Source organism: Paenibacillus sp. N3/727 (assembly GCF_022637315.1).
Taxonomy (GTDB): Bacteria; Bacillota; Bacilli; order Paenibacillales; family Paenibacillaceae; genus Paenibacillus_AQ; species Paenibacillus_AQ uliginis.
The window spans coordinates 1,973,358-2,088,700 of sequence record NZ_CP093336.1; the positions used below are offsets into that span (position 1 = coordinate 1,973,358).

Here is a 115,343-nt window from a genome sequence, read left to right on the forward strand (position 1 = left end):
GCAAATCATAAATTCAGTGTCAACGCACATCCTATTCTTGTAGATGCAGACGTCATTTCCGAAGAAAGGATGAATACGAATGCGAGATTTTTCGTGGAAGTATTTTGCAATGACTGGAGATGTCGATGCTTATTTGCTGTATAAGGAGTCCGATGGTAGTACGGAACTCGCAAGCACGACCGCAGAAGAAGAGGCGGTAGAGTATGAAGAGAACGAATGATATTTGGCTGCTTCAGGAATGGTTGGGGGATAAGGCATGCTATACAGGGCGGAAGGGATCGTCATCCGCAGCATGGACTACGGTGAAGGGAACAAAATCATTACACTTTGCACCGAAAAATCAGGCAAAGTAGGGGTTCTGGTCCGCGGAGCGAAGAAATTAAAGAGCCGTCATGCTGCTCTGACACAGCCCTTTACTTATGGAGAATACGTGTTTTTTAGGAACGGAACCGGGCTCGGAACATTAAATGCCGGAGAGATTATTGAGTCTCATCACCTTCTCCGGGAGGATCTCATGAAAGCTGCCTACTCCTCATATGCCTGCGAGCTGCTTGATCGGGTGCTTCAGGATGAGGAGACGGGCGCTTTTTGGTTTCATCAGCTGAAAGCTTGTCTTACGGCACTTCAGAAAGATAAGGATCTGCAAATAATAATTAATCTGTACGAAATGAAAATACTACAAGCAGCCGGTTATGGTCCGGAGCTGGACGTCTGCATCTCTTGCGGTCAGGAGAGGGCTGACGAAGAAATGTTAGTCAGTCCAAGGCTTGGAGGTGTTCTGTGTCGGCGGTGCAAACATTTGGACCCTCCGGCTATGTCCGTGTCTCCCAAGACGTTGAAGCTGCTTCGGGTGTTTGCTCGACTTGATCTCAGAAGGCTGGGTAATATTGATGTAAAGGACGCCACCAAGGCCGAACTTAAAGCGGTCATGAGAGCGCTGATGGATATGCAGCTCGGCTTACGGTTAAAGTCGCAAAACTTTCTCGATCAAATGGACAAATACGACATTTGACGTCCGGAAAAAAATTAGGTATCATATGTTAAAGTTTCTAAATTGAATATTGACATGCGTTGAACGGAAAAGTAATGGGTTTTGGTCCAATTTTTACAGCGAGTCGGTGATAGTGGGAGTCCGGCGGAAGAAATCCATGAACATGGCGTCCGGGAGCATGCTGCACGTGATAAAGTGGGTCCTTTTTGGGACCAAGTAGGGTGGAACCGCGGGAAGCTACAGCTCTCGTCCCTATGTCTGTACAACAGACATAGGGCGAGAGCTTTTTGTTGTGCAGAGCGAATACAGAGACGAAATAGGATTTAAAAACGGTGTGAAGGAGCTAAAAGTCATGAATTTTCAGCAAATGATTTTGACGCTGCAGCAATTTTGGGCGGAACAGAATTGTATTATCGTACAACCGTACGACACGGAAAAAGGTGCAGGAACCATGAATCCGATGACCTACCTGCGATCAATTGGACCGGAGCCGTGGAATGTAGCCTATGTGGAGCCTTCTCGCCGCCCGGCGGATGGACGATACGGAGAAAATCCAAACCGATTGTATCAGCATCATCAGTTCCAGGTCATTATCAAGCCGTCTCCGGACAATATCCAGGAACTCTACCTGGAAAGTTTGAAGCGTCTCGGTATTGAACCGCTGGATCATGATATCCGCTTTGTAGAGGATAACTGGGAAGCGCCAACGCTGGGCGCTTGGGGGCTTGGCTGGGAAGTGTGGCTTGATGGAATGGAAATTACACAATTTACGTACTTCCAGCAGGTCGGAGGCATAGACGCAAACCCGGTAGCTGTCGAAATCACTTACGGTATGGAACGCTTGGCATCCTATATCCAGGACAAAGAAAATGTGTTTGATCTGGAATGGGTTGACGGAATTACGTATGGTGACGTGTTCAAGCAGCCGGAATTTGAGCATTCTAAGTATACTTTTGAGGTATCCGATGTGAAGATGCTGTTCACGCTGTTCAACATGTATGAGGAAGAGGCCAACAAGGCGATGAGCCAGCATTTGGTGTTTCCGGCATACGACTATGTTCTGAAATGCTCTCATACGTTCAACCTGCTTGATGCCCGTGGCGCGATCAGTGTGACGGAGAGAACGGGTTACATTATGCGTGTCCGCAATCTGGCCCGCCAAGTGGCAGCTACTTATTTGGAGGAACGTGAAAAGCTTGGATTCCCGCTGATCAAGAAAGGAGGCGCTGATCGTGGCTAAGGATTTATTGTTTGAAATCGGACTGGAAGAAGTACCTGCGCGTTTTCTACGTACGGCCATGGAGCAACTGGAAGAAAGAACGGTCAAGTGGTTGGAAGCATCCCGGGTTGCACACGGTGAAGTAAAGTCGTATGCGACGCCGCGCCGACTGGCTGTGCTTGTAAAGGATGTAGCGGAGAAACAGACAGACGTTAGTGAGGAAGTCAAGGGACCTTCGCGTAAGATTGCGCTGGATGAGAACGGAAATTGGAGCAAAGCGGCGCTTGGTTTTGCGCGCAGCCAGGGTGTTGAACCCGACAGCTTTACGTTTAAAGAGCTGGGAGGCGTTGAGTATATCTACGTAACGAAGAACAGCATCGGTGTGGAGACCCTTGAGATTTTGGCTGAAGGATTGAACGGCATTCTCACCTCGATGACATTCCCTAAGAACATGAGATGGGGTCAATATGAATTCAAATTCGTCCGTCCCATAAAGTGGATCGTCGCGCTGCTCGGTTCTGATGTGATCGACATGGAGATTACGGGAGTAAAGTCCGGCAATGTAACGAAAGGCCACCGGTTCCTTGGCGGCGAAGCCGTCATTCCGGAAGCTTTGGCTTATGTGGATGTGCTTAGAGGTCAGCATGTCATCGTTGATGTAAAGGAACGTCAAGAGATGATCGTATCCCAAATCAACACTCTCGCTCAGGAAAAAGATTGGAATATAGCCGTAAAGGAAGATCTCCTGGAGGAAGTCCTGTTCTTGGTTGAAACGCCAACGGTACTGTTCGGTACTTTCGATCCATCGTTCCTTCAAATTCCGCAGGATGTTCTCATTACGTCCATGCGCGAGCATCAGCGTTACTTCCCTGTTCTAAATAAACAAGGCCAGCTGCTTCCGTACTTTGTCACAGTACGCAGCGGTGACAGCCGTTCCCTTGACGTTATTGCCAAGGGGAATGAAAAGGTACTGCGTGCCCGCTTGTCTGACGCCAAGTTTTTCTACGAAGAGGATCAGAAGTTGCAAATTAAGGAAGCTCTCTCGAAGCTTGAAAGCATCGTGTTCCATGAGGAGTTGGGAACGATCGGTGATAAAGTCCGCCGGATCCGCCGCATAGCCGACAGCCTTGCTGTAAAATTGGCTGTACCTGCAGAGGCAGCCGACTCCGTCAGCCGTGCTGCAGATATTTGTAAATTTGATCTGGTCACCCAGATGGTTTACGAGTTTCCTGAACTCCAAGGTGTTATGGGTGAAGACTATGCGCGTAAGGCAGGAGAGAAGGAGAGCGTAGCGAGAGCTGTGTTCGAGCATTATCAACCACGTTTTGCAGGAGACGCTGTGCCTTCCACTCACGTAGGATCGATCATTAGCATTGCCGATAAAATCGATACGATTGTAGGCTGCTTCTCGATAGGTATCATTCCTACAGGTTCTCAAGATCCGTATGCTCTGCGCCGTCAAGCACAGGGAATTGTACAGATTATTCTTGAGCACAAACTGCCTGTTACGTTGTCCGATGTGTTTGGAATCGCCCTATCTGTCCATGAAGATATTCGTGTGCTTAAACGCTCAGGCGATGAAATACGTAAAGATCTTTATGAATTCTTCAATCTGCGTGTTAAGAAGCTTTTGTCTGAGGAACAAAGATATGATGTCGTGGATGCCGTTATCTCGGCGGGATTTGATAATGTCGTTTCGGTTGTATCACGGGGGAACGCACTTATGGATGCAGTCAATGGTGCAGACGATTTCAAAACCATTGTGGAATCCTTTAACCGAGTAAGCAATTTGGCTGCTAAAGCTGGAAAAATTGCCGTTAATCCAGGTTTGTTCTCAGAAGCAGAAGAGAGCAAGCTTCACGAGGCATGGCTCGCAATCCGTCAGCCATATGAGGTCGCTATGACAGAGTCCAACGGTGAACGTGCCTTGTCCCTCCTCAGCGGACTTAAGGAACGAATCACTGGATTCTTTGATTCCGTTATGGTTATGGCCGAGGATGGAGCAGTGAAGGCAAACCGCTTGGCTCTTCTGTCCAGTATAGACAGTGATTTGAAGCGTTATGCAGACTTTTCCAAACTGGTGTGGTAGTTGCAGCATGACTGGTAAGTCTTGCTTGATTTCCAGTAATAGCTAGTGGAGCAGAACTGAAGATTGAATGTGTTAATTGACGAAAGCGGGGCCTTTATGAGAGGGCGGCCGCTTTCGTTATTCCTTGGCCCCATTGGAAAAAAGAGGATTACCTCATATGGAGTTCAAGAAGAAGGATTTTAATCCTTATAAGACGTATATAATATATATAGCGATATTATTAATTCGAAATCCGGTGATGCCCTATGACGTTAACACGTCCAATACACATCGTTGTAGATGGCGATGCCTGTCCTGTTAAGAAAGAGATCGCCGAGACAGCCAGAGCGTTCAATGTTCCCGTCCTGCTGGTATCCTCCTACGATCATCTGCACCGTGAAGAGGAGGGGATCCAGATCATTCAGGTGGATCGCAGTGATCAGAGTGCCGACTTGTACATTGCCAATCACATAGCGCGCGGTGATATTGTCGTTACGCAGGATTATGGATTGGCTGCACTGGCCTTGTCAAAATCCTGCCAAGTACTGTCGTTTCGTGGACGGATATTCAGTGACCAGGATATCGATTTTTTGCTTGATTCCAGGCATCATCAAGCCAAGGCGAGAAAAGCAGGGCATTACGGCAAAGGCCCTAGGAAAATGATGGATGAGGACCGGAGAATTTTTCAACATAAACTGACAAAAGTTTTGCAGAAATTGCAGGAGAACGATCGCTTATAGCGAATACTATTTACGTGCTAAAGAGATGAAGGTGGTTGGGATGAGTACCGGTCTAGGAAATATATCGGATGAGGTCATCGAGGCAGTACTAGCCCAAAGCGATATTGTCGACACGGTCAGCAAGTACGTGCATCTTACCAAACAGGGGAAATACATGAAGGGTTTATGCCCCTTCCATTCGGAGAAGACCCCTTCCTTTACGGTTACACCGGAGCGCCAAATCTTTTACTGCTATGGCTGCGGCAAAGGCGGTAATGCCATTAAATTTAGAATGGAAATCGAAGGATTTTCCTTTCCCGAAGCTGTAAAGACCATGGCAGAGGAGAACGACATCGCCTTACCGGAAGGCCAGGGCGGTCCAGTCATCCCGCGCAATCCGGAGAAGGAGCGTCTATATGAGGCTTATGAGCTGACTGCTAAGCTGTATCATTTTCTTTTGAAAAATACAGAGCACGGCAAGGAAGCGATGGCTTACTTACGCTCACGCGGTATGAATGACAAAATTATAGATCAATTTCAAATTGGTTTTGCACCCGACCGGTGGGACACACTGGTTCAATTTTTGAGTAAGCGAACCTTTGATTTGAAAGAGATGGAGAAAGGCGGGCTGCTGTCCGCAAGACATGAGAGTGAGGATTACCTGGATAAATTCAGAGGAAGGGTAATGTTCCCGATACATGACCGGAATGGCAGAGTGATTGCTTTTGCCGGCCGGATTTTAGGGGAGGGACAGCCTAAGTACCTGAATTCCCCGGAGAGCTTGTTATTTAACAAGAGCCGCACTTTGTATAACCTGAACCAGGCCAAGACGTCCATACGCAAATTGCGTCAGATCGTATTATGCGAAGGCTACGGCGACGTTATATCTACCTGGGAAGCGGGTTTTCACAATGTGGTGGCAACGATGGGGACTTCTCTGACAGAGAACCAGGTAGCACTTATGAAGTCCATGGCAGATGAAGTCGTTGTAACTTATGACGGAGATAAAGCCGGGTTGGCTGCTGCAATGAAAGTCATACCACTGCTTGAAAATGTCGGCCTCAGAGTAAGAATTTCGGTTATGAGTGACGGATTGGATCCAGATGACTACTTCCGCAAGTACGGTGCGGATCGGTTCAGACATATGGTGGAGTCAGCCGTTTCGACCACGAAATTTAAACTTATATATCTGAAAAAAAACCATATACTGCTAGAAGAAGAAGGCAAGATATCGTATGCGAAGGAAGCACTTCCGATCATTGCCATCCTGAATTCTTCAACCGAACGCGAAGTTTATTTGAGGGAGTTATCTTCAGAACTTAACCTTTCTTATGAAAGTCTCAAGCAGGATTGCAATCTGTTGAGACAATCGTTACAAAAAAAGATGGATAGTGGGGATAATAAGGAAAAAAGGTGGAATAATGGTAGGCATAAAAAAGGGCAGATTTCCGCTCCAACGCTGCTGCCGGCGTATCATGCTGCAGAACGGCGGTTGTTGTCTCTGATGCTTCAGGATGCTGAGGCAGCCCGTTATGTGGGGGATAATCTTGGAGAAGCGTTTAATATTAATGATCATGCAGCGATCGCTGCTTATCTATATGCTTATTACGCACAGGACAAACCACCGGATATCAGCCGGTTCATGTCATCGCTTCATGATGATCGGCTTGAGATGGCGGTTAGCTCTATTTCCATGATGGATAATCCTACGGATTGGAATATTCAAGTACTCGATGATTGCATACGTGAAGTACTAAAATATCCTAAGCAGAAACAGATTGATCAGAAAAAGGAAGAAATGATGAAGGCGGAACGCTCCGGTGATTTTATGCGTGCCGCGCAAATTGCAAGTGAGATTATTGCCCTAGAGAGACAATGACGGCCCAGCTTGAATGTTTCTAGGGAGGAGGGAGTCGAAAGATGGCGAATGATCAGCATACTGAACTAGAAACGGAATTTACACTGGATCAAGTAAAGGATCAGTTGATTGAACAGGGTAAAAAGAGATCCGTACTGAGCTACAAAGATATTATGGAGAAACTGTCACCTTTTGAACAGGATCCCGAGCAAATGGAGGAATTCTACGAGCAGCTCGGCGATTTGGGGATTGAGGTAAATAACGAGAGTGATGAGGAAAGCAGTCACCGCCAATCTGACGATCAAGATGAGAACAATAACGACGACTTCGGCGGATTTGATGACGACTTGTCTCTGCCTCCGGGTATCAAAATCAACGACCCTGTGCGTATGTATTTGAAGGAGATCGGACGCGTACCATTGTTATCTGCAGAAGATGAAGTAGAATTGGCAAAACGGATTGAGAATGGGGATGAAGAAGCGAAGCGGCGTCTCGCTGAAGCTAACCTCCGTCTCGTAGTAAGTATCGCCAAGCGCTATGTCGGCCGAGGTATGCTGTTCCTGGATTTGATTCAAGAGGGCAATATGGGACTGATCAAAGCCGTCGAGAAATTCGACCACAAAAAGGGTTATAAATTCAGCACGTATGCTACATGGTGGATTCGTCAGGCCATTACACGTGCGATCGCTGACCAAGCCCGTACCATTCGGATTCCCGTTCACATGGTGGAGACGATCAACAAATTGATCAGAGTATCCAGGCAGCTATTGCAAGAGCTCGGACGTGAGCCATCTCCTGAAGAAATTGCAGCCGAGATGGAGCTGAGCGTTGAGAAAGTCCGCGAGATTATGAAAATTGCACAGGAACCAGTTTCCTTAGAGACACCAATCGGTGAAGAAGACGATTCCCATTTGGGAGACTTTATCGAAGATCAGGAAGCCCTGGCACCTGCCGATGCGGCAGCTTACGAACTGCTAAAAGAGCAGCTGGAAGATGTGCTGGATACACTCACAGAACGTGAGGAGAATGTGCTTCGTCTTCGTTTTGGACTTGATGACGGACGGACAAGAACACTTGAGGAAGTCGGTAAAGTATTTGGTGTTACTCGTGAACGGATACGTCAGATTGAGGCCAAAGCGCTTCGTAAACTCCGCCATCCGAGCCGCAGCAAGCGTCTAAAAGATTTTCTGGAATAGAAGTAAGTCATGGGACCTTCTGCAAATTATAGCAGTAAGGTCCTTTTTCTTAGCCCTAAAACGAAAGGCACGTTTAATATGGAAGCCAGCTCGGATCAGGAAAGAGGGAACTGTCGTGCAGCAGGATAAGAAAAAAATCATTCTGGATGAAATCGACCACTGGAGAAGAGGTAGATTGCTTCCGGAACAGTACTGTGATTTTTTGGAAAACCTATATAGTGATCAGCAGGATAATAGCCGAAAAAACAGATCACTATTCGAGCATTTCAAGATGGGAAACTTGAAATTATGGTTTCTTTGTTTTGGGATTATTTCCTTCATTTGTTTTATTGGTCTTTATTTTAGCTCTTTTCCCTGGTCATTGCAAATTGCTTCCATCTTTTTTGTCACAACATTTTGTTACGGAATTGCTGGAGTGTTTAGAAAACACGGGCATACTTCGTGGGGACATATGGGCGCTGCCGCTGGAAGTCTCCTGATGCTTGCAATGGGGGCGGCTGTCATACATATACAAGGAGTTAATAACCAATTTTGGGTGCCTTTCCTGATATTCATTTGCAGTTTGACATGGTGTTTGGTAGGGTATTGGTTGAACATGAGTTTGCTTCAGTATTGCGGATTTTTGGGCTGGGCAGCTCTGTATGCCAAACTATCCGCCTTTATTTCTCCCGAGATTTCCTGGATAGAGGTTGAGCTTCGATGGTTGCCTCTGAGTGTGCTAGGAATTGGGTTGAGCTGGTTGTTGCATGATAAGTTCAAACGCCTGTCACCGGTGTTGTTTGCAGTAGGAGTAACTTTGTGGTTTATGCCTCAGGCTGATGTGATCTTCTTGAGAGGGGAGACACCGCAGGATCAGCTATTTGGAATACTGATTAAGGCTTTGATAGCGCTCGTGTTGTTTTATGTATTACGAAAAAAATGGATTGTGTGGGTGTCATCATGAAATTATCGAATCGATTACAGTTAATATTGGATCATATTCCTCCTGGAAGCCGCCTTGCGGACATCGGCTCCGATCATGCCCTTTTACCAACAGCGGCCGTTCAGTCTGGGATCTGCGTCTCAGCTGTAGCAGGAGAAGTGAATGTAGGGCCCTATCAGGCGGCCGCCAAACAGGTAAGAGAGGCTGGGTTAACGGAGACAATCACCGTACGCCGTGGAGACGGCCTTGAAGTATTGGAACCCGGCGAAGTGGATGTGATAACCATTGCCGGCATGGGCGGAGGGCTAATTGCCTCCATTCTTGACCGTGGGATGGACAAGCTCAGCAGTGTCAGCAGACTGGTGCTTCAGCCGAATGTAGGTGAAGATACACTTCGCAAGTGGCTGCTAGAGCATGGCTGGTTGCTGATTAATGAGTATATTTTGGAAGAAGACGGTAAGATTTACGAAGTGTTGATTGCCATACCTGAAGGAAAGTCTGACCTCGATATTACGAATGAGACACTATATAAGGAACGCAGTCTCGATGGAATTGTTCTTTCACCGAAATGGCTGCTTCGGTTAGGACCGTGGCTAATACAGCGGCCAACTTCTGTGTTTCATGCCAAATGGAGATCAGAGGTAGATAAGCTGAACAGTATTCTCCGTTCCTTATCGAAATCCGAACTAGCCTCAGCAGAGGAGAAATCGGAAGAAATCAAAGCAGATATCAAGCATATTCAGGAGGTGCTGGCATGTTTGCCAAAGGACAAACTGTAATACAATACATGGAACAGCTGGCTCCGAAGCATGTGGCCATGCCGGACGACCGGATCGGACTGCAGCTCGGTACTTTACAGAAGGAAATCAAGACCGTATTAATCGCACTGGATGTGAATGAAGAAGTGGTGGAAGAAGCCATCGAACTGGGGGCAGATCTAATTATTGCCCACCATGCGATTATTTACCGTCCGTTGAAGCAGTTGCAAACAGACACGCCGATGGGCAAGGTATACGAGAAGCTGATCAAGCATGATATTGCTGTATACATAAGCCATACTAACCTGGATGTGACGGAAGGCGGAATGAACGATTGGATGGCTGAGGCGCTGGGTATGGAAAATACACTGCCGATCCATGATGTTCATACAGAGCAGTTATCCAAGCTGGTTGTATTTGTGCCGAAGAGCCACCATCAAGAAGTACTGGATGCGGTATTAAACGCTGGTGCCGGCTGGATCGGCAATTACAGCCATTGTAGTTTTAACATCGAAGGCTTCGGTACCTTTATTCCTAGAGAAGGAACGGATCCATTTATAGGCAAGCAGGGTCAAATGGAACGAGTGAATGAAGTCCGTATCGAAACGATTGTCCCGCTAAACATCCGTAACAAGGTGGTACAAGCGATGCTCAAAGCCCATCCTTATGAGGAAGTGGCTTATGATTTGTATCCGATGGATCTGAAAGGTCGCTCCCTCGGCTTGGGACGGGTTGGAAAGTTGAGTCAACCGGTTACACTTGCTGCAATGGTGGACATCGTTAAAGAAAAACTGGATGTACCCCATGTACGTGTTGTCGGCGATCTTAACCGTATTATCAAAAAGGCTGCTGTCATAGGCGGCTCGGGTGGCAGCTTTATGAATAGTGCATTGTTTAAGGGAGCGGAAGTACTGGTAACAGGAGATGTGGATTACCATACAGCTCAAGACGCTTTAGCAGCTGGCCTCGCCATTATTGATCCGGGTCACAACGCTGAGAAGATTATGAAGTTGAAAGTAACGGAATGGATGGAGAGCAAGCTACAAGAAAATCGTTATGATACCCGGGTGGTAGCTTCAAGCATTAACACAGAGCCTTTCCGCTTTATTTAAGCTTGAAATTGCTGGGTTAGAGCGGTGGAAAGTCATGATTTAACAACATTAATGGAACAATCCTCTTGAAATGCTAACGATTATGGGTTGTATCCGCTCCGAATACCCTGTATACTATCAAGTGTTGTCCGGAAAGTTTAACAGACAATCGCTGGCGGCGAGAGCCGCGAGAGGAAAGTCCGGGCTCCATAGGGCAGGGTGCTGGATAACGTCCAGTCAGCGCGAGTTGAAGGATAGTGCCACAGAAATGGACCGCCGATGGCCGCTTTGCGCGGCACAGGCAAGGATGGAACCGAGGTGTAAGAGACCCCGAGGAACGCTGGTGACTTCGTTCCTGGTAAACCCCACTTGGAGCAAGACCTAATGGGACGTAGCTTCTTTCGAGGAAGCAGCCTTAGCCCGAGGCGCGTCCAGGTTGGTCGCTGGAGCCGTTCAGTAATGACCGGCCTAGATAGATGATTGTCGCTTATGGTGGCAGGGTAGTTCCCGTTATGACCACGAAGAGCACAGAACCCGGCTTATGGTAAGCTTTCCTAACTGCAACAGTTATCATTGTTTCACCCAGGTATATGCATGATTATAACGCGTATTTTTCCGGATGATCTTTTTAGATCTGCCGGGAGGGTACGCGTTTTTTCGTGATGCTATTCATGGGCGGCACGGCCTATACCCCGGGCAAAACGTTGATTTTTAAATTATAAATGTCTTTAACGGACAGACGTCTATACCAATTAGGACGAGCCCGGCACAAGAAATAAATATTTTTTTACTGGATTAAAGTGGCATAGAGACCTTCAAAAAGTTCGTTTCTAAGAAAAACTTAAAAAAGCAGCTTCCCCTTAAGGCGAAGCTGCTTTTTTTTACTTGTTATCGTTTGAACTCAACCTGTGAAGCTCTTCTTGCAGCCGCTGGAGGACATGTTGCGGCCACAGCTGTAGAGGCATACTCTGATTGCCAGCAGCCTGCAGTGATCGGAAAACATCAACTTGGCCGTTACCGTAGTACTTGTCCTTTCCTTTATCGCCAAGATCAATGGCTTGAGAAATCATGAGATCCATCACTTCCCTATTGGTCAGATCAGGATTCATGGAACGGATAAGTCCGGCCATCGCAGCCACATGCGGACTTGCCATAGATGTACCGGATAAAGCTGCGTACTGATTGCCAGGATAGGTGCTGGCAATATTTGTACCAGGCGCAGTGACGTCGATATAATCCCCATAGTTCGAATACTCGGCACGGCTCATATCCTGATTGGTGGCTCCAACTGCAAGCACTTCAGGGTAAGCTGCCGGGTAACCTGGACGTTCCGTATTGTCATTTCCCGAAGCGGCTACAAGCAGAACGTCACGGTCATAGGCATATTTAATCGCATCATGTAGAAATTGTGAATCCGCATAATTACCGAGGCTCATGTTAATTACTTTGGCGCCGTGATCTGTTGCCCATATAATACCTTCAGCAACAGCGTAGGTTGTCCCTGATCCGCTAGCGTCCAGCGCCTTTACAGGCATGATTTTGTTATACCAGCTCATACCTGCAACACCTTCTCCGTTATTTACCAGAGCGCCGATAATACCGGCTACATGTGTGCCGTGTCCCACATCATCGGTAGGCTTCTTCTCTGGATTTACAACGTTATAGCCTGATACGAATTGACCGTTTAAATCCGTATGGTTAAGGTCTGCACCCGTATCAACCACGGCAATAATGACGTCCTTACTTCCTTTGGACAAGTTCCAGCCCCGATTTGTTTCGATAGCAGGGAGGTTCCATTGATACTGGGAAAAGAGTAAGTCGTTAGGAATATTAGCCTTTTCAAGTGTCGGGTCATCAGGAGTTTTGTCATTCTTTATTTTGGTTTTAATACTAAACCCGTTCGTTAAATATACGTAATGTGGCTCCGCGTATTTTGGGCTCCATTTTTCAGCGAAATAAGTGTTAAGAGCTTTGTAATCCAGTCGATCGGATCGAAAAATATAGGCATAACCAAGTTTACGGTGAGTACCGCCTGATATCTCCTTGGCGATTTGTTTCAGTTCCAGATCCGTTGGCTCTTGCTGGAATCGGATTACAATTTCATTCTCGTAGAAATGACTTGCTTTTTCGTTGTCATGCCCAGTCTTGACCGTAATATCGCGAAGTGTATCCGTGTGAACGGACTCAACTCTAAACTTTCCTTCTTTTGGATAAGGAATCAACCGCAAATTTTTCTTTTGATGGTCTGATACATGCATCAGCACTTTCATGTTGATTAGAGCGGCGGCACCGTATTTCTGATCGGTCGAAGGCTCTGCAATAATACAGAATGGCTCACCCGCCACAGTAAATTTTGGAGATTCATACCCTTTTCCACGTTGAAGATTCTGCTCGGCTTGTCGTAGATGCTGATCCAATTGGCGTTTGTCTTTGGTACTCCAGTTTCGGGTCTTACCGTTCACTTCGGTTTGCTTTCGGTTTTTCAGGTCATACCATACAAATTTTTCACAATGGTTGTGTGTACGCTGATGCTTCTGTACAAATTGCCTTATTTGCTGCGGATTATGCGGCTTCTCCTGCTTTAACATAGCCTGCAGATGCTGCTTTGCATCCATTCGGCTTAAACGATCGGTAGTATTAAGGTCACCCTCTATAGCTGTTAATTTAAACCGATTCTCTTCCTTAGGTGGTAACGGTTTATTTTGGGTTCCAGAAGCTTGCTCCGGGAGATTAGGGTCAGGTATCAGCAAAAAGACGACGAACAGACCCAAGATCGCAGCAGTACCCAATAAACTCCATAGGCGGCGTGATTTCATATTCATTCTCCTTACTGATGAACATTAATTTTTCTTTAGCGTTGGGAGAGAAGGCGTATTTTATGCGTCTTGATTGGAGTATTGGAAAACATGCTGATTATGAAGAAAAATATCCTATAAAAATCCTTGAAAGTGTATTCATTATAGGGATTTCTTAAAGAAGTTTTTTATGGTAGGATAGTACATAATCATTGACCGCAGGCATATGCTTGGACGGTCAGTAACCATTTTAAGGGGGAGCAACCGTAATGCCAGCAGACAATCTTCAGAATCTGTGCGCGGAGACAAGGGAGAAGCTCAAATCCGCTATAAGCATCATGGAAACGTTTTTGAATGAATACGCCTTGCCTCAATTAGTTGCAGAACAGGATGAAGAGACTAATCCTTTTTACAAAGGATTTCTTTCTGATCTTCGCCATTTGCTTACGTTTTCGGAGGTTTCCTTCGAGAAACTCGGTATTGTTCAGCGTCGTCCTAATTTTGATGCTGAGTTTGCTGAGAAGGAGTTGTATCATGTATATCATCGCTGTGTAAACAGTTTCTTTTACCCTAAAAATGAAAGCTATTCCGAGGATGGCCGCTATGCATACACTGGTCAGGACGCAATACGGTTCCGTAAGAAGCCTATTCGTCCGGCAAGAGACGTCATCATGGATATTACGAAAATTTATGAAGAACTCCGGGATGATCTCAACTACTATGAAAGTGATTATCTCACCGAACGCCGAATGCAGGCAGAAAGAAAGCACGCTTAATTGTTAAAATTAATCACTTTATATAATTTGAAGGTCACATGAAGAGATACCTATATGGTCATCTCTTTTTTTGTACGTCTTAACACCAACTGACAGTTCTTTGAGTGAATACACCTTGTCATATACGGAGAAAATGTGTACGAGGTGATTCTAAATGGCCAATGAAGCCAAACCATATGTCAAATGCAGTGTGAGCAATTGCAGCTATTGGGGCGAACAAAATCTGTGCCGTGCCGAAATGATAATGATTGAGATTGATCGTCATGCTAACGTGCATCTGGGTGATGAGTTTGCCGATGAGGACTTTGTCAACAATCATCAAGATACCGCCGACACTTCTTCTGGAACTTGCTGTTTGACGTTTAAACCGAAAAAAGCATAATAACGCTTAACCGTCTTTTAACAACAGGGAGGTGACAGCATTGAGTAAAGACAAAAAACGCAAGAAAAACAATTTCAAGGTCGTTGACTCCAAACGCAGCCGTGTGGATTACCCCCGCAAAGATCATCAGGAAGAATACGCAGCTGAGGTGGCTCCTCCTGTCGGAACAAGTGTTCAACACAGCAGAAGCGTAGAGCGTGAAGTTGATGACGCTTCGACAGGCCGCATAGCAGGATATGTAGGATTGGGGATTGGCATTGCCTCGTTATTTATGTGGTCTGTGATTTTAGGGCCAATTGCAGCTGTTATTGGTTTCTATGCCTATTCTCAAGACAGAAAAACGCTCGGAGCGTGGTCGATGGTTCTCGGTATTTTGGCAACCATTAGCTATTTTGTTCTTATCCCGTTTGCGAGGTAGGTACGAAATATGTTTATCAGGATTATCCCTGGACAAAAAAACAGACAATTCGCTATTTTGAAGGGCGGGTTGTCTGTTTTTTTGTCGAAAAGGTATAGCAGATTGTCCCAAAAGGATGTAAAATGGAAATTGAAACCTAAGAGGAAGATGTGATGAATGAAATGCAGATTGATCTGGCAACGTCAAGAAGTATAGTAGAGCTTCAGCGTTCCATGACAAGCGGTTCTGTTGGCCTGACGGAGAGTTTGGGAGTAACGGAGAACAGCACGGACTTTGGATCTGTACTAAGCAGCGCGATGAGCGGTGCTCCTGTTTCTTCAGGGACGACTGTTAAATTGGGCCCGGGGGTTACATGGGAAGACGGCTTGTTGTGGCAGCAACTTGGAACAGTGGAATACCAAGGTGAGGGTGCTGAACAGGTAGCCGGTTCTTCATCGGCAACAGCTGCAGATCTTCGTGAGGATTCTATAGTAAAAACAAGCTTCGAGGAATTAATTACCGCGGCTGGGGAAAAATACGGAGTACCGACATCCCTGATCAAAGCGGTCATCGATACGGAATCGTCGTTTAATCCGAACGCAGTATCATCCGCGGGAGCGAAAGGCTTGATGCAGCTGATGGATGGTACAGCCCGTGGACTCGGTGTTAGCAATTCTTTTGACCCGGCTCAGAATATTGACGGCGGGGCTAAATATTTATCGTATCAACTGCAGAAGTTTGGCGGGGAAATTGCCATGGCTTTGGCTGCCTATAATGCGGGTCCTTCCCGCGTTACACGTTTGGGTGTATCCAGTGATGCAGAGCTTATTGCTCAAGCACATCAACTTCCTTCGGAGACACAGGCATATATTCGTAAGGTAATGAATGCACGTACGAAATATGAGGTATAGCCTCTGATATATATATGGCGATGGAAAGGATCAAACGGGGAGTAAACGGCGGGCCACAGGCCATAGCCGGTTATACCGTTTGATCTTTTTGTGCAATTATTGGAATTTATATATTTCACGTATAAATATTCTAATATTTCTCGAAGGAACGCTCTTCATCCTCATGTAGGATGTCGCAGGCGTTTCTTCTTGTGGTAACAGGAAGGAGACTGAATGATGTTATATTGGGATCATGCGGCCACAACCCCACCTTACAAGGAGGTTGTGGAGACAATGGCAGAGATCATGAATCAGTATTATGGTAATCCATCAGCTCTTCATCAGGCTGGCGAGGATGCGGCTAAGCTGCTGAAGCGGGCCAGAGAAGTATGTGCAGGAACGCTTAATGTAAAGTCGTCCGAGATTGTGTTTACTTCAGGAGCGACTGAGGGAAATAATATAGCCATTAAGGGAGTAGCGATGCACTACCGCTCCCGGGGACAGCATATAATTACAACGAAAACGGAGCATCCGTCGGTTTATGAATGCTGTAGACAGCTCGAAAGTTTAGGGTGGGAAATTACATATGTTCCTGTAGACGAGTATGGGGTAGTCGATCCGCTTCAGGTTGCATCTGTGATCAGAAAAGATACCGTATTGGTAAGCATAATGCATGTGAATAATGAGACAGGAGCGGTTCAGCCTCTGGACGAGATCGGAAAATTGGTTAAGGAAAAGAACAGCCGGACATTGTTCCATGTGGATGGTGTGCAGGGCTTCGGTAAGCTTTCCGTTTCGTTAAAGGATTGGAAGGTAGATTTATATACATTATCTGCGCATAAATTCAAAGGACCGAAGGGTGCGGGGATTTTGTATGTACAACAGGGAATAAAGTTGTTTCCTCTATTGGCTGGTGGTTCCCAGGAGAATGGTCAGAGACCCGGAACCGAAAATGTGGCTTCGGCAGTAGCTGTTGCGAAGGCAATGAGACTGGCACAAGAGCGCCAGGAACCCTTTTATGATAAAATAGGCAAGCTGCGTAATCTGCTTCTGAATGAAATCCGGAGTATTCCAGACTTTGTACTGAACAGCAGTGAGAAGGGGGCCCCTCACATTGTTCATTTCTCATACCCGGGCTTAAAGCCGGAGGTGCTGGTTCATACATTGGAGGAACTCGGAATGCTTGTGTCGACTAAATCGGCATGTTCATCCAGGAATAGTGAACCAAGTCGGGTCTTACAAGCTATGGGCAAAGATAAGGAAATAGCCGCAAGTGGCATTCGTATCAGTATGGGATGGGAGCACACGGATGACGATATGAATCGTCTGGTTATTGCTCTCCGCCAATCAGCCGATAAGCTTCGACCTTTAAGCGCTAAGAGGGGGTAAAACCATTTGAATATAACCTATGACATGCTGCTTCTCCGTTTCGGAGAATTTACCCTGAAGGGGAAAAACCGCAACCGTTTTGAGAAATCTGTGCTTATGCATGTAAGATCATTACTAAAGGCATACCCTAAAGCTAAAATCTTGAGGGAGTATGGAAGAATATATGTGGAGTTGAACGGGGAACCGGCTGGAGAGTTAACCGGAGTGCTCAAAAAGGTCTTTGGAATCGTCTCTGTTAGTCCTGTCCGAGTCTGTCCGTCGGAGCTTGATGAAATTGTCAAGACTGCAGTTGATTTTATAGGGCAGACTGATCTTTCGGACGAGACAACGTTCAAGGTGAATGCGAGACGTGTATGGAAGGGTTTCCCACATTCTTCTCAAGAGATGAATCATCTGATTGGTTCTCCTCTGCTTCGAACGTACTCACAACTCAAAGTGCAAGTAAAACATCCGCACATTGAGCTCAAGATTGAGATCCGCGAGGACCAAACCTATCTTTATTACGAGGTCATTCCAGCCGTCGGCGGGTATCCGCTCGGGACGAACGGAAAGGCAATGCTGCTTCTGTCGGGGGGGATCGATAGTCCAGTTGCCGCTTGGTCTGCTATGCGAAGGGGGCTGGAAATTGAATGTGTGCATTTTTACAGTTATCCATACACGAGCCAATTGGCCAAAGAAAAGGTTATTGATCTGACGAAAATATTGTCCGGTTATGCGGGCCACATCAAGCTTCATCTTGTACCTTTTACCGAAGTTCAGACATCCTTCACTGGCATTGGTCAGGATAATTTGATTATTACGTTCATGCGCCGTGCAATGCTCCGCATTGCTACCATGCTTGCTGAACGTGAAGGTGCGCTCGCTCTCGTAACGGGGGATAGCTTAGGCCAGGTAGCCAGCCAGACGCTGCCTAGCATGAATGTCATTGGCAGAGCCACTGAACTGCCGATTCTTCGTCCGCTTATAACGACCGACAAGAATGATATTGTGAATCTGGCCAAGCAGGTCGGAACTTATGAGACCTCTATTTTACCTTACGAGGATTGCTGTACATTGTTTGTCCCGAAATCACCGACAACGAACCCTAACCTTCGGATCGTGGAAAAAGTGGAAAGTTCCTTACCAGCCTTGTCTGAACTTATTCAGATAGCTGTTGAGCAGACGGAGACCATTATTGTAACACCGGAGCTGAGTTTAGACCGGAATCTTGAAGAGATTCAGGACGATGTTGTTAAAGAGAAATGGTTCTAGAATTGCATCCAAGATATAACAAAAGGACTTCCCATGGTAGGGAAGTCCTTTTAGTTGAGAGGTAAGAAAGTATAAACTTCGGAGTAAACGGCATCCTTATTTCGCAAAAAAACTATCGCTAAGTGCGGATTGTCTTTATTGAGGTACCTTATGGTTCACGAAGTACTAGTTTGTTCACGGCGACGGCGATTAGATTTCTTTTTGAAATGTCCTGCAGCTAGAACACCCATGATAATCGCTGCAATGAACAGACCACGCACAAGGGAGTGGGATTCAAAAAACGCTTTAAAATGTTTTTCGCCCGTGATCATTGAGGCGGCTGTGAATCCCAATACCGCTGCTCCTAGATAGATGATCCAAGGGAACCGGTTGATCAGTTTGATAAATAGCGTACTGCCCCAAACAACGATAGGAACACTGATTAGAAGACCAATGATGACGAGAAGTGTATTATGTTTCGCTGCACCTGCTACGGCAATAACGTTATCTAAACCCATAGCTGCGTCAGCGACGATGATTGTACGGATAGCAGCGCCCAGGTTTTTCCCTGCCTTGATATCCGTATGGTCGTTCTCATCTGTCAGAAGCTTGTACGCAATTCCGACAAGCAAAATTCCTCCTACCAGCATTAGCCATGGCACATTAAGCAGCCAGACTACGAGAATGGTAGCAATAATCCGGAGAATAACAGCACCGGCAGTTCCGTAGATAATTGCCTTTTTTTGAGTAGCCGGTGGAAGATTTCGGGCAGCCAGGCCAATGACAATGGCGTTATCTCCAGCTAGGACGAGATCTAAGAACACGATGTTGATTAAGGCCAAGAAAAATTCCACAGTTGTGGTTTCCATGTTTGTCACTCCTCTTGTGTTACGGTTCCACCTAAACAAAGTGGATTTATTATAGGCCTATTTTTTCAATCGTGCAAGCATAGCCTGCACACACCGCTCATATGTGTTAAGTGGGGGGGTTGTCAGGGTGGAGACGATATGGCTGTTAGGACAAATATTAATCATTAATCTGGTGCTAAGCGGTGACAACGCCTTGGTCATTGCTATGGCGAGTAAGGATCTTCCTGAGAAACATAAGAAAAGGGCAATATGGATCGGCACATTGGGTGCAGTGTTACTGCGGTGTGTTCTCACGTTTGTTGCCGTATTGCTTCTTAAGGTACCGTATTTACAAGCCGGAGGGGCTTTACTTTTGTTGTGGATCGCATTTAAACTGCTGGCGGACCAGCATGATAGCGGTATCCGTGTCACTGAATCTTCGTCTGTGTGGAAAGCGATCAATACAATTCTTATTGCGGATTTTGTAATGAGTCTGGATAATGTTCTTGCGATAGCAGGCCTTGCGAACGGTGATTTGGCTTTAATTATGATCGGTATCCTACTTAGCATCCCAATTGTCGTGTGGGGAAGCGGTATCATATCAAAGTTACTTCAGAAATTTCCGATACTGCTGTATATCGGGGCAGGAATTCTTGCTTATACGGCAGGGGACATGCTACTTCAGGATTCCAAGGCTGGACTACTTATTGCCTACTGGGTACCTCAGTCCCATAGCATTTTACCTGCAATGTTGGCGCTCTTGGTCATAGGCTTAAGCGGATTAAAAATGTTAAAAAAGTAAGGCTGTATGTTATAGAACGGGGATGCCCACAAGGTCCAAAGAGATCCTAGGGCTCCCTTTTTTTATCCATTGTGAATCGAGTCCAACGTTTTTTTATGGGGTACAAGCTCAGGATATGGTTTTTTTTGTCGGTTTCGGATAAGATTAAGATAAGTACATTATCTTAGTGAAACCAGCAGCGATTGTACATATTAAATAAAGAGGGTGATGAGATGTCCTCCAAAAAAGATTTAATGCTCGGTTTGTTTATCGTTACGGCAGGCGTTGTAATTTTGCTTGGTAAGCTTGGAGTGTTCGGGTTTTTGGGCCGTACCTTATGGCCGATAGTCCTGCTTCTACCGGGTCTGCTTCTTCATGTATTGTTTTTTGGCCGTCGTGCGTCAGCAGCGATCCTGATCCCCGGCGGAATTCTTACGGTTTATGGAGTGCTGTTCCTTATCTGCAGTTTCTGGGGATGGGATCTGATGCACTCATTGTGGCCGATCCTTATTTTGGGTATTGCAGTAGGTCTATATGAGTATTATCTTTATGAGAGACCCCGGCCCGGGGCCGTATTTCCGACGGCACTTGGTCTGATGCTTTTATCCGTTGTGATCTTTATTTTCACTTGGCTGAACACTGGAGCGTTTTATATTATCGCGCTTGTGTTGATCGCAGCAGGGATCTGGCTTATTTATGGACGTAACCGGACGAAAGGCGGAAAATGGAGCCGCGGGTGGTAATTTTGCTGGAAATTTTCTGAAAAGACTTGATTTCTATATCAGATTACCTATAATATAGTGGTTATGTTGAAGCGTCGGTTGGCATTAACGCCCTGGCGCTTCTTTGGGTGGCTCATTCGAAAAGAAGGGATTTGAGATATATTTATGCAATCTAGAGATCAGATTCGCAACATCGCAATCATTGCCCACGTTGACCATGGAAAAACGACGCTTGTCGACCAGTTGCTGCAGCAATCCGGTATTTTCCGGGAGCACGAAACTTTGCAGGAGCGGGCGATGGACTCGAATGACCTGGAACGTGAACGCGGGATTACCATTTTGGCCAAAAATACGGCCATAACGTATAAAGATTTTCTAATCAACATTGTTGATACTCCAGGCCACGCTGACTTTGGCGGCGAAGTGGAACGTATCATGAAGATGGTTGACGGTGTATTACTTGTTGTTGATGCTTATGAAGGATGTATGCCTCAGACGAAGTTTGTGCTTGGCAAAGCGCTTGCGCACAACCTGACTCCTATTGTTGTTGTTAACAAAATCGACCGTCCGGCAGCTCGCCCGGCGGAAGTTATAGATGAAGTTCTGGACCTGTTTATCGAGCTTGGCGCGAACGACGAACAATTGGAGTTTCCAGTTGTGTACGCATCCGCACTGAACGGTACTTCAAGTCTTGATGCAGAGAAACAGGACGACAACATGCTCGCTCTATACGAAACGATTATCGAGCATATCCCTTCCCCAACCGAGAAAGTAGACGAGCCTTTACAGTTCCTCGTAACGTTGATGGACTATAACGAATATTTGGGTCGTATTGCTGTTGGCCGCGTAAATCGTGGTATTATCAAGCAAGGACAAGCGGTTACCGTAATGCTGCGTGACGGTTCCAGCAAGACTGCTCGTATTGAGAAGCTATTTGGTTTTCAAGGTTTGAAGCGTGTAGAGATCGCTGAAGCGGGAGCGGGAGACATTGTTGCCATTTCCGGTATTAAAGACATTAACATTGGCGAAACCATTGCAGATCCTCAGCATCCTGAAGCCCTTCCTGTGCTTAAGATTGATGAGCCTACGCTGCAAATGACGTTCCTCGTTAACAACAGTCCGTTTGCAGGACGTGAAGGTAAATGGGTTACATCCCGTAGACTGCGTGATCGTCTCTTTAAAGAGCTGGAAACAGACGTCAGCCTTCGTGTGGATGAGACAGACAGCCCGGATGCTTATATTGTATCTGGTCGCGGTGAGCTTCACCTCAGTATTCTGATTGAGAACATGCGCCGTGAAGGATATGAGCTGCAGGTATCCAAGCCTGAAGTTATCGTAAAAGAAATCGACGGTGTCAAAATGGAGCCGATCGAACGTCTGATGATCGATGTGCCTGAAGACAGCACGGGCGCGATTATGGAAAGTCTGGGCTCCCGTAAAGCCGAGATGGTTAACATGGTTAACAGCGGTAACGGTCAGGTACGTCTAGAGTTCCTGATTCCTGCTCGTGGACTGATTGGCTATCGTACTCACTTCCTGACACTGACACGTGGTTATGGTGTGATGAACCATGCTTTCGACAGCTACGGACCGCTACATGGTGGACAGGTTGGCGGACGTCACCAAGGTGTTCTGGTTTCAACCGAGAACGGATCGACGACATTCTACGGCATGATGTCCGTGGAAGACCGTGGAACACTGTTCCTGGAGCCAGGCACTGAAGTTTACGAAGGTATGATCGTCGGCGAGCATACTCGTGATAACGACATCGTTGTAAATATCTGCAAAGAGAAGCAGCTTACTAACGTACGTTCTGCTACGAAGGACGATACTGTTAAGATGAAAACACCTCGTATGTTCTCATTGGAGCAAGCGCTAGAGTACCTGAATGACGATGAATATTGTGAGATTACACCGAAGTCCGTTCGTCTTCGTAAGAAGATTTTGAACAAGAGTGAACGCGAACGTGCAGAAAAGCATCGTAAAATGGCGGAATCGAATCTATAATAGAGAGAGCAACCTTCTCTAATATAGAAGTCGCTGAATGTGTTTCCTATCGTAAAGGAGTGAACCTGTTATGCAAGTCTGGTTTGCCGCGCATCCTCTCATTTCCTATATCATCATTTTTGTGCTTATTACTTACGTGTACAACAAGGTGTTCCGGGTGAAGCAGAAGCTTCCGCTTCTGAAAGAAATTCTCCTGTATATCCTGATGGCACTGGGCTCCGGCATGCTGCTCATCTTTCAAGTTGACAAACTGCCGATTATCCAATGTCTGCTCGTTGCAGTGGCGCTGATGTTGATGGTTCGGATTCGCTATTTTGTAGAGGACCGTCAGAAAAGGAAATCTCAGACGGAAGCGAAAACACGCTAAATTTTACCCTGCCGGTTGATCCGGAAACTTTTTGCCAGTCACCCTCGTTTATAAAAGAGAGAGAAGTACACATGGTCCGGTAAATGCCCCTTGTTGGGGTGTTTATCGGACATTCCTCTAAATTGAATGAAAAAAGGTGTTATGATATGAGTTCTGGTCAATCTAATCTACCTCCGAGAGCAAAAAGCGGGGGACAGAGCAAAAAAAAGCCGCCTCCAAAGAAAAAAAGCGGTGTGAAATCATTTTTTAAAATTATTCTGATTCTTGTGCTATTGGCGGTTTTAGGAGTTGCGGTTTATGCCGGAAGTTTATATCTCAAGGTTGAGAACGGTATACTTGATACCGGTAATAATGATAAGGTAGCCCCGGAGCAGTCAGCTAAGGTCAAACCGATCACGATGCTCCTGCTTGGTACGGACCATCGGCCGGAAACCGGGACTCATCTTACGGATGTGGTTATGGTCGTTTCGATGCATCCGGAGACGAATTCAGCCACATTGATATCATTGCCAAGAGATACAAGCTTGCAGCTGGAAGGTTATAAATCCAACCAGAAGCTGAATGCTTTCTATCCTATATTCAAGACGCAGGAAAAGAAGAGTGGTATTCTTGCCGAAGACCAAATGAAGACGATGCTTGGGAAATATCTGGATGTGGATATAGACTACGTTACCGTTCTTGACTTTCAGGGATTCCGTGATGTAGTTAATGCCCTCGGTGGAGTGAACGTGGACGTGAAATATAACATGTGCCACCGGGACTCTGTGGACGGAACCGATATAAATTTGAAGGTCGGTCCGCAAGAGCTTGATGGAAAGCAAGCGCTGGATTATGTCCGCTACCGGAAGTCGATGAACTGTAAGCCGAAGACTAAGGAGTCCAACGACTTTGACCGGAATGCCCGTCAGAGTGAGGTGCTTCATTCTCTGATCGACCGAATGAAGTCGTTCGGTGGAGCAACAAAAGCGTTTAATGTACTTGATGCGGTTGACGACAATATGAAGACCGATCTTGAAAAAGATCAGGTTAAAAATATGATCATGGCGTATTACGACATTAAAAAAGAAGATGTGAAATTTGTGCCGCTTACTGGCGAATGGCGTAGTCCTTTCGTTTATATTAGCGACAGTGAGCTGACGAAAGCGAAGCAAGCATTGAAAGATGAACTGGCCGGCAAGCATACCCGTGAACCGGAGGGTACAAATACGGAATCCGCATCTAAGCCGTGACAATTGAAGGCAAGTTTTACGCTGTGATATAATACAATGTAACAAACGAAAGTTCATTGTTTAGGAGGCCGGTGTAATGTCCCAACCCACTACGCAATTGACGGAAGCTTTGATGCAGAAACTGCAGCCCGAAACATTCGTATTGCTAAATACAGTGGATGCTGTATCCGGCGGCCCGACTTCGAGCGTTATTTCATGGATTTATGCGGTAGATCCTTTCACACTCCGGTTAGCGATTGATCATCGTTCACGGCTTGTGAACAATCTCAAGCAAAATCCACTTGTGACCGTAACGGTGTATGGAGACAGGCAAGTATTTGCTATCGGAGGCCGTGCCGAAGTTCGTCAGGATCCTTTGGATGAAGTACCTTTTGAAATGTGTTGTTTCGACATTCATGTTGAAGCGGTGAGGAATGCACTTTTTCATGGTATTGAATTAGCTGCATCTCCTGAGTATGTTAAAATTTATGATGAGCGCGCAGCCGAAAAGCTTGACGGACAAGTTTTTGTTGCCATGCGAAAAGCCTAGTGATGATATCACTGGGCTTTTTTTGTACGTTTTTGCAGATTTTTGCGTGGCAAGTACGGACTCTGTCATTACATTGACAGCTGTTGTCGTAAACTGCCTATTTATTGCAAGCCTGATGTATTCTGAAAGGAGGTGATGGTTAGTAATACAGCAGCGCGCCCTGGCCAATAACTTGAGCATAGCAGTCTCAAAGGTTCATTTTGTCCTTTCATACAGCATAGAACGAACTATACGGGGTTTGCTTCGATAATGTGGTGGATGTGTGTAATGAAGGAGCAGTGGAGGGGATACGATGAAAAAAATTTTTGTACTGGATACCAACGTTCTGTTGCACGATCCTAATGCAATTTTTGCATTTGAGGAGCATGATGTGGTCATTCCCGCTGTTGTACTTGAAGAAATCGACTCCAAGAAGCGAAATGCCGATGAGCTCGGACGGAATGCCCGCTCTGTATCACGTCTGCTTGACGGACTCAGGGAGAAGGGACAACTGCATGATGGTGTTCCATTACAACACGGAGGCAGACTCAAGGTTGAGCTGAACCACCGCAGCTTTGTTAAGGTACAGGAGATGTTTTGCGAGGCCTCGAACGACAATCGGATTCTGGCCGTCGCTTTGAATTATAAATTGGAGGAAGAACCTAAAGAAAATTCGCGTCCTGTCGTGTTGGTCAGCAAGGATGTGCTGGTCAGAATTAAAGCGGATGTGCTTGGTCTGACAGCCCAGGATTATTTATCTGACAGAACAGCGGACCCGAGTGAGTTGTATGCAGGCCATACAACTCTGAAGGTACACCCATCAGTAATAGATGAGTTTTACAGCTATCGTTCATTACCAGTTAAGCCTCTTCAGCTTCCGTATACCCTCTTTCCACATGAATTTGTTATTTTGAAAGACGAGATGGGAAGCGGAAAGTCGGCATTGCTTCGTGTAAACTCGGATACGACAAGGCTGGAGCCTCTTTATCTCAGCAACGATCCGGTGTGGGGCATATCAGCCCGCAATGCTCAACAGAGAATGGCTTTAGAGCTATTATTGAATGATGATATACCATTGGTTACGATAACAGGCAAGGCGGGTACAGGCAAGACACTGCTCGCACTAGCTGCCGGTTTGTGTAAAGTAGAGGATGACCATAAATACAAAAAGCTGCTGATCGCAAGGCCTGTCGTTCCTATGGGGAAAGATATCGGTTATCTACCCGGTGAAAAAGAAGAAAAGCTTCGCCCGTGGATGCAGCCGATATATGATAATCTGGAATTTCTGTTCGATACGAAAAAAGCAGGCGATATTGATAAAATTTTAATGGGGCTTGGAAGTATTCAAGTAGAGGCACTGACTTATATAAGAGGACGCTCCATTCCAGGCCAGTTCATTATTGTGGATGAGGCCCAGAATTTATCCCGACATGAAGTCAAAACGATCGTCTCTCGTGCAGGGGAAGGAAGCAAGGTTATTTTGATGGGAGATCCGGAGCAGATTGACCATCCCTACCTGGATGCTGTTAGTAACGGGTTGACTTATGTTGTTGAGCGCTTTAAACAGGAAAGTCTGAGTGGTCATATCACGTTGACGAAAGGCGAGCGGTCGAAGCTGGCCCAGTTGGCGGCAGATTTGCTGTAAACTCTATTTTCCGGGAAATGATACAATCTGGACGAAGATGTCTCAAAAGTATTTAAATGAATATAGGGATATTTCTCAGAAAAAAGCAAAAGCAGGTCACCCGAGGAATTTATCTTTGGGGGCCTGCTTGGTTTTTGTCCACAAATAAGACCCAATCCGCTAAGAAATCACTTAGGAAATTCAGGGGCAAGAGAGATTGGAGGAATCATTCGTACGCGTAGCGTCTCATAACAAACGAGGGTTGTCCCAGATCAACTAACCTTTTAGAACACCCATATTTTTGATTTTGATCTGACTTAAGGTAACTCGGCTTCTTGCGCTAGTAAAAAATGGTCTTGTTTATCTACAAAAAAAGTAGGACAAGAGCCCTATGAGTCTGGTAAAATAAGGACAGAGCTCAAGAAGGAAAGGAGAAGGTATGAAACGAAAAAACTATTGGTTTCTTTTTGCCATATTACTTTTTTCTCTAACCAGCCTATCTCCGAGCTTTGAATTTACTAAACATATAGGCAGTGATCCTCCTGGCAAAGAACCTGTCCCGCCATCACAAACGCCTGATACACCGGAGAGTGACTTGGGACCGATACAAATTGCTGTTCAGATGGACGATGCTGAGCTCGATACACTTCATCAGATGAACGAACAATTCATGGAGAAGACAGGTGCAGAGGTTGAGATTATTCCTTTGGAAACGTTAGGTTCTAGTGAGGAATCTCTTATTCAAAAAATGAGCCTTGGAGAAGGTCCTGATGTTTTATTCATTGACAGCCACTGGATTAAATCGCTCGCGGTTAAGGGGTTTTTACGCCCAATAGACGCTTCACAAGCTGTTGTGCCTGATTCTCAGCTTTTGGGGGGCTTGCTTTCGTCTGTTCAGTGGAACGGTTATCAGTGGGGGATTCCGTTTGATATGGATCCTTATGTACTTGCTTGGCAAGCGGATGAAGAAACGGTCTCTGAGCTGCCATCCAGCCGTAAGAGTTGGCAGGATTTCAAGAAAAGCATGGGAAATAAACCTCTGTTTGTCTTGGATCCGGAAGATCCGTATGCATTTGCTGCTGCTGTAAGTGCACTGAGTGGTGATCCTGCAAGACCGCACAAAGAAATATTGAGCATGCTGGTTCCTCCTACGGGTGCTTCCTGGCTCAAGCTGACAGATGACGTAGCGGCTCTGATGGAGGAGATAGAAGGCGATAACGCTTCTGTCGTTATCGCAGCTTATTCAGTTTTTAGGAGGGACCTTCCTGAGGGATATCGACTTTGGCTTCCAGACTACAGTACGGAAAAACGAAAACCTGTTGTTCGTTCCCGAAGTGTTGCTGTAACCTCTCAGAGCGAGTCATCTCAGCTTGCAATGGCCTGGGTTTCTGAGATGACATCGAAAGAAATGGAGCGTAAATGGGCTGAAAGTACAGGTAAATTACCGGCGTTATCCGATTTTTACAGTATTACTGACAGCGCTATCAATCGTTCAGAGAGCTGGAAAGAATCTTTGGACCGGCTTCGATCGCTATTGGAACGTGAAGAAGCTGTGAAACTGGATTTCGGACGCTGGGACGGCTTTTTAATGTATTCGAGGTCAGTGAGTGACCTTTTGAACGGTCATATGACTGTAGAAGAGTTTCGGGAACAGTATAAGGTTTCATCTAAATAATTCAAGAAAAGCTGCCGATTTCGGCAGCTTTTCTTTTTAAGAGATAAGAAAGTATAAACTTCGGAGTAAGGCTCGTAAGAAAAATTACCGCTAAATGCGGTCTGTCTTCTTTGAGATGCGTCGATAGAGTTCTTCTTACATGTCGAGCTCAAGTTTAACAAACAGGACCTTATTATCAGTGCTAACCTCCGTTGCCTTTAGGAAGGAAACGAGCTGTTTGGGATAAAAGTTCATATCAAACTCGTTCTGGAGTGCTTGCCGAGTCGTATCAGGCAGTTCGAGCCGATTGAATACAAGCTTGTCGATCTGAAACATAATAGCGTTCTCGGGATCATTTATGATGGTATAGCGTCCTTCAATGAGAAGTGATAAGTTACCGCTTTCTCCCTCGGCAGATATTTTTCCATCGTCAAAATGAAATGCAAAGGTGTTAAACAATTCATCCTCTGACCTCAAAAATTCATTTAAATCATTTTCATTAATGTTAATCGTATATTCTTTTCCGTTCGTCTTAAGCATATTTTTGCTGCCCTGGATAAAGGCAGGAAGGTTATTCATTGCACCAGCCAGAGCCTGAAAGTGGCGTTTAACCTCATAGATACCGACGTTCTCCCAATACAACGTAAATTCCTCGATTAACTTAGCCATAGCCTGGGGATTGCTGCTGGAAGCAAGTGCCCCATTCACCTGTTCCTCCAGTGCCAGCACACGCGCTCTCTGCTTGACAAGGTTATCTTTAACTTCCGTCAGCTGGTCCGCATTACGGGAAGCTTTCGTTTGAGCAGACACAAGCTCTTTATACTGTTGATTGTAAGCTCTTAAGATGGCTTGGTCATTTTGTATGATCAGATCGTAAAAATCCAGTATTCTGAAAAATCCGGTTAGACTTTGTGCAGACAGAAGCAGGTTGAGTAGGCTTTCACGCTCTCCCATATAGTAAGCCCTTAGAACGATACCGGCCTGTTCTTGGCGTTCTTGGATTTGCAGTTCGATGTTTGATATTTTGGTCTCCAGAGAGTTTTGGATTTGTTCAAGCTCTTTTTGTCTCTTTCCGATTCGTTCGATCTCATGATCGATTTCCACAATAGATAGGCTGTCCTCAAGCAGCTTTCGTGCTTCTTCCGAGTCGACTGCTGTCGTCTCAGGAAGAGCAAATGCGGTTTTGGTACCTACAACGGTACCAGTGATAAGCAGCATGCAGAGGAAAAGTATTATGTATAGGCGTGGTTTATACGCAATCAAACGGGTATCCCCCTTGATAAAAATGTCTGGTTTCTCAGGAATACGCAATCCCTTCATTTTAACCAATATATGACGTGTAGTGCTTAAATATCAACCCTTGTCTTATTTAAATATAGCCATTAATTCAGATGAAGCAGTATGTAAGCGCATTAAAAAAGCGACCGGCAAAAGACTGCCTGATCGCTTTTTTATCTGTTTTCATAAGCTGGGATGTTAGAGTGGTAAGCCCATTTCGAAGATCGTCCAATAGCTGAAGCCGGTAAAGGTCACGATCATATAAGCCCAGAAGAGAAGAATATAGGTTCTCTCCGTGAAGTTCAAATATCCCAGGATCACGAAAAACGCCGTCTGCAGGAAGAACAGCAGAGCCATTTCAACCAAGCCCCCGGCAAAAGCCATCAAACCGATGGTCAGTGTGAAAAAACCGAGTACTCGAAACATGCGTGCCACGATCATATCCTCCTCTCATATGTACGGACAATGCTTATTGCTATGTACATTATAACGTCATGGTAAAATCGTGTAAATGTCTAACTGGCGAAATCAAGCTGAAATTTCGAATAAATGTGATTTATGTACTTGAAATATGGAGTGGAGTCGTATTTTTACTACAAATCCCACTGTAGGTGTATGTTCTGTATTTAAAATGGAAATACATTTTAGTATCAAATAGATTCTATGAACTCTATGAGAGGCATAGAAATGAATTAAGCAGTTTTTATACCCTATTCAGCAACCGAGTTGTGCGGTATTGAAGACGGTTATTTTAGGATGTCGTTAGGAGGGTTTTATGGTATGTCAGCAGTGAGACAGGATGCATGGAGCGCAGAGGATGATTTGATTTTAGCGGAGGTGACCCTTCGTCACATTCGGGAAGGCAGTACACAGTTAGCAGCATTTGAAGAGGTCGGAGAACGGATCGGCCGGACATCAGCTGCCTGTGGTTTCAGGTGGAACAGCTGTGTGCGCAAGAAATACGAGGAAGCGATTAGTTTGGCGAAATCTCAACGTCAAAAACGAAGCTATTACAAGAAACAGCCAACATCTACAGGACCTCAAGTGGCAGGTTTGGTCCATGCTGAATTCGAGCAGGAGAGCTATAAGAGTGAGGGAGCCAGTGAAGAAACATTATCTATCGATGCGGTAATCCGGTTCCTCCGCCAATGGAAGGGTGGACTGCAGGAAAGCGGACGCCAGTACAAAATGCTTGAGAGAAATCTGCGCGAGAAGGAAGAAGAGCTGGCTAAACTCCGAGGAGAGAATGCTCGTCTATTGAAAGAAGTTAGTGAAGTGAAGACAGACTATCATGTCGTCAATGATGATTACAAGGCATTGATTCAAATTATGGATCGGGCTAGAAGACTTGCTTTCTTAAATGAAGAGGAAGAAGAGCTCAAGACCCGTTTCAAAATGGATGCAAACGGTAATCTCGAACGAATTGAATAGCCTGAAGAAGGCATAGGCTTATAACCCGCTCTACGCGCATTATGGATGCGCCGGAACGGGTTATTTGTATGGTCTGAAATGTTCTTGATATATACTAGAAGTTGATATGACATACATGGACGGGGGATTTCACAAATGACCATTCATATTATTGGCGCAGGTTCACTGGGGCTGTTATACGGAGGCAGACTTGCTGCCAGCGGAGTGGATGTAACTTTTTGGTGCCGCAGCAAGGAGCAGGCTGAGCAGCTGCGCTCAAACGGAATTACGGTTATAAGGGAGCAAGATTCAATTCATGTTCCGTCTGAATCTTTCCAGGCAGAGCCAATCTCAAGATATCATGAGATTGGAGGGGCGGGTGAAGATGATTATATATTTCTGATGGTCAAACAGACGGGAATAACCAAAGTGGTTGAAGAACTGTTTGCTCCTTATTCGTCGAAACACCGGAGACTCCTTTGTTTTCAGAACGGAACGGGTCACATGGAAAGGTTGAGACGAGAGCTGCCTGCCTGGTCACTGTATGCTGCAGTGACGACTGAAGGCGCAAAGCGAAGCGGACCTTCGGAAGTCATGCATGCTGGACAGGGTTCAACCTGGGTTGGACAAGCGGGGGGTTCTTTTTCGGATAATGAGAAGGCAGATCCTTCTGAGGGAAGCGAATCTGAAAAAGCGCTCGCTGTTCAGCTGGAAAGAGCAGGATTTGACGTTTTTTTGTCGAAAGAATTGGATATCATGATCTATCGGAAATTGTTGATGAATGCCGTAATCAATCCGTTAACCGCCTTATGGCGGATTCCGAACGGGGAGCTTCTGGAATCTGAGGAGCGTATGCACCTTATGAAGGAACTCTATGAAGAAGGTATTGCCGTATATTCGGCTTGTAATATTCCCTGGGAGACCGATCTGTGGGAGCAAATACTTCAAGTGTGTCAAGCCACTTCGGGTAACACGTCCTCGATGCTCAAGGACGTCCTGGAAGGACGTACGACAGAAGTTTCATCGATAAACGGAAGTATAGTCCGTATGGCGGAACGTGTTGGTGTATCCACACCGGTCCACCGTCTTATATGGCGGCTGATAGAAGGTATTCATGTTTAGGAGGCGTGAGAATGGATCTTCTCATTATTATGAGTGTTGTACCCGTCATACCTTTCATTCTGGTTTACTTGATCGTTACTCTGCGCAAGAAAGACAAGAAACAGGCGATAAGACTTGCAATGGATGTAACTACTGTGTTTTTATTTATTTCCGTATCGGCTCTGTTTAATATCTTGTTCCAAACCCAATTCGGGTTTTACTTAATTCTACTTCTGCTCCTGATAACGGCGGGATTGATCGGGGGGGCTCAAAACCGTTGGAAGGGGCAGGTTGACGGAAAGCGACTGCTGCGTGCCGTTTGGCGGCTAGCATTTGTAACGATGAGTATAAGTTACATAATTTTTACATTTTTTGGATTGGTCCAATACATATTTAAAGTCATGTAAGGGAAAAGTATTATAAGAAAACTTTTACAATCATGTGTCAGATACCTCACAGGGAGATATTTCTGTGGGGCTTTTAATGGATTTTTTTGACCACTGGTTGTATAATCGGTAAGCATATACCTAAAATCTATGAGGGGGAAACTGCAAGATGAAGAAACACAAAAGCCTATTGCTACTCTTGACGCTGATTCTTGCCATCGGTACGGTGTTGGCCGGATGCGGATCCAACAACAAAAACGATGACCAGAGCGCCAAAGGTGACAACGGAAAACCTAAAGAACAAGTCTTCCGTATGAATTTCGCTTCCGAGCCTCCTACATTGGATCCGGGACAATCTCAAGACAATGCGTCCAACACGGTTATTAACGCTGTGTTCGAAGGTCTCGTACGTAAAGGTACTGACGGTGAGCCCGTACCTGCCGTAGCAGAATCATGGAAAATTTCTGAAGACGGTCTGAAATATGTCTTCACACTCCGCAAAGACGCTAAGTGGAGTAACGGCGATGCTGTAACCGCGAAAGACTTTGAATTCGCTTGGAAACGTGTATTGGATCCAAAGTTCACTCCTGCTCCTCCGTATGTTTACCAACTGTATTACATTAAAAATGCAGAAGCATACAACCTTGGCGACATTAAAGACGCTACTGAAGTAGGCATTAAAGCAACTGACGACCATACACTCGAAGTTACGCTTGAGAATCCTACTCCGTACTTCCTTAATCTGATGTCTTTCCAAACGTATTACCCAATTCATTCATCTGCGAAGGACAATGATAAATGGGCAACGAAACCGGAAACATTGATTGGTAACGGTCCTTTCAAAATGTCTAAGATTACAAAGGGACAAAAAATTGAACTGGTCAAAAATGATCAGTATTGGGACAACAAGTCCGTTAAATTGGAAAAAGTAGAAATGAGCATTGTAAATAGCTCTGCTACAGAACTTTCAAGCTACCGGAATAATGAGCTGGACTATGCAGGACAGCCAACAGGTAGCATTCCTACCGATCAGTTGAACGCTGTGAAGAAAGAGCTTCCAGAAGAGCTGAATATTAAAGGTATCTCCTCTACGTATTTTTATGTTTTCAACACGACTGCAAAGCCGTTTGATAATGTGAACATACGTAAAGCTTTCTCGATGGCATTAGATCGTAAAGCAATTACTGAGAAGATCACAATGGCTGGAGAAATCCCGGCTTTCGGTTTTGTTCCTCCGGGTATTAAAGGTGTAAAAGAAGAGTATCGTACAGAAGTATCTGATAAGTATTTCGAAGAAAATCTGGATGAAGCCAAGAAACTGCTTGCTCAAGGTATGCAGGAAGAAGGCTACACTACTCTGCCTGAAGTTACACTGATCCATAACTCCGATGATCGCCATAAGAAAATTGCACTTGCAGTCTCCGATATGTGGAAGAAAAATCTTGGTGTAGAAGTTAAGGTTCAAAACCAAGAGTGGGGCGTTTTCTTGAAAAATCGTCAAAATCTCGATTATCAAATCGCTCGTTCAGGTTGGGGCGCAGACTATAACGATCCTATGACTTACATTGATATGTGGACATCGAAGAGCGGTAACAATGACAGCGGCTTTAAAAACGAAGAGTATGACAAGCTTGTGAACGAAGCTTACAGTTCAAGTGACAATGCAAAGCGCATGGAAATGATGGCAGATGCTGAAAAAATTCTGGTTCAGGATAATCAAGTAGTTTTGCCGTTGTTCTACTATTCCAACGTATCTTTGGTTAAACCTTGGGTCAAAGGTCTTACTCTTGATTACAAAGGTGATATTGATTTCACACGTGCATACATTGAGTAGTCATTCGTAGAACTTTGTATGAAAGACTACTACTCGGGATATATATGTGGGGATTCACCTCATATATATCCCGATTTTTTTGTATTGATCGAACTTTTTCCAAATCTTGTTTTGTTTGGTGGAACTTATAGAATTGATTATTCGTTCTAGTGTTGTTTACAATAAAACTAGACTTGGCATAGAACAACTATCAACTAGGGGGATGCGGGATGCTGAGGTATGTAGCGAGTAAGTTTTTTTACATGCTTGTATCGTTATTCATACTGATCTCAGCCACTTTTTTTCTCATGAAAGCCATACCGGGTGATCCGTTTATGGGAGAAAAAAAGCCTTCGCCTGAAATATTGGCGAGGCTGATGGAGCAGTATGATTTGGATAAACCGATTTTTCAGCAGTACACGAAATACTTGGGAAATATAGTGCAGGGTGACTTTGGATTGTCCATGAAACAGCAAAACCAAAGCGTTACCGATATCATTACAGAAACATTCGCTCCATCCTTGAAACTAGGTCTAATAGCGATTGTCGTTTCTGTCATTGTTGGCGTACTGCTAGGTATGCTAGCAGCTCTATATCACCGCAAACTGATCGATAACGTTGCGATGATTGTTTCCGTATTGGGTATCGCGGTACCGAGCTTCGTGCTGGCTTCCTTACTTCAATATGTTTTGGCTGAAAAGGCAGGATTGTTTAACGTTATGGGTTTTGACGGCCCGCTGGATTATGTTCTTCCGGTGATGGCATTATCTGCTCAACCGATTGCATTTATCGCGCGCTTGACCCGTTCAAGCATGCTTGAAGTATTGCATTCAGACTATATTAAGACCGCTAAAGCAAAAGGCTTAAACTGGTTTGCTATTATGTTCCGTCACGTCATTCGTAACGGTATTCTGCCAGTCGTTACCTATGTTGGTCCAATGACGGCAAACGTTATTACCGGCTCGGTCGTTATTGAACAAATCTTTGGTATCGGCGGTATCGGCAAACAGTTTGTGAATAGTATTACAAACCGCGATTATACGGTAATTATGGGAATTACGATTTTTTACGGAATCTTGTTGATGCTTGCTCGTTTCTTGACGGATATTGCCTATGTACTCGTAGATCCGCGTATTAAACTGAGTGGCGGGAAGGAGGGCTAACACGATGACGACAGAACAGACGATGCTGAATCCCGCGGCACAAAACCTGAAACCTGAAGATTTCCAAAAGATTGGCGTTGATGAAAAGCAATCCGAAGTCATTCAGCGTGAAAGCTTGTCGGCTTGGCGTGACTCCTGGGAACGATTGCGCAAGAACAAGCTTGCCATGACCGGTTTGATTATTATGATATTGATCACTATTATGGCCATCATCGGCCCGATGATCTCGAAATTTGATTATGAAACAAATGATCTCATGAATACGAATATGCCTCCTTCTTCGGAGCACTGGTTCGGCACCGACGATTTGGGACGTGATGTGTTTGTCCGTACATGGATGGGCGCGCGTATCTCTTTGATCGTCGGACTTGCGGCGGCGGCAATTGACCTTATGATTGGTGTCATTTACGGCGGTGTAATGGGCTATTTTGGTGGTCGTATCGATGAGTTCATGAATAAATTTGCAGAGATTTTGTACTCGATACCTTATCTCTTAGTTACAATTTTGCTCCTGGTCGTATTTGAACCAAGTTTAGGTACGATCATACTTGCCTTAACGATTACCGGTTGGATTAACATGTCATGGATTGTGCGGGGAGAAATTATGCAACTGAAGAGCAGGGAGTATGTGCTGGCCTCACGTTCTATGGGTGCTGGCGCTCCAAGGCTCTTGTTCCGTCACTTAATTCCGAACGCACTCGGTCCCATTATCGTTACGTTGACTCTGTCCGTGCCGAATGCGATCTTTGCTGAGGCTTTCTTGAGCTTCCTTGGCTTGGGTGTTCAAGCGCCGGTCGCTTCATGGGGCTCCATGATTAACGATGCTTTGTCCGGCTGGATGTACTATCCTTGGCGGATGCTGTTCCCAGCCCTCTTTATCAGCTTGACGATGCTCGCATTTAACATTTTCGGTGATGGCCTGCGTGACGCACTGGATCCGAAACTGAAAAAATAGGAGGTGGGAAGGTATGGAACCAATTTTGCAGGTTAAAGACCTCAACGTTTCGTTCCGTGTACGCGGCGGTGAAGTTAAAGCTGTTCGCGGCATGAATTTTGAAGTTGGCAAAGGGGAGACGGTTGCCATTGTTGGTGAATCCGGCAGCGGTAAAAGTGTTACCGCCCAGACAATCATGCGTCTGATTCCGTCCCCGCCATCAGAGATTAAAAAAGGAGAGATCATTTTTCAAGGTCAGGACCTTCTCAAGAAAAGTAACAAACAAATGGAAGCGATTCGTGGTAAAGATATCGGAATGATATTTCAAGATCCGATGACTTCCCTGAATCCTACTATTAAGATAGGTAAGCAAATTACCGAGGTGCTCATTAAACACCAGAACATGTCTGCGGGCGAAGCGAAAAAACAGGCTATTGAAATGCTCAAGCTTGTCGGCATCAAAAATGCGGAAGAACGCTTCAGCCAATATCCGCATGAGTTTTCCGGTGGTATGCGCCAGCGTGCCATGATCGCGATTGCGCTTGCCTGCAATCCTGCACTGCTTATTGCGGACGAGCCAACAACCGCGCTTGACGTAACTATCCAGGCTCAGATTATGGATGTCATGAAAGACATGCAGGAGCGTCTAGGCACATCCATTATTCTGATCACGCATGACCTTGGTGTTGTAGCCGGTATGTGTGACCGGGTTATCGTTATGTACGCTGGAGAGGTCGTAGAAACGGGAACGAAGTGGGAGATTTTCAAAAATCCTAAGCACCCTTACACCAAGGGACTGCTTCGCTCCATGCCACGTTTGGACCAGAAGAAGGATGAGCCGCTTATCCCGATTATCGGTACACCACCCGATCTTATTAAACCTCCGGCGGGATGTGCGTTCTGCGCCCGTTGTGATGAAGCGATGAGAATTTGCGAACGAATTAGTCCGGATACAACGGAGTTCAGCGATACGCATGCGGCGCGCTGCTGGAACCTTCATCCGATGGCAGGGGAGGCTCAGTCATCATGAAGAGCAACAACCTAATTGAAGTAAATGGATTGAAAAAATATTTTAATGTCGGAAAAGGTAATATCCTAAAAGCGGTAGACAATCTCAACTTCTACATCCGTGAAGGTGAAACCCTCGGCATGGTAGGCGAATCCGGTTGTGGTAAATCAACTGCAGGACGGACAATCCTCCGTCTGTATGAACCTACTGCCGGAAGCGTAACGTTCAATGGAACAGATATTTACAAGCTTCCGCCGAAAAAAATGAAGGCGATGCGCCGTGATATGCAGATGATATTTCAGGATCCATACGCCTCGTTGAATCCACGTTTTACGGTCACTGACATTATCGGGGAAGCGCTGGATATCCACGGTATGGCCGGTAGCCGTGCTGAACGGAAAAAACGTGTCGAGGAGCTGCTGGATATGGTCGGCTTGAACAGCGACCATGCTACGCGGTATCCGCATGAATTCTCGGGTGGTCAGCGTCAGCGGATTGGTATTGCGCGCGCGCTCGCGGTAAATCCAAAGTTTATTATTTGTGACGAGCCGATTTCGGCACTGGATGTGTCAATACAAGCGCAGGTGGTCAATCTGCTTCAAGATTTGCAGGACCGTCTTGGTCTGACTTACCTCTTTATTGCTCATGATTTGTCTATGGTTAAGCATATCAGTGATCGCGTAGCTGTTATGTATCTTGGTAAGATGGTTGAGCTTGCAGATAGCGAAGAGTTATATGCGAATCCGATTCATCCATATACCAAGACGCTGCTGTCGGCAATCCCGATTCCCGATCCGGAGATCGAAGCTAACAAGAAGCGCCTGATCATGGAAAATGATATGCAAGGACCGATTTCTGCAGCCAAAGGTGAAGACGGTACCGTTGTCCTTGATGAAAAAGATACCGAATTGGTGGAAGTTTCTAAAGGCCATTGGGTTGCCAAAGCCTACGCTTAAGGGAGCAAATATGTATTGTGGGGTGTCCTAAAAGGTCCGTTGACCTAGGACGCCCTTTTTGTCTATCGTAGATGCTACGAGTACGAGTCGTTCCTACAATCGCTCTTGCCCCCGAATTTCTTGAATTATTCCTCTACGGAAGAAATTCGGGGACACAGCATATCAAATCCTCGTGTGGCCATCATTTTTGCTTTTTTCTAAAAGATGTCTCTGTTATTATTCTAAAAATCCACTTTTAGACAAACCCTTTTCTTTTCCCTTTGACGGAGAACATCAATTTTCGGTACAATCAATAAGGGCTTTAATAAAGTAAGTTGACCGGTTAGGTTGAAGCAGAATAGGAGGCATACCTCATGAATATAGTTCCGGAGCCATTATCCGGCGGATCGCTTCTGGCACAAGATTACATCGGCCGCTTCGAGCAAGTGAGCGGTTTTTATGGTGGGAACCATCGTGATGAGCGCAGCTGGGAGCAGCGTGTAAAATGGCTGGATCATTCCGAGGAGAAACGAATCAGCCGCAGAGCGCTGGTTGATAGTCTTCGGTCATATAATGAAAAATATAATCAGCATGATGCGGTACATAAATCTCTCGATTTATTAGAGCAGGATGGTACCTTGGTCATTACCGGTGGACAGCAGAGCGGTTTGTTTACCGGACCTATGCTTGTTGTGCATAAGGCGGTTACCATCATTCAAGCAGCCCGGGAGGCTGAGAAAAGATTGGGACGGCCGGTTATTCCTGTATTTTGGATTGCCGGGGAAGACCACGACTGGGATGAAGTAAACCATACGCACGTTTTGTCAGCAGATCTTGAGGTGACCAAGATTAAAATAGACGGCGACGCAGGGGCTCGAACTTCTGTAAGCTTCACCCCGGTTGAGGATGGACAATGGAAGCAGGCGTTGGATGAGCTTCAGCACTTGCTTCAGGACAGTGAATTCAAACCGGAAATAATGAATTTACTTCGTCAGTCCACAGAGACTTCTAAGGGGCTAGGCGATGCATTCGCGAAGCTTATGGGAACGCTGTTTGGCAAGTATGGTCTCGTTCTTTTGGATTCCGCCGATCCATGTCTTAGGTCCCTGGAAGCTCCCGTCTTTGAAAGACTGATCAGACAAAATGAATCGTTAGGTCAATCGTACCAGTTAGCAGCTCGTGACATAACAGGCCTTGGCTATGAGCTGCAGGCGGATGTTCCTGTGAACGGTGCGAACTTGTTCTACCTGTTTGATAATAAACGGCTTCTTCTATTTAGAGAAAACGGAGTTTTTGCAGATAGAAGAGGTTTCGTCTCCATGACGGAAGCCGAGCTGCTTGCAGAATTGGCGGAGCATCCGGAGCGGTTCAGCAACAACGTGCTTACGCGTCCGCTAATGCAGGATTCTCTGCTGCCTGTCCTTGGAACGGTATTAGGACAAGGTGAAATTTCCTATTGGGCCATCACAAGGTATGCTTTTGCAGAGATGGGGCTTGAAATGCCGCTGATCTTGCCACGGATGTCTTTTACTCTTATCGAAAATACTTCCCAGAAGTATATGGAAAAATATAAATTGACGTTTCAGGATATATATGTAAATCTTGAGGATAAGCGTCAAGAATGGCTGTCGGGTCAAAACGGGCTCGACTTGGACCTGCGCTTCCGGGAGACAAAGGAGTCTTTCAACCAGCTTTACGAGCCTTTGTTACAGGACTTGAGCAGTGTACAACCGGGACTGACAAAATTAGGACAGAGCAATAAAGATAGAATACTGGCTCAGATGGATTTTCTTCTGAACAAAACAAAGGAGGCGCTGGAACAGCAGCATAGTGCTTCACTAAGGCAATGGGAGCTGCTGAGTCATTCCATTGTTCCTATGGGGCGTCCGCAGGAGAGAGTGTACAACATTTTTTACTATTTAAATCGATACGGAATGTCACTGCTGGATGACCTTATGGTCATACCTTATGACGACTCTGGTTCTCACCGGGCCGTATATCTTTGATTCATTTTCCCGCACAGGCTTAAGCCTGGAGCTTGGATATGTTATAGTACTGCATAATTCATATATAGGGAGGCTGTATTATGAGTTCATCATCAATTCAGAATAGCGTAATCAAGGATTTGAAACTGGCACCAGAGGGACATCTAAAAATCGATTGGGTAGAGGCGCATATGCCTGTGCTAAACCGGGTTCGCAAGCAATTTGAAGAGGAACAGCCGTTCAAAGGTCTGAAGGTTGCAATCTCATTGCATCTCGAAGCCAAAACCGCTTATCTCGCTAAGGTTGTTCAAGCCGGCGGTGCCGAGGTTACGATTACAGGAAGCAATCCGCTGTCTACGCAGGATGATGTATGTGCGGCTTTGGTGGAGGATGGGATAACCGTTTTTGCCAAGTACAACCCGGGGGCCGAGGAGTACAAGGAACTGCTCATCCAGGCACTGGAAAGCAAGCCAGATCTCCTGATCGATGACGGCGGTGATCTTGTAACGATTCTCCATGCGGAGCGTCCTGATCTGCTCGAGGGCATACGCGGAGGAGCTGAGGAGACGACAACCGGAATTCTTCGTTTGAAGTCGCTCGAAAAAGAAGATGCTCTGAGATTCCCAATGGTTGCTGTGAACGATGCGTACTGCAAGTACCTGTTCGACAACCGTTACGGTACCGGACAGTCTGTATGGGATGGAATTAACCGGACGACTAACCTCGTTGTAGCGGGCAAAACCGTAGTTGTTGTTGGTTACGGATGGTGTGGTAAAGGGGTAGCAATGCGAGCCAAGGGATTGGGTGCAAACGTCATTGTTACCGAGGTTGATGCGATTAAAGCGGTGGAAGCCTATATGGACGGTTTCCGTGTAATGCCGATGGGTGAAGCAGCCAAGCACGGTGATTTCTTTGTTACGGTTACAGGGAACCGCGATGTGATTAACGGCGAGCATTATGATGTGATGAAGGACGGGGCGATTTTGTCCAATGCCGGTCACTTCGATGTTGAAGTTAACAAGCCTGATCTGGCTTCGCGCTCACAATCTATTCGCACCGTACGGCGCAATATTGAAGAGTACCAATTGAAAGATGGACGTAAGATCTACCTGCTCGCTGAAGGGCGTCTTGTGAATCTTGCAGCAGGCGACGGGCATCCGGCAGAAATTATGGATATGACGTTTGCGCTGCAGGCACTTTCGCTGAAATATGTAAATGACCTTTATCAAAGCATCGGCAATCGCGTCGTCAATGTGCCTTATGAATTGGATGAACAAGTAGCTCGGTATAAATTAGAAAGTCTTGGAATTGCCATTGACGAGCTAAGTGAGACGCAAAAATCTTACCTGAATAGCTGGGAGCAGCATTAAAACCGCATGGTAACAGGCTTTTTATAAATAACTTGGAACCCTCATTTGAATTCAGATGGAATTCAAATGAGGGTTTTTTTGCCGCGTAATGGAAGTGGTCGCTAAAAAAAACAATAACTTGCTTGAAGGGATTTGATTCTTGATGACGAATCTATTATTCTAAAGTGGTGGAAAGTGGTGCAAAGTGGGGAATCGGGGTTAAGGAGTGAGAGTGCCTGATGTTTATGGGGGAGTTTCAGCATAGCATCGATGACAAGGGAAGGATCATTATCCCGGCAAAATTTAGGGATCTCCTTGGCAACTCTTTTATTGTAACCCGCGGTTTAGACCAGTGTCTCTTTGTATACCCCACTGAAGAATGGGCCATTATGGAACAAAAGCTCAAATCCCTTCCACTCATGAAGTCGGACGCACGTGCGTTTACCCGGTTTTTTTTCTCAGGGGCGACGGAATGCGAATGGGATAAACAGGGAAGGGTAAATTTGCCGGGCAATTTGCGGGAATTTGCCAAGCTCGATAAGGAATGCGTTGTCATCGGCGTCTCGAATCGGGTGGAGATTTGGAGCAAAGAGCAATGGCAGAAGTATTATCAGCAGTCAGAAGAAGCATTTAATGACATCGCTGAGAAGCTGGTCGACTTTGATTTCGACCTTTAATCAATCCGCATTACATAACATGTTGGATGAGTAGACAATTATGGAGGGCTGCAGCTTGTTTCATCACATCACGGTGCTTAAAGAAGAAGCGACAGAAGGGCTGCGCATCAAACCAGACGGTATATATGTTGACTGTACACTGGGAGGAGCGGGTCACAGCTCGCTGATTGCTTCCAAACTGGGTTCAGGGGGCCGTTTGATCGCGCTTGATCAGGACGATTGGGCGCTGGATAACGCAAAAGAGGTTCTTAATCCATATGGAGACAAGGTTACCCTGGTCAAGACGAATTTCCGCGATTTGGAGGAGGTACTCCATAGCGAAGTCGATCGTGACGAGGATGGCCATTCCCATGTTGACGGTATTCTGTTTGATTTGGGCGTGTCTTCACCGCAATTTGATGAGGGGGAGAGAGGATTCAGCTACAATCACGATGCACCGCTCGATATGCGGATGGATCAGTCTGCAGAACTTACAGCGGCTGAAATCGTGAATGAATGGTCAGAACAGGAAATCGCCAAGATTTTATACGAATATGGTGAAGAAAAGTTTTCAAGACGAATTGCTAGGGTTATTTGCGAAAGGCGGGAAATTAGTCCCATTCAAACGACAGGTCAATTGGTCGATATGATTAAAGAAGGAATTCCGGCCGCTGCCCGCAGGACGGGAGGTCATCCGGCAAAGCGGAGCTTTCAGGCGCTGCGAATTGCCGTGAATGATGAACTCGGTGCATTTAAAGATGCGCTGCATCAAGCGATTTCATGTCTTGCACCGGGAGGACGGGTTTCCGTCATCACTTTTCACTCCCTGGAGGACCGGATTTGCAAACAAATATTTAACAGTTACATTCCGAAGTGTACTTGTCCGCCAGATTTTCCTATGTGCGTTTGCGGTGGAGGTCAAGGAACATTAAAGCTAGTAAACCGGAAGCCAATTGTTCCTAGTGAATCGGAATTAGCGCAAAATCCCCGCGCGCGTTCAGCCAAGCTGCGTATTGCGGAAAAGTTATAACGCACTGAGAAATACAAGAAGAAGGAGAATACAGCCATGGCCTACACACGCGGTAATTTGGCCGTTCAAGAGAGACAGAAGCAACAACCACAGAAGCAACAGCCGTCACAATATCTCGAGAAAACGACTGTCATTAAGCGCCGCTCTCAATTGCCCAAAAGAGAAAAGCTTCTCTACCTGATGTCTGTACTGTTTGTTGTCACAGTTACGGGTTGGGTTGGGATGAGCCATGTGAAAGTTTATGATCTGAACCGTCAGATACAGAATGCTGACTCTGATATCCACAAGCTGAACAAAAGCATGGATACACTTCAAGTAAAGAAGCAGACTCTGGAGATGGGGATTGCGCAAAAAGCAAAGGAACTTGGCTACGTTCAGGTTGAGCAAGGCGATGCGATACACGTTCCTGCGATACCTGGCAAATCAGATACATCCAGTGCACAGTCGGGACAAAACTAGAATAGTAGTGAGGTTGGACCGATGATAAAAAAAATTAAACTGCGTACATTGCTAATAGGGGGAGTGATTACCCTCTTTTTTCTTTTATTGATTGGACGTATTTTTTGGCTGCAGGTCATTGATAATGATTTCTGGCAGGAGAAAGCCTTGGCTAACTGGGACCGTGAGGAGACACTTGTGGCATCCCGCGGCACAATTATGGATCGGGATGGCGATATTCTTGCCATGGATGCGCCGGCATATACCGTCGCTGTAAACCCGAAGGTCATTCAAGCGAATGATCTGGAGGATGAGGTCGTAGAAGGACTTCACAAGGTACTGAATAAGAAAGAAGATGAGCTTCGAGAGCTTATAACGGCCAAGAAGGAAGATGGAAGCTATCATGTCTATCGAGAAGTTCGTCTTGAAGGCTGGAAAATTGATGAAGAAAAGAAAAATCAAGTTGAAAAGTTGATGAGCGAGCTCAAGCAGCAACTTCTATCTGCAGGAAAGGTACCGGATACCGGAATTTCGATAATAAACGAGAAGAAGCGTTTTTATCCGAGAAACACCTTGGCTGCGCATGTTTTGGGATATACGGACCGTCAAGGAATTGCCAGAGACGGTTTCGAATATTATTTTGATGATGAGCTCAAGGGCGTTAATGGTTTTGCCAAATATCAGAGTGATAAGAAGGGAGTAAAGGTCCCTTCGGCTGACGAAGTTTACCAGCCACCCAAGAATGGAAAAAATTTTAAGCTGACGATCGATGACACAATCCAGTATTATATCGAGGATGCTATGCGTGAAGCATATGAACAATATAATCCAGTCAGTATGACAGTTATTGCTGCCGATCCGAACACGATGGAAATTTTAGGGATGGCGAATGTGCCAACCTTTGATCCGAATACATTCTGGAATACTCCCGATATGAAGAATTTTTACAATCATGCGGTTAGATCGACTTATGAGCCTGGTTCGACTTTCAAAATCGTTACACTTGCCAGCGCAATCCAGGAGAACTTATTCAAACCCGATGCAACTTATATGTCAGGCTCCATCCGTGCGGGCGGCAGAACACACTGGGATGTCAGACGTGAAGGATGGGGGGGGCAGATCTCTTATCTAGATGGTGTGAAGAGATCCAGTAACGTTGCCTTTGTAAAGCTTGGATATGAAATGCTCGGCAAAGAGCGCCTGAAAAGTTATATTAATGCTTTCGGTTTCAGTGAAAGGACAGAGATCGAACTCCCAGGTGAAGGGCTCGGACGTATGAATATGGAGAGAGATATCGACATCTCGACTGTTCCTTACGGCTATGCTGTTTCGGTTACGCCGATTCAGCAGATTGCAGCCATTTCAGCTGTAGCTAACGGCGGCAAGCTGATGAAACCTCAGATCGTGAAACAAAAAGAAGATCCGAATACAGGTGAGATAACAAATATCGAGCCTGAAGTCGTGCGCCAGGTCATCTCTCCAGAGACGGCAAGAAAAACCGGCGAATATCTTGAGCAGGTCGTTGCTGACCAGGAGATAGGTAGCGGTAAACTAGCATACATCGATGGTTATCGCGTAGCCGGTAAAACCGGAACAGCGATAAAAGGGGATTACAGCGACCGAAACAAAGTAGTTGCTTCCTTTATCGGATATGCTCCTGTGGATGACCCGAAAATCGCCGTGCTAGTCATTATCGACGAGCCGAGTGAGCAAATCGGCGGGGGTGCAGCTGCGGCGCCTGTATTCAAAAAGATTGTATCCCAGTCTTTGAAATACTGGGGTGTTCCTAAAACAGAATCTCCGGATGACAAAAAAGATAAAAAAGATAAAAATGATAAACCAGCTGCTGCAGATGTTCGCACAACGCCTAACTTGGCAGGAATGAAGGTCAGCGAGGTTAAAACGAAGCTCCTGGCTGAAGGGTTTCCTTTTGAAACTTTGGGTAAAGGAAGCACTGTAAAGAAGCAGTATCCTTCGGCAGGCGCATCGATGGGAGCCGGTCAGCGGATATATCTTCTGACGGAAGATGACGCAAAGATGAAGATACCGGATCTGAAGGGAGAATCTCTGCGGGATGCCATGGAGGTTCTCACCTTGATGAAGGTACGCGTCAGTGTCCAAGGTGAGGGCTACGTTGCCGAGCAGAAGGAAGCAACCGAGAACGGCCGTCGTGTCGTTTATTTGACACTGAAGTCTGCAGAGGATACCGTAAAGGGCGTTGATTCATCCTCGTCCGGCGATGAACCGGATGCAGCCAAAACAGATGAGACAGCATCCGGTAAGGAATAGCTTGTTCTAACCCCTAGTTGTCCCGAATACTCATGTGATAAACGTAATTCATGAGCTTACGGGTTCGATGGGGAGGGAAGCTTAGTTGAAAGTATCTATTGTATCTCAGCGGAGGAGGCTGCTCTGGACTCTGTTGCTGCTGTTTCTGCTGTTCGCTGCACTTGTTGTCCGGCTTGCCTACGTTCAGATTGGGGAAGGTGCAGAGCTGTCGGCGAAAGCAGAGGAGTCCTGGCGCCGCAACATTCCGTTTACTGCTAAACGGGGGGAAATCCTTGACCGCAACGGTGAAGCATTAGTTACGAATATTAGTACACCAACCATCATGGCTATTCCAGTTCAGATCAAGGAACCGGATAAAACAGCAACATTGTTGGCCTCGAAGCTTGGCATGAACGAGGCCGACGTGAAGAAGATTATTACGAAGCGGGGATCCATGGTAGAACGGCTTAAACCCGGCGGACGAAAAATTACGATGGAGCTGGCTCAGGAAATTCGTGATTTGAAGCTGCCGGGTATCGTTGTTGCTGAGGACAATACGCGCTACTATCCTTACGGCGGACTCGCGGCACATATCCTTGGCTTTACGGGTATCGACAATCAGGGTCTGACAGGAACCGAGAAGAAATTTGATGATAAGCTTAGAGGCCTCAATGGGAGTATCTCCTATTTGTCAGATGCCGGCGGTCGGCTGATGCCTGGGTCATCCGAGAAATATATGGAGCCTAGAGACGGACTGAATCTGTTGCTTACCACTGACATATCCATTCAATCCATTATGGAGCGTGAATTGGATCAGGCTATGGTCAAATACCAAGCAAATGCCAGTTGGGCCATCGCGATGAATCCTAAAAATGGCGAGATCTTGGCCATGGCCAGCCGGCCTGGATATTCCCCGGCAAGGTATAAAGAATTTGAACCGGACATCTATAACCGTAATCTTCCGATTTGGATGACATACGAGCCGGGATCAACGTTTAAAATCATCACCCTTGCTGCAGCACTGGAAGAAGGCAAGGTGAATTTGAAAAATGATCATTTTTATGATTCTGGCGCTGTTGAGGTCGGCGGAGCAAGACTTCGCTGCTGGAAGAGAGGGGGACACGGAAGCCAGACGTTTATGGAAGTCGTTCAGAACTCCTGCAACCCAGGGTTTGTGGCACTCGGTCAGAAGCTGGGTAAAGAAACCCTCTTCCAATATATCCGTGATTTCGGTTTTGGCGCAAAGACAGGTGTAGATCTGATTGGTGAGGGAAACGGCATCTTGTTCAAGCTGTCGAGAGTAGGTCCGGTAGAGTTGGCTACAACAGCATTTGGACAGGGGGTTTCTGTTACGCCGATTCAACAGGTCGCTGCGGTTTCCGCCGCTATTAATGGCGGCAATCTATACCAGCCTCATGTAGCCAAAGCGTGGATTCACCCAGAGACCGGTGAAGTCGTTGATGAAATTAAACCAGAGCCGGTGAGGCAGGTTATCTCGGAAGAAACGTCCAAACAAGTAAGAGAGGCGCTAGAAAGCGTCGTTGCCAAAGGAACGGGTCGTCCCGCCTTTATTGACGGTTACCGGGTTGGCGGAAAAACCGGTACCGCTCAGAAAGTTATCAACGGCCGTTATTCTTCGACCGAGCATATCGTATCCTTTATAGGCTTCGCGCCAGCAGATGATCCGCAGATTGTCGTGTATGCTGCAGTAGACAACCCGAAGGGAATTCAGTTTGGGGGCGTCGTAGCGGCACCAATCGTGCAGAACATCCTGGAGGATTCGCTACATTACATGCAGGTTCCACAGCGGAAAGATCAGATGGCGCGGGAATACAAGTACGGGGAAACGCCAACGGTTACTGTACCTAACCTGGTCGGTGCAACGGTTCAGGATTTGTATGAAGATCTGAACATGAACTTCATGCTTGCTAAATCGGGCACCGGAAGTAAGGTGATCAGTCAGGCACCGAAGCCGGGAAGCCGGGTGGAACGAGGTTCAACGATCCGGATATATATGGGCACTTCGTCTGAAGATGAGCATGGGCACTAGCGGATGCATCCGCTTCGCAGTAGAAGGATGCCGATGCTAATGGGCGCATATTTGGAGGGATGAGGATGAAACTGAACGAATTGACATCCGTTTTGGCCGCAGCCGTTATCATTGGCGATGGTGAGATTAACGTCTCCGGACTTCAGACCGATTCCAGACAAGTGATTCCCGGGGATTTGTTCATTTGCTTGCCGGGTCATACGGTGGACGGACATGATTATGCAGGTGAAGCAGGAGATAATGGTGCGGCAGCCCTTGTTGTAAACCGAAGGTTGGAGACTGCACTTCCGCAAGTTATTGTGAAGGACTGCCGGTTCGCTATGGCGACGTTGGCCGATACGTTTTATGGCCAGCCAAGCAAGCGCATGACTACAATTGGTGTAACCGGAACGAACGGAAAGACAACGACGACGTATCTCATTGATAAAATCATGAGTGATTATGGTCTGAAAACCGGATTAATCGGCACGATCCAAATGAAGTATGACGGCAGGTCGTTCCCGATGTCGGGAACGACACCAGAAGCGCTCGAGCTGCAGCGAAGTCTGAACGACATGGCACAAACGGGTGCACAGTTATGCGTTATGGAAGTATCCTCCCATGCTCTGGAACAGGGGCGAGTGAAAGGAACCGATTTCCGGACGGCTGTCTTTACGAATTTGACACAGGATCATCTGGACTATCATAACTCCGTGGAAGAATACCAGAGTGCTAAAGGGTTGTTTTTCTCACGACTCGGCAATGCTTTTGCCAAAGATCCCAAACAGCGAAAGTACGCGGTTCTCAACGCAGACGATAAAGCTTCCGAACAGTTTGCGAAACTGACATCAGCTGAAGTCATTACATACGGTTTACACGAGAACGCGGATGTACGTGCGACCGGCATTGCAATAACGGCTCAGGGAACTTCATTTCATGTAGATACTTTTCGAGGCAGTACAGATATTTCACTAAAGATGATCGGTAAATTCAATGTGTATAATACGATGGCAGCCATTGCTGCAGCGCTGCTTGAAGAAGTACCGCTGCAGGATATCAAAAAAAGCCTCGAATCCGTGCCTGGAGTAGAAGGCCGGGTCGAAGCGGTAGATGCGGGACAGCCATTTGCTGTTATTGTGGATTATGCCCACACGCCGGATGGTCTGGATAATGTGCTCCGCACCATCAAGGAATTTGTTCAGGGCAAGATTTTGACCGTGTTTGGCTGCGGCGGAGACCGTGATACAAGCAAGCGTCCGATTATGGGCAAAATCGCTGCAAGATTAAGCGATACCGTCATTGTGACCTCTGATAATCCGAGATCAGAGGATCCTGATCTTATCTTGAAAGATATCGAAGCGGGCCTGTTGGAGGACGGAGTTTCTGAGAAACGTTACCAGCTCATTGTAGACCGCAGGCAAGCAATTAAAAAGGCTATTGAAATGGCAAGCCCGGGAGATGTAGTATTGATTGCGGGGAAAGGTCATGAGACCTATCAACTGATCGCGGGGAAAATGTTTGATTTTGACGACCGCATCGTTGCAAAAGAAGCGATAAGGGGCAGACAATTGTGATCCAAAAACCATTGCGAAGCATCGCAGCTATGTGCTGCGGTGCGCTTATGTGTAAACAAGATGAAGAAGTTATGATTCAAGGAGTTAGTACAGACTCACGGAAAATCCAGCAAAGCAGTTTGTATGTTCCACTTGTTGGCGAACGTTTTGATGGCCATGATTTTGCGGGGCAAGCGCTAGAGTCTAATGTCGGAGCTATACTGTGGCAAGAGGATCATGGTACGCCACCCGAAGGGCCGGTTATCCTTGTTAAGGATACACTGGCTGCTCTGCAGTCGCTGGCTGCTTCCTATCTCGAGCAGAGCGGAGCCAAGGTCGTAGGCATTACCGGCAGCAACGGTAAAACTACGGTAAAGGACATGGTTACAGCACTGCTCGAAACGAAATATAAAGTTCATAAAACACAAGGTAATTTTAACAATCAAATCGGACTTCCGCTTACGGTTCTCGACATGCCGGAGGGAACGGATATTGTCGTGCTGGAGATGGGAATGAGTGGACGTTATGAGATCGAACTGCTGTCCTCAATTGCCCGGCCTGATACGGCAGTTGTTACGAATGTAGGTGAAGCACATATGTTGCAGCTTGGCTCTAGGGATGAAATTGCGCGTGCCAAGCTGGAAATTGTTAGTGGTATGAAGCCTGGCGGGCTGCTGATCCATCATGGAGACGAGCCTCTGATTCCTCTAGTGCTTGCCGAGTCCGAAACCAAAAAACCTGACGGGCTACAGACGTTCACTTTCGGGTCGGGGGAAGACAACGATGATTACCCAACAGGCATGATGTTCCATGCCAAGGGAATTATCTTTACCTCCCATCGTCACACTGGTGAGGGATTCAGTTTACCTCTCCTGGGTCGCCATAACGTAGTAAACGCGCTAGCTGCACTAGCAGTTGCCGAGCATTACGGTATCAGCGAAGAACAGATCCGTGAAGGCCTCGCGGGTCTGCGTCTGACAAGCATGCGTATAGAGAGCATTGAAACCGAGCACGGAGTTACGGTATTGAACGATGCATACAATGCAAGCCCAGTGTCTGTCAAAGCAGCTCTGGATGTTCTGGGTGATATGAAAGGCTTCCGTCAGCGAATCGCCGTTCTCGGGGACATGCTTGAATTGGGACTTCGTGAACAGGATTTTCATGCTGAAATCGGGCAGTATGTGTCGCCTGACAAGGTAGATATGGTGTTTACTTACGGTCCTCTGTCCATTTATACGGCGGAAACAGCCAAAGCTCGTCTGCCTGAAGGAAAGGTAATGGCCTTCACCGATAAAGCAGCATTGATCGAAAGGGTATCGAATGAGGTAACCAATAAAGATGTTGTATTGGTCAAAGGTTCGCGTGGCATGAAACTGGAAGACGTTGTGGAAGCACTAAAAAGCTTGCATAGCGGTAACAACGACGTAAGGGGGTGATTTCATGGACTTTCAACTGTTATTGCTGACGATCGGCGTATCGTTCGTACTTGCTGTCATATCCGCACCGCTGCTTATTCCGCTGCTTCGCCGGATGAAATTTGGTCAGCAGGTTCGGGACGATGGTCCGCAAAGTCACCTTAAAAAAGCTGGAACGCCTACAATGGGCGGGGTTATTATTTTATTGGCCTTTACTTTGACTTTTGTGAAATTTTCTCCGGTTGACACGAACTTTTATGTGCTGCTTGTAGGTACACTCGGGTTTGGTCTGATCGGATTTTTAGATGATTACGTGAAAATCGTGTTTCGCCGTTCTTTAGGGCTTACTGCCCGCCAAAAGTTGTTCGGACAGCTTTTGTTTGCAGGCATCATGTGTTGGCTCCTTATTTCGAATGGTCACAGTACAGCGATCGGCGTTCCCGGAACCGACTGGGCATTCGATTGGGGCGGATGGTTTTACTATCCATTTATCGTTGTCATGATGCTTGCGATAAGCAACGCAGTCAACTTTACGGATGGCCTTGACGGATTGCTCTCAGGTGTCAGTGCAATTGCTTTTGGAGCATATGCGCTTGTTGCTATCCAGTCTACCTCGTTTGGAGCAGCTTTTTGTGCGGCCGCGATGATCGGGGCTGTACTCGGTTTTCTCGTATTTAACGCCCACCCGGCTAAAGTATTTATGGGTGACACGGGCTCACTCGGAATCGGTGGCGCCATTGGTGCCATCGCTATCGTAACGAAGAGCGAACTGCTGTTTCTAATCATCGGCGGGGTATTCGTGGTGGAAATGCTGTCAGTCGTGCTTCAAGTGGCTTCTTTTAAAACGAGGGGCAAACGTATTTTCAAGATGAGTCCGATTCACCATCACTTTGAATTGTCCGGTTGGTCGGAGTGGCGAGTAGTCATTACATTTTGGGCTGTAGGTCTCGTGCTGGCGGGTCTAGGACTTTATATTAACAAGGGGTTGTAAAGATGAAGCATCCAGAATTTTACCGGGGTAAAGAAGTTGTTGTCTTGGGACTGGCCAAAAGCGGAGTTCAAGTAGCCAAGGTTATGCACAATGCCGGAGCTCTGGTTACTGTTAATGATAAAAAGGAGCGAGAAGAATGTCCCGAAGCTTCGGAGATCGAAGCTTTGGGTATTTCCGTCGTATGCGGAGGACATCCTGAAGGACTCATTCATCAAGGTGTATCCCTTCTTGTGAAAAATCCTGGCATTCCATATCATGTTCCGCCAGTTCTTAAAGCGCAGGAGCTTGGGATTCCGGTTGTGACCGAAGTAGAGGTAGCCTACCATCTTTGCAGCGCGCCGATGATTGGGATTACAGGTTCAAATGGCAAGACGACCACCACTACGTGGGTCGGCAAACTGCTGGAAGCCGCGGAAATGTCGCCGATTGTGGCCGGTAACATAGGAACACCGCTGTGCGAAGCTGCTCAGGAAGCATCCGAACACAACTGGATGGTTGTTGAACTCAGCAGCTTTCAGCTGAAAGGGACGGAAGAATACCGTCCTCGTATAGCCTGTCTGCTGAATGTGGCGGAGACCCATTTGGATTACCATGGTGGTATGGATGATTATGTTGCCTCCAAGGCCAAACTGTTCAGCAATCAGACAGCAGAAGATACCGCTGTACTTAATTGGGATGATCCGGTATGCCGGAGCCTCGTGCCATATATTAAAGCTCATATTTTGCCTTTTTCGATGAATGAGAGTCTTCGAGAAGGCGTGCATGTGGTTCCGCCATACTTGCCCGGTGTAGAAGATGAATTGAGCCGTATGGTCGTTTATACGGACAGCAAAGGCTTCAGCCATGAGATCATTCCAGTAGATAAAATAGCTTTGCCCGGCCGATTTAATGTCGAGAATGCACTCGCTTCGTGTGCCATCTCCATTGCCGCGGGGGGGAATATTTCCGCGCTTGCCGGTCCGCTTACGGATTTCCGGGGCGTAGAGCACCGTCTGGAATTTGTGAAGGATATCGATGGTGTCTCCTATTACAACAACTCTAAAGCAACGAACTCCAAAGCTACCAACATGGCATTGGCTTCGTTTACCCGTCCGATTGTTCTTATAGCCGGGGGACTCGACAGAGGTTCTAACTACGAAGAACTCGTGCCTTCTTTAAAAGGACGTGTCAAATCGGTAGTGCTTCTTGGCGAAACGAAGGAAAAAATAGCGAAAGCGGCAGAACTGGCTGGATTAAAGCAAATCGTCCTCGTCGATAATGATGAAGACGCCGCCGCTGCACTCACTGCCGCTGTAAAGAAAGCTGCCGAATTAGCAGACCAGGGGGACATTGTCCTTCTTTCGCCTGCTTGCGCAAGCTGGGACATGTTTTCTTCTTATGAGGTGCGTGGACGCATTTTTAAAGAGGCGGTGCATAATCTGTAAGTAGGGGGGTGGATAAGCCCCTACTTCGTATGCTAAAGGTGGCCTCTTCATGAACAAGAATCGTCCGGCGCCTGATTTATGGCTCCTGATTTGTATTTTGACCCTGCTGACCATCGGAATTGTTATGGTGTACAGCGCGGGGTCCGTACTCGCTTTTCATGATTACGGAGATCAGTTTTATTTTGTGAAGCGGCAGCTGCTTTTTGCAGGTCTCGGTCTTGCTGCCATGTATTTTACTGCAAACATAGATTTTCGCGTATGGAAAAAATATGCGAAACTCGGCTTATTGATTTGCTTTTTTATGCTTGTGATCGTATTGATCCCAGGTGTGGGAGTTGTTCGCGGTGGTGCGCGTAGCTGGTTGGGTATTAGCTCATTTGGTATCCAACCGTCAGAATTTATGAAGCTAGGAATGATTCTGTTCTTATCCAAGTGGCTCAGCCGTGAGGATTATGACATAACGTCCTTTTCCAAAGGATTAATGCCACCGCTTGGACTGATTGGACTGGCCTTCGGACTGATTATGCTTCAGCCGGATCTTGGAACAGGGGCCGTTATGTTGGGTGCCGCACTCATGATCGTATTTACAGCGGGTGCACGAATGAAGCATCTAGGATTCCTCGCTTTGGGCGGAGTTGCAGGTTTCATCGGTCTCATTCTGACCGCACCGTACCGGCTGAAACGGATTACCGGATTTCTTGATCCGTGGTCCGATCCTCTTGGAACGGGTTACCAAATTATTCAATCCCTTTATGCGATTGGACCGGGCGGCCTTGGCGGCCTTGGCCTGGGAATGAGCCGTCAGAAATACAGTTACGTTCCTGAGCCCCAGACTGACTTTATTTTCGCTATTCTTGCGGAGGAACTTGGATTTATTGGCGGCTTAATTGTTCTGCTCCTGTTCCTCACACTGGTGTGGCGTGGGATGAGAGTGGCGATGACCGTAAACGACGGCTTTGGAAGTTTGCTGGCTGTCGGTATTATCGGTATGGTTGCCATACAGGTCGTTATTAACATCGGAGTTGTTATAGGGCTTATGCCAGTAACAGGTATCACGCTTCCGCTGATCAGCTATGGAGGCAGTTCCTTGACGCTGATGCTGACCGCGCTAGGCATTTTATTAAATATATCCCGTTATGCGAGGTGAACGGCATGCGTGTCGTATTAACCGGCGGTGGTACGGGGGGCCATATTTACCCCGCCGTCGCTATTGCCAGACAATTTGAAGCGGAGGACCCAAAAACCGCTTTTTTATATATTGGAGGTAAGCAGGGCTTGGAAAGCAAGCTTGTTCCCCAAGAGAGTCTTCCGTTCGAGAGCATCGATATTACTGGTTTCCGCCGGAAGATGTCCTTTGATAATGTGAAGACCGTAATGCGCTTTTTAAAAGGAGTGTCAACAAGCAAAAAATTGCTTGCTGATTTTAAACCGGATGTGGTAATCGGCACCGGCGGCTATGTGTGCGGACCGGTCGTTTATGCGGCTGCGAAGCTTGGCATTCCGACGATGATTCACGAGCAGAATGCCATACCCGGTCTGACGAATCAGTTTCTGAGTCGCTATGCTTCTACCGTTGCCGTTAGTTTTGAAGGGTCGGAAAGCTCATTTCCCAAAGCCAAAAGAGTCGTTTATACCGGTAATCCACGGGCAACTACAGTTCAATCGGCTAATCGTGAACGAGGATTCGCTTCGCTAGGAATACCGATGGACAGCCGTGTTGTGCTCGTTGTTGGAGGAAGCCGCGGGGCTAGGGCCATCAATACAGCGATGATCGGCATGGCGCCGATGCTGACCAAACTGCCGAACGTACATTTTGTATATGTAACCGGAGATTTATATTTTGAGGGAACTCGTGAGGCGGTGCGGAGCCAACTGGGTACGATATCAAATCATCTCCATATCGTTCCTTATGTGCATAACATGCCGGAAGTGCTCGCCTCTACTTCACTGATTGTGAACCGGGCGGGCGCATCCTTTTTAGCGGAAACGACTTCGCTCGGAATACCTTCTGTGCTTATACCGTCCCCGAATGTGACGAATAATCACCAGGAGGCGAATGCCAGGCAGCTGGAAGATGCGGGAGCGTCCCGAATGATTTTGGAAAAAGATTTGACGGCCGAAATCCTTTTTGCCCGAATAGAAGAGATCATGGGAAATCAGGGTACGCAGCATTCCATGTCCGAAGCCTCACGTCGGCTCGGCAAGCCCGATTCAGCAGCTGTTATTGTTGAGGAAATACACCGGTTGATCAACAACCGTTAAAACGGCTGGGCGATTGTCACACACCTATAGGGGTCTACATAAGATACTCTATAATCGTGACAATCTCACCCAAGAGGCCGGTATCATCCAGAGCGGCCATCTCTTCGCCAAGCCGGGGAATGGCCTTTTCGGTTTTGAAGTCAAGGGAGGTTTTTGTAAGATGCAGCAGTGGGAATTACAGTTATCGCAATCGAACGTCGGAGCAATATTCAAGAACGAGCCACTGGCAAAATATACAACCTGGAAAATCGGCGGGCCTGCCGATGTTCTGATTGTCCCGGAAACGAAGGAACAATTGGCAGAACTAGCCGCCATTCTCCACACCCACGATATCCCGTGGATACAGCTCGGACGCGGATCCAATATGCTCATATCGGATAAAGGTATACGCGGAGCCGTCATAAAGCTGGGACAGGGATTTGACGAGGTAGTCTTTGACGGTGACTTGGTAACAGCCGGAGGCAGCATGTCATTCGTTAAACTTAGCGTTCTGGCCGGTAAAGAGGGGTTGACCGGTCTGGAGTTTGCTGGAGGTATACCTGGGTCAGTCGGAGGGGCTGTTTATATGAACGCCGGTGCCCACGGGTCTGATGTGTCACGCATATTTAAGTCCGCTGACATTGTACTGGAGTCAGGTGAATTGGTTCACTTTGCTGCGGAAGATATGGAGTTTGATTATCGGCATTCCGTCCTGCATGACAGGAAAGGAATCGTAATTCAGTCGGTGTTTCAGCTCCAGCACGGCGACCGCAAGGAAATCTCGGCGGCCATGGCGTCCTATAAGGACCGCCGGCGGCGTACCCAGCCGCTACAATCCGCAACAGCTGGCAGTGTATTCCGAAATCCGCCTGGTGATCATGCCGCACGGTTGATTGAAGCGGCGGGACTAAAGGGGCTTCGAATCGGAGGCGCCGAGATTTCCCTACAGCATGCCAATTTCATTGAAAACACCGGTCAAGCGACAGCAGAGGACGTGCTCGCCCTGATGAAGAAAGTTCAGGAGACCATCGCAGAGAAACACGGTATAACTTTGGTGCCTGAGGTCTATGTCATGGGAGAGCGGTAAACTCGGAGGTGATACATTGGACAAATTGGTGATTGAGGGCGGAAGCCCCCTATCAGGAACCATACGTATCCATGGAGCAAAAAATGCCGCTTTACCGATTCTGGCGGCAAGCCTTCTTGCCGAAGGGAATTTCCGGCTTAGCAATGTACCACACCTGCTGGACATTGAAGTGATGCTGAACATTCTGAGCCGTCTCGGTTCAAAGTGTAAGCATGAGCTCGAGACGGTCACTGTGGATACTTCATCCGCCAATTCGTTTCATGTGCCGGAAGATTTAATGAAGCAGATGCGATCCTCCATCTTCTTGATGGGTCCTCTGCTGGCCCGATTCGGTGAAGTGACGATTTATCAGCCTGGAGGTTGCGCGATCGGCGAACGGAAAATCGATCTTCATCTCCAGGGACTTCAGGCATTAGGTGCCGAAATCGAGGAAAGTGATCAAAAGATTCACTGTAGAGCCCGCCGCTTAATTGGCGCGGACATTCACCTGGACTTTGCCAGTGTGGGTGCAACCGAGAATATTATGATGGCTGCTGCGACAGCGAAGGGAACAACCGTCCTGACGAATGCGGCACGGGAGCCGGAAATTCAGGACCTGCAGCACTTTTTAAACAAGATGGGCGCCAATATTATTGGAGCAGGAACGGACACGATCACAATCCACGGTGTCGATCGGCTTGAACCTTGCGATTATGAGATCATTCCTGACCGTATCGTCGCAGGAACGGTCATGATCGCGGCAGCCGCAACAAGGGGCAGCGTGACGCTCACCAAATGTAATCCGTCGCATTTGAATTCTCTTATTCACGTGCTAAAGCGCGCTGGTGTTCAAACCAGTATCTGCAATGATATAATGAATATAAGCTGTATGGGCCGTCCGAAAGCTGTAGAGCGGATCGTAACTTCGCCGTATCCGTCTTTTCCGACGGATCTGCAGTCCCAGGTTATGGTGCTGCTGTCGCTGGCTGACGGATTTAGCGTTATGAAAGAGACGGTATTTGAAGGCCGCTTCAAACATGTAGAAGAACTGTCCCGAATGGGCGCTGATATTTCTACAGACATGAACTGCGCATTTATCCGCGGAGTACAGCGAATATATGGTGCCACTGTGGAGGCTACCGACCTTCGGGCCGGTGCGGCGTTAGTCATAGCGGGGCTTGCTGCTCAAGGTACAACGATTGTAGAACAGATTCATCATATTGATCGTGGGTATGACCAGATTGAGAACATGTTCCAAGGCTTGGGTGCAAGGATTTACCGCCAGTCACCCGTACCGAAGCCACTAGATTTAGCCAATTGACTATTGTCCTGAAGCATCCCTCCCATATGGGAGGGATGACAGGTCTTTCTGGAGAGAGAGGATATGCCAAAGACTCAAATTCCTGTGCTTAAAGAGGACAGGCCTAAACCGAAAACCGGCAGAAAAATCATATTTATATTGATGCTGCTGTTCCTGGCCCTGCTGGCCGTGCTCTTTTTTCGTTCGCCTGTCAGCAAGGTAACAGAGATTCACTTTATCGGAAATACGTTTAATACGGATAAGCAGTTGATGGAAAAAAGTGAGCTTGCGATCGGGATGCAATTTTTTAGTGTCGATGCCGACAAGGTGAAAGAGCGTGTGACTTCATTAGGGACCATTGAAACTGCTGAAGTGGATAAGAAGTTCCCCGGTGTGGTAAATGTTACTGTTGTTGAATATCCAACGGTCGCCTACGAGCTTGCTAAAAATGGCAGTCTGCAGGCTATCCTGGCCAGCGGGAAATCCATTCCTGTTTCGGCTAGTGGAATCGCCGTGGAGAAGCCTATATTAACTCAGTGGGATCCGAAAGATCCTAACAAGGTTAAATTAAGCGAGGTTTTGGCCGATATACCTAACAGTATGACTTCTGACATTTCAGAAATAATACCGTCGCCAACACCTTCTTTTCCCGACCGTATCAAACTGTATACCCGCTCAAAATTCGAAGTGATCACTGCTGTCTCCTTGCTGCGCGATAAGGTCGAATATCTGAATCAAGTGATAGAGATGGAACAGCCCGGTGTCATTACGATGCTGGAGGCGGATTCCTATGTGTCTTTTAAGCCGGAGAACCTAGATGAGGAGGGCAAATAGCCCCCTACTCAGGAGTAGGAAAAAATGGTATAATTGAATGTATTGGCAACCCGTCGTTCTCCCTCTTTTTTCTCTGACTTTTTGGGCCTCTTTTAGCAGATGTTGGCACTAAAAAAATTGTAGAAAAAAGAGGGAAAGCCCCGCGCGTGTTGAATAAGTAGAGAAGTGTTATTGTATTTATAATTTATAATGAGAGAAACAGGAGGTGCCAGGGCTTGAGCAACAATGACATCATTGTTAGTTTGGACATCGGTACATCCAAAGTTCGTGCTATTATTGGGGAAATTAATAATGGAACCTTTAATATTATTGGAGTTGGATCTGCCGACTCGGAGGGAATTCGAAAAGGTGCAATTGTAGATATCGATCAGACCGTACAATCCATTCGCAGTGCTGTTGACCATGCGGAGCGTATGGTCGAAATTCAAATATCCGAAGTGTACGTCGGCATTTCAGGGAATCATATTGGACTTCAAACAAGCCACGGCGTTGTGGCAGTATCGAACGAGGATCGTGAAATTGGTGAGGAGGACATCGACCGGGTGCTGAAAGCAGCCGAAGTTGTTGCATTGCCTCCTGACCGTGAAATCATTGATGTTGTAGCTAAACAGTTTGTAGTAGATGGTCTGGAAGGAATTTCAGATCCCCGCGGCATGATTGGTGTTCGCCTTGAAGTGGAAGCGACAATTATTACAGGTGCTAAAACGGCCATACATAATCTTTTGCGCTGTGTGGAAAAGTCTGGCCTGAAAGTTAAAGACCTTGTACTGATTCCGCTGGGCGCGGGGCAGCTTGCGCTTTCCAAAGACGAGAAAACGATGGGCTCTGTCCTGGTTGATATCGGAGCAGGATCGACAACCCTTGCCGTATTCGAAGGAGGAAGCATATCAGCAACGTCAACATTGCCTATTGGCGGAGACTTTGTAACGAATGATATTGCCTACGGTCTTCGGACGTTGACGGATCAAGCTGAGAAGGTAAAGCTGAAGTACGGTTGCGCGTTAATGGATAACGCTGCACCGGAAGTTATGTTTAAAGTGACTCGGATCGGAAGCAATGTGGACAAGGAGTTCACTCAGGAGGATCTTGCAGCCATTATTGAACCCCGAGTTCAAGAAATTTTTCAATTGGTACGCCAAGAAATAAAGCGCTTGGGTTACAATGAGCTTCCCGGAGGTTATATACTTACGGGTGGCACAATGTCCATGCCCGGAGTGCTAGAGGTGGCACAGGCCGAACTGGCGACTTCCGTCCGGATAGCGGTTCCCGATTTCATCGGTGTACGTGACCCTGGATACTGCAGCGGAGTCGGAATTCTTCACAATGCGATCCGGAACATCCGGGTACGCGCGAGTAGTGGAGGAAACAGTAGCAGTAACAACAAGAAACCGGTGAACCGCGCGAAGCAAAATCCTGCCGCAGCAACTCAGGAAAACAGCAGCCAGAAACCGGGATTTATCGAACGTTTGAAAAATATGTTCAGCGAGTTTATATAGCGGGTTCATTTGATAGTGGACGTGCCATCCACGCACATTGAGGGGGAGATGGATTAGATGTTGGAATTTGATTTTGAAATGGAGAGCTTGGCCCAGATTAAAGTAATCGGGGTAGGCGGTGGTGGTAGTAATGCAGTAAACCGCATGATTGAGAACGGCGTCCAAGGCGTCGAATTTATAACAGTGAATACGGATGCTCAAGCGCTTCATCTTGCGAAATCTGAGCATAAACTGCAGATCGGGGACAAGCTGACTCGCGGACTTGGTGCCGGTGCGAATCCTGAGGTAGGTAAGAAAGCAGCCGAGGAATCCCGTGATCTGATTATGAATACGCTAAAAGGTGCAGATATGGTATTCGTTACTGCGGGCATGGGTGGCGGAACTGGTACGGGGGCAGCTCCGGTAATCGCAGAAATCGCGAAAGAATGCGGTGCTCTGACCGTGGGTGTCGTAACCCGCCCGTTTACCTTTGAAGGCCGTAAGCGCTCTTCTCATGCAGAGCTTGGTATTGAAGCACTTAAAGAGAAGGTAGACACTCTTATTGTTATTCCAAATGATCGACTGCTTGAGATTGTGGACAAAAAGACTCCGATGCTTGAAGCTTTCCGTGAAGCGGACAATGTTCTTCGGCAAGCGGTTCAAGGTATCTCTGATCTGATCGCGGTACCAGGCCTTATCAACCTTGACTTTGCCGATGTTAAGACCATTATGACCGAGCGCGGTTCGGCCCTAATGGGTATTGGTATGGCTACCGGTGAAAGCCGTGCGGCAGAAGCTGCCCGCAAAGCGATCATGAGTCCTCTCCTCGAAACTTCGATAGAGGGTGCTCGTGGGGTTATTATGAATATTACAGGCGGGGCGAATTTGTCCCTTTATGAAGTAAATGAAGCTGCGGAAATTGTAACTTCTGCATCTGACCCAGAAGTAAATATGATCTTCGGTGCGATTATCGAAGAGAATATGAAGGAAGAGATCAAGGTTACGGTTATTGCAACGGGCTTCGAAAGCAAGCCAGTACCGCAAACGCCACCGCAGCCAGGACGCCGACCTGTTTCGCAAAATGAAGGTCAAGGACAATCACAGCAAGCTGATAAGAGCAATGTGAACCTGAAACCTTTTGGAAATCAGGGTGGCAATGATCAGTTGGATATTCCGACATTCCTTCGTAATCGTTCCCGCAACAACGACTGATGTTAACACAAAGCCTGCTTCTCTCTTAGGAGAAAGCGGGCTTTTTATTTTTAGAATGCATTATTTGTACCCTCTTAAAAGGTAATTGTACTATTTATTTCATAAATGTCCTCTATAAACTGCCTCGCATCGACAAAAATAGTCGGTGGACAACCCACAGGTTTAGACAGACTTTGATTTCTAATCTTCTTATACTAAAAACATCTCCCACAGCCCATAAAATAATAACCCGGGAAAGATTCCTGGCTAGGCAGGTGAATACCCTGGTTGTTTATATCGATTTGATCTTTCTAGCAAACCTGCTCATCGATGGCATATTGCTGGCTCTAACCGCATGGATGCGAAGATTGAAGCCGCGATGGTGGAGGCTTTCTTTATCAGCTGCGGCGGGCGCAATGTATGTTGTGATGATGTTTGTGCCGGAACTGACGTTTTTGTTTACTTTTTTGATCAAGTTCGGGCTCTCTTTAATTATGCTGTGGATTGCCTTCGGATTTGTCAGCTTGCAAAGCTACATACGTAACCTTACGGCTTTCTATATGGTGAACTTTGCAGCAGCTGGGGGCATTATCGGTTTTCATTATTTGCTACAAAATTCGGGAGAATTATTCAGCGGAATCTGGTTTACGGCTTCGGGTGGACTGACGTTCGAGTTGAAGGTAGGTTTTTGGTTTGCTTGTATTGCTTTTTTTGTAGTGATCATGATTGTCAAAGCGGTCCAGACTAACCGGCGTCAAGTGGAAAATCGGGAAAGTCTATTGGGTCAAGTCACTGTATGTATCGGAGAAAAGAAGATCATGTGTACGGGATTGCTTGATACGGGTAATCAGCTGAGCGATCCCTTGACGCGCACGCCCGTTATGGTAATGGAAGCTTCATTATGGGAATCGTATCTTCCTCCGGCCTGGTGCAAAAAGCTCGCTGAGGGGGAACCGGACAAACTAATAATGGAAATGGGGAGTACTGATTTCGTGTGGCAGGACAGGTTACGGCTCGTGCCGTACCGTGGCGTAAACAGAGGAGCAGCATTCATGTTGGCAATAAAGCCGGACTTGGTACAGATTGAGCTTGGAGGAAAGGAATATGTCACAGCAAAGGTACTTATCGGATTTGACGGCGGCACACTCTCAGGCGAAGGCGCATACCGAGCCATTATTCATCCTGCTCTGACTGAGGGGGAAGGAAGGTTAATGGGATCAATGAATGAAGTGCCTGACGACTCTGGTGAAACAAGTGCTGCTGGTTAACGGATGAACCTCTGTAACTATGAAAGCATTTGTGGATTTGAATTTCATAGCGAAGCCGTATGTTTTTTGATAGACCATTAGAGATGAATTCTATGTTAACGATGGGAGTTTTCCTTTGGAAAACTAGGTGAATGCTTACGGAGTTAGTTTCCCTACTGGAAACTAAGATAATGCTTACGAAGTTAGTTCCCCTACGGGAAACTAAGATTACGCTTACGAAGTTAGTTTCCCTACGGGAAACTTTTGGGAGGAAAAAAGATGCCTGTTAAATGGAAATTGGCGCTTCAGTTGCAGTATTATCGTGTTCTATTTTTTCTAGGGTTAAAAAGTCAGGAAATCTATTATATCGGTGGCAGCGAGGCGCTTCCACCTCCGCTGACGAGGGAAGAAGAGGAGTATTTACTGCAAAAGCTTCCTTCAGGAGATGCGGCCATACGAGCTATGCTGATTGAACGAAATCTGCGCCTTGTTGTTTACATCGCCCGAAAGTTTGAGAACACGGGAATTAACATCGAAGATCTGGTCTCCATTGGGGCAATTGGTTTGATTAAAGCGGTGAATACGTTTGATCCAGAGAAAAAAATTAAGCTTGCTACTTATGCTTCCCGCTGTATTGAGAACGAGATCCTTATGTATCTGCGACGTAACAGCAAGACCCGCAGTGAGGTATCTTTTGACGAACCGCTTAATATTGACTGGGACGGTAATGAATTGCTCCTTTCTGACGTTCTGGGAACGGAAAATGATACCATTGGCCGCAATATTGAGGAGCAGGTGGACCGTAAACTTTTGCAAAAAGCGCTGGATAAGTTGAGTGACCGGGAACGAATGATTATGGAGCTTCGTTTCGGCCTTCAGGATGGCGAAGAAAAGACGCAAAAAGATGTGGCAGACCTGCTTGGCATCTCGCAATCCTACATTTCCCGATTGGAAAAGCGAATTATAAAACGGCTGCGCAAAGAATTCAACAAGATGGTTTAGATGGAAAACTTCAGGAATAAAATAAAGCCCCTCGGAGATAATGTACAGTAATGTTTCTCCTTGGGAGGTTAGTCATCATGACCCGAAACAAAGTTGAGATTTGTGGTGTGGATACAGCGAAACTGCCAGTTCTGACAAACGTGGAAATGAGGGAGCTTTTTCATTCCCTGCAGCAGAACAACGAACGTTCGGCTAGAGAGAAATTGGTGAATGGCAACCTCAGACTGGTGCTAAGTGTTATTCAGCGTTTTAACAACCGTGGTGAATTTGTTGATGATCTGTTCCAGGTTGGATGTATTGGCCTCATGAAAGCCATCGATAATTTCGATCTTTCGCAAAACGTTAAGTTTTCCACCTACGCCGTACCGATGATTATCGGAGAAATCCGCCGCTATTTAAGGGATAACAACCCAATTCGTGTATCCAGATCCCTGCGGGATATTGCATACAAAGCGCTGCAAATCAGGGATCAGCTTACGAATATGAATTCCCGTGAACCGACGATATTTGAAATTTCCGAAGCGCTGAATGTGCCTAAGGAAGACGTTGTTTTTGCACTTGATGCAATCCAGGATCCGGTTTCTCTGTTTGAGCCAATCTATAATGACGGTGGGGACCCGATTTATGTTATGGATCAAATCAGCGATGATAAGAACAAGGATGTATCGTGGATTGAGGAGATTGCACTGCGCGAAGCGATGCATAAGCTGGGGCAGCGCGAAAAAATGATTTTGTCCATGCGTTTTTACGAAGGAAAAACCCAGATGGAAGTTGCCGATGAGATCGGTATTTCGCAGGCTCAGGTGTCCCGTCTTGAAAAGTCAGCCATTAAGCAAATGCAAAAGCATGTCAAAACGTAGGTTCGAACATGTATCCTGAACACCAATACGGTCCCTTCTACGGGGATCGTTTTTTCTTTTGTCTCAAAAAAGAAGTTATTTTGCTGAGCTCGAACATATATTGAAATATAATACACATCTAAGGTGTGATGACTGTGATACCAGATAATCAGATGGTGGGGAAAATGATGAAAATTTCCGACTTTCAAACCAAGGATGTCATTAATATTATTGATGGCAAAAGACTCGGACAGGTGAGCGATTTGGAGCTTGATTTAAGGCAAGGACGGATCGAAGCTATCGTAGTACCGAGTTACGGAAAATTTATGGGTCTGTTTGGTGGCGGGAGCGACCTGGTCATCCCATGGCGGAATATTGTTAAAATCGGATCGGACGTCGTTCTGGTGAAGATGGAGGAAGTCAGAAGAGTGCCTGAAGAGCAGGAGCCTGCCGGTTATTTGGAACGCCCCGATCGGGTGGATCGAAGAACATATTAGGATTATCGATAAACCTTGACTCTTTCCGGCTTTAGAAAATGTATCGATAGACGCTTTTCTGTTACACTGGTGTAGAGGTGAATAACATGGAACCGTTTATGAAGCAGGAGGGGCAGGGGCCGGACCTGTTTGTGCTTAAAGCGTGGAATGAGGAAAGAACCGGCCTTACGGCCGGTTTCAGTGGACGTGGTGGAGGAGAAGGTACTACTCCTTACGATAGTCTCAACTTAGCTCTTCATGTGGGAGATGATCCGGAGGATGTAATAGTGAACCGGAAGCTGACCGCTGAGACACTTGGCTTCTCATTTGAGGACTGGACGTGCGGTGAGCAGGTGCATAGTAGTAGGGTGGCAGTAATCGGGCTGGAGGAACGGGGAAGAGGAAGTTTGACCCGGCAATCCGCTATTCAAGATACAGACGGATTGCTAACGAACATACCCGGAGTACTGCTGACCTCCTTCTATGCAGATTGCGTCCCGTTGTATTTCTGGGATCCGGTCCATCATGCAGTAGGATTGGCACATGCGGGCTGGAAAGGAACCGTTCTGGAAATCGCAAGCCGTATGGTCGAAAGAATGTCAGATGAGTTCGGCAGCTGTACCGGAGACATAAGGACAGCAATAGGCCCGTCCATTGGTCAATGTTGTTACGAAGTGGACGATAAGGTAATGTCCAAGGTGAACGATTTAGGGTTGTCGGCACCGGGTAATAACGATGGATCAGGCTTTTTTTATACCGACAAGGGAAACGGAAAATTCATGCTGAACTTGAAAGAATTAAACAGACACATTATGATAAAAGCAGGAATATTGACGGATCATATCGAATGTACATCATGGTGTACAAGCTGTCGTAACGATTTGTTCTTTTCATACCGGAAAGACGGGGGAACGACAGGGCGTATGGCGAGCTGGATCGGAATGAGAAAGAGGTGAGTCTTCCCTTGAGTTTGATAGAGCGCATAGATCAAGTGGAACAGCAGGTATCGGAGGCTTGCCGCAGAAGCGGAAGGAACCGGAATGAGGTCAACGTGATTGCAGTAACGAAATATGTTTCGGTTGATAAAACCGCAGCCGTATTGGATCAGGGAATCCGTCATATCGGAGAGAACCGTTGGCAGACTGCCGAGGAGAAATGGCGTGCTCTTGGAGAACGGGGGATTTGGCATTTTATCGGCCATCTCCAAAGTAACAAGGTGAAAGATGTGATCGGCAGATTTCAATATATTCATTCACTGGATCGGCTGTCTCTTGCGAAAGAACTGGAGAAGAAAGCAGCAGCACTGAATGTGCAGGTATCTGCATTTATGCAGCTTAACATTTCAGGTGAATCTACAAAACATGGTCTTCAGCCTGAACAGGCAGTTCCTTTTCTCCAGGAGATCAATCGTTTAAAGCATGTCAATGTGATCGGGCTTATGACTATGGCTCCTTTTGAATCATCTGCTGAGGATACACGTCCTGTATTCCGCGGATTAAGACAACTAAGAGATGAGCTGAATAATCAGGCGCTTACACCGGAGCCGATAACCGAATTGTCTATGGGAATGTCCAATGATTTTGAAGTGGCTATAGAAGAAGGGGCGACCTGGGTGCGTCTGGGCTCAATATTAGTGGGAAAAGAGGAGGATTGACGATGGGCGTGATGAACCGGTTTATGAATTTCCTAGGCTTGCAAGAGGAAGAAGAGGTTGTGGAACGGGAAGTGCTGGCCGCGCAGGAAGAGCCGGTAGAGACGACACCGTTTGAGCAACGTAAAAGTGTAAAAAGCGGCAATGTCGTAAGTATACATTCACAGAAAAACGTTAAGGTTGTGTTGGTAGAGCCTCGCTCGTACGATGAGGCTCAGGATATTGCTGATCACCTGCGCTCCTTCCGCACGGTTGTAGTTAATCTGCAGCGCGTCCGCAATGATCAGGCGCTGCGTATTATAGATTTTCTTAGCGGAACTGTTTATGCGCTTGGAGGCGGCATTTCGAAGGTGGGCGGTAATATTTTTCTCTGCACGCCGGATACTGTCGAGATTCAAGGTTCTATCTCCGAGATTTTAGCTGATGAGCAAGATTACAACAACAGAATGAGGTGATTCGGCTTTGACCGAAAATATTTTTCTAATAGTAGGGGTTTTGTTTCAGATTTATTTTTACATGATTCTTGTGTATGTATTAATGTCCTGGCTCCCGAACGTCCGGGAGAGCTTTATCGGGGAATTGCTTGGTAAGTTTGTTGAGCCTTATCTAGCACCTTTCCGTCGGTTTATTCCGCCGATCATGGGCATGATCGACATTTCTCCGATCATTGCGTTATTTGTGTTACAATTGGCGCAAAGAGGCGTATATGCTATTCTAGAATTCTTCCTTCTGAGATAGAAAGGACATAAGAGATGCATCCGGATATTTACGAACATTTTCACCGGGATGAGCGGGAATTTGTGGACAGAGCATGGGAATGGGTCGTGAACGCAGGCGAGTACCATGAAACCAAGCTGACGGATTTTCTGGATCCCCGGCAGAGATTCATTCTGGAAAGTCTGGTAAACCGTCATCCAGACGTACATGCTGTTTACAGTGGCGGTCATCCCGACGCGGAACGTGTACGTGCTCTCGTTGCTCCGGACTATAGGGATCTCACCCATGAAGATATGGGGCTTAATGTGCTCGGTATTACTTCAGGAGATCAGAAGTTTCTTTCACTGGAGCACGGGGATTACATGGGTTCAGTTTTGGGACTGGGTATTAAACGTTCTAAAATTGGGGATATTTATGTGCTTGAGGATGGTTGTCATGTCGTCGTTACGGACGATATAGGAGCTTATCTGCATATGAATTTAAGCCAGGTTCACCGCGTGCATGTTATGACGGAGCTCCTGCCTATGGACAAGCTGAAAGTTAAGGAAATAAAGCTGGAGACCATGGAACTGACAGTCGCTTCGCTTCGTCTGGACGGGATAGCGAGTGATGTGCACCGCATAAGCCGGACTAAAATTGTTATCCCGATCAAAGCTGGGCGCTGTCGTGTGAATTGGAAGGTCGTGGAGGATCCATCGACCATGCTTAAGGATGGCGATATGGTTTCCATGCAGGGTTTTGGTCGATTTAAGGTGCTGGAAACCGGAGGTCTGACAAAAAAAGGGCGATACCGCGTCAAGGTCGGCAAATTTACTTGAGCCGTTTGAAGGATTTGCCGTTTTTTTGTCGAAAGTTTCTAAAATGTAAAATTGTAAGGTTTTTCAATATTATGGCAGTAAAAAATTACGGAGATTATGCCGATACATCTGTTGACCGCTTGTGTTCAAAAACGGGTGGTTCGGCTTCGGACAGCGGATGAAACTGTCATGCGAAGCCATATTCTTAGGAGGTGCGCATCATGCCATTAACACCGCTGGACATACATAACAAGGAATTTGCCAGACGCATCCGTGGTTACGACGAGGACGAGGTTAATGAGTTTTTGGATCAGGTCATTAAAGATTATGAGAGTGTAATCCGTGAAAACAAAGAATTACGTAACAATTTAATGTCTCTTCAGGAGAGATTGGATCATTTCGTCAACATTGAAGAAACACTATCCAAGACAATTATCGTGGCTCAGGAAGCTGCTGATGAGTTGAAGACGAACGCCAAGAAGGAAGCCCAACTGATCGTTATGGAATCGGAAAAGAATGCGGACCGTATCATTAACGAAGCTTTGAGCAAGTCACGTAAAGTTTCATTAGAGGTTGAAGAGCTCAAGAAACAGGCTTCCATTTACCGGACACGCTTCCGCTCGTTGGTTGAAGCTCAGCTGGAGCTCCTAAAGCATGACGGATGGGACTCGCTGGAGAGCCGTGAGCCTAGTCTGGAGCCTAAAGAGATTTACTAAGGTATGCCAGACAGATGCCATGTTGACTTTTCTCCGGAAAGAGTCTATAACTAATAACATATTATGATTTCATATGTATTCGTAGATGGGATAAGTACGCTTTGGAACTGTTCACCAGAGAGTTGGCGTTTGCTGAAAGCCAATGTTCAGACCTTGCGGAAGATCCTCCCGGAGAAGTGAAGCTGAAGCGCTTGATGCGTGTGTAAGCAGAACCGTCAGCCGAACGTTATATCGGCTCCGTGTCTTGGTGAAGACATGGACTTGAGGTGTCGTTACAATGCTATTCCAGCAGGAATTTGCGCTGAACGAAATTAGGGTGGTCACGCGAGCCAGGTTCTCGTCCCTTTGGGGATGGGGGCCTTTTTTATTTGGGTATTTACTCAAAGTAACCCGAAAGCCGTGAGATAACTTTTTAGAATTTAAGAAAGGAAGATCATCATGAACAAAGTAGATGTTAAAGAAAAAGCACGGGCGAGAGAGCTCCGTATTTTGAAAAAATGGAACGACGAAGACATATTCAAAAAAACGATCGAGAACCGGGAAGGCAAGCCGAACTATGTTTTTTACGAGGGTCCTCCTACGGCAAACGGAGCTCCGCATATCGGACACGTGCTGGGTCGTGTAATTAAGGACTTTGTCGGCCGTTATCAGACGATGAAGGGCTATAAAGTAGTGCGTAAAGCCGGTTGGGACACCCACGGTCTTCCGGTTGAACTCGGTGTAGAGAAGCAGCTTGGTATCTCCGGTAAACAGGAAATCGAAAATTACGGCGTTGAAGCATTTATCAAAAAATGTAAAGCTAGCGTGTTCGAATATGAACACAAATGGCGTGAGCTGACCGAAGCCATCGGCTACTGGACCGATCTGGATGATCCATACATTACACTTCAGAACAATTACATCGAGAGCGTATGGAACATTTTGGCGACAATCCATGACAAAGGGCTGCTGTATCGTGGACACCGGGTTAGCCCTTACTGCCCAGACTGTCAGACGACACTTAGCTCCCATGAAGTAGCCCAGGGATACGAGGATGTTAAAGATCTGAGTGCTACAGCAAAATTCAAGCTGCATGACAGCGGCGAATACGTACTGGCTTGGACGACAACACCTTGGACGCTTCCGGCTCACGTAGCACTTGCTGTAAATCCGGATATGGATTACGCCCGCGTTCAGCAGGAAGATGGCGTATACATCGTGGCCAGCAATCTAGTTGAAGACGTGATGAAAGGTGATCACACCGTTCTGTCCACATTGAAGGGGGCGGAGCTGGTAGGTAAGAGTTATACTCCTCCATTCAATTTTGTTAAACCGGAAAAAGGAAATATCATCGTTGGCGCTTCCTTCGTAACGGATGCAAGCGGTACGGGTATCGTTCACATGGCTCCTGCCCACGGTGAAGATGACTACCGTGTATGCCGTGAGAATGGCATCAGCTTTGTCAGTGTTGTAAATGCTCAAGGCCGTTATACTGATGAAGTGACGGATTTTGCGGGCCGTTTCGTTAAAGAATGTGATTTGGACATCGTGAAGGCACTTTCGGAAAAAGGACTGCTGTACAGCAAGGAGAAATACGAGCACAGCTATCCATTCTGCTGGCGTTGTAAATCTCCTCTCCTCTATTATGCGATGGAGAGCTGGTTCATCGAGACAACAGCGGTTAAGGATCAACTGATTGCGAACAACAACTCCGTAACTTGGTATCCAGGTCATATACGCGACGGCCGATTCGGGAAATTCTTGGAGGATCTGGTGGACTGGAACATCAGCCGTAACCGGTATTGGGGAACGCCGCTAAACGTATGGGTCTGCGAATCAGGCAATCACCAGTTCGCACCGCATAGCCTAGACGAGCTCCGCAAGCACGCCATCGGCGATGTATCGGAGGATCTGGAACTTCACAAGCCGTACGTGGACGAAGTGAAAGTGAAATGTCCTCACTGTGAAGGCGTCATGGAACGCACCTCAGAGGTTATTGATGTCTGGTTTGATTCAGGCTCTATGCCATTTGCGCAGTATCACTATCCGTTTAACAAAGACATTAATTTCGAGCAGCAATTCCCGGCAGACATGATCTGTGAAGGGATCGACCAGACACGCGGCTGGTTCTATAGCCTCTTGGCTGTATCCACACTCTTCACGGGTAAAGCGCCGTATAAAGCAGTCATGGCAACAGGTCATATTTTGGATGAAAACGGACAGAAGATGTCCAAGTCCAAAGGTAATACCATCGACCCTTGGGATATCATTAACGAATACGGAACCGATGCATTCCGCTGGGCTCTTCTCGCGGACAGCGCGCCTTGGAACAGCAAACGCTTCTCCAAAGGCATCGTAGGCGAAGCAAAATCCAAAGTTGTTGATACGTTGGTTAACACTCACGCATTCCTGACTCTATATGCAGGTATTGACGGATACGATCCGGCCGAGCATGAGTTCAAGGCATCCGACAACAAGCTGGACCGCTGGATTCTGTCTCGCTTGAACAGCCTCATCCAAGGGGTTGACAAAGGACTTGCCGTTAACGACTTTTTGAATACAGCTAAAGCGATTGAATCCTATGTTGATGAACTGAGCAACTGGTATATCCGTCGGTCGCGTGACCGTTTCTGGGGCAGTGGTCTTGGGGAAGATAAGCTGGCAGCTTACGGTACGCTGACTCATGTACTTCTGACATTATCGAAGCTGATGGCGCCATTTACACCGATGTTGTCCGAGGACATTTTTGTGAACCTTGGTGGAGGAGAAAGCGTGCATCTGGCAGACTTCCCGCAAGCGGATGAGTCTATGATCGACAAGACACTTGAGCAAAACATGGAAACCGCGCGCCAGATCGTTGAGCTGGCACGTAACGTCCGTAACGAAACAGCGATTAAGACTCGCCAGCCGTTGTCTGAGTTGATCATTTCGATGGACCGTGATTTTGATCTGGTTGATTATGAAGATATCATCAAAGACGAAATTAACGTAAAGCGTATTGAAGTGGAGACCAGTGATAGTGGTTTTGTAGATTTCACCTTGAAGCTGAATCTGAAGGTAGCAGGCAAAAAGTATGGTAAAAACGTCGGCTTCCTGCAGGGCTTCCTGAAAGGGATGTCGAGTGAGGAAACCCGCAACGTAGTTCAGAGCGGAGGCGTGAACGTCACTTCACCAGAAGGAGAGGAGCTTCAGATTACAGCTGAGGAACTCCTTGTCGAAAAACAGGCGAAGGAAGGTTTTGCTTCTGCCTCCGGTTATGGCCTCACTGTTGCGCTCAATACCGACATTACTCCTGAGCTGGAACAGGAAGGCTGGGTTCGTGAAGTCGTCCGTGCAGTGCAGGATACACGCAAGAAGCTGGATCTGCCGATTGAGAAGCGTGTCGTTCTTACACTGGATGCCGATAAAGAGCTTCAAGCTTCCATCACTGCATTTGATCATGTTCTTCGTGAGAATGTACTAGTTACAGATGTTCATTTTGGCCAAAAAGAAGGTATGGAAATGGTGGAAATCGGTGGTAAAACGATCGGTATTCACATCGTTTAGTATTCGCTAACAAAGTAACGATTATATAGTTGGATCTATTAAGCCATTGGCTTCGGGTTAAATCCCGGGGCTAGTGGCTTTTTTCTTATCTTGCACCTGAATGGCAGAGGAAGTTATGAAGCATAATACCATAAATATGGCCTTAAATAATCGTAAGTCACGTAACTGCTGCTAGGAGTACATTTTTGAACATTTTCATGGTTATAAAGGAGTCGAATACCCATGGGGGATCAAATCAACGAACATCATTCAAAGGATTGTAACGAATCCTTAAATACAGGCAATGAAAAAGATCAGATTAGCAAGATTTATCTCCTGACCGAGAAAATGGCTCAGCAGCTGGAAAAATCCCGTATAATGGAATACAGCCAACTTTTGTATAAGCCCTGGAAGGTGATCGGAGTGAACTTGCTGGCAGGAACCGCGAGAGGGGTCGGTATCGCAATCGGGTTTACTTTTTTTGCGGCAACCATTATTTATTTGCTGCAAGCACTCGGGGCACTGAATCTTCCCATCATAGGAGACTACATCGCCGATATTGTCCGTATCGTTCAGCGTCAACTGCAGCTATCGTAGCTATCTCTAAATAAAATAAAGCGGAATCGGACTTTGAGCCGATTCCGCTATAAATTTTGATAAAATTAGTCCATTGGATCATCTTCAGGATCAGCATGAGGATCCAATAAAAAGCTTCCTTCACCCTTATTCAAGTAATCGTAATATTGGTCACCGCGAACAATGAATACCTCCGTGTTATCAATATTTGTAGCAACAAAGTTCTCGTATATTTCTACAAAGCCGCCTTGGTCATCATTATTTTCAAAGTCCATCTCATTGTAGCTCGATATGTTGGGGTTCTCAGCCATGGCTGGGGAATTGGAGCTTCCCATGTTTTCAAGAATTTGCAGCGTATCCTCACCGTCAAAACCGGAATATTCGTGTTCGTCCAAGCTTGAGCGTCCAAAAGGTGGTGACAGGAACTCCTCTTCTATTGGGCGATTGTGGGATAGAACTTTACGCGGTGTATCCTCCAAGCAGTACATGGTATCAGGGATCGCTTGCAGCCGTTCAAAAGGAATAGGCTTACCGCAGACGACACATGTCCCATATTGACCATCCTTCATGGTTTCCAGAGAGTGAAGAACTCGCTGTAATTCAAGTTCGGCTCGATCTTGAAGTGCGACATCCTTTTCTCGATCATACAGCTCTGTCGCCAAGTCGCCAGGATGATTATCGATATGTGACAGTTCACCGGTTGTATCGCGTTCAGATATACTCAGGCCGTGGTTTTTGTTTTCGTTCAGACGTTCTAGTTCGGTTTTGCGGTCAAGCAGCTGGCGGTGCAGCTGTTTCAGCTCCGCTTCCGTTAAATGTGACATATGCATCTCCCTTCAGGTCTTTTTCAGACCGCTTAGTTCCTATATATAGAATGCTCGTAGATGGTCTTTTTTAGAGACGGAAAATGTTCACCGTATTGGTCGGGAATGGACGTTATTAAAGCCGCTGTGCTACAATAAGACGAGCTCCATCTCAGATAATGGGGTGGCTCTTTCGCACAAGACAAGATCGGAGTGACAAGTTACTGTGGGCTATTATTTAATCGCGCTAATTGTATTCCTCGTCGATCAGGGAATTAAATATTTGATCGCAACCCAGCTCGAATTGTATGAACAGATTCCGGTGATTGGTGATTTTTTTGTGATCACGTCAAGTCGTAACAGAGGTGCAGCGTTTGGCATTTTGCAGGATCAAATTTGGTTCTTCATTGTTGTGACGGTTGTGGTCGTGATCGGTATTATCTGGTATATGAAAAAAGTGAAATCTGAAGGCCGCAAGTTGCTGCCGACGGCACTCGCGCTTGTATTGGGCGGGGCGCTCGGGAATTTTATAGACCGCCTTGTAATGGGAGAAGTTGTTGACTTCCTTCAATTCACTTTTGGCACCTACACTTTCCCAATCTTTAATATTGCTGATTCATGTATTGTCATTGGTGTGGGATTGATCATTTTGGACACCATACTGGATGGGAAGCGGGAGCAACAAGCTCTTTCCAGTCAACAGAGTTCCGGTAAGGAAGGGAATGAATAATCTTGCAAGATGGCAGAAGACTTGAGAATGAACAGCAGCACGATATGGACATACATGAAATGAATGAGTATGTATGGATTGTAGACTCCGAAAATGCAAAAGCAAGAATCGATAAATACATAGCGGAGGCGCTGGGTGAAGAAGCGTCGCGCTCACAGGTTCAGTTGTGGATTACGGAAGGACATGTAAAGGTTAATGACAGCCAGGTGAAATCGAATTATAAACTGGGTGCCGGAGATCGCATTTCACTCATGATCCCGGAGCCGGCAGCGGTTGAAATCGTACCGGAGAATATTCCTCTCGATATCGCCTATGAAGATAGTGATGTGATCGTTGTAAACAAGCCAAGAGGGATGGTTGTACATCCAGCTCCAGGCCACCCGTCCGGAACGCTTGTCAATGCATTAATGTATCATTGTAAAGATTTATCGGGTATCAATGGTGAGCTTCGCCCTGGTATCGTACATCGGATTGATAAGGATACGTCGGGACTGATCATGGCTGCAAAGAATGATAAGGCACATACGTCACTTGCGGCGCAATTGAAGGAACACAGTGTTACACGGCGTTATTACGCGCTCGTCCACGGCAATATTAGCCATGATCAGGGGACGGTTGACGCACCTCTTGGAAGAGATCCTCATGATCGAAAGCTCTACATCGTGACCGACCGAAACAGTAAACATGCGATTACACATTTTACAGTTCTGGAGCGTTTCGGGGACTACAATCTGCTGGAGCTGAAGCTGGAGACAGGCCGGACGCATCAGATCCGTGTGCATATGAAATACATCGGACATCCATTGGTTGGAGATCCCGTGTATGGAAAAAGTAAAGGATTAAAGATGAACGGCCAGGCGCTTCATGCGGCTGTTTTGGGATTTGTTCATCCTACTACGAACGAATACATGGAATTTACGGCACCTATGCCGGATGAAATAGAGGAACTGTTAGCGGTGCTTCGCAGCCGCTAGCAGTTTTTTTTTTCGGCTCATTGCGTCTGAATAGCTATTTGTGTTATATTCATAATAATTATTGAAAAGAGGAGGTGAGGTAGGATGAATATCGAGATGGTCAACAACTGTATTAGCCGGCTGCCGCTTGCAATGGCTGGCATTGTTCATACTTTTTCGTTCAACGGGAGAAGTCTGTCCAATTTTAACGATACGGATTGTACCATCGCGAGAAGTCACCTGCCTGCCTACACGGATTAAGCCCTGAGAATGGGCTTATCGTTTGCTGAAAAAGGCCGCGGAGCTTGCTCTGCGGCCTTTTTTGTGCTGCAGTAAGGTCTTCTCCACAAAAACCAAATCTTTCTTAAGGAAACTTACAGAAAGAAACGAGGAGGAACCTTATTATGAATTTAATTAATGCTAAGGAATTAACCCAATATTATGGCGCGAATCTCGTGCTTGACCATATTCATTTTGAAATTAATGAAGGAGATAAAGTAGGATTGATTGGCTGTAACGGAAGTGGGAAAACAACGCTGATGTGTCTGCTTGCCGGGCAGCTAACGCCGGATGAAGGCCAGCTTATGATTAAAAAATATACGAGAATCGGCTATTTAGCTCAAATTCCGACGGCCCTAGAGCATTGTACCGTAATCGATGTTTTAACACAGGGTCTGGAAGAACTGAAAGAGTGCCGCCGTCAAATGTCTGAGCTGGAGCAGATGATGGCTGATCCTGTTTATGCCGAAAGTGATGAGGAGCTGGAACGGCTTCTCAGGAGATACGCTTCTCTTCAGGAGCGCTTTGAAAGGGAAGGCGGATATGAGATGGAGGCGAACATCGACCAGGTTGCTCTAGGACTGGGTATTTCGAAAGCGGCATATGGTCTTCGGTTCGGATCGTTGTCTGGAGGGGAGCAAACCCGTGTGGCATTGGCTTCCCAACTGATCGTAAAGCCAGAGCTGCTGCTATTGGATGAACCGACGAACCATCTCGACTTGACTCGAACCGAATGGCTGGAATCTTATTTGCGGGATTATGCAGGGACTTGTGTAATTATTTCGCATGACCGTTACTTTTTGGATAGAGTAATATCGAAAACGATTGAACTAGAAGATGGCGAAGCCTTTACGTCGGTCGGCGGATATACAGTCTATATGAAGGAGAAGGAAGAGCGGCTGCTGCAGCAATTCAACGCGTATCAAGAGCAGCAGAAGAAAATCAAAAAGATGAAAGAGACCATTAAGCAGTTGGAAGAGTGGGGGCGAAACGGAGATAACGAAAAATTTTTCAAGCGTGCGGCTTCCATGCGTCGGGCGCTGGAGAGAATGGAGCGCATCAAGCGTCCGGTGCTGGAGCGTCGTCAGGCAGAATTTGCTCTTGATTCACAGGATCGTTCCGGCCGCAGAGTTGCAGTCTTTGAACAGATAAAAAAATCCTACGGTAACCAATCCGTACTTAAAGATGTAAACGGCTTGCTGGAGTATGGAGACAAGATTGCTTTGATGGGTCAAAATGGCAGCGGCAAGACCACGTTGTTTAAGATTCTGCTCGGAGAAGAGAACCCTGATTCCGGACAGATGGAACGGGGCTCAAGAGTTGAGGTTGGTTATTTAGCTCAGCAGGAAGAACCATCCGATCCAAAAGAAACCGTACTGGGTTATTTCAAAAAGATTGCCAGTGTCGAAGAGGGGGAGGCCCGCGGTATGCTGGCCCGCTATTTATTTTACGGTTCCGATGTATTCCGGACCGTAGGGCAGCTATCTGGTGGAGAGTGGACACGACTTCGATTGGCGCTGCTGATGCATCGAAAGCCAAACCTGCTCTTGCTTGACGAGCCAACGAATCATCTGGACATTGCCTCCAGAGAAGCGCTGGAAGAGGCGCTAACTGATTATACCGGGACAGTTCTTGCGATATCCCATGACCGCTATTTTGTAAATCGATTGGCACAGCGAATATGGGAACTTCAGGATGGCCGGCTGACCGTTTTTCATGGTAACTATGATGCTTTCCGTGAAAAAAAGCTTGAGCAACTGACAAGGACGCAAGCCTATGCACATGAAACGCTTAAGCAGGATCATTCAGACAGACTGTTGAGTGGGTTCTCCCACCGGGTGGAGCTATCATCGATGTCTTCATCTGGAGATAAGGTAGCGCATAGTAATAAAGAGCGCGTCGCTCTAAATGCTTCCTTGGAACTGCAAAAGAAATCAAGGAATAGCGAGCGATATGTGGAGGTCAAGATTCAGAAGCTCGAACAAGATATTGCCACGCTGGAAGCTAGAATTCATGAGCTCGATTCAGAGATGGAGGTAGGGTCAGTACAGGCAGAGGGGGCCGATCATCTGGTTAAGCTGGAAGAACGGTGGACGGAGCGTGAAACTCTTGCTAAACGTCGTGATGAGCTTCTCTCAGAGTGGCTGGAACTTTCCTAAGAGGGAACATAATAGTACAAATCATTAGCAATATCATACATGGTTCATCTTGCGGTTTTACGGCATATTTATCAATATAAGTGAATGCCAAAGTAGGAGATGAGTACAAACCATGAGTATTGAACGATATCAGGAAACGTATATCCAGCAAAACTTCGCAGATCGGATCGGCGGGGCCAATTACGGCAAGGATACCGCCATTTATAAATTTGAAAAAATTAAAAGAGCCAAAGCCGCCGCTAAAAAGGAATTTCCGGACACGGAATTGATTGATATGGGCGTTGGAGAGCCAGATGAGATGGCGGATGCCGGCATAGTGAGCAAGCTTGCTGAAGAAGCAGCCAAGCCAGAGAACCGCGGTTATGCAGATAACGGGATACCGGAATTTAAACAGGCTGCTGTAAGATATCTGAAGCGGGTATTTAACGTAGATGGACTGGATGCTGACACAGAGGTGTTGCATTCCATTGGTTCCAAGCCCGCACTTGCTATGCTACCATCCTGCTTCATCAATCCGGGTGATGTGACCATCATGACGGTACCGGGTTATCCGGTTCTTGGAACCCATACTAAATACCTTGGCGGAGAAGTATACACGGTGGAATTGAAAAAGGAAAATGCCTTTCTACCGGATCTGAACGCTATTCCCGAGGATATCGCTAAGCGTGCGAAATTACTGTATTTGAACTACCCAAACAATCCTACAGGAGCAAGCGCTACGGTTGAATTTTTCGAAGAGGTTGTAGCGTGGGCCCGTCAATATAATGTGGTCGTTGTACATGATGCGCCTTATGCCGCTCTTACTTATGATGGCTTGAAGCCTCTGAGCTTCCTGTCCGTCCCGGGAGCAAAAGATGTTGGCGTCGAGCTCCACTCGCTCTCCAAATCGTACAACATGACCGGATGGCGTATCGGCTTTATTGCAGGTAATCCACTCGTTGTGAAAGCATTCGGAGATGTGAAGGACAATAACGATTCCGGACAGTTTATTGCGATCCAGAAAGCAGCTGCTTGGGGACTTGATCATCCGGAAATAACGGAGAAAATCGCGAAGAAATATTCCCGCCGTCACGATATGCTGGTTAGAGTATTGAACGAGATCGGCTTCAAAGCCGAGAAACCGAAGGGCTCCTTCTTTCTGTATGTCGAAGCGCCGAAAGGGATTAAAGGAGGACGCCGATTTGAATCAGGTGAGGAGTTCTCCCAGTATTTGATCCGGGAAAAACTCATTTCCACAGTGCCGTGGGATGATGCGGGACATTTTGTACGTTTCTCGGTTACGTTCATCGCTGACGGTGAAGAGGATGAGAAGCGGGTTATTGGAGAAATACGAAGCCGTCTGAATGATGTCGAATTTGAATTTTAGTGTTTAGATTTGACGATTAGAATGATTTGCGTTGCTTGACAACCATTGTGAGGTCTGTCATAATGCAATTAATCGAATAGCACCTTTAAATCAGTCCCGTGAGACTGGCAAGGTAACGTGAACCGAGGTTCATGACATGGAAGCACATTTTCGTCTGCGGATGGAACTTTGCTGCTTTCATAGCATCTCTTTGTGTATATGAGATCAACTCCTTGCCTGCGCGGCAAGGAGTTTTTTTGTGTCTTAGAGCAGAGATTGATGGAAAGGGCTATAACTTAAGGAGGGTTTTACGATGAGCAATGAACAGCATGTGATTATGGACGAAACGGCAATTCGCCGGGCTCTGACAAGAATCGCTCATGAAATATTGGAAAAAAACAAAGGGATTGAGGATTGTGTCCTTATCGGAATACGGACTAGAGGCGTATATCTGGCGCAGCGGATCGCAGAGCGCATTAACGAGATCGAAGGAACACCGATTACCTGGGGAGAAATCGACGTAACATCTTACAGGGACGACCGGGAGTCAGCTTCCGGAGAGCGTTCAGAGGGAGCGAAGCTAAGCCCTGAACACCTTAACATACACGACAAAAAAGTTATTCTGTTCGACGACGTACTCTTTACAGGTCGCACAATTCGGGCAGCGATGGACGCACTGATGGATTGCGGACGACCTCGGATGATACAACTAGCGGTATTGGCAGACCGTGGACACCGGGAACTGCCGATTCGGCCCGATTATATCGGTAAGAACGTGCCAACCTCCAAACATGAAGAGATTATTGTGGCACTATCTGAAGTTGACGGCAAGGACGAAGTAACCATCTCGCAGAGAGAGGAACGATAAAATATGCTGACCGCAACTTCTGTAAAAGAACGAAGCCTGCTTGGACTTAAAGATCTCAGCCGTGAAGAAATTCAATCGATCTTAAACCGGGCCACTTACTGGGAGGCACAGAGCGAAAAGGTAGTACCTGCATTAAGCCAAAAATTTGTAGTGAACATGTTTTTTGAAAACAGCACAAGAACCCGCTTTTCCTTCGAGATGGCCGAAAAACGTCTGGGAGCCGAAGTGATGAATTTTTCTGCGGGGGTATCAAGCGTGGAAAAAGGGGAATCCATCTACGATACGGTACGGACTCTTGAATCACTAGGGGTAGACGCGGGCGTCATCCGGCTTAAACCAGTAGGCGTATTGCAGGAGTTGGCTCAGTCTATATCCATACCACTGGTTAATGCGGGGGACGGCAACAACGAACATCCGACTCAAGCGCTGTTGGATCTTTACACGATGAAGAAGGCATTCGGCGACATAAAGGGACTGACGGTATCCATCATTGGAGATGTTAGGCACAGCCGGGTTGCACGATCGAACGTCTGGGCTCTGAATAAACTCGGAGCGAAAGTGCAGTTGTGCGCTCCGGACTCGATGGTATCATCTACGCTTAAGGAACACGCTTCCTATGTGAGCATGGAAGAGGCACTTAAAGCGGATGTGGTCATGATGCTTCGGGTACAGCTTGAGCGTCACAACCAAGGGCTGTTCAAATCAACCGCCGAGTACCGCGAGCAATACGGCTTGACGGAAGAGCGGGCTGCTGGATTATCGGGGCATACGATTATTATGCATCCGGCTCCGGTAAACCGAAATGTGGAGATCGATGATGCAGTTGTAGAGTGCCCGCGGTCGGTGATTTTCCAGCAGATGACGCACGGAGTGCCGATTAGGATGGCAGTTATGGAACGGGCCACGAAGGGTTAAACCAACAAAATGTGTAAGTGTACGTTTGAATTTATTAATAAATATACACAAAAATGAATTAATATTATACAATATACAAGAAGCGAACCGCGCTTCTGCAGCGGAGGGGAAACTAAGGTGCTACAAATTATTAAGAATGCCAATGTGATTAATGAACAGGGACAACTCGAACGGAAGGTTATCATCATTGATAACGGAGTGATTCAATCCGTCACAAGCGAAGATCATGAACTGCCGGAACAAAGCGGCATCCGCGTGATTGATGCGGAAGGAAAGCTGGTCACACCGGGATTCATAGATATGCATGTACACCTGAGAGAGCCTGGCTTTGAGCATAAGGAAACGATCGAGAGTGGAAGTCGCTCTGCGGTTAAAGGCGGTTTTAGTACGATCGCTTGCATGCCAAATACAAAGCCCGTAACAGATAACGCCGACACTGTGGCCCTTGTGCTGGAGAAGGCGCGGCAGGCAAATCTGGTGAAAGTGCTGCCCTATGCGGCAATCACCAAGAATGAGCTCGGACGAGAGCTCACGGATTTTGAAGCTCTAAAAGCGGCAGGAGCGATTGGCTTCACCGACGACGGAGTCGGTGTGCAGAATGCGCAAATGATGAAGGACGCAATGAAAAAAGCAGCCTCGATGGGCATGCCGATCATTGCACACTGTGAAGATGAATCGCTGGTAAAAGGAGCCTGCGTGACGGAAGGGAAGTTCGCCGAGCAGCATGGACTCAAGGGTATACCGAACGAATCAGAGGCCATCCATGTCGGACGCGATATACTGCTGACGGAAGCAACAGGCGTTCACTATCATGTATGTCATGTAAGCACTGAACAGTCAGTAAGGCTCATCCGCCAGGCTAAAGCGATTGGAATATCTGTAACCGCTGAGGTGTGTCCGCATCACCTGGTGCTATCTGATGAAGACATCCCTGGCCTTGATGCCAATTGGAAAATGAATCCGCCACTGCGCTCTCCGCGTGATGTAGAGGCTTGCATCGAGGGACTGCTGGACGGCACTCTTGATATGATCGTAACTGACCATGCTCCGCACAGCGAAGAGGAGAAGGCTAAGGGGATGGAGCTTGCACCATTTGGGATTGTAGGCTTTGAGACAGCTTTCCCACTGCTCTACACGAAATTTGTTGCTACAGGCAAGTGGGATCTCTCCATGCTGGTACAGCGAATGACAAGTGACCCTGCCAGAGTGTTCGGGCTGAACAGTGGTGTGCTGAAAGCAGGCGCACCTGCCGACCTAACCATGATAGATCTAGAAAGTGAGAAAGAAGTGAATCCGGAAAACTTCGCAACGAAAGGTCGCAACACACCGTTTACGGGCTGGAAGCTGAAAGGCTGGCCTGTGATGACATGGGTGGACGGCGAGATAAAGTGGTCTGAACATAACGGATTTGAGTAAGTCTCAGGCATTAGAACTTATAAAAAAATAATTTACACATAGATGACAGGAGTGAATGGGATGCAGGCACAGGCAAGATTGTTACTGGAAGACGGCACGCTGTTCAGCGGAAAAGCCTTCGGAGCGGATGCTGAAATGACCGGAGAGATTGTTTTCAATACTGGAATTACAGGATATCAGGAGGTGCTGTCGGACCCATCATACTGTGGGCAGATTGTAACGATGACATACCCCTTGATCGGTAATTACGGTATAACGCGGGACGACTTTGAGGCGATCCGGCCGTTCGTACATGGCTTTGTTGTTCGCCGGCATGAGCCTGTACCAAGCAACTGGCGCGCGGAGTACAGTGTGGATAGTCTGCTGAAGGAGTACGGCATACCGGGAATTAGTGAAATCGACACTCGGATGCTTACACGGATTATCCGCCACCACGGCACAATGAAAGGGATCTTGACAACATCCTCTAAGCCGGTGGAAGAGCTGATGGAAATGCTGAACGACACATCGATTCCGCAGCTCCGGAACCAGGTAGCCCGTACATCCACTCCACAAATGTTCACCAGCCCGGGTCAAAAAGAGCGTATCGTGCTCGTTGACTTCGGCGCGAAGAGCGGTATTTTGAGAGAATTGACGGCACGCGGCTGCGATGTCATCGTCGTACCTCACGACACGACAGCAGACGAAATCCGCCGCTTGCACCCAGACGGTATACAACTTTCGAACGGCCCTGGGGACCCGAAAGACGTTCCTTACGCTGTCGATATGATTAAGGAGCTTCTTGGCGAATATCCGATCTTCGGTATCTGTCTCGGTCATCAGCTGTTCGCACTTGCGTCTGGCGCAGATACAGAGAAGCTGAAGTTCGGTCACCGTGGAGGCAACCACCCAGTTAAAGAACTGTCGAGCGGTCGCTGCTACATTACATCACAAAATCACGGTTATACCGTAAACGAAGATTCCATCGCGGGTACGGACCTTGAAATTACACATATCAACAACAACGACAAAACGGTTGAGGGATTGAAACATACTAAATATCCGGCTTTCTCGGTACAATACCATCCAGAAGCCGCTCCTGGACCGCATGATAGCAGTTACCTGTTCGATGAATTCCTTGAAATGATCGCACACCACAAGAAAAATGAAATCCGGAAGCCGCGTCAAGCGGTTCTGGCCGCAGCCGTGAAAGGAGCTCGCTAATATGCCTAAAAATGAACAGTTGAAAAAAATTCTCGTCATCGGCTCGGGACCGATCGTCATCGGTCAGGCAGCGGAATTTGATTATGCCGGCACACAGGCTTGCCAGGCTTTGCAAGAAGAAGGTATTGAGGTTGTCCTGATCAACAGCAACCCGGCTACCATCATGACCGACACGAACATGGCAGACAAAGTATATATCGAACCGATCACTCTCGATTTTGTCACGCAAATCATTCGTCAGGAGCGTCCTGATGGACTGCTGCCGACACTTGGTGGTCAGACGGGTCTTAACATGGCCGTGGAACTGGCCCGCGCCGGCATTCTTGAACAGGAGAACGTAAAACTGCTCGGCACACAGCTTGATTCTATTGAGAAGGCGGAGGACCGCGACCTGTTCCGTGAGCTAATGCGTGAACTGGAGCAGCCGGTACCGGAGAGCACGATTGTAACAACGCTGGAAGAAGCGCTTGATTTTGCCGCAGAGATCGGTTATCCGCTGATCGTTCGTCCGGCATATACACTGGGTGGCACCGGGGGCGGTATCTGTGCCGATGAAGAGGAGCTGCGCGAAACGGTATCCTCGGGTATCCGCTACAGCCCGATCAACCAGTGCTTGATTGAGAAAAGTATCGCTGGCATGAAAGAAGTAGAATACGAAGTCATGCGTGATGCGAACGACAACTGTATCGTTGTCTGCAACATGGAGAACTTTGACCCAGTAGGCGTGCATACGGGTGACAGCATCGTTGTGGCTCCAAGCCAAACACTGTCCGACCGTGAATACCAAATGCTGAGATCTGCTTCCTTGAAAATCATCCGTGCGCTGAACATTGAGGGTGGCTGCAACGTGCAGTTCGCGCTGGATCCGAACAGCTATCAATACTATGTCATCGAGGTAAATCCGCGGGTAAGCCGCTCCTCGGCTTTGGCTTCCAAAGCTACTGGCTATCCGATTGCCAAAATGGCAGCAAAAATCGCCATGGGTTACACCCTAGATGAAATCGTAAACCCGGTTACTGGTCAAACATACGCTTGCTTCGAGCCAACGTTGGATTACATCGTCAGCAAAATACCACGCTGGCCGTTTGATAAATTCACTTCCGCGAACCGTAAGCTGGGCACCCAAATGAAAGCGACTGGCGAAGTTATGGCCATTGGCCGTACGTTCGAAGAGTCGATTCACAAGGCGGTCCGCTCGCTTGAGATCGGTGTGCACCGCCTCTACCTGAAGGGTGCGGAGGAACTCAGTGAAGAAGTGCTGAAACAGCGGCTGATTAAAGCGGATGACGAGCGTATCTTCTTAATCGCTGAAGCCTTCCGTCGCGGCTATGAGTTGCAACAAATCCAGGATCTGACCAACATTGACTGGTGGTTCCTCGATAAGATTGAAGAACTCATTAAATATGAAAGTCATATTCGCAGCGAAGCTGCACTGACATATGAAACACTGTATGAAGCGAAGCGCCTCGGATTTACGGACCGCGCCATTGCGGAGCTGCGTGCCGAAGGCAAGGCAGCATCACACACAACCGAAGAATCGATCCGGTTCCTTCGCCATGAGCACAATCTTCGTCCGGTGTACAAGATGGTTGATACCTGTGCGGCAGAGTTTGAATCTTCAACACCTTACTATTACTCAACGTATGAAACAGAGAACGAAGTGATCGAGACGTCGAAGGAGAAAATTATCGTGCTTGGTTCGGGTCCGATCCGGATCGGTCAAGGTATCGAGTTCGACTACTCCACCGTACATGCGGTATGGGCTATCCAGAAAGCCGGTTATGAAGCGGTTATTATCAACAATAACCCGGAAACGGTATCGACTGACTTTAACACATCGGACCGCCTATACTTCGAACCTCTGTTCTTCGAAGACGTCATGAACGTCATCGAGCAGGAGAAACCGGTTGGCGTCATCGTTCAATTCGGTGGACAGACTGCAATTAACCTGGCAGCACCGCTGAGAAAAGCAGGGGTGAATATCCTTGGAACAAGCCTGGAAAGCATCGATGAAGCCGAAGACCGTAAGAAATTCGAAGCACTGTTATCCCGACTGAACATCGCTCAGCCGAAGGGCAAAACGGTTATTACGGTGGATGAGGCAGTAGGCACCGCACAGATGCTGGGTTACCCGGTTCTGGTGAGACCTTCTTACGTGCTTGGCGGACGCGCGATGGAAATTGTGTACTCCGACAGCGAACTGCTGAGTTACATGGAACAAGCAGTGAAGATTAATCCGGAGCATCCGGTCTTGATCGACCGTTACATGCTTGGGAAGGAAGTGGAAGTGGACGCCATCTGCGATGGCGATACAGTCTTGATTCCGGGTATCATGGAGCATGTGGAACGTGCTGGTGTTCACTCCGGAGACTCTATCGCAGTCTACCCGCCACAATACCTTACAGATGAACTGAAAACAAAGATTACAGAAATTACGATCAAAATTGCCAAAGAACTGAAAACATATGGACTTGTAAACATCCAGTTCATCATCTTCAAAAATGAAGTCTACGTCATTGAAGTGAATCCACGTTCTTCCCGTACAGTACCGTTCCTAAGCAAAGTAACGGGTATTCCAATGGCTAACCTGGCTACTCAGGCTATCCTCGGAATCAAGCTGAAAGACCTCGGTTACGAGGAAGGCATGTGGCCTGAAAGCGAGCATGTATCGGTAAAAGTACCGGTATTCTCTTTCGCGAAGCTGCGCCGTGTTGAGCCTACGCTTGGTCCAGAAATGAAGTCAACAGGCGAAGTTATGGGACGCGATGTGAAGTATGCCAAAGCACTTTACAAGGGTCTGATCGGCGCCGGCATGAAGATTCCTTCAACAGGAGCAATTATTGCTACAGTGGCGGATAAGGACAAGGAAGAAGCAGCAGCCCTGCTGAAAGGATTCCATAAGCTAGGTTACAAAATCATCGCTACCGGCGGCACTGCAGCTGCATTGAAGGAAGCGGGACTCGACGTGACAACGGTTAACAAGCTGTCCGAAGGAACGCCTAACATTCTTGACATGATCCGCACCGGTGAAGCGAACTTCGTCTTTAACACGCTGACTAAAGGAAAGACACCGGAGCGTGACGGATTCCGGATCCGCCGTGAAGCGGTGGAGAACGGTGTGGTTTGTATGACATCCCTGGATACGGTACGGGAGCTTCTTACGATGCTGGAGACGATAAACTTCTCCTCAGAAGCAATGCCTGTATAACACTTAATAAGGGAGGGGTACAATGAACGCCGGGTATAAAGAAATGGCGGGCCGCCTGATGGTGGCCCTGGATTACCCGGATGCCGCACAGGCATCCGAATTGGTCCGGAAGCTGGAGGGCATTCCATGCTATATGAAGGTGGGAATGCAACTGTTTTATACAGCTGGTCCGGATTTTGTAAGAAGCTTGAAAGAAAGAGGCTACTCGGTTTTTCTAGATGTGAAGATGCATGATATTCCGAATACGGTAAAAGGCGGCTCGCATAGTGTGACACGTCTCGGGGTGGATATGTTCAACGTCCATGCTGCAGGCGGCGTCGGCATGATGCAGGCGGCAAAAGCCGGGGCGGAGGCCGCAGTGGCAGAAACCCCGGGCCTTGTCATGCCCGTAATTATTGCGGTGACCCAGCTGACTAGCACGAACCAGACCGTTATGAATGAAGAAATCGGGATTAGCGGCTCTGTTGAAGCGGCGGTCGTCCGGTATGCTTCGCTTGCGAAGGAAGCAGGACTTCACGGTGTTGTTGCTTCTTCTCTGGAAGTAGAAGCGATCTCTGCAACATGTGGTCACGATTTTAAAACAGTAACCCCTGGTATCCGGCCGGTAGGGTCCGGTATCGGTGATCAAGCCCGCGTATTGACTCCGGGACAAGCTATTTCAAGAGGAAGCCATTACCTGGTTGTGGGCCGTCCGATCACGGCATCGCCGGATCCAAGACAAGCTGCAGAACAAATCATAGAGGAGATGACCGGAGCATGAGTACATTAGCCGAAATACCACAACAAATCGCATCATACCTGTTAAAAATCGAAGCGGTGGCCCTGCGTCCGCACCAGCCGTTCACATGGACATCCGGGATTAAGTCTCCGATTTACTGTGACAACCGGTTGACGATGTCATACCCGGAAATTCGTGACTATATTGCAGAAGCGTTCGCTTCCATCATTCGTGAGCAGTACCCGGATGCTGAAGTGATTGCAGGTACGGCTACAGCCGGAATTCCGCATGCAGCCTGGGTATCCCAGAAGCTGAACCTTCCAATGGCGTATATCCGTGACAAAGCGAAGGGCCACGGCAAGGAAAATATGATCGAAGGTCATATTAAACCGGGGCAGAAGGTCGTCGTAATAGAGGATCTGATTTCTACCGGGGGCAGCTCGCTCAAGGCCGCTAAGGCGGTTCAGGCTGCTGGAGCGGAGGCGCTGGCGGTGCTCGCAATATTCAGCTACCAGATGGATAAAGCAGTACAGGCTTTCTCTGAAGCAGGCATCTCGCTGCAAAGCTTGTCTAACTATACTGCATTAACGGAAGTGGCACTGAGTGAAGGCCGGATTCAAGAGGAAGATTTGGAGCTGCTTCAATCGTTTAGAGCCAATCCAGCTGCATACGGTGAAACAAAATAATAGCAATATTGTTCGAGGCTGCTGCCTTTCGTCAAATGACGGGGGCAGAGCTTTTTTTTATTTGTTTATTTATACTTGAAGACATTCTGGAGTAAGAATAAGACTTGACAGATGGTTATATTTGGATCAATAATATGTACTATAAACAAACTCAAAGTATAAAAAAGGGTGTGTGCTTATGTTAGCTGTAGAAGCTGTTGGCATTAGCAAAATGTACGGTTCCAAACGCGGTGTCACCGATTTAAGTATGGAGGTCAACCAGGGTGAAGTGTTTGGGTTTATTGGACCGAATGGAGCTGGGAAGTCTACAACCATTCGAATGATCATGCAGCTATTGTATCCGACGAAGGGGACACTGAAGGTGCTTGGTACTGTTCTCGACAAGGAGAAGCCGGAGCTGCGTAGACGAATCGGATACTTGCCTTCCGAGATCATATCTTATCCGAATATGAACGGTAAGCAGGCATTGGAGCTGACAGCTAGGGCATACGGTCTGAAGTTGGAGAATACATCAGCTCTGGAATATGCGGAAAGACTTCAATGGAACCCGGGGCAAAAGGTTAAATCGTATTCCCTTGGAAACCGGAAAAAACTTGGCCTTATTATGGCCCTGCTGCATCAGCCTGAGCTGCTGATTTTGGATGAGCCGACTTCGGGCCTTGATCCATTAGTTCAACGTGAATTGTTTGCACTTCTGACGGAATTAAACAAAAAAGAAGGCATGACGATTTTTTTCTCTACTCATGTTCTCTCTGAAGTAGAGAAACTCTGTGAACGTGTGGCGTTTATCCGTGAAGGACAACTGCTTCGTGTATCCCGTTTGGATGATCTGTCGAATGATCGAACCCATAAGGTTTCTATTCAATTCGAAATGCCTGGAGATCAGATCGAAGCGTATGGATTACGTGAGCTTGATCCCTTTGTTACATTTGACGGCACTCATCATTTGCTTCAAACGGGACAGTCGCTCCAGGTTGCACTGAGTAAACTTTCACAGCTTCCTATCGCCGATCTTACGATACGCCGGCCGACCATAGAGGAATTGTTTATGGATGATTACCGAGCTGATGGAGAGAAGGAGGGAAGACGATGAAATGGAACCTTATTTCTCTTGAACTCCGACAAAACCGACGCAGCTTTTACATCTGTTTGTTTATAACCTTAGTCTTTATTGTATTGCTGTTAGGTAAAGCGGAAGCATATGTCAACAATCCGGAGATGGTGAGGTTGATCAAGGGAATGCCGGAGGGTCTGTTGAAAGCTTTTAACATTCAGGTAGAGAGTTTTCAGACCTTTGAGGGTTATTTGGCTACACAGGTGTTTCCTTATTTTATGGTCATATTATCTTCGTTTGCAACAGCTTGGGCCGCAGGAAGTATTGCCAAGGAACAGGATCGAGGAACTTACGAGTATTTATTTGCACTGCCTTACAGCCGCTCTACGATTTTTTGGTCCAAAGCGGCAGCTCATTGGCTGCATATGACTATAGTGTACGTATTAAGCACATTCCTTCTTCTTCTGCTAGCAGAGTCATCGGGGCAGTTGGAGCATCTGGGATATCTGCTGCGTCTTCTGTTGGTGGGATATCTGCTTGTTTTGTCTCTGATGGGAATTGGATATGGTCTCACATCCTGGGTATCTTCTACAGCTGTTTCGGCTGGTGCAGGCATTGCAGTGTTGGCATTTCTGCTTAATCTTTTATCGGGAAGCAGTGAGATGATGGAAAAGCTGTCCGTTATCTCACCGTACCGTTTATTTGATGCATTTGATATAGTTAAGGGTGGCGAACTGCCAGCCGCAGGATGGATTGTTACATTAGGGCTGTATGCGGCTGGAACAGTGGCAGGCCTACTGATTTTGAAGAGGAGGGACTTGGGCTAAAACCATGAGCGCTAAAAAGAACGCAATACTGGAAACGGGAAAACGATTGTTTCTAGAGCAAGGTATTTTGCAAACGAGCATGGAGCAGATTGCGGAGGCGGTGCCTGTCTCCAAAATGACCATATACAATTATTATCAGAGTAAGGAAGGTCTGCTCGATCATGTGGTTGACAGTCTTGTCGATACGTCCTGGAATCTGTATCGTGAGGTAATGGACAATGCGAAGGATCCGCTGGATGCGCTGACTGTGTTTTATAAAGAGCAGGAACGCTTTTCGATGAATGTAACACAGCAGTTTATCACGGACCTTGTTAAGTTTCCGGAGCAGATGGAGAAGCTGATGGCGTTCAACCGGGAAAAGATCATTCCGGAGTTTGAAATGATGATTTTTAAGGGGCAACAGTTGGGACAAATCCGGAAGGATATCTCGCCACATCTGCTGGTCGCCTTCCTGACCTTTATGAAGGAATTTACGGCGAGATCTGAATGGTACGACGGACTGGGCAGCTTGAGCGCGGTCGGCGATCAGCTAATGATTATTTTGTATCATGGAATCATTGAAGGGCAACGATAACGCAAGTATCGACTGATGTATCATATTTCATTTAGAAGGGTGTCCTAAAAGCCGTATAAATGGCAGCTGGGAGACCCTTTGTTTTAAGGGCAAAACAGTGCTGGTGAGTTAATCACGTGTAAATCAGGCGAATGTTATTGGAATGATTGTAGGACTGCTGGGTATAATAAGCATCGGATGAAAATGAATGCAGATAAGGAGCGTCACGTCATGAACTGGGTTTATTACGGTAAGCTGTATACAACTAAATTTCAAGCCGGATGTTTTGCCAAACGATTGGAACAGGACGCTTGGCTGTTTGGTTATGGGGATCCCCAGGTTGTAGAAGTGTACCGTTCCAGAAAAGGACGATATGGGGTGAGGTATATCCCATGAGAAATTCTAAAATTTATACTTGACTTCACTGTACTAGATGCTGTATATTTATTCTTGTCGCTGTTAAAGACATCTAATGACGCGGGGTGGAGCAGTTCGGTAGCTCGTCGGGCTCATAACCCGAAGGTCGTAGGTTCAAATCCTGCCCCCGCAACCAATTTATCTAATGGATTTGTCCTTATATGAATTTGTATGTGATCAGGGCCCTTAGCTCAGTTGGTTAGAGCGGTCGGCTCATAACCGACTGGTCGGGGGTTCGAGTCCCTCAGGGCCCACTTTACGAAAACCCTTGCGTAGCAAGGGTTTTTTGCTGTTTACAGACAAATGGGATCGTTGGATAAACAGTAAGAAGAGTGCTAGAAATAATGATCACCCAGTAGGAATCTGGATTTTTGATAACATATAGGCTGAGCGCAAACAGAGGAACACCAAGCAGTATCGTAAACATTCATATCCACTCCTTAACAATAATTACGGAAGACCTTATCGTTAGTTCCAGCATATGTAAAAGGAGAGTTGACAATAAACATATCTGACTTTATATTCTTCGATGAGAATTAGCTTTTCCTGGACACTAGAAATATAGAATAATCATATGTGTTACATTTGAAGAGAAGGTGAGGGGTTGGGTAATCAATGGTTAAATTGTTGGGAAATCAATTAATGAATTTCACCAAAATGCACGATGAATTTATCCATACTTGGAACGCAGCAATGGAATCAGGTGATACCTCTTCGTTAGAAAGAATGACGGAAGATTACTATGTTGCATTTTTCGATGGAGCCAAAGACAAGCCAGCGATGTTCAACCGGGATGAATCTATAAGTGGTATGAAGCAGTCTGTGAACCAGCTTTTAGGGGCAAAGAAGAAATTTGAAAACAGAGTTATCCGGCTAAAGGATGCGAATCATGCTGCTGTGTTTTATGAACTCTTGATTGAAAAAGATGGGAACGTGTTAGCAAGACTGTTTACGATTGAGAACTGGCAGCTGATTAATGACAAGTGGATGCTGGCAAGAGAGACAGAGGAACGGATTAATTAATCATTCGGGGGCGGTCCATTGTGGCTGCCTTTTTTCTTTGGATGAATTGCTTTTGACACTCAGGGCATGGCTTTTCATGGCTTGATAAAAAAGACCCGCAGATTAAATTCTGCAGGCTTGTTTAAGATATTAGAGAATATAAACTTCTTGAGTCCGCTTCCCTATATCGCAAGAAAAACCTCTGCTAAAAGCGGTCTGTCTTCTTAGGAAATACGTCGATAGACGGTTTTCTTATACAGAGATGTCCAATTTTTGCCCCAGGTTTGGATCTACACTTTTCTCCATCATTTGCACTAGGCCCTGACCCTGAATGTTAGCCTGGTTTTTTGCCATGCTCAATACTCTAAGACCGACAGCTTGAGATAATGAAGCCTGGCTCATGGATATAGATAATGCTGCAATGTCCATTTGACACCTCCCCATAACATAATATCGGCAGAAGTATGGTTATTCTTAGCGAAAAAGGATCTTCACAATCTGTGAAATATGAATCAATAGTCATCCGGAAAGTCAAAATAAAAAATGTATGAAATTTAACGAAGAAAATGTTATAATAATGATCTATACCGTCCGGACGGTATAGTGGAAGGAGGGTGTTCATGTCTACTAAAAAAAAGCTTTTGGAGGCAGCATCCAAAATTATCATTACCCGGGGAATAGGATCGCTTACATTGGAAGCCGTAGCAAACGAAGCGGGCGTCAGCAAAGGCGGTTTGTTGTACCATTTTCCTAATAAAGAAGAGCTTATTAGCGGGCTGAACCTATATACGATTGAACGTTTCAGGGATCGCATAAGGGGAGAGATGAGTAAAGGCAAAAATTATATAGAGGCTTACACAGAGGCTACCTTGAATGATCTGTTTCAGACTGAATTTTTAGGAATAGATGCAAGTGTGCTGGCAGCTTCCGCTAACCATGCAGCCGTGCTGGAGAAGTGGAACGAGGAATGCACCCGATTTACAGAGGAAGTATTGAAAGAGGGGATTCCTTTCGAGCTGGGGTTGTCACTGAGATTGGCCTGTGATGGTCTTTGGTATTCCAAAATGTTCGGAATGGGTCAGCTGAAAGAGGAAGAGCAGAGACGGATTATTGCTTATATTCTTCAACAAATCAAGGAGGTTCAATAGGTGGTCTTTTATCTTTTTTTGGCAGCAGCTATATTATTGGAAGTGTTTGGTTCAACGATGCTGAAGCTATCCAACGGATTTACGAAAATCACCCCGATTATTGGCGTGGTTTTGGGTTATACCGCAGCTTTTTACATGCTGTCCAAGGCTTTGCAGGCTCTTCCACTTGGGCTTTCTTATGCAACATGGAGTGGCGTGGGGACGATACTAACTGTCATTATCGGGGTGTATTTGTTTAAAGAAAAAGTGAATCGGCAGGGGATACTCGGGATCGCTATTCTTATAATCGGCATCGTGATGCTTAATTTATCTTAGTAAAGGAGGAACACGGGGGATGGGTGCTGTGTACTTGGGTTTTGCAATTATATTGGAGGCTTTCGGCTCAACCATGTTGAAGCTTTCAGAAGGATTTACAGAGCTGTGGCCTTCCATAGGTGTTGCAGCAGGATACCTCGGGTCGTTCATGTGTCTGTCTTTTGCCCTGAAAAGTATTTCGTTATCTTCCGCCTATGCAACTTGGTCAGGGATCGGTACCGCGCTCACAGCCATCATTGGGGTGCTTTTATTTCAGGAGCATTTGTCTCTGATGAAAGGGATTGCCCTGGTTCTTGTCATTATCGGGATTGTTCTCTTGAACAAGTCTCAGAGTGGGTCTAAAGATTCGGAACCTTCCACGGCTTAAAAGGAAGCAAAAATATAAAAAAAGTCTATGTACCGATAAGATACATAGACTTTTTAGATGTCTAATGATTTACCTGCATGTAATTTTTTGTCTGCTCTCTGTATGAAAGCAGTTCAGAGATCGTGACAAAGGAATAACCTCTTTTTTTCAGCTCAGGCAAAATAATTTCCAGCGCGTCTGAGGTCTGCGTACCGTTTGACACAAAATCATGCATGAGTACGATATCGCCGTTATGTGCGTTTTTCAAAACTTTGTTTACGATTCTATCAACGCCTGGCTTCCTCCAATCCAGCGTGTCCTGATGCCAGGACCATAAAATCATGAGGAGACCGTTATTTTTACAAAACTGTACGATCGATTCACTGTAGCTGCCCCCCGGAGGTCGGAAAAGTACCGGTTTCTGTCCAACTGCTTTATAAACGGCTTCCTGGGTCTTATCCAGCTCTGATGTAATGAGACGGCTGCCGATACGTTCGAATGACGGATGGCTGAATGAATGATTTCCGATCTCGTGTCCTTCCTCCACCTCACGCTTGACGACCTCAGGATATTTCTCCACGCGGTTGCCGACAACAAAAAAAGTAGCCTTAGCATCATACTGTTTAAGCAAGTCAAGAATTCTGACCGTTGAGTCATCGTCAGGACCGTCATCAAAGGTTAAAGCAATCACCTTTTTTGGGGTAGGGACCTCCCACACAATTTCGCCGCGTTGTTCGTAATAATCACGTTTTTTACTAGTTGCTGAAGGCATTGCACCCGCAGGGGACGTGATTAGTGAAAAGGTGATGACGAACAGCAGCGGTAAACAGAGTTTTCTCATCGGTTATTCTGTCCTTTGCTTGTCATGGAAATTGACATTTTCTTATTATTCTTTGAAGTCGGATGTGATTTTATTCTTTTTTTTGAAGGATCGGATCGGATTAAAAATCATACTGCATATTGACAGCATATATAGATACGTGGTATTATCATTTTTGTCGCCGATGAAACAAATATTGCTCAGTTGGCGCACATTGACATTATGCCGGGGTGGCGGAACAGGCAGACGCACAGGACTTAAAATCCTGCGGTAGGTGACTACCGTACGGGTTCGACCCCCGTCCTCGGCATTCAACGAAAAATGCGGTCACATCAACGTTAAATTGGCCGCTATAAGCGGGAGGTCCTGCGTATCTGTATCGGAGTCATCCGGAGGTACACAGGACTCGCGCGAGGTACACGAAGACGCCACCGAAAGGGAGGCGTTTTTGTTTTGGCTAGATTACGGAGTATCACACCAGCGAAAGGAGAGCGGCCACATTGGCGCGAGGTCCTTGAGGATTTTCAGCGCCATAAACAAATAAGTAACCATAAAATCCTCGGAGAAGGAGACAGAAGAGTTTTAACTGGCGACAAAAAGGTATAGGTGTAGGGGAATCATCCCCATGATGGCTTATTATAGGTGACATTTCTATACAGAAAGGGGCAATTGTATATGGATTCGATGGCGGTAAGGACGATACGTATAAAACTGGGTTTCCTCTAGGAGCAGTTCGCCGCGCAACTCGGTGTCAGTCGTTCGTTAATCGCGGGCGTCGAGACCGGAATGCGTGCGGTCAGTCTAAAACTTCAAATTAAGATAGCGCAGTTATCCGGCATTGATAGCGAAATGATCGAGGCGGTTGAACGTGCGCGCTATGCATCGCATAGTTACGCAGTCTTACTTTAAGAGTTCGCCGCGTTAATTTGATGTCGTACATGCGGACGAAAAACGCTAGGGAAATACGCAGGAAAAATCTAAGGCAAACTGCTAAATCCACGAATTCCTTTACCCATCGATGAAGCATGTTAGCAGCAATCTCATATCTACCAGCAACGGCCGCTTTATTTCCAGTTTCAATTGCTTCTTTCACCACTTGCCGTTTAAAATCTATTGAATGTTTATTTCTCGTCATATTCTCATCCCCTTGTACTATTAGTGTAAGCCATATACACTCTTAGTGTCCAAGTTCATTAAGGGGCTAAAGAGGCACAATAACAATGAAATCTTATAGGCCTTTCAAAAGATCCTACAAGTTTTAGATGATTGGGGTCGGTGAGGTCGCGGGTTCGAATCCCGCCACTTCGATTAAATCAATAGTTCTTACTAACTACTAACTATAATTAGCCTAAATATATAGACCTATTTTGTCGATACTGATATAATAATGGTAAATATTAGGTTGGGAGAATGAATAATGAGACAAAAACTGAAAATTGTATCCGCGTTCCTGTGTGGCGCTATATTTTTCTCTGGAGTTTCTTATGCAGCGGATAACTATTTAAAAGCTTTTCCTATTAAAAATAGCAAAATAATAATTAATGGTTCTGAAACGGTATTTGATGATCCTGTAGTTTCTATTAATAATCGCTTATACGTCCCATTAAAGGAATTTGGCCAAGAGACTGGTTTTTCTGTTTCACCGGGAGCGATTATTCAAATCGAAAAGTTCGAAAAGCTTCCAATTACTATTACACGTGACGATGTAACAATCACTTTAAATTCTCTGAATAAAATCGATGGGAAAGTCCAATTAAATATTACAATAAAAAATGATAGTGATAAGCGAGTTAAAGTTGATCTTTCACGAATTAGAGCTGATGATAATATTAAGGGTAGAAAGTCATACACTACAAGTGCATCGTATTTCTTTACACCAATTAACGATAACTGGAGTATTACTACAAAAAGATTCTTAGATGAACTAATTGATAGTAACAGTGAAGTGACGGGTACTATACAGATAGCAAGTATTTCGAAAGGAACAAAAAACATACATTTTTACTTTGAATCGCATAGTGTACCAACATCATTTCCTTTTTATGTGGATACAGAAGGATTGTTTTAATTATCATCGTAAGTATATTTTTTACTAATTAAAACTACTTTATAGATAATTGTTATCATCAGAAATTATAGCGGATACGAGAAAGAAAAGAAAAATTGTCAGTGGACAAGAACATACATTCATAAGAAGTCGCGAAAGCCGCGGCTTTTTGTTTTAACGATGTAAGTTCTTGTCCCGAGTTGAGAACTTACTTTACTGTTTATTATTACAGTCAGCAGCAGCGAGCGTAAAAGAATCACATTTCGTATAAATTAACGGTGAGGTCCTCGTGTACCTAGCGCCGATTTAACGTATAAAAACGCTGTATTACCGCTATGGGACTGCGTTAAGTGGTGCAAACCACTTAAAATCTTGCGGTAGGTGACTACCGTACGGGTTCGACCCCCGTCCTCGGCATACTTACAGCGTAATAAGCATGTGAAGAAATAAACCGGCTCCCGGATGGGAAGTCGGTTTATTTTTTGGTGAAAAAAGTGTAATATTTTCTATGCATCTTAAATAGTCCGGAATATCTGCTAGGAGGAGACATCTTTGTTTAATAACGATTGGGATTCACTTCTGAAAGAAGAGGTAGAGAAGCCTTATTTCGAGCAGCTGCGATTGAAAGTAGCTGAGGAGTATCGGAATTATACCGTATATCCACCTCAAGAGGATATTTTCCGTGCATTAAAGCAGACCCCGTACAAGGAAACAAAGGTTGTTATTTTGGGCCAGGATCCATATCACGGCTACGGGCAGGCTGAAGGCCTTAGCTTTTCCGTTAAACCCGGGGTTAAAATACCTCCATCATTACATAATATTTATAAAGAGCTGACATCGGATACCGGCATATCTACCCCAAGTCATGGATCTTTGATGCATTGGGCTAACCAGGGCGTTCTGCTTCTGAATGCAGTACTAACCGTTCGAGAAGGACAACCTAATTCGCATAAAGGACTGGGGTGGGAAAGATTCACGGACGCCATTATTTCGAAATTAAATGAACGTGAAACTCCAATGGTGTTTATTTTATGGGGAAGCTACGCGCAAAAAAAAGGGGTTTATATTGACCGGAGCCGGCATAAGGTGCTAGAGTCAAGTCACCCAAGCCCTTTAGCAGCACGTAAAGGATTTTTCGGAAGCCGACCATTTTCAACGTCAAGTATTTTTTTGAAAGAGCAGGGCATTGAAACGGTAAACTGGGATATTCCCGGCATACCGGTTGCGGAAGCGAAATAGTCCAGGAGGTGGCCAGATTGAAACATTGGATTGGTCGTCGAGTTGTTGTACAGCGTCGTGACGGTACAAAAGTCGCGGTCGAAGGTGTGCTGAAAACATGGGACAGTGTGCATGAGAAATTAGTGATCGTACCGGGCGATGTTGTTGTGCCTTTTCATGCGATTGCCAAGATTGAAAGGGCGGATCGATCTCCGTCTTTGAACAGTATTGGCTACAAAATTAATCATTCCATACAATTTGATAACGCCGTATATTTCCGCTCACATGTGATGGTGTGGAGAGGGGATTCTTTAGCGGCATCTCAAGCGATATTGACAGCACATGATGCAGAAACGGTTACGTTGTCGAATGGTATACGTCTGCGTAAAGATGAACACAGCTTCGTGGTGCGTTCTCTACGCGGAAGAGTTTGAACTATACGATAATAAAATGTATACAAAAAAGGCGCCAGCCGTAACTCTGGCGCCTTTTCAAATTCTCAACAGGATAGGATTGAATAAAAAGCTGTTATGTATAATGTCGCACCTAAAAACTGCTAAACAGTACTCATTAACCATATTAATATGATTTGAAGAAAAGCGAGATTACTGTTCATAATAAATTAGTGCCTTATCGTCACCTGGGTATGGATTGGGACAAGAGAAGCCAGTTCATTGACATCTTTGTTGTACATACGGATACAACCGTGGGATACAGATCTTCCGATAGAAGAAGGGTCATTCGTTCCATGAATACCGTAATGCGGCTTTGATAAGCCTAGCCAGTATGAACCAAAGGGTCCGCCAGGATTAGGCTGTTTATTAACAATCGTATAGTTTCCAGGAGGTGTCTGTGTAGCTAGTTTACCGACAGCGATAGGGTAGGTGTGTACCACACGATTCCCGTCAAGCAAATGAAGTTGATAATCCGATGTATCAACGATTATCCGGTAATTTGGCATAATGAATCACTCCTTCTTCACCTATCTTATGTGAAGGGAAGAGTCGACGCGCATGAAAATGTGCGAAATGGGCCTTTATTATCTTTTCCGTTTTTTAACATGTAGTTGTTGAATATTTGACGCAGCCAATGTGCGATATCCTAAATTATTACAACGAAATAAAATGGTCGGAACGTGTTATAGTATAGAAGCGGTAGCCAAGCCGTTCTTACACATCAGGAAGGAGATTGACAGTCGTGTCTCCTGTTAATTTTTATAGAAATTATATTAAAAATAATATGTTCACCAAAATACTGCTCCTGTTTGCTGCGATCACTGTGGTGACGATTCTTTCGTTGTCATATCTAATGTATTATTTTTTGTCCCAAACTGCCGTACGGGACGAGCTGGCTTATCAGCGCGAAGCGGTAGAGCGGGTAGAACGGTATATCAATCAGAAATACGAGACTGTACAATCGTATGTGAATGATTTGTACCGTAGCACCGCGCTTAGTGACGACGCTTCCTTTTTTCTGATGAACTCATTCGATGAATATATGGCCAAAAGAATCGACCGGATTATCGAGTCCCGCGGATCCAATTCAGATAGTGTTCTGTCCTATTTCAAAAAGCGTCTGGAAGATGATACTGATATTGAAAATATCATTCTTTACAGTGCAGAGAAGCAATACATTTATGTCTACAAGCAGGGGAGTATGAACAAGCTATACCAAGTCAACTCGGCGCGGTCATTCATCCCGGATGTCATGGCACTAGAGAGCTTGAACGTAACGCTGCCCAATGAATGGGTACAGAAACTGACTCGGAACGAAGAAAGTCAGCTGTTTTCCATTCGAAGTCCGATTAATGATATGAGAACCTATAAAAATTTGGGCCAATTGCTCGTTTATTTTCGGACAGAGGGCTTACATCAGATGTTGTCGAGCCAATCACCCAATATGAAGGGATATATTCTGGTATTGTCCGCCGATGGTCAGGTGCTGTTTGATTCTTCAAGTAAGTTCTATGGTAAGCGTTATCCATATGCGGAAGAGCTGCTCAATCCGAAGGAGACCGTGGAGCTGGAGGAAGAGTCTTATATAACCACTTTGTCTAATAATCAAGGCGGATTCACTGTCGTTGGAATCGCTCCCAAAGCGGAGGTTGCAGCGACTTCTGAGGGTCTTCGCAGTACGATCATTCTGGCTGCTCTGGCATGCGTATTGTTCGCTGTCCTACTCCCTGGTGTAGTGATTGTTAATTATTCGAAGAGAACCAACAACATTATCCGGTTTATGCGTAAAGTAGAGACGGGGGATTTTGTAGCCAGAATTCAGGATCCGAAGGAAGATCAGCTCGGACAGATTTCACAGAGTTTTAATGAGATGCTGGAAAAGCTGACCAAGTATATCGACAAAGTGTATAAAGCGGAGATCAATCAGAAGAATGCGGAATTGTCTGCGCTTCAAGCAAGAATTAACCCACACTTTTTATATAACACATTGGAAGTCATTCGAATGAGGGCACTTTCTCAAGGAGCTCAGGATGTCGGTGAGATGATCTACAGCTTGTCTGTGCTCTTTAAAAATATCGTCCAGACCAAGCACAATTACACGCTGAAGGATGAGCTTGAGGCTTGTCGTTTATACCTTGAACTGTTTCGGATCCGGTATAAAGACAAGTTCACCTATGAATTCGACTGGGAGAAGGAGATCGGTGCAATCCCGATGATCAAAATGTCGCTGCAGCCACTAATAGAAAATTATATTGTCCATGGTCTTAAGACGGACCGTTATGATAACCACATTCTCATTAAAGCTGTTTGGGAAGATGACCGGGTGCATATTGAAATTCGTGATAATGGTAAAGGAATCACAGCAGAAAAGTTGGACAGCATCCTGAAGCGTCTTCAGTTAGCCGAGACTAGCGGGGAGGAGTCATTTGGCCTGCGAAGTGTTAACGAGCGTTTGAAGCTTACTTACGGAAATGAGTTTGGTATGGACATCCAGAGTAAGCCGGATATCGGTACTACGGTATTGATAGATATTCCGGTGACAGAAGAGGAGTTGGGGAATAATGTATAAGGTGTTTGTTGTTGATGATGAACCTTTTATTATTGAAGGATTATATGATGCCGTAGATTGGCCGCGGTTCGATATTGAAATTGTTGGTAATGCAGAGAACGGAAAGCTGGCGCTTGAGAAATTGAAAGATCTCCCTGTAGATATACTCATTACGGATATCTCTATGCCTGTCATGACAGGGCTCGAGTTAATAGCGGAGGCCAGAAAAATCAAACCGGAGCTTAAAGTTATCATCCTCAGCGGATTTGACGATTTTGCTTACTTAAAGGAAGCCATGCGTCTTGGAATTGAAAATTATCTGCTGAAACCGATTAATCTAAAAGAGCTTGAGGAGACACTCTCTGGTACGATTGAGAAGATCAACGCTTCAAGAGCGAGTTATGCGCTTGATGAGTATGACATCTCCATTCTGAGAAGTAATATTTTGCACCGCTGGTTAACCGGGAAGATCGAGCCGGAAGAGCTGTCAGAGCGTGCTTCTTTACTGGGTCTTCGACTTGACCAGCCTTATATGATGGTGTCTGTGCTGCGAACTCAATCGGCGAAAGTGGAACAGGCGCTGATACAACTGGTGGAAAATGAAGACAACGTTCTTTATTTGGTCGATTATGACGGAGACTTTGTTGTGATTTTTACGATGGATGATTCCGAAGCTGAGAAACCAAGAGCTATCCGGTTGCTCCAGCAAGTTAGGGAGCAGTGTTTCGAAGAAGATATTTGTATTTCTCTGGGGAGTGTGGAGACCCTTCCAGAGCATAACACGGACAGCTATCGGCATGCGAAAGAGGCTCAGGAGTATTTTCTGGTCCTAGAGCAGCCATCATATGTGGACTATGTAGACATCAAGGAGCGCAAGGAGGAGGCTTCACGATCCTTCTCGTTACATTGGCCTGACTATGCCAAAGACATTGCAGCAAGGGATAAACAGGAGTTGTTTAACAAAATCGATAGTGATTACGAGCGACTTCGGAATACGCCTGGCATTGTGCCGAGCGCGTTACAAAGTTTTGCTGTAGAACTGATTATCCGTTTTAAGATGGAGCTTAGCGACATTCAATATGGTGCTGCCCCGGACTTCGTTAAAAACACACTTACCCGCATTATGGAATCAGCATCAATAGATGATTTGATTGCTGCTGTGAAGGAGGGGATTGGCGGTCTGGTCGATTCCTTGAACAGCGATATCAAAAGTCCTGTGATTCAGCAAACTCTTCACCATATTCATCAATCTTATAACGAGGATTTGTCGCTTAAAGTACTTGCTGGGCAATACCATATTCATCCGGTTTATTTGGGGCATCTTTTTCATAAGGAAACAGGAGAGAGTTTCACGGAGTACATAAACCGTTACCGGATTGAGAAAGCTAAAGAACTGCTTCGTACGACAAGTCTGAAAGTGCAGGAAATTTCCAGAGAAGTAGGTTATTGGGAAACTGGGTATTTCTACAAGCAATTCAAAAAGTATGTAGGTTTATCGCCAAGAGACTTTAAAGGACTGCTCTGATGTATTGATCAGAGTAGTTTTTTCTTTATTTTCACCATAATAACTTTAATTTTTAACCTATGTGAAACTGCTTTCATCCGGTAACCTTAGAAGTGTAGAAAGCGTACAAGAGAGACAAAAGGGAGGAAATAAAATGAGTAAATCAAGAAAGAAGTGGCTGCTTCCAGTTACATTGCTGTTGTCCGCTTCAATGATGCTGACTGCTTGCGGTGGTGACAAAAAGGATGCTAATGAAAGCGCAAGCAACGGTGGCGGTACAGCAACTAAACCAGTGGAACTGATCTGGTATACGGTCGGTCAGCCTCAGAAAGATCTGGATAAAGTTGAGGCTGAGATCAATAAGTACACTGCTGAGAAAATCGGTGTAACCGTTGACATGAAGCAGATTGACTTCGGTGACTATACACAAAAAATGCAGGTTATGGCTGCTTCCGGTGAGCCGATGGACATTTTGTTCACAAGCTCATGGGCATTTGATTATGTTCAAAACGCAAGAAAAGGCGCATTCATGGAGCTTGATGAGTTGATTGAGAAGCATGGACAAGGCATTAAAGAAGCACTTGACCCTGCTTTCTTGGAAGGCTCCAAGGTTGACGGACATAACTACGCGATCCCGGCTAACAAAGAGCTTCCAGCTCAAGAAGTATGGCGTTTCAACAAAAATCTTGTTGAGAAGCACAACCTGGACATCTCTAACGTGAGATCATTGGAAAGCCTTGAGCCAGTGCTTAAAACAATTAAGGAAGAGGAGCCAAATGTTGTACCTCTCGCGATCAACAAAGACTTTGCTCCACTACTTCCTTTCGACTACGTCATTGAAAAAATGCCGATGGCTGTTCATATGGATGATAAAGAAGAATTGAAAGTTATCAACTTCCTCGAAGCTCCAGAAACGATGGAAGCTTTGAAAACAATGAACAAATTCTACAAAGCAGGATACATTTCTCCTGAAGCAGCAACAACAACTTCAACACAAGATTTGTTTACTTCTGGAAACTGGTTTACAGACCGCGCATCTACACAGCCGTTTGCCGATAACATGTGGGGTGAAAGCTACGGTTACCCAATCGTCTCCACACCAGCTGGCGACCCTGTCATCTATAACTGGTCCGTAATGGGTTCCATGCAAGCGATATCCGCGAACTCTGACCATCCTGAAGAAGCTATGAAATTCCTGAATCTGCTTAATACAGACGCAACACTTCGCAATATGGTGGATTCCGGTATTGAAGGCGTGCACTACAAAAAACTTAGTGAGAATGTAATGGAAAACTTGCCTGAATCCAAGAACTACGACATGCCTACATTTTCACTTGGTAACGTCATGCTTACTTATTTGAACCCTGAAGATCCTGAGAACAAGTGGGAAGAGTTCAAGAAGTTTAACGCATCCGGTCAACCTGCACCGCTGCTCGGTTTCAACTTCGATCCTACAAAAGTTTCTACCGAACTTGCGGCGGTCAACAACGCGAAAGAAGAATTCTGGGCTCCATTGATGACGGGTACCGTAGATCCAGAACAATACCTGCCTAAAGCAATCGAGAAATTAAAAGCTGCTGGTCTGGACAAAATCATAGCTGAAGCTCAAAGCCAAATTGACGCATGGAAAGCAAGCAACAAGTAAGAAGATTGACAACGTGAATACGAGGGGCGGCGGTCATTGACCGCCCTTCTCTTTTTCATTCATCACGAGGAGGGATTAACGTGAGAGCGATCGGACAATTCTTTAAAAATATTATGCTCAATAAAGCGATGCTGTTCTTTGTTTTGCCTGGAGCCATCTGGTTTCTCTTTTTCTCCTACTTGCCGATGTTAGGAACGGTCATTGCGTTTAAAGAATACCGTTTTAGCCGCGATGGATTTCTGGCCAGCATCATAGACAGCAAGTGGGTCGGACTTGATAACTTTAAATTTTTGTTTAGTACGAACGACGCATATATCATTACGAGAAACACGGTGTTGTATAATTTCGCCTTTATCGTCCTAGGTCTCATCTTGTCTGTTGCCCTGGCGATTGTACTGTCTGAAATCGTAAATAAACGACTGGCGAAAGTTTACCAGACCGGCATGTTTCTGCCCTATTTCTTATCATGGGTAATCGTCGGTTATTTTGCATTTAGCTTCTTGAGCTATGATAAAGGGGTGCTGAACCAAATTCTTGCTTGGTTTGGTGCAGATCCGGTTCAGTGGTACTCGGAATCAAAATACTGGCCTCTATTTTTGATATTGATTAGCTTGTGGAAATCCATAGGTTATAACAGTGTTATTTATCTCGCATCTATTACGGGGATCGACAAATCGCTCTATGAAGCGGCTATGATTGACGGCGCAAACAAATGGCAGCAGATCAAGTCAATTACGATCCCAATGCTGAAGCCACTTATGACCATCTTAACCCTGCTTGCAATAGGCAGAATCTTTTATGCGGATTTCGGACTGTTCTATCAAGTGCCGAGAGATTCCGGTACGCTTTATTCGGTTACGAACGTTATCGATACCTATGTATACCGTGGACTTAAGACTACCGGTGAGATCGGTATGAGTACTGCCGCTGGTCTGTATCAATCTGTTGTCGGATTCGCCCTTGTTATGACTTCGAACTATATCGTGCGCAAATATGACAAGGAGAACGCGTTGTTCTAATCCGCAAATTTTCATCAAAGGGGGTACGTAACGTGAATAATAGCAAAACCAAGATCAAGACTCGGGACTTTCATCAGGTTTCTAAGGGTTGGAATATTGTAGGCAATCTTATTGCAGGTATTTTTTCCTTTTTATGTGTATTCCCGTTTTTATTTGTAATGATCATTTCCTTTACGGATGAGAAATCTCTTGCCAGTAACGGATATCAGATTTTTCCTGAGAAATGGAGTTTGGAAGCGTACAAGTACGTATTCGAGACAGGGGACACGTTACTTCGCTCGTACGGTGTAACGATCTTTATAACCGTTGTAGGTACGCTCATCAGTTTATGTATTATCTCATTGTACTCCTATGCGATTTCACGTAAGAGTTTCAGATACCGTAACTTCTTTTCGTTCTTCGCATTCTTTACGATGCTCTTTAACGGCGGTATGGTGCCGACTTATATTGTTGCTACACAGCTTTTGGGACTTAAGGATTCGATCTGGTCGCTCATATGGCCGCTTGCCGTTAACGCCTTTTACATCATGATTCTGCGAACGTTTTATGTCACGAGTGTTCCGGATGCGATTGTTGAGTCCGGTAAAATTGATGGAGCATCGGAGTTCAAAATTTTCTATAAAATCGTTCTTCCGCTTTCCCTTCCTGGGTTGGCAACGATCGGATTGTTCAGCACACTCGGATACTGGAACGACTGGTTTAACGCACTCTTGTACATTGACGATCCGAACCTGGTTCCATTGCAGTCCATGTTGATGCGGATTGAAACGAGCATGCAGTTCATTCTGCAAAATTCTCAAAACTCTTCACTTAGCATGGAGGCTCTTCAATCATTGCCTCAGGACACTTCCCGTATGGCGATGGTGGTACTGGCTACCGGACCTATCATTTTGGCTTATCCGTTCTTCCAACGTTACTTTATCCAAGGCTTGACGGTTGGTGCGGTAAAAGAATAATCCATGTAAAGACCGGAGGGATTCAGATGACTTATAAAGATGCTGGCAAGCCAGCCATGGAAAGGGCTCAGCACCTGCTTAGCCTCATGACTCTGGAAGAAAAGATCGGACAGCTGATTCAACCTTTCGGCTGGAAGACCTATGAATATAAGAATGGTCAAATTTCATTAACTGAATCTTTTAAACAGCAAGTGACATACGGCGGAGTGGGCTCCCTCTACGGGGTGCTCCGCGCCGATCCGTGGACAGGAGTAACGCTCGAAAATGGTCTCTCCCCCCAGGAAGGCGCTCAGGCGGTAAATGAAATTCAACGTTACGCCATTGAACATTCCCGTCTGGGCATTCCGATTCTGATCGGAGAGGAGTGCTCCCATGGACATATGGCGATCGGTGGGACTGTCTTTCCTGTACCGCTGTCGATAGGAAGTACATGGAATGTAGATCTGTACCGGGAGATGTGTCGTGCCGTTGCCTTAGAAACACGAAGCCAGGGCGGGGTGGCGACTTATTCGCCAGTGCTGGATGTGGTGCGTGATCCTCGTTGGGGACGCACGGAAGAATGCTTTGGGGAAGATCCTTATCTGATCAGTAAAATGGGTGTTGCCTCGGTTGAAGGACTTCAAGGTGAGTCTCTTGATCGGGACGATAGTGTGGTTGCCACGTTGAAACACTTTGCAGGCTATGGAAGCTCGGAGGGTGGAAGAAATGCCGGACCTGCACACATGGGACGGCGCGAATTGATGGAAGTAGATTTGCTGCCGTTTAAAAAAGCGGTTGAAGCTGGAGCCGAGTCTATTATGCCGGCATATAACGAAATCGACGGAGTACCATGTACAGTCAATTCCGAGCTGCTTGACGACATTCTTCGCCAGGAATGGGGTTTTGACGGGATGGTCATTACCGACTGCGGAGCTATCGATATGCTTGCTTCCGGTCACGATACGGCGGTGGACGGCATGGATGCCGCAGTTCAGGCCATTCGGGCAGGGATCGATATGGAAATGTCTGGAGAAATGTTCAACAGACATTTGTTAGAAGCCGTGAAACTCGGTAAGCTGGAAACGGAAGTTATTGATCAAGCTGTCCAGCGCGTACTTTGTCTGAAATTCAAACTCGGATTGTTCGAAAATCCTTATGTTGATCCAGATCGTGCAGGGAACGTCATAGGGAGTAGCGAACATATTGCATTAGCCCATCAGCTTGCTGCTGAGGGTACCGTATTACTCAAGAACGAGAACAGGATTCTTCCGCTATCCAAAACGTCCGGTAAGATTGCGGTTATCGGTCCGAATGCGGATCAAGGTTATAATCAGCTCGGTGATTATACATCACCGCAACCTTCCGACAGCGTGGCTACTGTGCTGAAGGGAATTCGTCACAAACTGAAAGATGAGCCGCAGCGTGTGCTGTACGCACCGGGGTGCCGGATTAAGGATGATTCAAAAGAAGGCTTTGATTTGGCTTTGTCCTGCGCAGAGCAGGCGGATACGGTCGTTATGGTACTTGGGGGCTCCAGCGCCCGTGATTTCGGGGAAGGAACGATTGATCTGAGAACCGGGGCATCTAAAGTGACAGAGCATGCTTGGAGCGATATGGATTGCGGTGAAGGAATAGACCGAATGACCCTTCAGCTGTCGGGTGTACAGCTAGAACTGCTCCAGGAAATTCATAAGCTCGGCAAGCCGGTTGTGGTTGTATTGATCAATGGACGACCTATTGCAGAGCCTTGGATTGACCAGCATGCCCATGCTATTCTTGAAGCTTGGTATCCGGGCCAGGAGGGCGGTCACGCCATCGCCGATATTCTGTTCGGTGACGTAAACCCATCGGGACGTCTGACTATATCGATACCTAAGCATGTTGGTCAGCTCCCCGTTTATTATCACGGGAAGCGCTCGCGCGGCAAAAGGTACTTGGAAGATGATTCACAACCGCGCTATCCGTTTGGATATGGTCTGAGTTACACTGAGTTCAGCTACAGTGATTTGAAAATTGAACCGCAATTGATCCGGTCTGACGAACAAGCGACGCTGACCGTTAACGTAACCAATACGGGAGACCGTGAAGGGGACGAAGTCGTTCAGATGTATATATCTGATGCCGTAAGTGATTACACCAGACCTGCCAAAGAGCTAAAGGGCTTCCGCAAGATCCACTTGAAGCCTGGAGAATCAAAGACTGTTGAGTTTACGGTTGGAGCAGAACAATTGCAGTATATCGGCAAAGAATATAAGTATGTTGTTGAGCCAGGTCTGTTCCGCGTGATGGCAGGCAGACATGTCAATGATACGCTTAGCACTGATCTGACAGTGCAGGAGGATTAAATTCATGGAGCGAATTAGACGATTTATCAGAGAATTGTCAGAGCGTCAGTGGCTGGAGGTCATGGGGCTACGGGATTGGGATATTACACGTTCCACTTATAAACTCCCGGGACAATATGAGAATACAGAACCGTATCCTCAAGGAGAGGGACTGGATCGGTTCCCGAGTAATCAGGGAACGACATATTTCTTCCGCAAAACACTGGAGCTTCCCGTTACATGGTTTAATGACAAGATCGGTTTTGTGTTCGAGTCTGGAGGCGAGGGTCTGCTGCGTGTGAACGGCCGTTCTTATCAAGGGCTGGACCGGAATCATACGTTTGTTACCTTGGATCCCGAAAGAACCGGACCTAGAGTAGAGCTCGAAATTGAGCTGTACGACCCGATTCCAGAGCCGGTGGATCCACTGAACCAGCAAGCGGTCATCCAGCCTCCGATTACCACCATCCGCAGTATGCTGGTTCGGGTCAATACACCTGTACAAAGTCTGATGTACACCGTAACCGTTATACGCGACTCCTTGCTCCTGCTACCTGAGCAGGACTTCAGGCGTATCCGTCTCATGGAGGCACTTTACCGTGCGATGGACAGGTTCGTTGCTATGGATGAGGCTTCAGTGCGTATGGGGGAAGCTGTCATTCGGCTTGAAAAGGACCTCATTCGCGAGGTTGGTGAGATCGGCAACAATGCTGAGGGGACCGAGCACATGGTCGGTCAGTCACATATTGATATCGCGTGGCTGTGGCCTGTACGGGAGACGGTCCGAAAAACAAGCCGTACCTTTTCAACCGTTGATGCTTTAATGGAGGAGTATCCTCAATATAAATACGCACAGAGCCAGCCGCTACTGTTTCAGTTTTTGAAAGACAATGACCCCGAGCTGTACGAGCGGGTGAAAGAGAGAGTAGCAGAAGGACGCTGGGAGCTGGTCGGAGGAATGTGGGTCGAACCGGACCTGAACATACCGAGCGGGGAATCACTTATGCGTCAAATGCTTTACGGTCAGCGCTTTTATCAGCAGGAGTTTGGGAAAATGTCGGACATTGAGTGGCTTCCGGATACATTCGGTTATTGTGCTTCACTGCCGCAAATTTTGAAACATGGCAGTATCCGTTATTTCATGACCACAAAACTTGGCTGGAATGATACGAACGTATTTCCGTACGACTTATTTCACTGGGTAGGGATTGACGGAACGCCGATGTTGTCCTACCTGAACCATGGAGTGAATGAAAATACACTGCCGAAGGATGTTCATGACCATTGGCAGTCTTACCGTCAGAAAGATGTTCATAATGAGCAGATGCTGCTCTACGGACATGGCGATGGCGGCGGTGGTGCAACCCGTGAAATGCTGGAGTATATCGACCGGGCAGAATTGATGGTAGGCCAGCCGGCTAGCCGTTACAGCACGGCAGCGGAATTTTTCGAAAGTATTGAAGAGCGCAGTCCAAAGCTTCCAACATGGCGAGGGGATCTCTACCTGGAATTGCACCGTGGAACCTATACCACACATGGTCGTAATAAAAGGCACAATCGGAGAGCAGAAATGCTGTACCGCGAAGCAGAGCTGTGGAACACGCTGGCAGCTCCAGCCATGTCTGATGGACAGATACAAGAAGTAAACACCACACTTCATGACGGCTGGAAGCTGATTCTTTTAAACCAGTTCCATGACATTATCCCGGGGTCAGCGATTACCGAGTCATACGTGACCTCCGAGAAAGAGTATGGTGAAGTATTCGATAAAGGAAACACATCGCTTCAGATCGGGCTTCAGGCACTCGCAGCACAAGTGAGTACTGAAGGAGAAGGGCTGCCATACCTCGTATTCAACAGTTTGGGATGGTCCCGTGATGCCGTCATATCGATACCTTGTGAAGATAGCCCGGATGAGCAAGCTGTTTACGATGCCGAGGGTAACCTCCTCAAGAGTGACGTAGTGACCGATGACACGGGTGCAGTTTCCTTGACCGTGTGTGTGCCGGGCGTACCTGCCTTTGGCTATAAGACAATATGGTTGCGGACAGGAGAGTCCTTGGAAGGACTATCCCGTAAAGATCCGAAAAATCTGGATCATCTCTGGGAAAGTGAGTTCTACAAGATCGAGTTCAATGATCGCGGCGAAATCATCAGTCTCTTCGATAAAGAAGCTAACCGTGAAGTGGTGAAGGATGGAGAACGGGCAAACCGGTTTCATTTTTTCCATGACCGTCCTGTGTTATGGGATGCTTGGGACATTGATACCCGTTATGAGGATCAGGTTGCCGGAGAAGCCGAGCTGTTAGAGAAAAAAGTGGTTCTAACGGGTTCGGTAAAGGATATTCTCCGTTTCCGGTGGCGGTTGCATCAATCAGAGATTACGCAGGATATGATTTTATATCATCAGGATCGTCGAATTGATTTTAAAACCCATGTCAGCTGGAATGAATCACACAAATTACTTAAGGTTGGGTTCCCGATAGACGTTGTGACAGAAAAGGCGACTTATGAGATTCCATTCGGGTCCATTGAACGTCCGACACATCGAAACACGAGCTGGGAACAGGCTCAGTACGAAGTGTGTGGTCACCGTTTCGCGGACGTATCGGAATTCGGTTACGGTGTCAGCCTGCTGAACGACTGCAAGTACGGTTATGACATTCAGGGCAGCACCATCCGACTGTCTCTTCTAAGAGCACCTAAATGGCCGGATGTCACGGCGGACCTGGGAGAGCACCAATTCACGTATTCCTTGTATCCTCATATAGGGGATTGGCGTCAAGCTGATACTGTCCGAAAAGCTGCAGAGCTGAACTACGAACTACCTGTACTCTCTGCGTCTCCAAAACAGGGAACACTGCCACCGACACATTCATGGATTCCGTTTGAGAGCCAGCATGTCGTGCTCGATACAGTCAAACCTGCAGAAGACGGCAGTGGTGTTATTCTTCGTTGGTATGAGTCCACCGGAGGACGTGATTCTGTCACCTTGACGTGGCCGCATCCGTTCGCGAAAGTGTACTTGTCCAATGCGCTGGAGGAAGAAATCGAGATTCTTCCAACCACGGAGGGAACGATTTCACTTCTATTTGCACCTTATGAGATCAAAACAGTGAAACTTATATATTCCTAATACCTAACTTAACTAAAGGAGCCAATACACATGGAACAATTTAGACTCCCAAAAATACCTATGCCGACCCTTACGCTGCCACAATCCATTCAAGATGTGCTGAAGGAAGCGGAAGAGAAGCTGGCTCATCGCCCCAAGCTTTTGCAGTTGTTTAAAAATACGTTTCCGAATACGTTGGAGACGACGACTAAATTGATGGATGACGGCACGACGTTTGTCATTACTGGTGACATCCCGGCAATGTGGCTGCGCGACTCCGTAGAACAGGTTATGCATTACGTGCCTTTTGCCAAAAATGACCCTGAGCTGCAGCGAATTCTGAGCGGCTTGATCAAGCGTCATATGAACTATATCCATATTGATCCTTATGCCAATGCGTTTAATGAATCCGCTAATGACTGGCACTGGAATACGGATGATGAGACCGATATGTCACCGTGGGTATGGGAGCGCAAGTTCGAAATCGATTCCCTGTGCTTCTCCGTGCGTCTGGCTTATGCTTATTGGAAAGAGACTGGACTTACCGATGTGTTTGATGCAGGTTTTAAAGCGGCTATGCTGAAAATCGTGGAACTGTTCAAGACGGAGCAATACCATTTCGAGCGTTCACCATACCGCTTCACACGGGATAACGGGATTCCAGAGGATTCCTTGCGCAATAACGGTCTCGGCATGCCAGTCAATTACACGGGAATGGTATGGTCAGGCTTCCGTTCAAGCGATGACGCTTGTGATTTCCACTACAACATTCCAGGCAATATGTTTGCTGTAGTAGCTCTGCGTCATATGCAAGAATTCGCAGAATGGATTTTCCGTGATATGACACTTCTTGCTGATCTTAAGAAGCTTGAAGCTGAAATTGATCATGGTATTAAGCTGTATGGTATTTATCGTCATCCAGAGTTCGGACCGATCTATGCATACGAAACCGATGGGTTCGGTAACCATTGTCTGATGGATGATGCAGGAACTCCGGGTCTAATGTCGATTCCTTATCTTGGATATGTAACTGCAGATGATCCGATTTATCAGAACACAAGACGTTTTGCCCTGAGCAAAGAAAATCCGTTCTATTTTGAAGGGAAAATGGCTAAGGGAATTGGAAGTCCGCATACACCAGCGAATTATATCTGGCATATGGCATTGTCCATGCAGGGAATTACGGCATCATCCGCTGAAGAGAAACTTGAAATGATCGCTATGCTGGAATCGACAGATGCGGATACCGGATTCATGCATGAAGGCTTCCACGCTGATGATCCGAAAGTATTTACGAGATCATGGTTTGCTTGGTCGAACAGCCTCTTCTCTCAACTTGTGTACAAGGCGATGAAAGAAGGCATTTTGTGAGCTTGTGTTAATCTAAATGCATAATAAACCTTCTAACAAAAAGGAGACATAACAATGAGCAAAATTATTGGCGAATCCCTAAATAACATCCCTTGGCAGGACAAGCCGGAGGGTCTCAATGCTCCAGTATGGCGCTATTCAGCAAATCCGATTATTGAGCGTCACGCAATCCCGAATTCCAACAGTGTATTCAACTCTGCTGTCGTTCCGTTTGAAGGTGGGTTCGCTGGTGTGTTCCGCTGCGATTCCAGATCGGTTAGTATGGATATTTTCGCTGGATTTAGTGAAGATGGAATAAACTGGAATATCAATCATGATCCTATCGTGTTCGAAGGCGATGAGGAAGTAACCAAGCGTGAATACCGCTACGATCCTCGAGTGATCAAAATCGGAGACCGTTATTACATCAACTGGTGTAATGGCTATCATGGCCCGACGATCGGTATTGGGTATACGACCGATTTCAAAACGTTCCACCAACTGGAAAACGCCTTTTTGCCGTATAACCGCAACGGGGTAATGTTCCCGCGCAAAATCGGTGATTATTACGCGATGCTCAGCCGTCCGAGCGATACGGGCCATACGCCGTTCGGGGATATTTTCTACAGTGTAAGTCCTGATCTTACCTTCTGGGGCAAGCACCGTTATGTAATGGGAACAATTGATGGAGATGCTTCGGCTTGGCAGTCCAAGAAAATCGGACCAGGACCAGTGCCGATCGAAACGGACAAAGGCTGGCTCTTGATTTATCATGGCGTTATCAATACTTGCAACGGCTTCGTTTATCGTATGGGCGTTGCTCTGCTTGATCTGGATCAGCCATGGAAAGTTAAAGCGCGTTCCCGTAACTACATTTTGGGACCTGAAACGACGTACGAATGCATGGGCGACGTACCTAACGTAACGTTCCCTTGCGCCGCGTTGACCGATGCCGATACCGGCCGCATCGCGATTTACTATGGCTGCGCCGACACCGTGACTGGACTCGCGTTTACGACCGTCGACGAGCTGATGAACTATATGGAAGAATACCCTTTGGTAGATGAGGCGTAACCTTTAAGCAAAAAACTAACGTTAGAGACAGGCAAGCGTGTAAAATGATGGGTTCAATAAAACATTTCACACGCTTGTCGTGTTTTATACACCATTCTATGAAGCAGGGGGAGTTACAACTATGACCCAATCAAGAAAAGCTCATATCATCTCTCATACCCACTGGGATAGAGAATGGTATTTACCTTATGAGAAGCATCATGTACGGCTCATCCAGTTGATGGATCAATTGCTTGAGACAATGGAGAAGGATTCGGAGTACCGCTACTTCTTCCTGGATGGACAGACCATTATCTTGGAGGACTACTTACAGGTACGTCCGGAGAAGAAGGAGCAGCTTGAGAAGCTGATCCATGATGGACGTATCCAGATCGGTCCTTGGTATATTTTGCAGGATGCCTTCTTGACGAGCAGTGAAGCGAACGTTCGTAACATGCAGATCGGGCATCAAGATACCGAAGCTTACGGAACGATATCCAAAATTGGCTACTTCCCTGACACATTTGGCCTCGTAGGCCAAACACCACAGCTGATGAAGCAATCCGGTATCGACAATGCCTTCTTTGGTCGCGGAGTTAAGCCGACAGGCTTTAACAATACGGTATCGGATGGAGACTTTGAGTCTTCATTCTCCGAATTGGTATGGGAAGGTCCAGACGGCTCCAAAGTGCTCGGTATTCTGTTCGCGAACTGGTACAGTAACGGTAACGAAGTTCCTGTCGATGAAGAAGAAGCTAAAGCTTACTGGGAAAGAAAGCTTGCGGATGCTGAGAAATATGCATCAACGGGACAACTGCTCTATATGAACGGATGTGACCACCAGCCGATCCAATGCGATCTTCCGGAAGCGATTCAAACAGCGAAGAAGCTTCATCCGGACACGGAGTTTGTTCACTCTACCTTTGCTGATTACTTGGTAGACTTGAAGAACAATATGAGCCAAGATTTGTCCTCTGTACAAGGCGAGCTTCGCAGCCAACGTACCGACGGATGGGGGACGCTGGTAAATACAGCTTCGGCTCGTGTTTACCTGAAGCAGATGAATCAGACGGGCCAGAGCATACTTGAAAAAGTAGCGGAGCCGCTTGCTTCCTTTGCAAGTCTGGTTGGACAAGAGTATCCGC

105 protein-coding genes, 3 tRNA genes and 1 other RNA gene (1 of these 109 only partly in view) are annotated in these 115,343 nt (G+C 46.4%); 99 read left to right on the plus strand and 10 right to left on the minus strand.

Features of this window, described 5'->3' with window-relative positions:
- Nucleotides 1-79 precede the first annotated feature (79 nt).
- From MNQ98_RS08600 to rnpB, 11 genes are all read left to right on the plus strand, one after another.
- Complete coding sequence (locus tag MNQ98_RS08600) at nucleotides 80-220, plus strand: YqzL family protein (protein WP_208915088.1); 141 nt, start codon at nucleotides 80-82, stop codon at nucleotides 218-220.
- A gap of 36 nt (nucleotides 221-256) precedes the next feature.
- Entirely contained in the window at nucleotides 257-1,012 is a 756-nt protein-coding gene (gene recO / locus MNQ98_RS08605) for a DNA repair protein RecO (protein ID WP_241932806.1), read from the plus strand.
- Nucleotides 1,013-1,343: 331 nt separating this feature from the next.
- Nucleotides 1,344-2,231, plus strand: coding sequence for a glycine--tRNA ligase subunit alpha (gene glyQ / locus MNQ98_RS08610; protein WP_208915086.1), 888 nt, complete (start codon nucleotides 1,344-1,346; stop codon nucleotides 2,229-2,231).
- Complete coding sequence (gene glyS, locus MNQ98_RS08615; RefSeq protein WP_241932807.1) at nucleotides 2,224-4,299, plus strand: glycine--tRNA ligase subunit beta; 2,076 nt, start codon at nucleotides 2,224-2,226, stop codon at nucleotides 4,297-4,299. The genes glyQ and glyS overlap by 8 nt, the downstream gene beginning before the upstream one ends.
- 245 nt (nucleotides 4,300-4,544) lie before the next feature.
- Nucleotides 4,545-5,018: a YaiI/YqxD family protein gene (locus MNQ98_RS08620; RefSeq protein WP_241932808.1), complete on the plus strand. Its 474-nt coding sequence runs from the start codon at nucleotides 4,545-4,547 to the stop codon at nucleotides 5,016-5,018.
- 40 nt (nucleotides 5,019-5,058) lie between these two features.
- Complete coding sequence (gene dnaG / locus MNQ98_RS08625) at nucleotides 5,059-6,876, plus strand: DNA primase (protein WP_241932809.1); 1,818 nt, start codon at nucleotides 5,059-5,061, stop codon at nucleotides 6,874-6,876.
- A 41-nt stretch (nucleotides 6,877-6,917) separates the two neighbouring features.
- The gene (rpoD, locus tag MNQ98_RS08630) at nucleotides 6,918-8,051 is read left to right on the plus strand and encodes an RNA polymerase sigma factor RpoD (protein WP_241932810.1); all 1,134 of its coding nucleotides are present in this window, start codon (nucleotides 6,918-6,920) and stop codon (nucleotides 8,049-8,051) included.
- Nucleotides 8,052-8,166: 115 nt separating this feature from the next.
- Nucleotides 8,167-8,994 (plus strand): hypothetical protein, encoded by an 828-nt coding sequence (locus MNQ98_RS08635; RefSeq protein WP_241932811.1) that lies wholly within the window; start codon nucleotides 8,167-8,169, stop codon nucleotides 8,992-8,994.
- The gene (locus MNQ98_RS08640; protein WP_241932812.1) at nucleotides 8,991-9,752 is read left to right on the plus strand and encodes a tRNA (adenine(22)-N(1))-methyltransferase; all 762 of its coding nucleotides are present in this window, start codon (nucleotides 8,991-8,993) and stop codon (nucleotides 9,750-9,752) included. The genes MNQ98_RS08635 and MNQ98_RS08640 overlap by 4 nt, the downstream gene beginning before the upstream one ends.
- A complete protein-coding gene (locus tag MNQ98_RS08645; protein ID WP_241932813.1) occupies nucleotides 9,728-10,843 on the plus strand; it encodes a Nif3-like dinuclear metal center hexameric protein in 1,116 nt (371 codons plus the stop codon). Before MNQ98_RS08640 ends, MNQ98_RS08645 begins: the two co-directional genes overlap by 25 nt.
- A 132-nt stretch (nucleotides 10,844-10,975) precedes the next feature.
- Nucleotides 10,976-11,379: RNase P RNA component class A (gene rnpB / locus MNQ98_RS08650), an RNA gene on the plus strand.
- Between the two features lie 324 nt (nucleotides 11,380-11,703).
- Here the strand turns inward: rnpB and MNQ98_RS08655 are convergent.
- Nucleotides 11,704-13,638, minus strand: a complete 1,935-nt coding sequence (locus MNQ98_RS08655; protein WP_241932814.1) for a S8 family peptidase — start codon at nucleotides 13,636-13,638, stop codon at nucleotides 11,704-11,706.
- Between the two features lie 248 nt (nucleotides 13,639-13,886).
- Between MNQ98_RS08655 and MNQ98_RS08660 the strand changes: the two genes are divergently transcribed.
- The 6 genes from MNQ98_RS08660 (at nucleotide 13,887) to thiI (ending at nucleotide 18,702) form a co-directional block, all read left to right on the plus strand.
- The gene (locus tag MNQ98_RS08660) at nucleotides 13,887-14,393 is read left to right on the plus strand and encodes a YpuI family protein (protein WP_241932815.1); all 507 of its coding nucleotides are present in this window, start codon (nucleotides 13,887-13,889) and stop codon (nucleotides 14,391-14,393) included.
- A 154-nt stretch (nucleotides 14,394-14,547) separates the two neighbouring features.
- Nucleotides 14,548-14,775, plus strand: a complete 228-nt coding sequence (locus MNQ98_RS08665) for a DUF1540 domain-containing protein (protein WP_241932816.1) — start codon at nucleotides 14,548-14,550, stop codon at nucleotides 14,773-14,775.
- A 40-nt stretch (nucleotides 14,776-14,815) separates the two neighbouring features.
- Nucleotides 14,816-15,193 carry a DUF5353 domain-containing protein gene (locus MNQ98_RS08670; RefSeq protein WP_241932817.1) on the plus strand — a complete coding sequence of 126 codons (378 nt, stop codon included), beginning with the start codon at nucleotides 14,816-14,818 and terminating at the stop codon, nucleotides 15,191-15,193.
- A gap of 161 nt (nucleotides 15,194-15,354) precedes the next feature.
- On the plus strand, nucleotides 15,355-16,083 hold the full coding sequence (locus MNQ98_RS08675) for a lytic transglycosylase domain-containing protein (RefSeq protein ID WP_241933873.1): 729 nt from the start codon (nucleotides 15,355-15,357) through the stop codon (nucleotides 16,081-16,083).
- Nucleotides 16,084-16,299: 216 nt separating this feature from the next.
- On the plus strand, nucleotides 16,300-17,451 hold the full coding sequence (locus MNQ98_RS08680) for a cysteine desulfurase family protein (RefSeq protein WP_241933874.1): 1,152 nt from the start codon (nucleotides 16,300-16,302) through the stop codon (nucleotides 17,449-17,451).
- 12 nt (nucleotides 17,452-17,463) lie between these two features.
- Nucleotides 17,464-18,702: a tRNA uracil 4-sulfurtransferase ThiI gene (gene thiI / locus MNQ98_RS08685; RefSeq protein WP_241933875.1), complete on the plus strand. Its 1,239-nt coding sequence runs from the start codon at nucleotides 17,464-17,466 to the stop codon at nucleotides 18,700-18,702.
- Between the two features lie 155 nt (nucleotides 18,703-18,857).
- Here the strand turns inward: thiI and MNQ98_RS08690 are convergent, their stop codons facing one another.
- The gene (locus MNQ98_RS08690; protein WP_241932818.1) at nucleotides 18,858-19,550 is read right to left on the minus strand and encodes a TerC family protein; all 693 of its coding nucleotides are present in this window, start codon (nucleotides 19,548-19,550) and stop codon (nucleotides 18,858-18,860) included.
- 127 nt (nucleotides 19,551-19,677) lie between these two features.
- Between MNQ98_RS08690 and MNQ98_RS08695 the strand changes: the two genes are divergently transcribed.
- From MNQ98_RS08695 to MNQ98_RS08730, 8 genes are all read left to right on the plus strand, one after another.
- Nucleotides 19,678-20,331: a TerC family protein gene (locus MNQ98_RS08695; protein ID WP_241932819.1), complete on the plus strand. Its 654-nt coding sequence runs from the start codon at nucleotides 19,678-19,680 to the stop codon at nucleotides 20,329-20,331.
- Nucleotides 20,332-20,543: 212 nt separating this feature from the next.
- On the plus strand, nucleotides 20,544-21,053 hold the full coding sequence (locus MNQ98_RS08700; RefSeq protein WP_241932820.1) for a hypothetical protein: 510 nt from the start codon (nucleotides 20,544-20,546) through the stop codon (nucleotides 21,051-21,053).
- 144 nt (nucleotides 21,054-21,197) lie between these two features.
- A complete protein-coding gene (gene typA, locus MNQ98_RS08705; RefSeq protein ID WP_241932821.1) occupies nucleotides 21,198-23,039 on the plus strand; it encodes a translational GTPase TypA in 1,842 nt (613 codons plus the stop codon).
- A gap of 70 nt (nucleotides 23,040-23,109) precedes the next feature.
- Complete coding sequence (locus MNQ98_RS08710; protein ID WP_208915069.1) at nucleotides 23,110-23,406, plus strand: YlaH-like family protein; 297 nt, start codon at nucleotides 23,110-23,112, stop codon at nucleotides 23,404-23,406.
- Between the two features lie 146 nt (nucleotides 23,407-23,552).
- Nucleotides 23,553-24,635 (plus strand): LCP family protein, encoded by a 1,083-nt coding sequence (locus tag MNQ98_RS08715; protein WP_241932822.1) that lies wholly within the window; start codon nucleotides 23,553-23,555, stop codon nucleotides 24,633-24,635.
- 76 nt (nucleotides 24,636-24,711) lie between these two features.
- Nucleotides 24,712-25,164 (plus strand): pyridoxamine 5'-phosphate oxidase family protein, encoded by a 453-nt coding sequence (locus tag MNQ98_RS08720; RefSeq protein ID WP_241932823.1) that lies wholly within the window; start codon nucleotides 24,712-24,714, stop codon nucleotides 25,162-25,164.
- A 292-nt stretch (nucleotides 25,165-25,456) separates the two neighbouring features.
- Nucleotides 25,457-26,788: a PhoH family protein gene (locus MNQ98_RS08725; RefSeq protein ID WP_241932824.1), complete on the plus strand. Its 1,332-nt coding sequence runs from the start codon at nucleotides 25,457-25,459 to the stop codon at nucleotides 26,786-26,788.
- A gap of 418 nt (nucleotides 26,789-27,206) precedes the next feature.
- Nucleotides 27,207-28,442 carry an extracellular solute-binding protein gene (locus MNQ98_RS08730; RefSeq protein WP_241932825.1) on the plus strand — a complete coding sequence of 412 codons (1,236 nt, stop codon included), beginning with the start codon at nucleotides 27,207-27,209 and terminating at the stop codon, nucleotides 28,440-28,442.
- A 135-nt stretch (nucleotides 28,443-28,577) separates the two neighbouring features.
- Here the strand turns inward: MNQ98_RS08730 and MNQ98_RS08735 are convergent, their stop codons facing one another.
- Nucleotides 28,578-29,684, minus strand: coding sequence for a coiled-coil domain-containing protein (locus MNQ98_RS08735; RefSeq protein WP_241932826.1), 1,107 nt, complete (start codon nucleotides 29,682-29,684; stop codon nucleotides 28,578-28,580).
- 213 nt (nucleotides 29,685-29,897) lie between these two features.
- Nucleotides 29,898-30,134 (minus strand): DUF2626 family protein, encoded by a 237-nt coding sequence (locus MNQ98_RS08740; RefSeq protein ID WP_208915064.1) that lies wholly within the window; start codon nucleotides 30,132-30,134, stop codon nucleotides 29,898-29,900.
- A 345-nt stretch (nucleotides 30,135-30,479) separates the two neighbouring features.
- Between MNQ98_RS08740 and MNQ98_RS08745 the strand changes: the two genes are divergently transcribed.
- From MNQ98_RS08745 to MNQ98_RS08930, 38 genes are all read left to right on the plus strand, one after another.
- Complete coding sequence (locus tag MNQ98_RS08745; RefSeq protein ID WP_241932827.1) at nucleotides 30,480-31,130, plus strand: RsfA family transcriptional regulator; 651 nt, start codon at nucleotides 30,480-30,482, stop codon at nucleotides 31,128-31,130.
- 135 nt (nucleotides 31,131-31,265) lie between these two features.
- Nucleotides 31,266-32,231, plus strand: coding sequence for a ketopantoate reductase family protein (locus MNQ98_RS08750; RefSeq protein ID WP_241932828.1), 966 nt, complete (start codon nucleotides 31,266-31,268; stop codon nucleotides 32,229-32,231).
- A gap of 11 nt (nucleotides 32,232-32,242) precedes the next feature.
- Nucleotides 32,243-32,617, plus strand: a complete 375-nt coding sequence (locus MNQ98_RS08755) for a DUF3397 domain-containing protein (protein ID WP_241932829.1) — start codon at nucleotides 32,243-32,245, stop codon at nucleotides 32,615-32,617.
- 148 nt (nucleotides 32,618-32,765) lie between these two features.
- Nucleotides 32,766-34,430, plus strand: coding sequence for a peptide ABC transporter substrate-binding protein (locus MNQ98_RS08760; RefSeq protein WP_241932830.1), 1,665 nt, complete (start codon nucleotides 32,766-32,768; stop codon nucleotides 34,428-34,430).
- A 209-nt stretch (nucleotides 34,431-34,639) separates the two neighbouring features.
- Nucleotides 34,640-35,572, plus strand: coding sequence for an ABC transporter permease (locus MNQ98_RS08765; RefSeq protein ID WP_241932831.1), 933 nt, complete (start codon nucleotides 34,640-34,642; stop codon nucleotides 35,570-35,572).
- 4 nt (nucleotides 35,573-35,576) lie between these two features.
- Nucleotides 35,577-36,527 carry an ABC transporter permease gene (locus tag MNQ98_RS08770; RefSeq protein ID WP_241932832.1) on the plus strand — a complete coding sequence of 317 codons (951 nt, stop codon included), beginning with the start codon at nucleotides 35,577-35,579 and terminating at the stop codon, nucleotides 36,525-36,527.
- A gap of 13 nt (nucleotides 36,528-36,540) precedes the next feature.
- On the plus strand, nucleotides 36,541-37,536 hold the full coding sequence (locus tag MNQ98_RS08775) for an ABC transporter ATP-binding protein (protein WP_241932833.1): 996 nt from the start codon (nucleotides 36,541-36,543) through the stop codon (nucleotides 37,534-37,536).
- Complete coding sequence (locus MNQ98_RS08780; RefSeq protein WP_241932834.1) at nucleotides 37,533-38,471, plus strand: ABC transporter ATP-binding protein; 939 nt, start codon at nucleotides 37,533-37,535, stop codon at nucleotides 38,469-38,471. Before MNQ98_RS08775 ends, MNQ98_RS08780 begins: the two co-directional genes overlap by 4 nt.
- A gap of 353 nt (nucleotides 38,472-38,824) precedes the next feature.
- A complete protein-coding gene (gene bshC, locus MNQ98_RS08785; RefSeq protein WP_241932835.1) occupies nucleotides 38,825-40,456 on the plus strand; it encodes a bacillithiol biosynthesis cysteine-adding enzyme BshC in 1,632 nt (543 codons plus the stop codon).
- A gap of 80 nt (nucleotides 40,457-40,536) precedes the next feature.
- Nucleotides 40,537-41,805, plus strand: a complete 1,269-nt coding sequence (locus MNQ98_RS08790) for an adenosylhomocysteinase (RefSeq protein ID WP_241932836.1) — start codon at nucleotides 40,537-40,539, stop codon at nucleotides 41,803-41,805.
- Nucleotides 41,806-42,023: 218 nt separating this feature from the next.
- Nucleotides 42,024-42,461, plus strand: a complete 438-nt coding sequence (mraZ, locus tag MNQ98_RS08795) for a division/cell wall cluster transcriptional repressor MraZ (RefSeq protein ID WP_241932837.1) — start codon at nucleotides 42,024-42,026, stop codon at nucleotides 42,459-42,461.
- A gap of 55 nt (nucleotides 42,462-42,516) precedes the next feature.
- On the plus strand, nucleotides 42,517-43,470 hold the full coding sequence (rsmH, locus tag MNQ98_RS08800) for a 16S rRNA (cytosine(1402)-N(4))-methyltransferase RsmH (protein WP_241932838.1): 954 nt from the start codon (nucleotides 42,517-42,519) through the stop codon (nucleotides 43,468-43,470).
- A gap of 36 nt (nucleotides 43,471-43,506) precedes the next feature.
- A complete protein-coding gene (locus MNQ98_RS08805) occupies nucleotides 43,507-43,929 on the plus strand; it encodes a cell division protein FtsL (RefSeq protein ID WP_241932839.1) in 423 nt (140 codons plus the stop codon).
- A gap of 21 nt (nucleotides 43,930-43,950) precedes the next feature.
- Nucleotides 43,951-46,197: a penicillin-binding transpeptidase domain-containing protein gene (locus tag MNQ98_RS08810; RefSeq protein ID WP_241932840.1), complete on the plus strand. Its 2,247-nt coding sequence runs from the start codon at nucleotides 43,951-43,953 to the stop codon at nucleotides 46,195-46,197.
- Nucleotides 46,198-46,282: 85 nt separating this feature from the next.
- Nucleotides 46,283-48,226 carry a stage V sporulation protein D gene (locus tag MNQ98_RS08815; protein WP_241932841.1) on the plus strand — a complete coding sequence of 648 codons (1,944 nt, stop codon included), beginning with the start codon at nucleotides 46,283-46,285 and terminating at the stop codon, nucleotides 48,224-48,226.
- A gap of 65 nt (nucleotides 48,227-48,291) precedes the next feature.
- The gene (locus MNQ98_RS08820; protein WP_241932842.1) at nucleotides 48,292-49,779 is read left to right on the plus strand and encodes a UDP-N-acetylmuramoyl-L-alanyl-D-glutamate--2,6-diaminopimelate ligase; all 1,488 of its coding nucleotides are present in this window, start codon (nucleotides 48,292-48,294) and stop codon (nucleotides 49,777-49,779) included.
- Nucleotides 49,776-51,194 (plus strand): UDP-N-acetylmuramoyl-tripeptide--D-alanyl-D-alanine ligase, encoded by a 1,419-nt coding sequence (locus MNQ98_RS08825; protein WP_277883734.1) that lies wholly within the window; start codon nucleotides 49,776-49,778, stop codon nucleotides 51,192-51,194. The genes MNQ98_RS08820 and MNQ98_RS08825 overlap by 4 nt, the downstream gene beginning before the upstream one ends.
- Nucleotides 51,195-51,198: 4 nt before the next feature.
- Nucleotides 51,199-52,164 carry a phospho-N-acetylmuramoyl-pentapeptide-transferase gene (gene mraY / locus MNQ98_RS08830; RefSeq protein WP_241932843.1) on the plus strand — a complete coding sequence of 322 codons (966 nt, stop codon included), beginning with the start codon at nucleotides 51,199-51,201 and terminating at the stop codon, nucleotides 52,162-52,164.
- A 2-nt stretch (nucleotides 52,165-52,166) separates the two neighbouring features.
- On the plus strand, nucleotides 52,167-53,588 hold the full coding sequence (murD, locus tag MNQ98_RS08835; protein WP_241932844.1) for a UDP-N-acetylmuramoyl-L-alanine--D-glutamate ligase: 1,422 nt from the start codon (nucleotides 52,167-52,169) through the stop codon (nucleotides 53,586-53,588).
- A 49-nt stretch (nucleotides 53,589-53,637) separates the two neighbouring features.
- The gene (gene spoVE / locus MNQ98_RS08840; RefSeq protein ID WP_241932845.1) at nucleotides 53,638-54,735 is read left to right on the plus strand and encodes a stage V sporulation protein E; all 1,098 of its coding nucleotides are present in this window, start codon (nucleotides 53,638-53,640) and stop codon (nucleotides 54,733-54,735) included.
- Between the two features lie 5 nt (nucleotides 54,736-54,740).
- Nucleotides 54,741-55,850 carry an undecaprenyldiphospho-muramoylpentapeptide beta-N-acetylglucosaminyltransferase gene (gene murG / locus MNQ98_RS08845; RefSeq protein WP_241932846.1) on the plus strand — a complete coding sequence of 370 codons (1,110 nt, stop codon included), beginning with the start codon at nucleotides 54,741-54,743 and terminating at the stop codon, nucleotides 55,848-55,850.
- A gap of 160 nt (nucleotides 55,851-56,010) precedes the next feature.
- Nucleotides 56,011-56,916 carry a UDP-N-acetylmuramate dehydrogenase gene (gene murB, locus MNQ98_RS08850; RefSeq protein ID WP_208915043.1) on the plus strand — a complete coding sequence of 302 codons (906 nt, stop codon included), beginning with the start codon at nucleotides 56,011-56,013 and terminating at the stop codon, nucleotides 56,914-56,916.
- A 16-nt stretch (nucleotides 56,917-56,932) separates the two neighbouring features.
- Entirely contained in the window at nucleotides 56,933-58,216 is a 1,284-nt protein-coding gene (murA, locus tag MNQ98_RS08855) for a UDP-N-acetylglucosamine 1-carboxyvinyltransferase (RefSeq protein ID WP_241932847.1), read from the plus strand.
- Between the two features lie 63 nt (nucleotides 58,217-58,279).
- Nucleotides 58,280-59,029, plus strand: a complete 750-nt coding sequence (locus MNQ98_RS08860; protein WP_241932848.1) for a cell division protein FtsQ/DivIB — start codon at nucleotides 58,280-58,282, stop codon at nucleotides 59,027-59,029.
- A gap of 215 nt (nucleotides 59,030-59,244) precedes the next feature.
- Nucleotides 59,245-60,525 (plus strand): cell division protein FtsA, encoded by a 1,281-nt coding sequence (gene ftsA, locus MNQ98_RS08865; protein WP_241932849.1) that lies wholly within the window; start codon nucleotides 59,245-59,247, stop codon nucleotides 60,523-60,525.
- A gap of 57 nt (nucleotides 60,526-60,582) precedes the next feature.
- Nucleotides 60,583-61,716, plus strand: coding sequence for a cell division protein FtsZ (ftsZ, locus tag MNQ98_RS08870; protein ID WP_241932850.1), 1,134 nt, complete (start codon nucleotides 60,583-60,585; stop codon nucleotides 61,714-61,716).
- A gap of 263 nt (nucleotides 61,717-61,979) precedes the next feature.
- Nucleotides 61,980-62,963 (plus strand): sigma-E processing peptidase SpoIIGA, encoded by a 984-nt coding sequence (gene spoIIGA, locus MNQ98_RS08875; protein ID WP_241933877.1) that lies wholly within the window; start codon nucleotides 61,980-61,982, stop codon nucleotides 62,961-62,963.
- A gap of 258 nt (nucleotides 62,964-63,221) precedes the next feature.
- The gene (gene sigE, locus MNQ98_RS08880) at nucleotides 63,222-63,944 is read left to right on the plus strand and encodes an RNA polymerase sporulation sigma factor SigE (RefSeq protein ID WP_208915038.1); all 723 of its coding nucleotides are present in this window, start codon (nucleotides 63,222-63,224) and stop codon (nucleotides 63,942-63,944) included.
- A 77-nt stretch (nucleotides 63,945-64,021) separates the two neighbouring features.
- Nucleotides 64,022-64,804, plus strand: a complete 783-nt coding sequence (gene sigG, locus MNQ98_RS08885; protein WP_241932851.1) for an RNA polymerase sporulation sigma factor SigG — start codon at nucleotides 64,022-64,024, stop codon at nucleotides 64,802-64,804.
- A gap of 128 nt (nucleotides 64,805-64,932) precedes the next feature.
- Nucleotides 64,933-65,280: a YlmC/YmxH family sporulation protein gene (locus tag MNQ98_RS08890; protein WP_241932852.1), complete on the plus strand. Its 348-nt coding sequence runs from the start codon at nucleotides 64,933-64,935 to the stop codon at nucleotides 65,278-65,280.
- An 86-nt stretch (nucleotides 65,281-65,366) separates the two neighbouring features.
- Nucleotides 65,367-66,215, plus strand: coding sequence for a peptidoglycan editing factor PgeF (gene pgeF / locus MNQ98_RS08895; RefSeq protein ID WP_241932853.1), 849 nt, complete (start codon nucleotides 65,367-65,369; stop codon nucleotides 66,213-66,215).
- Nucleotides 66,216-66,223: 8 nt separating this feature from the next.
- Nucleotides 66,224-66,913, plus strand: a complete 690-nt coding sequence (locus MNQ98_RS08900; protein ID WP_208915035.1) for a YggS family pyridoxal phosphate-dependent enzyme — start codon at nucleotides 66,224-66,226, stop codon at nucleotides 66,911-66,913.
- Between the two features lie 2 nt (nucleotides 66,914-66,915).
- Complete coding sequence (locus MNQ98_RS08905; RefSeq protein ID WP_241932854.1) at nucleotides 66,916-67,365, plus strand: cell division protein SepF; 450 nt, start codon at nucleotides 66,916-66,918, stop codon at nucleotides 67,363-67,365.
- 61 nt (nucleotides 67,366-67,426) lie between these two features.
- A complete protein-coding gene (locus tag MNQ98_RS08910) occupies nucleotides 67,427-67,648 on the plus strand; it encodes a YggT family protein (RefSeq protein WP_241933878.1) in 222 nt (73 codons plus the stop codon).
- A 14-nt stretch (nucleotides 67,649-67,662) separates the two neighbouring features.
- The gene (locus MNQ98_RS08915; protein ID WP_241932855.1) at nucleotides 67,663-68,445 is read left to right on the plus strand and encodes a YlmH family RNA-binding protein; all 783 of its coding nucleotides are present in this window, start codon (nucleotides 67,663-67,665) and stop codon (nucleotides 68,443-68,445) included.
- A 200-nt stretch (nucleotides 68,446-68,645) separates the two neighbouring features.
- Nucleotides 68,646-69,140: a DivIVA domain-containing protein gene (locus MNQ98_RS08920; RefSeq protein ID WP_241932856.1), complete on the plus strand. Its 495-nt coding sequence runs from the start codon at nucleotides 68,646-68,648 to the stop codon at nucleotides 69,138-69,140.
- A 438-nt stretch (nucleotides 69,141-69,578) separates the two neighbouring features.
- Nucleotides 69,579-72,665, plus strand: a complete 3,087-nt coding sequence (ileS, locus tag MNQ98_RS08925) for an isoleucine--tRNA ligase (RefSeq protein ID WP_241932857.1) — start codon at nucleotides 69,579-69,581, stop codon at nucleotides 72,663-72,665.
- 222 nt (nucleotides 72,666-72,887) lie between these two features.
- On the plus strand, nucleotides 72,888-73,241 hold the full coding sequence (locus tag MNQ98_RS08930; protein WP_241932858.1) for a DUF5665 domain-containing protein: 354 nt from the start codon (nucleotides 72,888-72,890) through the stop codon (nucleotides 73,239-73,241).
- Between the two features lie 65 nt (nucleotides 73,242-73,306).
- On the opposite strand, the gene MNQ98_RS08935 is transcribed toward MNQ98_RS08930, so the two are convergent.
- Entirely contained in the window at nucleotides 73,307-74,044 is a 738-nt protein-coding gene (locus MNQ98_RS08935; RefSeq protein WP_241932859.1) for a TraR/DksA C4-type zinc finger protein, read from the minus strand.
- A 205-nt stretch (nucleotides 74,045-74,249) separates the two neighbouring features.
- On the opposite strand from MNQ98_RS08935, the gene lspA reads away from it, so the two are divergent.
- From lspA to MNQ98_RS09025, 18 genes are all read left to right on the plus strand, one after another.
- The gene (gene lspA, locus MNQ98_RS08940) at nucleotides 74,250-74,753 is read left to right on the plus strand and encodes a signal peptidase II (RefSeq protein WP_241932860.1); all 504 of its coding nucleotides are present in this window, start codon (nucleotides 74,250-74,252) and stop codon (nucleotides 74,751-74,753) included.
- 44 nt (nucleotides 74,754-74,797) lie between these two features.
- Nucleotides 74,798-75,727, plus strand: a complete 930-nt coding sequence (locus tag MNQ98_RS08945) for an RluA family pseudouridine synthase (RefSeq protein WP_241933879.1) — start codon at nucleotides 74,798-74,800, stop codon at nucleotides 75,725-75,727.
- An 84-nt stretch (nucleotides 75,728-75,811) separates the two neighbouring features.
- Entirely contained in the window at nucleotides 75,812-75,967 is a 156-nt protein-coding gene (locus MNQ98_RS08950) for a hypothetical protein (RefSeq protein WP_208915026.1), read from the plus strand.
- 143 nt (nucleotides 75,968-76,110) lie between these two features.
- Nucleotides 76,111-78,144, plus strand: a complete 2,034-nt coding sequence (abc-f, locus tag MNQ98_RS08955) for a ribosomal protection-like ABC-F family protein (protein WP_241932861.1) — start codon at nucleotides 76,111-76,113, stop codon at nucleotides 78,142-78,144.
- Between the two features lie 112 nt (nucleotides 78,145-78,256).
- Nucleotides 78,257-79,510 (plus strand): LL-diaminopimelate aminotransferase, encoded by a 1,254-nt coding sequence (locus tag MNQ98_RS08960; RefSeq protein ID WP_241932862.1) that lies wholly within the window; start codon nucleotides 78,257-78,259, stop codon nucleotides 79,508-79,510.
- Nucleotides 79,511-79,802: 292 nt separating this feature from the next.
- A complete protein-coding gene (pyrR, locus tag MNQ98_RS08965; RefSeq protein WP_208915023.1) occupies nucleotides 79,803-80,357 on the plus strand; it encodes a bifunctional pyr operon transcriptional regulator/uracil phosphoribosyltransferase PyrR in 555 nt (184 codons plus the stop codon).
- A gap of 3 nt (nucleotides 80,358-80,360) precedes the next feature.
- Nucleotides 80,361-81,272: an aspartate carbamoyltransferase catalytic subunit gene (locus MNQ98_RS08970; RefSeq protein WP_241932863.1), complete on the plus strand. Its 912-nt coding sequence runs from the start codon at nucleotides 80,361-80,363 to the stop codon at nucleotides 81,270-81,272.
- 117 nt (nucleotides 81,273-81,389) lie between these two features.
- The gene (locus MNQ98_RS08975) at nucleotides 81,390-82,688 is read left to right on the plus strand and encodes a dihydroorotase (RefSeq protein ID WP_241932864.1); all 1,299 of its coding nucleotides are present in this window, start codon (nucleotides 81,390-81,392) and stop codon (nucleotides 82,686-82,688) included.
- Nucleotides 82,689-82,748: 60 nt separating this feature from the next.
- The gene (locus MNQ98_RS08980) at nucleotides 82,749-83,891 is read left to right on the plus strand and encodes a carbamoyl phosphate synthase small subunit (protein WP_241932865.1); all 1,143 of its coding nucleotides are present in this window, start codon (nucleotides 82,749-82,751) and stop codon (nucleotides 83,889-83,891) included.
- 1 nt (nucleotide 83,892) lies between these two features.
- On the plus strand, nucleotides 83,893-87,099 hold the full coding sequence (carB, locus tag MNQ98_RS08985) for a carbamoyl-phosphate synthase large subunit (protein WP_241932866.1): 3,207 nt from the start codon (nucleotides 83,893-83,895) through the stop codon (nucleotides 87,097-87,099).
- A 22-nt stretch (nucleotides 87,100-87,121) separates the two neighbouring features.
- Nucleotides 87,122-87,859, plus strand: a complete 738-nt coding sequence (gene pyrF / locus MNQ98_RS08990) for an orotidine-5'-phosphate decarboxylase (RefSeq protein WP_241932867.1) — start codon at nucleotides 87,122-87,124, stop codon at nucleotides 87,857-87,859.
- Nucleotides 87,856-88,503 carry an orotate phosphoribosyltransferase gene (gene pyrE / locus MNQ98_RS08995; RefSeq protein ID WP_241932868.1) on the plus strand — a complete coding sequence of 216 codons (648 nt, stop codon included), beginning with the start codon at nucleotides 87,856-87,858 and terminating at the stop codon, nucleotides 88,501-88,503. The genes pyrF and pyrE overlap by 4 nt, the downstream gene beginning before the upstream one ends.
- 178 nt (nucleotides 88,504-88,681) lie before the next feature.
- A complete protein-coding gene (locus MNQ98_RS09000; RefSeq protein WP_241932869.1) occupies nucleotides 88,682-89,596 on the plus strand; it encodes an ABC transporter ATP-binding protein in 915 nt (304 codons plus the stop codon).
- Nucleotides 89,593-90,384, plus strand: coding sequence for an ABC transporter permease subunit (locus MNQ98_RS09005; protein ID WP_241932870.1), 792 nt, complete (start codon nucleotides 89,593-89,595; stop codon nucleotides 90,382-90,384). Before MNQ98_RS09000 ends, MNQ98_RS09005 begins: the two co-directional genes overlap by 4 nt.
- A gap of 4 nt (nucleotides 90,385-90,388) precedes the next feature.
- Nucleotides 90,389-90,958, plus strand: coding sequence for a TetR/AcrR family transcriptional regulator (locus MNQ98_RS09010; RefSeq protein WP_241932871.1), 570 nt, complete (start codon nucleotides 90,389-90,391; stop codon nucleotides 90,956-90,958).
- Between the two features lie 210 nt (nucleotides 90,959-91,168).
- On the plus strand, nucleotides 91,169-91,333 hold the full coding sequence (locus MNQ98_RS09015) for a hypothetical protein (RefSeq protein WP_200901466.1): 165 nt from the start codon (nucleotides 91,169-91,171) through the stop codon (nucleotides 91,331-91,333).
- Nucleotides 91,334-91,413: 80 nt separating this feature from the next.
- A tRNA-Met gene (locus MNQ98_RS09020) sits at nucleotides 91,414-91,490 on the plus strand.
- A 44-nt stretch (nucleotides 91,491-91,534) separates the two neighbouring features.
- Nucleotides 91,535-91,608 (plus strand) — tRNA-Ile (locus MNQ98_RS09025).
- Between the two features lie 2 nt (nucleotides 91,609-91,610).
- Here MNQ98_RS09025 and MNQ98_RS09030 read toward each other — a convergent pair.
- A complete protein-coding gene (locus MNQ98_RS09030) occupies nucleotides 91,611-91,781 on the minus strand; it encodes a hypothetical protein (protein ID WP_241932872.1) in 171 nt (56 codons plus the stop codon).
- Between the two features lie 188 nt (nucleotides 91,782-91,969).
- Here MNQ98_RS09030 and MNQ98_RS09035 point away from each other — a divergent pair, with 188 nt between their 5' ends.
- Nucleotides 91,970-92,377: a hypothetical protein gene (locus MNQ98_RS09035; protein ID WP_241932873.1), complete on the plus strand. Its 408-nt coding sequence runs from the start codon at nucleotides 91,970-91,972 to the stop codon at nucleotides 92,375-92,377.
- Nucleotides 92,378-92,608: 231 nt separating this feature from the next.
- On the opposite strand, the gene MNQ98_RS09040 is transcribed toward MNQ98_RS09035, so the two are convergent.
- Nucleotides 92,609-92,785, minus strand: coding sequence for a YjfB family protein (locus tag MNQ98_RS09040; protein ID WP_241932874.1), 177 nt, complete (start codon nucleotides 92,783-92,785; stop codon nucleotides 92,609-92,611).
- Between the two features lie 191 nt (nucleotides 92,786-92,976).
- On the opposite strand from MNQ98_RS09040, the gene MNQ98_RS09045 reads away from it, so the two are divergent.
- Genes MNQ98_RS09045 through MNQ98_RS09055 form a run of 3 tightly spaced genes read left to right on the plus strand, consistent with a single transcriptional unit; the run spans nucleotide 92,977 to nucleotide 94,186 of the window.
- Nucleotides 92,977-93,504 carry a TetR/AcrR family transcriptional regulator gene (locus tag MNQ98_RS09045; protein WP_241932875.1) on the plus strand — a complete coding sequence of 176 codons (528 nt, stop codon included), beginning with the start codon at nucleotides 92,977-92,979 and terminating at the stop codon, nucleotides 93,502-93,504.
- A gap of 57 nt (nucleotides 93,505-93,561) precedes the next feature.
- Nucleotides 93,562-93,819 carry a DMT family transporter gene (locus tag MNQ98_RS09050; RefSeq protein ID WP_241933880.1) on the plus strand — a complete coding sequence of 86 codons (258 nt, stop codon included), beginning with the start codon at nucleotides 93,562-93,564 and terminating at the stop codon, nucleotides 93,817-93,819.
- A 19-nt stretch (nucleotides 93,820-93,838) separates the two neighbouring features.
- Complete coding sequence (locus tag MNQ98_RS09055; protein WP_208915010.1) at nucleotides 93,839-94,186, plus strand: DMT family transporter; 348 nt, start codon at nucleotides 93,839-93,841, stop codon at nucleotides 94,184-94,186.
- A gap of 61 nt (nucleotides 94,187-94,247) precedes the next feature.
- On the opposite strand, the gene MNQ98_RS09060 is transcribed toward MNQ98_RS09055, so the two are convergent.
- Nucleotides 94,248-95,006, minus strand: coding sequence for a polysaccharide deacetylase family protein (locus MNQ98_RS09060; protein WP_241932876.1), 759 nt, complete (start codon nucleotides 95,004-95,006; stop codon nucleotides 94,248-94,250).
- A 203-nt stretch (nucleotides 95,007-95,209) separates the two neighbouring features.
- On the opposite strand from MNQ98_RS09060, the gene MNQ98_RS09065 reads away from it, so the two are divergent.
- Nucleotides 95,210-95,295 (plus strand) — tRNA-Leu (locus MNQ98_RS09065).
- Between the two features lie 504 nt (nucleotides 95,296-95,799).
- Here MNQ98_RS09065 and MNQ98_RS09070 read toward each other — a convergent pair.
- Complete coding sequence (locus MNQ98_RS09070) at nucleotides 95,800-96,120, minus strand: hypothetical protein (protein WP_241932877.1); 321 nt, start codon at nucleotides 96,118-96,120, stop codon at nucleotides 95,800-95,802.
- A 282-nt stretch (nucleotides 96,121-96,402) separates the two neighbouring features.
- On the opposite strand from MNQ98_RS09070, the gene MNQ98_RS09075 reads away from it, so the two are divergent.
- From MNQ98_RS09075 to MNQ98_RS09085, 3 genes are all read left to right on the plus strand, one after another.
- Nucleotides 96,403-97,053 carry a copper amine oxidase N-terminal domain-containing protein gene (locus tag MNQ98_RS09075; RefSeq protein WP_241932878.1) on the plus strand — a complete coding sequence of 217 codons (651 nt, stop codon included), beginning with the start codon at nucleotides 96,403-96,405 and terminating at the stop codon, nucleotides 97,051-97,053.
- Between the two features lie 531 nt (nucleotides 97,054-97,584).
- The gene (locus tag MNQ98_RS09080) at nucleotides 97,585-98,271 is read left to right on the plus strand and encodes a uracil-DNA glycosylase (protein ID WP_241932879.1); all 687 of its coding nucleotides are present in this window, start codon (nucleotides 97,585-97,587) and stop codon (nucleotides 98,269-98,271) included.
- 17 nt (nucleotides 98,272-98,288) lie between these two features.
- Nucleotides 98,289-98,684 carry a hypothetical protein gene (locus MNQ98_RS09085; protein ID WP_241932880.1) on the plus strand — a complete coding sequence of 132 codons (396 nt, stop codon included), beginning with the start codon at nucleotides 98,289-98,291 and terminating at the stop codon, nucleotides 98,682-98,684.
- A gap of 188 nt (nucleotides 98,685-98,872) precedes the next feature.
- Here the strand turns inward: MNQ98_RS09085 and MNQ98_RS09090 are convergent, their stop codons facing one another.
- Nucleotides 98,873-99,211, minus strand: a complete 339-nt coding sequence (locus tag MNQ98_RS09090) for a L,D-transpeptidase (protein WP_208914971.1) — start codon at nucleotides 99,209-99,211, stop codon at nucleotides 98,873-98,875.
- A 236-nt stretch (nucleotides 99,212-99,447) separates the two neighbouring features.
- Between MNQ98_RS09090 and MNQ98_RS09095 the strand changes: the two genes are divergently transcribed.
- From MNQ98_RS09095 to MNQ98_RS09140, 10 genes are all read left to right on the plus strand, one after another.
- Nucleotides 99,448-101,274 carry a cache domain-containing sensor histidine kinase gene (locus MNQ98_RS09095; RefSeq protein ID WP_241932881.1) on the plus strand — a complete coding sequence of 609 codons (1,827 nt, stop codon included), beginning with the start codon at nucleotides 99,448-99,450 and terminating at the stop codon, nucleotides 101,272-101,274.
- Nucleotides 101,267-102,778 carry a response regulator transcription factor gene (locus MNQ98_RS09100; RefSeq protein ID WP_241932882.1) on the plus strand — a complete coding sequence of 504 codons (1,512 nt, stop codon included), beginning with the start codon at nucleotides 101,267-101,269 and terminating at the stop codon, nucleotides 102,776-102,778. The genes MNQ98_RS09095 and MNQ98_RS09100 overlap by 8 nt, the downstream gene beginning before the upstream one ends.
- A 133-nt stretch (nucleotides 102,779-102,911) precedes the next feature.
- Entirely contained in the window at nucleotides 102,912-104,402 is a 1,491-nt protein-coding gene (locus MNQ98_RS09105; RefSeq protein WP_241932883.1) for an ABC transporter substrate-binding protein, read from the plus strand.
- A gap of 89 nt (nucleotides 104,403-104,491) precedes the next feature.
- Nucleotides 104,492-105,421, plus strand: coding sequence for an ABC transporter permease (locus MNQ98_RS09110; RefSeq protein ID WP_241933881.1), 930 nt, complete (start codon nucleotides 104,492-104,494; stop codon nucleotides 105,419-105,421).
- A gap of 32 nt (nucleotides 105,422-105,453) precedes the next feature.
- Complete coding sequence (locus tag MNQ98_RS09115) at nucleotides 105,454-106,377, plus strand: carbohydrate ABC transporter permease (RefSeq protein WP_241932884.1); 924 nt, start codon at nucleotides 105,454-105,456, stop codon at nucleotides 106,375-106,377.
- Nucleotides 106,378-106,403: 26 nt separating this feature from the next.
- Entirely contained in the window at nucleotides 106,404-108,701 is a 2,298-nt protein-coding gene (locus MNQ98_RS09120; protein WP_241932885.1) for a glycoside hydrolase family 3 N-terminal domain-containing protein, read from the plus strand.
- Nucleotides 108,702-108,705: 4 nt separating this feature from the next.
- Nucleotides 108,706-111,816, plus strand: coding sequence for an alpha-mannosidase (locus MNQ98_RS09125; protein ID WP_241932886.1), 3,111 nt, complete (start codon nucleotides 108,706-108,708; stop codon nucleotides 111,814-111,816).
- Between the two features lie 30 nt (nucleotides 111,817-111,846).
- A complete protein-coding gene (locus MNQ98_RS09130; RefSeq protein WP_241932887.1) occupies nucleotides 111,847-113,166 on the plus strand; it encodes a glycoside hydrolase family 125 protein in 1,320 nt (439 codons plus the stop codon).
- A 54-nt stretch (nucleotides 113,167-113,220) separates the two neighbouring features.
- Nucleotides 113,221-114,219 (plus strand): glycoside hydrolase family 130 protein, encoded by a 999-nt coding sequence (locus MNQ98_RS09135; protein ID WP_241932888.1) that lies wholly within the window; start codon nucleotides 113,221-113,223, stop codon nucleotides 114,217-114,219.
- A 121-nt stretch (nucleotides 114,220-114,340) separates the two neighbouring features.
- Nucleotides 114,341-115,343: the 5' portion of an alpha-mannosidase gene (locus MNQ98_RS09140; protein ID WP_241932889.1), read on the plus strand. Its footprint extends 1,724 nt past the window's final position; only the first 1,003 of its 2,727 coding nucleotides appear in the window; the start codon lies at nucleotides 114,341-114,343; the stop codon falls past the right edge of the window.

Bases quoted from the DNA above. Each gene is read 5' to 3' on its own strand.
- MNQ98_RS08600 (WP_208915088.1), top strand. From the start codon at position 80: ATGCGAGATTTTTCGTGGAAGTATTTTGCAATGACTGGAGATGTCGAT.
- recO (WP_241932806.1), top strand. From the start codon at position 257: ATGCTATACAGGGCGGAAGGGATCGTCATCCGCAGCATGGACTACGGT.
- glyQ (WP_208915086.1), top strand. From the start codon at position 1,344: ATGAATTTTCAGCAAATGATTTTGACGCTGCAGCAATTTTGGGCGGAA.
- MNQ98_RS08620 (WP_241932808.1), top strand. From the start codon at position 4,545: ATGACGTTAACACGTCCAATACACATCGTTGTAGATGGCGATGCCTGT.
- dnaG (WP_241932809.1), top strand. From the start codon at position 5,059: ATGAGTACCGGTCTAGGAAATATATCGGATGAGGTCATCGAGGCAGTA.
- rpoD (WP_241932810.1), top strand. From the start codon at position 6,918: ATGGCGAATGATCAGCATACTGAACTAGAAACGGAATTTACACTGGAT.
- MNQ98_RS08640 (WP_241932812.1), top strand. From the start codon at position 8,991: ATGAAATTATCGAATCGATTACAGTTAATATTGGATCATATTCCTCCT.
- MNQ98_RS08645 (WP_241932813.1), top strand. From the start codon at position 9,728: ATGTTTGCCAAAGGACAAACTGTAATACAATACATGGAACAGCTGGCT.
- MNQ98_RS08655 (WP_241932814.1), bottom strand. From the start codon at position 13,638: ATGAAATCACGCCGCCTATGGAGTTTATTGGGTACTGCTGCGATCTTG.
- MNQ98_RS08660 (WP_241932815.1), top strand. From the start codon at position 13,887: ATGCCAGCAGACAATCTTCAGAATCTGTGCGCGGAGACAAGGGAGAAG.
- MNQ98_RS08665 (WP_241932816.1), top strand. From the start codon at position 14,548: ATGGCCAATGAAGCCAAACCATATGTCAAATGCAGTGTGAGCAATTGC.
- MNQ98_RS08675 (WP_241933873.1), top strand. From the start codon at position 15,355: ATGCAGATTGATCTGGCAACGTCAAGAAGTATAGTAGAGCTTCAGCGT.
- MNQ98_RS08680 (WP_241933874.1), top strand. From the start codon at position 16,300: ATGTTATATTGGGATCATGCGGCCACAACCCCACCTTACAAGGAGGTT.
- MNQ98_RS08690 (WP_241932818.1), bottom strand. From the start codon at position 19,550: ATGGAAACCACAACTGTGGAATTTTTCTTGGCCTTAATCAACATCGTG.
- MNQ98_RS08700 (WP_241932820.1), top strand. From the start codon at position 20,544: ATGTCCTCCAAAAAAGATTTAATGCTCGGTTTGTTTATCGTTACGGCA.
- typA (WP_241932821.1), top strand. From the start codon at position 21,198: ATGCAATCTAGAGATCAGATTCGCAACATCGCAATCATTGCCCACGTT.
- MNQ98_RS08710 (WP_208915069.1), top strand. From the start codon at position 23,110: ATGCAAGTCTGGTTTGCCGCGCATCCTCTCATTTCCTATATCATCATT.
- MNQ98_RS08715 (WP_241932822.1), top strand. From the start codon at position 23,553: ATGAGTTCTGGTCAATCTAATCTACCTCCGAGAGCAAAAAGCGGGGGA.
- MNQ98_RS08720 (WP_241932823.1), top strand. From the start codon at position 24,712: ATGTCCCAACCCACTACGCAATTGACGGAAGCTTTGATGCAGAAACTG.
- MNQ98_RS08725 (WP_241932824.1), top strand. From the start codon at position 25,457: ATGAAAAAAATTTTTGTACTGGATACCAACGTTCTGTTGCACGATCCT.
- MNQ98_RS08730 (WP_241932825.1), top strand. From the start codon at position 27,207: ATGAAACGAAAAAACTATTGGTTTCTTTTTGCCATATTACTTTTTTCT.
- MNQ98_RS08745 (WP_241932827.1), top strand. From the start codon at position 30,480: ATGTCAGCAGTGAGACAGGATGCATGGAGCGCAGAGGATGATTTGATT.
- MNQ98_RS08750 (WP_241932828.1), top strand. From the start codon at position 31,266: ATGACCATTCATATTATTGGCGCAGGTTCACTGGGGCTGTTATACGGA.
- MNQ98_RS08755 (WP_241932829.1), top strand. From the start codon at position 32,243: ATGGATCTTCTCATTATTATGAGTGTTGTACCCGTCATACCTTTCATT.
- MNQ98_RS08760 (WP_241932830.1), top strand. From the start codon at position 32,766: ATGAAGAAACACAAAAGCCTATTGCTACTCTTGACGCTGATTCTTGCC.
- MNQ98_RS08765 (WP_241932831.1), top strand. From the start codon at position 34,640: ATGCTGAGGTATGTAGCGAGTAAGTTTTTTTACATGCTTGTATCGTTA.
- MNQ98_RS08770 (WP_241932832.1), top strand. From the start codon at position 35,577: ATGACGACAGAACAGACGATGCTGAATCCCGCGGCACAAAACCTGAAA.
- MNQ98_RS08775 (WP_241932833.1), top strand. From the start codon at position 36,541: ATGGAACCAATTTTGCAGGTTAAAGACCTCAACGTTTCGTTCCGTGTA.
- MNQ98_RS08780 (WP_241932834.1), top strand. From the start codon at position 37,533: ATGAAGAGCAACAACCTAATTGAAGTAAATGGATTGAAAAAATATTTT.
- bshC (WP_241932835.1), top strand. From the start codon at position 38,825: ATGAATATAGTTCCGGAGCCATTATCCGGCGGATCGCTTCTGGCACAA.
- MNQ98_RS08790 (WP_241932836.1), top strand. From the start codon at position 40,537: ATGAGTTCATCATCAATTCAGAATAGCGTAATCAAGGATTTGAAACTG.
- mraZ (WP_241932837.1), top strand. From the start codon at position 42,024: ATGTTTATGGGGGAGTTTCAGCATAGCATCGATGACAAGGGAAGGATC.
- MNQ98_RS08805 (WP_241932839.1), top strand. From the start codon at position 43,507: ATGGCCTACACACGCGGTAATTTGGCCGTTCAAGAGAGACAGAAGCAA.
- MNQ98_RS08810 (WP_241932840.1), top strand. From the start codon at position 43,951: ATGATAAAAAAAATTAAACTGCGTACATTGCTAATAGGGGGAGTGATT.
- MNQ98_RS08820 (WP_241932842.1), top strand. From the start codon at position 48,292: ATGAAACTGAACGAATTGACATCCGTTTTGGCCGCAGCCGTTATCATT.
- mraY (WP_241932843.1), top strand. From the start codon at position 51,199: ATGGACTTTCAACTGTTATTGCTGACGATCGGCGTATCGTTCGTACTT.
- murD (WP_241932844.1), top strand. From the start codon at position 52,167: ATGAAGCATCCAGAATTTTACCGGGGTAAAGAAGTTGTTGTCTTGGGA.
- spoVE (WP_241932845.1), top strand. From the start codon at position 53,638: ATGAACAAGAATCGTCCGGCGCCTGATTTATGGCTCCTGATTTGTATT.
- murG (WP_241932846.1), top strand. From the start codon at position 54,741: ATGCGTGTCGTATTAACCGGCGGTGGTACGGGGGGCCATATTTACCCC.
- murB (WP_208915043.1), top strand. From the start codon at position 56,011: ATGCAGCAGTGGGAATTACAGTTATCGCAATCGAACGTCGGAGCAATA.
- MNQ98_RS08860 (WP_241932848.1), top strand. From the start codon at position 58,280: ATGCCAAAGACTCAAATTCCTGTGCTTAAAGAGGACAGGCCTAAACCG.
- ftsZ (WP_241932850.1), top strand. From the start codon at position 60,583: ATGTTGGAATTTGATTTTGAAATGGAGAGCTTGGCCCAGATTAAAGTA.
- sigE (WP_208915038.1), top strand. From the start codon at position 63,222: ATGCCTGTTAAATGGAAATTGGCGCTTCAGTTGCAGTATTATCGTGTT.
- sigG (WP_241932851.1), top strand. From the start codon at position 64,022: ATGACCCGAAACAAAGTTGAGATTTGTGGTGTGGATACAGCGAAACTG.
- MNQ98_RS08890 (WP_241932852.1), top strand. From the start codon at position 64,933: ATGACTGTGATACCAGATAATCAGATGGTGGGGAAAATGATGAAAATT.
- pgeF (WP_241932853.1), top strand. From the start codon at position 65,367: ATGGAACCGTTTATGAAGCAGGAGGGGCAGGGGCCGGACCTGTTTGTG.
- MNQ98_RS08905 (WP_241932854.1), top strand. From the start codon at position 66,916: ATGGGCGTGATGAACCGGTTTATGAATTTCCTAGGCTTGCAAGAGGAA.
- MNQ98_RS08910 (WP_241933878.1), top strand. From the start codon at position 67,427: ATGATTCTTGTGTATGTATTAATGTCCTGGCTCCCGAACGTCCGGGAG.
- MNQ98_RS08915 (WP_241932855.1), top strand. From the start codon at position 67,663: ATGCATCCGGATATTTACGAACATTTTCACCGGGATGAGCGGGAATTT.
- MNQ98_RS08920 (WP_241932856.1), top strand. From the start codon at position 68,646: ATGCCATTAACACCGCTGGACATACATAACAAGGAATTTGCCAGACGC.
- ileS (WP_241932857.1), top strand. From the start codon at position 69,579: ATGAACAAAGTAGATGTTAAAGAAAAAGCACGGGCGAGAGAGCTCCGT.
- MNQ98_RS08930 (WP_241932858.1), top strand. From the start codon at position 72,888: ATGGGGGATCAAATCAACGAACATCATTCAAAGGATTGTAACGAATCC.
- MNQ98_RS08935 (WP_241932859.1), bottom strand. From the start codon at position 74,044: ATGTCACATTTAACGGAAGCGGAGCTGAAACAGCTGCACCGCCAGCTG.
- MNQ98_RS08945 (WP_241933879.1), top strand. From the start codon at position 74,798: ATGGACATACATGAAATGAATGAGTATGTATGGATTGTAGACTCCGAA.
- MNQ98_RS08950 (WP_208915026.1), top strand. From the start codon at position 75,812: ATGAATATCGAGATGGTCAACAACTGTATTAGCCGGCTGCCGCTTGCA.
- abc-f (WP_241932861.1), top strand. From the start codon at position 76,111: ATGAATTTAATTAATGCTAAGGAATTAACCCAATATTATGGCGCGAAT.
- MNQ98_RS08960 (WP_241932862.1), top strand. From the start codon at position 78,257: ATGAGTATTGAACGATATCAGGAAACGTATATCCAGCAAAACTTCGCA.
- pyrR (WP_208915023.1), top strand. From the start codon at position 79,803: ATGAGCAATGAACAGCATGTGATTATGGACGAAACGGCAATTCGCCGG.
- MNQ98_RS08970 (WP_241932863.1), top strand. From the start codon at position 80,361: ATGCTGACCGCAACTTCTGTAAAAGAACGAAGCCTGCTTGGACTTAAA.
- MNQ98_RS08980 (WP_241932865.1), top strand. From the start codon at position 82,749: ATGCAGGCACAGGCAAGATTGTTACTGGAAGACGGCACGCTGTTCAGC.
- carB (WP_241932866.1), top strand. From the start codon at position 83,893: ATGCCTAAAAATGAACAGTTGAAAAAAATTCTCGTCATCGGCTCGGGA.
- pyrF (WP_241932867.1), top strand. From the start codon at position 87,122: ATGAACGCCGGGTATAAAGAAATGGCGGGCCGCCTGATGGTGGCCCTG.
- pyrE (WP_241932868.1), top strand. From the start codon at position 87,856: ATGAGTACATTAGCCGAAATACCACAACAAATCGCATCATACCTGTTA.
- MNQ98_RS09000 (WP_241932869.1), top strand. From the start codon at position 88,682: ATGTTAGCTGTAGAAGCTGTTGGCATTAGCAAAATGTACGGTTCCAAA.
- MNQ98_RS09005 (WP_241932870.1), top strand. From the start codon at position 89,593: ATGAAATGGAACCTTATTTCTCTTGAACTCCGACAAAACCGACGCAGC.
- MNQ98_RS09010 (WP_241932871.1), top strand. From the start codon at position 90,389: ATGAGCGCTAAAAAGAACGCAATACTGGAAACGGGAAAACGATTGTTT.
- MNQ98_RS09015 (WP_200901466.1), top strand. From the start codon at position 91,169: ATGAACTGGGTTTATTACGGTAAGCTGTATACAACTAAATTTCAAGCC.
- MNQ98_RS09030 (WP_241932872.1), bottom strand. From the start codon at position 91,781: ATGTTTACGATACTGCTTGGTGTTCCTCTGTTTGCGCTCAGCCTATAT.
- MNQ98_RS09035 (WP_241932873.1), top strand. From the start codon at position 91,970: ATGGTTAAATTGTTGGGAAATCAATTAATGAATTTCACCAAAATGCAC.
- MNQ98_RS09040 (WP_241932874.1), bottom strand. From the start codon at position 92,785: ATGGACATTGCAGCATTATCTATATCCATGAGCCAGGCTTCATTATCT.
- MNQ98_RS09045 (WP_241932875.1), top strand. From the start codon at position 92,977: ATGTCTACTAAAAAAAAGCTTTTGGAGGCAGCATCCAAAATTATCATT.
- MNQ98_RS09050 (WP_241933880.1), top strand. From the start codon at position 93,562: ATGCTGAAGCTATCCAACGGATTTACGAAAATCACCCCGATTATTGGC.
- MNQ98_RS09055 (WP_208915010.1), top strand. From the start codon at position 93,839: ATGGGTGCTGTGTACTTGGGTTTTGCAATTATATTGGAGGCTTTCGGC.
- MNQ98_RS09060 (WP_241932876.1), bottom strand. From the start codon at position 95,006: ATGAGAAAACTCTGTTTACCGCTGCTGTTCGTCATCACCTTTTCACTA.
- MNQ98_RS09070 (WP_241932877.1), bottom strand. From the start codon at position 96,120: ATGACGAGAAATAAACATTCAATAGATTTTAAACGGCAAGTGGTGAAA.
- MNQ98_RS09075 (WP_241932878.1), top strand. From the start codon at position 96,403: ATGAGACAAAAACTGAAAATTGTATCCGCGTTCCTGTGTGGCGCTATA.
- MNQ98_RS09090 (WP_208914971.1), bottom strand. From the start codon at position 99,211: ATGCCAAATTACCGGATAATCGTTGATACATCGGATTATCAACTTCAT.
- MNQ98_RS09100 (WP_241932882.1), top strand. From the start codon at position 101,267: ATGTATAAGGTGTTTGTTGTTGATGATGAACCTTTTATTATTGAAGGA.
- MNQ98_RS09105 (WP_241932883.1), top strand. From the start codon at position 102,912: ATGAGTAAATCAAGAAAGAAGTGGCTGCTTCCAGTTACATTGCTGTTG.
- MNQ98_RS09120 (WP_241932885.1), top strand. From the start codon at position 106,404: ATGACTTATAAAGATGCTGGCAAGCCAGCCATGGAAAGGGCTCAGCAC.
- MNQ98_RS09125 (WP_241932886.1), top strand. From the start codon at position 108,706: ATGGAGCGAATTAGACGATTTATCAGAGAATTGTCAGAGCGTCAGTGG.
- MNQ98_RS09130 (WP_241932887.1), top strand. From the start codon at position 111,847: ATGGAACAATTTAGACTCCCAAAAATACCTATGCCGACCCTTACGCTG.
- MNQ98_RS09135 (WP_241932888.1), top strand. From the start codon at position 113,221: ATGAGCAAAATTATTGGCGAATCCCTAAATAACATCCCTTGGCAGGAC.